Origin of the sequence: Micromonospora noduli (genome assembly GCF_003264475.1) — a bacterium.
GTDB classification, from domain to species: Bacteria; Actinomycetota; Actinomycetes; order Mycobacteriales; family Micromonosporaceae; genus Micromonospora; species Micromonospora noduli.
This window is the reverse complement of the sequence record NZ_PYAC01000017.1, coordinates 115,344-214,466: the sequence shown is the minus strand read 5'-3', so window position 1 is coordinate 214,466 and position 99,123 is coordinate 115,344. Positions and strand designations below refer to the sequence as shown.

At 71.0% G+C, this 99,123-nt stretch carries 80 protein-coding genes (1 of these 80 cut by a window edge); 38 read left to right on the top strand and 42 right to left on the bottom strand.

The genetic code is table 11. From position 1 onward, the window contains the following. Window positions 1-41 precede the first annotated feature (41 nt). Window positions 42-1,058: a LacI family DNA-binding transcriptional regulator gene (locus MED15_RS19705; protein WP_112736570.1), complete on the bottom strand. Its 1,017-nt coding sequence runs from the start codon at window positions 1,056-1,058 to the stop codon at window positions 42-44. A gap of 256 nt (window positions 1,059-1,314) precedes the next feature. On the opposite strand from MED15_RS19705, the gene MED15_RS19700 reads away from it, so the two are divergent. The 11 genes from MED15_RS19700 to MED15_RS19650 all read left to right on the top strand — a co-directional run bounded on the left by MED15_RS19700 (window position 1,315) and on the right by MED15_RS19650 (window position 14,747). Further along, entirely contained in the window at window positions 1,315-3,669 is a 2,355-nt protein-coding gene (locus MED15_RS19700) for an AbfB domain-containing protein (RefSeq protein WP_112736568.1), read from the top strand. 463 nt (window positions 3,670-4,132) lie between these two features. Further along, a complete protein-coding gene (locus MED15_RS19695) occupies window positions 4,133-5,425 on the top strand; it encodes a cytochrome P450 (RefSeq protein ID WP_112736566.1) in 1,293 nt (430 codons plus the stop codon). A gap of 260 nt (window positions 5,426-5,685) precedes the next feature. Next, window positions 5,686-6,165 (top strand): helix-turn-helix transcriptional regulator, encoded by a 480-nt coding sequence (locus tag MED15_RS19690; RefSeq protein ID WP_112736564.1) that lies wholly within the window; start codon window positions 5,686-5,688, stop codon window positions 6,163-6,165. Between the two features lie 253 nt (window positions 6,166-6,418). After that, window positions 6,419-8,818 carry a sensor histidine kinase gene (locus MED15_RS19685; protein WP_112736562.1) on the top strand — a complete coding sequence of 800 codons (2,400 nt, stop codon included), beginning with the start codon at window positions 6,419-6,421 and terminating at the stop codon, window positions 8,816-8,818. 16 nt (window positions 8,819-8,834) lie between these two features. Continuing rightward, entirely contained in the window at window positions 8,835-9,239 is a 405-nt protein-coding gene (locus tag MED15_RS19680) for a roadblock/LC7 domain-containing protein (RefSeq protein WP_030490280.1), read from the top strand. A 53-nt stretch (window positions 9,240-9,292) separates the two neighbouring features. Beyond that, window positions 9,293-10,486: an ABC transporter substrate-binding protein gene (locus MED15_RS19675; protein ID WP_112584491.1), complete on the top strand. Its 1,194-nt coding sequence runs from the start codon at window positions 9,293-9,295 to the stop codon at window positions 10,484-10,486. Beyond that, window positions 10,483-11,379: a branched-chain amino acid ABC transporter permease gene (locus MED15_RS33850; RefSeq protein ID WP_112584490.1), complete on the top strand. Its 897-nt coding sequence runs from the start codon at window positions 10,483-10,485 to the stop codon at window positions 11,377-11,379. The genes MED15_RS19675 and MED15_RS33850 overlap by 4 nt, the downstream gene beginning before the upstream one ends. Further along, window positions 11,376-12,395, top strand: a complete 1,020-nt coding sequence (locus tag MED15_RS33845; RefSeq protein ID WP_112736560.1) for a branched-chain amino acid ABC transporter permease — start codon at window positions 11,376-11,378, stop codon at window positions 12,393-12,395. Before MED15_RS33850 ends, MED15_RS33845 begins: the two co-directional genes overlap by 4 nt. Further along, a complete protein-coding gene (locus MED15_RS34285; protein ID WP_112736558.1) occupies window positions 12,392-13,135 on the top strand; it encodes an ABC transporter ATP-binding protein in 744 nt (247 codons plus the stop codon). Before MED15_RS33845 ends, MED15_RS34285 begins: the two co-directional genes overlap by 4 nt. Next, window positions 13,135-13,911 carry an ABC transporter ATP-binding protein gene (locus MED15_RS34280; RefSeq protein WP_112736556.1) on the top strand — a complete coding sequence of 259 codons (777 nt, stop codon included), beginning with the start codon at window positions 13,135-13,137 and terminating at the stop codon, window positions 13,909-13,911. The genes MED15_RS34285 and MED15_RS34280 overlap by 1 nt, the downstream gene beginning before the upstream one ends. Window positions 13,912-13,943: 32 nt before the next feature. Then, complete coding sequence (locus MED15_RS19650) at window positions 13,944-14,747, top strand: class I SAM-dependent methyltransferase (RefSeq protein ID WP_112736554.1); 804 nt, start codon at window positions 13,944-13,946, stop codon at window positions 14,745-14,747. 388 nt (window positions 14,748-15,135) lie between these two features. Here the strand turns inward: MED15_RS19650 and MED15_RS19645 are convergent, their stop codons facing one another. Beyond that, window positions 15,136-16,077 (bottom strand): hypothetical protein, encoded by a 942-nt coding sequence (locus MED15_RS19645; RefSeq protein WP_112736552.1) that lies wholly within the window; start codon window positions 16,075-16,077, stop codon window positions 15,136-15,138. 294 nt (window positions 16,078-16,371) lie between these two features. Here MED15_RS19645 and MED15_RS19640 point away from each other — a divergent pair, with 294 nt between their 5' ends. Together MED15_RS19640 and MED15_RS19635 are read left to right on the top strand one after the other, a co-directional pair. Beyond that, entirely contained in the window at window positions 16,372-17,352 is a 981-nt protein-coding gene (locus tag MED15_RS19640; protein WP_112736550.1) for an ATP-binding cassette domain-containing protein, read from the top strand. Beyond that, window positions 17,349-18,176 (top strand): ABC transporter permease, encoded by an 828-nt coding sequence (locus MED15_RS19635; protein ID WP_112736548.1) that lies wholly within the window; start codon window positions 17,349-17,351, stop codon window positions 18,174-18,176. Before MED15_RS19640 ends, MED15_RS19635 begins: the two co-directional genes overlap by 4 nt. A gap of 1 nt (window position 18,177) precedes the next feature. On the opposite strand, the gene MED15_RS19630 is transcribed toward MED15_RS19635, so the two are convergent. Further along, window positions 18,178-21,366, bottom strand: a complete 3,189-nt coding sequence (locus MED15_RS19630) for an ATP-binding protein (RefSeq protein WP_112736546.1) — start codon at window positions 21,364-21,366, stop codon at window positions 18,178-18,180. 113 nt (window positions 21,367-21,479) lie between these two features. On the opposite strand from MED15_RS19630, the gene MED15_RS19625 reads away from it, so the two are divergent. The 6 genes from MED15_RS19625 (at window position 21,480) to MED15_RS19600 (ending at window position 28,482) form a co-directional block, all read left to right on the top strand. Continuing rightward, the gene (locus MED15_RS19625) at window positions 21,480-22,313 is read left to right on the top strand and encodes an ABC transporter ATP-binding protein (RefSeq protein ID WP_112736544.1); all 834 of its coding nucleotides are present in this window, start codon (window positions 21,480-21,482) and stop codon (window positions 22,311-22,313) included. A gap of 32 nt (window positions 22,314-22,345) precedes the next feature. Beyond that, a complete protein-coding gene (locus MED15_RS19620) occupies window positions 22,346-23,329 on the top strand; it encodes an ABC transporter substrate-binding protein (RefSeq protein WP_112736542.1) in 984 nt (327 codons plus the stop codon). 5 nt (window positions 23,330-23,334) lie between these two features. Then, window positions 23,335-25,434, top strand: coding sequence for an iron ABC transporter permease (locus MED15_RS19615; protein ID WP_112736578.1), 2,100 nt, complete (start codon window positions 23,335-23,337; stop codon window positions 25,432-25,434). A 27-nt stretch (window positions 25,435-25,461) separates the two neighbouring features. After that, window positions 25,462-26,367 carry a siderophore-interacting protein gene (locus tag MED15_RS19610; RefSeq protein WP_112736540.1) on the top strand — a complete coding sequence of 302 codons (906 nt, stop codon included), beginning with the start codon at window positions 25,462-25,464 and terminating at the stop codon, window positions 26,365-26,367. A gap of 131 nt (window positions 26,368-26,498) precedes the next feature. Then, window positions 26,499-27,959 (top strand): SDR family oxidoreductase, encoded by a 1,461-nt coding sequence (locus MED15_RS19605; RefSeq protein ID WP_091406888.1) that lies wholly within the window; start codon window positions 26,499-26,501, stop codon window positions 27,957-27,959. A gap of 46 nt (window positions 27,960-28,005) precedes the next feature. Beyond that, the gene (locus tag MED15_RS19600; protein ID WP_112584538.1) at window positions 28,006-28,482 is read left to right on the top strand and encodes a heme-degrading domain-containing protein; all 477 of its coding nucleotides are present in this window, start codon (window positions 28,006-28,008) and stop codon (window positions 28,480-28,482) included. Between the two features lie 45 nt (window positions 28,483-28,527). Here MED15_RS19600 and MED15_RS19595 read toward each other — a convergent pair whose 3' ends face one another. Continuing rightward, window positions 28,528-29,904, bottom strand: coding sequence for an FAD-dependent oxidoreductase (locus MED15_RS19595; protein WP_112584537.1), 1,377 nt, complete (start codon window positions 29,902-29,904; stop codon window positions 28,528-28,530). 235 nt (window positions 29,905-30,139) lie between these two features. Here MED15_RS19595 and MED15_RS19590 point away from each other — a divergent pair, with 235 nt between their 5' ends. Both MED15_RS19590 and MED15_RS19585 read left to right on the top strand, forming a co-directional pair. Beyond that, complete coding sequence (locus tag MED15_RS19590) at window positions 30,140-31,516, top strand: serine hydrolase domain-containing protein (RefSeq protein WP_112736538.1); 1,377 nt, start codon at window positions 30,140-30,142, stop codon at window positions 31,514-31,516. 86 nt (window positions 31,517-31,602) lie between these two features. Next, window positions 31,603-32,931, top strand: coding sequence for an alpha/beta fold hydrolase (locus tag MED15_RS19585; RefSeq protein ID WP_112584478.1), 1,329 nt, complete (start codon window positions 31,603-31,605; stop codon window positions 32,929-32,931). A gap of 95 nt (window positions 32,932-33,026) precedes the next feature. On the opposite strand, the gene MED15_RS19580 is transcribed toward MED15_RS19585, so the two are convergent. Next, window positions 33,027-34,247 (bottom strand): MFS transporter, encoded by a 1,221-nt coding sequence (locus tag MED15_RS19580; RefSeq protein WP_112736536.1) that lies wholly within the window; start codon window positions 34,245-34,247, stop codon window positions 33,027-33,029. Between the two features lie 41 nt (window positions 34,248-34,288). On the opposite strand from MED15_RS19580, the gene MED15_RS19575 reads away from it, so the two are divergent. After that, entirely contained in the window at window positions 34,289-35,398 is a 1,110-nt protein-coding gene (locus tag MED15_RS19575; protein WP_112736534.1) for an ROK family transcriptional regulator, read from the top strand. Between the two features lie 81 nt (window positions 35,399-35,479). Here the strand turns inward: MED15_RS19575 and MED15_RS19570 are convergent, their stop codons facing one another. From MED15_RS19570 to MED15_RS19560, 3 genes are all read right to left on the bottom strand, one after another. Further along, window positions 35,480-35,863: a MerR family transcriptional regulator gene (locus tag MED15_RS19570; protein WP_112584475.1), complete on the bottom strand. Its 384-nt coding sequence runs from the start codon at window positions 35,861-35,863 to the stop codon at window positions 35,480-35,482. A 108-nt stretch (window positions 35,864-35,971) separates the two neighbouring features. Beyond that, window positions 35,972-36,424 carry an Rv0361 family membrane protein gene (locus MED15_RS19565; RefSeq protein WP_112726229.1) on the bottom strand — a complete coding sequence of 151 codons (453 nt, stop codon included), beginning with the start codon at window positions 36,422-36,424 and terminating at the stop codon, window positions 35,972-35,974. Window positions 36,425-36,481: 57 nt separating this feature from the next. After that, window positions 36,482-37,732, bottom strand: a complete 1,251-nt coding sequence (locus tag MED15_RS19560; protein ID WP_208646696.1) for a L,D-transpeptidase — start codon at window positions 37,730-37,732, stop codon at window positions 36,482-36,484. A gap of 185 nt (window positions 37,733-37,917) precedes the next feature. Here MED15_RS19560 and MED15_RS19555 point away from each other — a divergent pair, with 185 nt between their 5' ends. Continuing rightward, the gene (locus tag MED15_RS19555) at window positions 37,918-38,469 is read left to right on the top strand and encodes a hypothetical protein (protein WP_146766734.1); all 552 of its coding nucleotides are present in this window, start codon (window positions 37,918-37,920) and stop codon (window positions 38,467-38,469) included. 227 nt (window positions 38,470-38,696) lie between these two features. Continuing rightward, window positions 38,697-39,833: a DUF1996 domain-containing protein gene (locus tag MED15_RS19550; protein WP_146754612.1), complete on the top strand. Its 1,137-nt coding sequence runs from the start codon at window positions 38,697-38,699 to the stop codon at window positions 39,831-39,833. Between the two features lie 274 nt (window positions 39,834-40,107). On the opposite strand, the gene MED15_RS19545 is transcribed toward MED15_RS19550, so the two are convergent. From MED15_RS19545 to MED15_RS33555, 11 genes are all read right to left on the bottom strand, one after another. Further along, a complete protein-coding gene (locus MED15_RS19545; protein WP_112736529.1) occupies window positions 40,108-41,085 on the bottom strand; it encodes a hypothetical protein in 978 nt (325 codons plus the stop codon). 32 nt (window positions 41,086-41,117) lie between these two features. After that, window positions 41,118-42,647 carry an OmpL47-type beta-barrel domain-containing protein gene (locus tag MED15_RS19540; protein ID WP_112736576.1) on the bottom strand — a complete coding sequence of 510 codons (1,530 nt, stop codon included), beginning with the start codon at window positions 42,645-42,647 and terminating at the stop codon, window positions 41,118-41,120. 8 nt (window positions 42,648-42,655) lie between these two features. Continuing rightward, a complete protein-coding gene (locus MED15_RS19535) occupies window positions 42,656-46,594 on the bottom strand; it encodes a ThuA domain-containing protein (RefSeq protein WP_112736527.1) in 3,939 nt (1,312 codons plus the stop codon). 23 nt (window positions 46,595-46,617) lie between these two features. Beyond that, window positions 46,618-47,622, bottom strand: coding sequence for a multicopper oxidase domain-containing protein (locus tag MED15_RS19530; RefSeq protein WP_091406920.1), 1,005 nt, complete (start codon window positions 47,620-47,622; stop codon window positions 46,618-46,620). A 497-nt stretch (window positions 47,623-48,119) separates the two neighbouring features. Beyond that, a complete protein-coding gene (locus MED15_RS19525; RefSeq protein ID WP_112584534.1) occupies window positions 48,120-48,923 on the bottom strand; it encodes an amino acid ABC transporter ATP-binding protein in 804 nt (267 codons plus the stop codon). Between the two features lie 5 nt (window positions 48,924-48,928). Continuing rightward, window positions 48,929-49,723 (bottom strand): amino acid ABC transporter permease, encoded by a 795-nt coding sequence (locus MED15_RS19520; protein WP_091406922.1) that lies wholly within the window; start codon window positions 49,721-49,723, stop codon window positions 48,929-48,931. 77 nt (window positions 49,724-49,800) lie between these two features. Then, window positions 49,801-50,619, bottom strand: coding sequence for a basic amino acid ABC transporter substrate-binding protein (locus MED15_RS19515; protein ID WP_112584467.1), 819 nt, complete (start codon window positions 50,617-50,619; stop codon window positions 49,801-49,803). Window positions 50,620-50,795: 176 nt separating this feature from the next. Next, complete coding sequence (locus tag MED15_RS19510; RefSeq protein ID WP_112697801.1) at window positions 50,796-51,473, bottom strand: hypothetical protein; 678 nt, start codon at window positions 51,471-51,473, stop codon at window positions 50,796-50,798. An 86-nt stretch (window positions 51,474-51,559) separates the two neighbouring features. After that, window positions 51,560-52,471 (bottom strand): sulfotransferase family protein, encoded by a 912-nt coding sequence (locus tag MED15_RS19505; protein ID WP_112736525.1) that lies wholly within the window; start codon window positions 52,469-52,471, stop codon window positions 51,560-51,562. Window positions 52,472-52,474: 3 nt separating this feature from the next. After that, window positions 52,475-53,494 (bottom strand): sulfotransferase, encoded by a 1,020-nt coding sequence (locus tag MED15_RS19500; RefSeq protein WP_112736523.1) that lies wholly within the window; start codon window positions 53,492-53,494, stop codon window positions 52,475-52,477. Further along, entirely contained in the window at window positions 53,491-54,774 is a 1,284-nt protein-coding gene (locus MED15_RS33555; RefSeq protein WP_167457688.1) for a glycosyltransferase, read from the bottom strand. The genes MED15_RS19500 and MED15_RS33555 overlap by 4 nt, the downstream gene beginning before the upstream one ends. A 258-nt stretch (window positions 54,775-55,032) precedes the next feature. Between MED15_RS33555 and MED15_RS33550 the strand changes: the two genes are divergently transcribed. Genes MED15_RS33550 through MED15_RS33545 form a run of 3 tightly spaced genes read left to right on the top strand, consistent with a single transcriptional unit; the run spans window position 55,033 to window position 58,245 of the window. After that, on the top strand, window positions 55,033-55,995 hold the full coding sequence (locus MED15_RS33550) for a sulfotransferase (protein WP_167457687.1): 963 nt from the start codon (window positions 55,033-55,035) through the stop codon (window positions 55,993-55,995). Further along, on the top strand, window positions 55,988-56,767 hold the full coding sequence (locus tag MED15_RS19490; protein WP_167457686.1) for a sulfotransferase family protein: 780 nt from the start codon (window positions 55,988-55,990) through the stop codon (window positions 56,765-56,767). The genes MED15_RS33550 and MED15_RS19490 overlap by 8 nt, the downstream gene beginning before the upstream one ends. Further along, window positions 56,764-58,245, top strand: coding sequence for a hypothetical protein (locus MED15_RS33545; RefSeq protein WP_112584460.1), 1,482 nt, complete (start codon window positions 56,764-56,766; stop codon window positions 58,243-58,245). Before MED15_RS19490 ends, MED15_RS33545 begins: the two co-directional genes overlap by 4 nt. 157 nt (window positions 58,246-58,402) lie before the next feature. Here MED15_RS33545 and MED15_RS19480 read toward each other — a convergent pair whose 3' ends face one another. From MED15_RS19480 to MED15_RS19450, 7 genes are all read right to left on the bottom strand, one after another. Then, window positions 58,403-59,266, bottom strand: a complete 864-nt coding sequence (locus MED15_RS19480) for a sulfotransferase family protein (RefSeq protein WP_167457685.1) — start codon at window positions 59,264-59,266, stop codon at window positions 58,403-58,405. After that, a complete protein-coding gene (locus tag MED15_RS19475; RefSeq protein WP_112726220.1) occupies window positions 59,263-60,852 on the bottom strand; it encodes an oligosaccharide flippase family protein in 1,590 nt (529 codons plus the stop codon). The genes MED15_RS19480 and MED15_RS19475 overlap by 4 nt, the downstream gene beginning before the upstream one ends. Before the next feature lie 22 nt (window positions 60,853-60,874). Next, window positions 60,875-61,888 (bottom strand): Wzz/FepE/Etk N-terminal domain-containing protein, encoded by a 1,014-nt coding sequence (locus tag MED15_RS19470; protein ID WP_112584457.1) that lies wholly within the window; start codon window positions 61,886-61,888, stop codon window positions 60,875-60,877. A gap of 24 nt (window positions 61,889-61,912) precedes the next feature. Then, window positions 61,913-63,370 carry an O-antigen ligase family protein gene (locus tag MED15_RS19465; protein WP_112736517.1) on the bottom strand — a complete coding sequence of 486 codons (1,458 nt, stop codon included), beginning with the start codon at window positions 63,368-63,370 and terminating at the stop codon, window positions 61,913-61,915. 180 nt (window positions 63,371-63,550) lie between these two features. Beyond that, window positions 63,551-64,843: a glycosyltransferase family 4 protein gene (locus MED15_RS19460; RefSeq protein ID WP_112726219.1), complete on the bottom strand. Its 1,293-nt coding sequence runs from the start codon at window positions 64,841-64,843 to the stop codon at window positions 63,551-63,553. A gap of 246 nt (window positions 64,844-65,089) precedes the next feature. Then, window positions 65,090-67,366, bottom strand: coding sequence for a catalase/peroxidase HPI (katG, locus tag MED15_RS19455; protein ID WP_112736515.1), 2,277 nt, complete (start codon window positions 67,364-67,366; stop codon window positions 65,090-65,092). Further along, window positions 67,363-67,818, bottom strand: a complete 456-nt coding sequence (locus tag MED15_RS19450) for a Fur family transcriptional regulator (protein WP_279616384.1) — start codon at window positions 67,816-67,818, stop codon at window positions 67,363-67,365. The genes katG and MED15_RS19450 overlap by 4 nt, the downstream gene beginning before the upstream one ends. Before the next feature lie 198 nt (window positions 67,819-68,016). Here MED15_RS19450 and MED15_RS19445 point away from each other — a divergent pair, with 198 nt between their 5' ends. The 3 genes from MED15_RS19445 to MED15_RS19435 all read left to right on the top strand — a co-directional run bounded on the left by MED15_RS19445 (window position 68,017) and on the right by MED15_RS19435 (window position 71,038). Continuing rightward, window positions 68,017-68,424, top strand: coding sequence for a YciI family protein (locus tag MED15_RS19445; RefSeq protein WP_112584450.1), 408 nt, complete (start codon window positions 68,017-68,019; stop codon window positions 68,422-68,424). Window positions 68,425-68,432: 8 nt separating this feature from the next. Further along, complete coding sequence (locus MED15_RS19440; RefSeq protein ID WP_112726217.1) at window positions 68,433-69,578, top strand: RNA polymerase sigma factor; 1,146 nt, start codon at window positions 68,433-68,435, stop codon at window positions 69,576-69,578. 434 nt (window positions 69,579-70,012) lie between these two features. Further along, window positions 70,013-71,038, top strand: coding sequence for a glycoside hydrolase family 11 protein (locus MED15_RS19435; RefSeq protein ID WP_112584449.1), 1,026 nt, complete (start codon window positions 70,013-70,015; stop codon window positions 71,036-71,038). A gap of 253 nt (window positions 71,039-71,291) precedes the next feature. On the opposite strand, the gene MED15_RS19430 is transcribed toward MED15_RS19435, so the two are convergent. From MED15_RS19430 to MED15_RS19385, 10 genes are all read right to left on the bottom strand, one after another. Beyond that, the gene (locus MED15_RS19430; protein ID WP_244220512.1) at window positions 71,292-72,683 is read right to left on the bottom strand and encodes a serine/threonine-protein kinase; all 1,392 of its coding nucleotides are present in this window, start codon (window positions 72,681-72,683) and stop codon (window positions 71,292-71,294) included. Between the two features lie 218 nt (window positions 72,684-72,901). Further along, window positions 72,902-73,795: an SGNH/GDSL hydrolase family protein gene (locus MED15_RS19425; protein WP_112584447.1), complete on the bottom strand. Its 894-nt coding sequence runs from the start codon at window positions 73,793-73,795 to the stop codon at window positions 72,902-72,904. A gap of 203 nt (window positions 73,796-73,998) precedes the next feature. Beyond that, window positions 73,999-74,613 carry a dihydrofolate reductase family protein gene (locus MED15_RS19420; protein WP_112584446.1) on the bottom strand — a complete coding sequence of 205 codons (615 nt, stop codon included), beginning with the start codon at window positions 74,611-74,613 and terminating at the stop codon, window positions 73,999-74,001. Between the two features lie 107 nt (window positions 74,614-74,720). Further along, window positions 74,721-75,203 carry a GNAT family N-acetyltransferase gene (locus MED15_RS19415; protein WP_146766733.1) on the bottom strand — a complete coding sequence of 161 codons (483 nt, stop codon included), beginning with the start codon at window positions 75,201-75,203 and terminating at the stop codon, window positions 74,721-74,723. 264 nt (window positions 75,204-75,467) lie between these two features. After that, window positions 75,468-76,865: a glycoside hydrolase family 62 protein gene (locus tag MED15_RS19410; protein WP_112736513.1), complete on the bottom strand. Its 1,398-nt coding sequence runs from the start codon at window positions 76,863-76,865 to the stop codon at window positions 75,468-75,470. 186 nt (window positions 76,866-77,051) lie between these two features. Next, on the bottom strand, window positions 77,052-78,137 hold the full coding sequence (locus MED15_RS19405; RefSeq protein WP_112584443.1) for a hypothetical protein: 1,086 nt from the start codon (window positions 78,135-78,137) through the stop codon (window positions 77,052-77,054). A 58-nt stretch (window positions 78,138-78,195) separates the two neighbouring features. Next, window positions 78,196-78,639, bottom strand: a complete 444-nt coding sequence (locus MED15_RS19400) for an OsmC family protein (RefSeq protein ID WP_112584442.1) — start codon at window positions 78,637-78,639, stop codon at window positions 78,196-78,198. A gap of 25 nt (window positions 78,640-78,664) precedes the next feature. Then, the gene (locus MED15_RS19395) at window positions 78,665-80,404 is read right to left on the bottom strand and encodes a multicopper oxidase family protein (protein ID WP_112584441.1); all 1,740 of its coding nucleotides are present in this window, start codon (window positions 80,402-80,404) and stop codon (window positions 78,665-78,667) included. Then, a complete protein-coding gene (locus tag MED15_RS19390; RefSeq protein WP_112584440.1) occupies window positions 80,401-80,853 on the bottom strand; it encodes a DUF6220 domain-containing protein in 453 nt (150 codons plus the stop codon). The genes MED15_RS19395 and MED15_RS19390 overlap by 4 nt, the downstream gene beginning before the upstream one ends. Window positions 80,854-80,863: 10 nt before the next feature. Beyond that, window positions 80,864-81,859 carry a carboxymuconolactone decarboxylase family protein gene (locus MED15_RS19385; RefSeq protein ID WP_112726208.1) on the bottom strand — a complete coding sequence of 332 codons (996 nt, stop codon included), beginning with the start codon at window positions 81,857-81,859 and terminating at the stop codon, window positions 80,864-80,866. Between the two features lie 144 nt (window positions 81,860-82,003). Between MED15_RS19385 and MED15_RS19380 the strand changes: the two genes are divergently transcribed. From MED15_RS19380 to MED15_RS19370, 3 genes are all read left to right on the top strand, one after another. Next, window positions 82,004-83,134, top strand: coding sequence for a sensor histidine kinase (locus tag MED15_RS19380; RefSeq protein ID WP_244220511.1), 1,131 nt, complete (start codon window positions 82,004-82,006; stop codon window positions 83,132-83,134). A gap of 25 nt (window positions 83,135-83,159) precedes the next feature. Further along, complete coding sequence (locus MED15_RS19375) at window positions 83,160-83,822, top strand: response regulator (RefSeq protein WP_112736509.1); 663 nt, start codon at window positions 83,160-83,162, stop codon at window positions 83,820-83,822. 106 nt (window positions 83,823-83,928) lie between these two features. Continuing rightward, complete coding sequence (locus MED15_RS19370; protein ID WP_112584436.1) at window positions 83,929-84,642, top strand: hypothetical protein; 714 nt, start codon at window positions 83,929-83,931, stop codon at window positions 84,640-84,642. Window positions 84,643-84,655: 13 nt separating this feature from the next. Here MED15_RS19370 and MED15_RS19365 read toward each other — a convergent pair whose 3' ends face one another. Beyond that, on the bottom strand, window positions 84,656-85,423 hold the full coding sequence (locus MED15_RS19365; RefSeq protein ID WP_112736507.1) for a class I SAM-dependent methyltransferase: 768 nt from the start codon (window positions 85,421-85,423) through the stop codon (window positions 84,656-84,658). A 131-nt stretch (window positions 85,424-85,554) separates the two neighbouring features. Between MED15_RS19365 and MED15_RS19360 the strand changes: the two genes are divergently transcribed. Beyond that, entirely contained in the window at window positions 85,555-87,081 is a 1,527-nt protein-coding gene (locus MED15_RS19360; protein ID WP_112736505.1) for a gluconokinase, read from the top strand. Here the strand turns inward: MED15_RS19360 and MED15_RS19355 are convergent. From MED15_RS19355 to MED15_RS19340, 4 genes are read right to left on the bottom strand one after another with little or no spacing between them, the layout of a single operon-like run. Further along, window positions 87,059-87,949, bottom strand: a complete 891-nt coding sequence (locus tag MED15_RS19355; RefSeq protein WP_091406994.1) for an ABC transporter permease — start codon at window positions 87,947-87,949, stop codon at window positions 87,059-87,061. The two genes, MED15_RS19360 and MED15_RS19355, sit on opposite strands and share 23 nt — an antisense overlap. Then, entirely contained in the window at window positions 87,949-88,839 is an 891-nt protein-coding gene (locus tag MED15_RS19350; RefSeq protein ID WP_167457684.1) for an ABC transporter permease, read from the bottom strand. The genes MED15_RS19355 and MED15_RS19350 overlap by 1 nt, the downstream gene beginning before the upstream one ends. A gap of 5 nt (window positions 88,840-88,844) precedes the next feature. Further along, on the bottom strand, window positions 88,845-89,957 hold the full coding sequence (locus MED15_RS19345) for an ABC transporter ATP-binding protein (RefSeq protein WP_112736503.1): 1,113 nt from the start codon (window positions 89,955-89,957) through the stop codon (window positions 88,845-88,847). Next, window positions 89,954-91,174, bottom strand: a complete 1,221-nt coding sequence (locus MED15_RS19340) for an ABC transporter substrate-binding protein (RefSeq protein WP_112584430.1) — start codon at window positions 91,172-91,174, stop codon at window positions 89,954-89,956. Before MED15_RS19340 ends, MED15_RS19345 begins: the two co-directional genes overlap by 4 nt. A 185-nt stretch (window positions 91,175-91,359) precedes the next feature. On the opposite strand from MED15_RS19340, the gene MED15_RS19335 reads away from it, so the two are divergent. Together MED15_RS19335 and MED15_RS19330 are read left to right on the top strand one after the other, a co-directional pair. Next, entirely contained in the window at window positions 91,360-92,442 is a 1,083-nt protein-coding gene (locus MED15_RS19335; protein ID WP_112584532.1) for a LacI family DNA-binding transcriptional regulator, read from the top strand. A gap of 148 nt (window positions 92,443-92,590) precedes the next feature. After that, complete coding sequence (locus MED15_RS19330) at window positions 92,591-96,052, top strand: alpha-glucuronidase family glycosyl hydrolase (RefSeq protein WP_112736574.1); 3,462 nt, start codon at window positions 92,591-92,593, stop codon at window positions 96,050-96,052. A 97-nt stretch (window positions 96,053-96,149) separates the two neighbouring features. Here the strand turns inward: MED15_RS19330 and MED15_RS19325 are convergent, their stop codons facing one another. Beyond that, window positions 96,150-97,175, bottom strand: a complete 1,026-nt coding sequence (locus MED15_RS19325; RefSeq protein ID WP_244220510.1) for an ArsR/SmtB family transcription factor — start codon at window positions 97,173-97,175, stop codon at window positions 96,150-96,152. 20 nt (window positions 97,176-97,195) lie between these two features. Between MED15_RS19325 and MED15_RS19320 the strand changes: the two genes are divergently transcribed. After that, the gene (locus MED15_RS19320; protein ID WP_112736501.1) at window positions 97,196-97,978 is read left to right on the top strand and encodes an SDR family NAD(P)-dependent oxidoreductase; all 783 of its coding nucleotides are present in this window, start codon (window positions 97,196-97,198) and stop codon (window positions 97,976-97,978) included. Window positions 97,979-98,011: 33 nt separating this feature from the next. Further along, on the top strand, window positions 98,012-99,123 hold the 5' portion of the coding sequence (locus MED15_RS19315; protein WP_244220509.1) for an MFS transporter. Its footprint extends 265 nt past the window's final position; 1,112 of the gene's 1,377 nt are visible here — the first part of the coding sequence; its start codon is at window positions 98,012-98,014; its stop codon lies off the right edge, out of view.

Sequence of the window (99,123 nt, the reverse complement as noted above, 5' to 3'; positions counted from 1 at the left end):
GCGCGGCGCGGCGCGGCGCGGGGCTCGTGGGCGACCGGTGGTCAGGCGTCCGGCGTGCCGGTGCTCTCCCGGCGGAAAAGCCGGAACGGTGTCTGCACGGTCAGCGGCCCCGCGACCTCCGCGCCCTCGATGCGGGCGATGAGGCGGCGTACCGCGAGACGGCCGATCTCCCGCTTGTCGGGGGCGATCGTGGTGAGGGTCGGGGTAGTGAACCGCCCCTCCTCGATGTCGTCGATCCCGACCACCGCGACGTCCTCGGGCACCCGGTGACCGGCCTCGGCCAGCGCCCGCAGCGCGCCGATGGCGACCAGGTCGTTGTAACCGAACACCGCGTCCGGCGGGTCACCGAGGGCGAGCAGGTCACGCATTGCGCGCATGCCGTCGAGCCGACCGAACGCGTCGGTGCCGGCGACCAACAGTGGTCGGTACGGCAGGCCGGCGGCCGCCAGTGCTTCCCGGTAACCCCGGACCCGCAGGTGGGCCGACTGTCGGTCACCGCCCGGGGTGGCGCCGATGAACGCTATCCGGCGGCGGCCGATCGCCACGAGATGCCGGATAGCCGCGTGGCTGGCGGCGACGTTGTCGATGGCGATGTGGTCGTGTGGCACGTCGTAGACGCCCTCGCCGATCAGCACGAGTGGGCTGCCGGCCGTCCGGGCCAGCACCTCCTCCCGGCCAATGCGCACCGGGCTGAGGATCAGGCCGTCGATGATGCGCTGTCGCGAGCCGTCGAGGAGCGCCAGCTCCGCCTCCCGGTCCGCGGCGGTGTTCTCCATGACGAGTGTGTAGCCGAGCGCGGCGGCCTCGGAGATGGCTATCTCGGCGAGCTCGGCGAAGTACGGGTTGGTCAGTTCCGGGACGGCCAGGGCGATCAGACCGGTACGGCCCCGACGGAGATGCCGGGCGCCGAGGTTGGGGCTGTAGCCGAGTTCGTCGATCGCCTGCTGCACCCGTTGTCGGGTCCGCTCCCCCACCGGCCGGTACCCGTTCACCACGTTCGAGACAGTGGCCAGGGAGACACCGGCGCGCTGGGCGATGTCCTTCAGGTTGACGCCCATCCCCAACCTCTCGCGAATTCGACCGGCGGGCCGACCGGACATTGATGAACAAGCATTGACGGGAGGGTCGGCGCGGCTCTATAACGTTATACAGGTGATGATGGATGTCAATATGCCGGTCACCGTTGGCGTGTGGAGATCCCACCGACATCCGTCGCTGACGCCCGTCCCCCCGTCAATGACCACCCGATGCCCACCACCCACGCGCTTCGGGCCTGGCTGCACCGCCCGCGGCGACTCCTCCCCCGGAGACGGCATGACACGTCACGTCCCCATCCGCCCTGCCCTGCCACTGCTGCTCGCCATCGCCCTGGTCGCCGGCGTTCTCGCCGCGCCCGCCTCGTCGGCGTACGCCGCACCGGCCAAGACGCCGCCACTGAGCACCCCCTGGACCAGCCAGGCGCTGGCCGGCACACCACTGCCCGAGTACCCGCGACCCCAGATGACGCGGCCGGACTGGCTCAACCTCAACGGCGAGTGGCAGCTACGCCAGTCGACGACCGACGACGCCCCGCAGTTCGGCACGAACCTGCCCGAGCGGGTCAACGTGCCCTTCCCGGTGGAGAGCGCCCTGTCCGGCATCCAGCGGGCCGCCAACGACAACCGCAACTACCTGTTCTACCGACGCACCGTCACCATCCCGGCGAACTGGTCGGGTCGGCGCACGCTGCTGCACTTCGGCGCCGTCGACTGGCAGAGCACCGTCTGGGTCAACGGTGTCCGCGTCGGCGCGCACACCGGCGGCTACGACGCCTTCACCTTCGACGTGACGCCCCAGCTCACCACCGGGACGAACGAGATCGTCGTCAAGGTCTGGGATCCCACCGACACCCGACAGAACGGCAGCCTGCCCGCCATCGGCAAGCAGACCAAGACACCTGGCGGGATCTTCTACACCCCCAGCTCCGGCATCTGGCAGACGGTGTGGATGGAGCCGGTGCCCGCCGCCTCGATCAGCAGCGTGGACGTCTACCCGAACCTGAGCAACAACACACTGCGGGTCCGGGTCTTCACCCGGGGCGACGTGAGCGGCCACAGCGTGCTCGCCGAGGCGCTGAACGGCACCACAGTGGTCGGCTCGGCCACCGGCGGCTTCACCGACTTCAGCGTGCCGGTGCCCAACGCCCGCCGCTGGTCACCCGACGACCCGTTTCTCTACAACCTCCGGGTGACAGTGCGCGGCGCCACCGGTGCCACAGTGGACCGGACCACGCACTACTTCGGCATGCGGGAGATCACCACCGGCCTGGTCAACGGTGTGCTGCGCCCCAAGCTCAACGGCCAGTTCGTGTTCCAGGTCGGCACCCTCGACCAGGGCTTCTGGCCGGACGGGCTCTACACCGCGCCCACCGACGCCGCCCTCGCCTTCGACCTGCAGAAACACAAGGACCTGGGCTTCAACATGGTGCGTAAGCACATCAAGGTCGAGCCGCAGCGCTGGTTCTACCACGCCGACCGGCTCGGCCTGCTGGTCTGGCAGGACATCCCGTCGCTGACCGCACAGGACGTCAACCCCACCGACGCCCAGCAGGCGCAGTTCGAGGCCGAGGCACGCGAGATCGTCGACGAGCACCGCAGCTCACCCGCCGTGATCGCGTACACGCCCTACAACGAGGGCTGGGGCGAGCGGTCCCTCGCCGACACCCGGCGGGTCGCGCAGAACATCAAGAACCAGGACCCGACACGTCTGGTCAACCCGCACAGCGGCCACAACTGCTGCCAGTCCCTCGGCAACCCCGGCAACGGCGACATCGACGACTGGCACGTCTACCTCGGCCCGGACTCGCCCGTACCGTCGAGCAGCCGGATCGCAGTGCTCGGTGAGTTCGGCGGCCTGGGACTGCACACGCCGGGCCACGAGTACAGCCCGAGCGGCAGCTTCTTCGCATACGAGTGGCAGTCCAGTTCGAACGCCCTCACCGACCGGTACGTGGGGCTGGTGCAGGGCACCCAGAACCTGATGTTCGGCAAGGGGCTCAGCGCCTCGATCTACACCGAGATCACCGACCTGGAGGGTGAGCTGAACGGGTTCCTCACCTACGACCGACAGGTGATCAAGATGGACCAGGCGCGGATACGCGCCGCCAACACCGCCCTGATCAACGCCTCGAAGGCCATCGGCAGTTCGGCACCCGTCGCCCTGCCGGTCAACACCCGTCGGTCGTTGCAGGTGACCACGCCCGGCTTCACCAACCGCTACCTACGCCACCAGGACAGCCTGGCCTACACGGAGGTGGTCGACGCCGCGAGTTCCAGCCTGCTCAAGGCCGACGCCACGTACACCATCCGGCCCGGCCTGGCCGGTGCCGGTTGCTACTCGTTCGAGTCGGTCAACTTTCCCGGGCAGTACCTGCGCCACCAGAACTCCCGGGTCCGCAACTCGCCGGACGACGGCTCAGCGCTGCTGCGCGCCGACGCCACCTGGTGCGCCCGTACCGGCCTGACCGGCACCGGCGTGTCGCTGGAGTCGTACAACTTCCGAGGTAGGTACCTGCGGCACTACAACGCGGAGGTCTGGCTCAGCAACGGCGCCGGCGGCGACGCGTACAACACACCGACGTCGTGGACCGCCGACAGCACCTGGAACATCGCCGCCCCGTGGGTGCCCTGATCGCTGGGCGCTAAGCGGGCCGCTCCGACAACTAGAAGCGCGGGGGTTCCGGCGTGGGCCGGGACCCCCGCGACGCGTGGACCGTGTCGGGGCCGGGGCTCCGCCTCTTCCACCAGCGCCGGCGCCTTCCGTCGCGGTCGGTGACCGGACGCCGGCGTCACTCGTCGTCTCGGGGGTCGTTTCCCCGGTCATGAGCGAAAGCGGCGAGTTGATTGCACCGTCCGGCCGGGTCGACTTCAGGGCAAGGACCGCGCCGCAACATGCATCTGGCCAGGTTCGCTCCGCTGTTGCAACACGCAATCATGCCGGCCAAGAAATAGACGGACACCAATCTTGACTTGCGCGGCCGGCCAGCGCACCGTAAAGAGCCAGAGGCAGATGCACGCCATTATCGGCCCGGCTGGAGTGGATCGCCAAATGGGGGCGCTGCCGGTTTCGCGCCGCGTGCACCAGGAGGCTTTCCATGCGGTTGAATCCGTTCACCGGTCTCTATCTCACCGATCCGGCAAGCATGTGGCGGCGCATTCTCGACGATCCCGACGGGGTGCACTACGCCGAGGATCTGGGCCTGTGGTTGATCAGCCGGCACGCACACGTCCGGCGGGCTCTCGCCGACGCCACGACATTCGCCAACGCTCTCACCCTCGCCCCGGTCTACGAGGTGTGTCCACCGGCACTGAACGTGATCATGCAGATCGACGCGCCACCCACGACGGCCGCCGCGGACCCACCGGAGCACCCGCGCACCCGACGGGCCCTACGGGCGACCTTCGCGAACACCGCCGAGCGGGTCGAGGCTGAGTACGGGGAGATCATCCGACGCCGGGTCGACCAACTGGTGTCCCGTCTCGCCGCTCGCCACGGCGATCAGGTCGACCTGATCCCGGAGTTCGCGACCGAGCTTCCCCTGCTGGTGGTCCTGGACATCCTCGGGGTGCCCGACGCCGACATCGGGCGCATCCGGAGTTGGGCGGACGGCCAGATCGCCCTCATCTGGGGGCAACCGGACCCGGCCGAGCAGGTACGCCTGGCCCAGGGCCTGCTGGAGTTCTGGCACTACTGCGAGGACCTGGTCCGCCAACGGCTGGACAGTGGACACCGGGGCGAGGACTTCATCAGCCGCGCCCTGGAATACCGGGACGACGACGACAGCGTGCTGACGGTGCCCGAGGTGGCAAGCCTTGCCTTCAACCTCCTGGTCGCGGGCCACGAGACCACTGCCGGGTTGCTCGCGCACGCGCTCGACCAGGCCCTGTCCGCCCCCCAGCGCTGGTCGGCGATCACCGCGGACCCGGGACTCGTCCCGGCCTTCGTGGGCGAGACGCTACGGTTCGCGCCAGCCATCGACGGTTGGCTGCGGGTGACCACCCGGGATGTCACAGTGGGCGCGGTGACGATTCCCGCCGGCGCCCGTTGCCTGCTGTTGATCGGAGCCGCGAACCGGGACCCGGCGGCGTTCCATGACCCGGACCGGTTCGACCCACACCGGGCCGATGTGGGCAATCACCTGTCATTTGGCCACGGTCCACATTTCTGCATCGGCGCGGGATTGGCGCGGCTTGAGGCCGGAATCGCCCTCAGCCGGCTCGCCGAAGCCATTCCCGGGCTGAGGCTGTCACCGGAGCAACATCGCTCGTACAAACCCAATGTCGCATTTCGTGCGCACCGCACGCTGCTCGCGATAATCGACGTTCCGGCACCCGCGGACGTGCCGGCGGCACGGAATGGCGCGACGGCCGAAGTGCACGCCGCCTGAGAGCCCGCGAGCGCCAGCGGTGCTGACCTGCGGACTGGTCGGGGGTGGGATGGGCGGCGTGGCCGGCTCCACCCGGCGCATCCGGGTGCCGGCACCGGGGTCGGCGCGTACCTTTCCCGCTTTTCCCGACGATCCATACCGGTGAACGTCTTCACACCCATCGCGTCATGGGTTAAGAATTGCCCTCTGTGAATGTTCGGCTCATCGGTCAATCTCGATCTGCGGCCGCCGCTGAATGTCCGTTCCACGAAGGTGAGCGCATGGAGCACACGTCCCCGTCGAGCTCGGCTCACTCCGCTGCCAGTCAGCGGTTCCGACGGGAGTTGCGCGACTGCCGCGTCCAACGGGGCCTTACCCAACGAGCCCTGGCGGACCTGGTGCGGTTCAGCCGGGAGACGGTCGCGGCGGTCGAGTCAGGGCGCCGGTTCGGCAGTCACGAGTTCGCGCTGCGCTGCGACGACGTGCTCGGCACCGGCGGCCGGCTGGCCGCACTGTGGCCGCAGGTCGCGGCCGAGCAGTTGGCCGCCGACGGTCGCCGAGGCCCCCGCGCGCCGGAACCGGCTCGACTGGATCGGCAGGTGCCGCGTCAGCGTGGACGGCGTGACGCGCGCGACCCGGGCGCCGTGGTGGACGCGATCGACGAGCTGCGTGAGCTAATCGGCCAGGTGCTCAACGGTCAACCCGAAGCGGACGAACCGCAGCGGCGGCACCCGGCCGGGCCCCTCGACCACCAGCGCTGACCCGACGAATCCGGCACGACCTCGGGGCGTCACCGGTCGCTGACGTTGGGTACAGATGCTGGTACGGGCAGTTTGTACCACGGCCAGGTCTGGTCTACGAGCGCGGCTTCCGGCCGAATGGGACTTGCATTCGGCAACGTGCGTATAGACCGTCATCGACGAGTCGTGGGAGTCAATCTTGGCGTCGAGCACCCGGTCCCACGCGGCCAGACCCTACCCGACCCGTCGACGCGGTTGGAAGATCGCCGGCCGAATGCGGCTCATCGTCGCGGCCCCGCTCGTCGCCGTGATCGGCTTCGCCGGTCTCGCGCTGACCGAGAGCGCACGCCAGACGGCCCGCGCCAGCGACCTGCGGATCCTGGCGCAGGTCGGTGCCGAGGCCGGCGACCTGGCCTACCGCCTGCAACGCGAACGCATCGCCGCCGCCGACCTGCTCACCTATGCCCGGCCGGAGCAGCAGGACGCCTTCGGCGTGGAGATGGCCGCCACCGATGGCGCCGTCGTCCGCTACCGCGGGCAGCGTGGCCGACTGTCTGCCGACAGCGGCACCAACACGGCTCTGCTGCGGCGCATCGACGCGGCACTGGACGGCCTCGCCCCGCTGCGCACCCAGGTGCGCACCGCCACGCACGCGTCGGTGTCGGCGATGACCTTCAGCTACCGCATCGCGATAGCCGACCTCATCAACTTCCGGGAGAACGTCTCACACGGCGTGGTGGACGCCCCACTCGCCGACGGGATCCGGGCCTCGGCGGCGCTGTCGAAGACGGCCGAGGCCATCGGTCAGCAGCAGGTGGCCGTGCTGCGCGCCGTCGCGGGCGGCGAGCTGACCCCGGCCATGCAGCAGGACATCACCGCGGCCCGCACCAGCTACACGGAGTCGAGCCTGTCGTTCCTGGCCCTGGCCCCACCGGAGTGGAGCGTCTGGTGGGAGCAGGCCGGCACCGGCAAGGAGGCGCTCGCCCTGCAACGGATGCAGGACGAGGTGTCCCGGGCCCAGCCGGGGTCGCAACTGAAACTGGAGACCGACGCCTGGGTGTCCACCACCCAGACGCGCGCCGCCCGGCTGGCCGACCTGCGCGCCCGGGTCGACGGCGCGGTCCGCGACGACGTTCGGGCCGCGCACGCCGACCAGCGCCTCCGGGCCGTGGCCGAGGCGGCCAGCGTCCTCCTGGCCCTGATCCTGACCGCGTTGGTGACCTGGGCCGTCGCACGACAGATCACCCGGCGGCTGCGCCGGCTACGGGACGCGGCCAACGCGGTGGCCTTCGAACAGCTCCCCGCCGTGGTGGCCCAGCTCCAACAGCCCGGCAGCGCCACCGTCGACCCACAGAAGCTGGCCCACCAGCAGTCCAGTGCCGCCCTCGAACCGTCCAGCGACGACGAGATCGGCGAACTGGGTCAGGCATTCAGCGCCGTGCACCAGGCCGCCGTGCGGACCGCCGCCGAACAGGCCGTCATGCGCGCCAACACCGCCGACATCTTCATCCACCTGAGCCGCCGCGAACAGCGACTGGTCGACGCCGTCCTCGCCCAGGTCGACCTGGTCGAGCGGGACGAGACCGACCCCGACCGGCTCGACCAGCTGTACACACTGGACAACCTGGCGACCCGGATGGGCCGGATCAACGCCAGCCTGCTGGTGCTCGGTGGTGTCGGCGTGGGTCGCGTACGCCAGCGCGACGTCCCGCTGCAACAGGTGCTCCAGGCAGCACTGTCCCAGATCGAGCACTACGCGCGGGTCCGGCTCGGCATGATCGACGGGGACGTCGCGGTGGCTGCCAAGACCGTCGACGAGGTCGTGCACCTGCTCGCCGAACTCATGGACAACGCCACGACGTACTCGCCGCCGGGCAGCGAGACCTGGGTGAGCGGCCGGAGCCTGGGAGACCGCGTCATCGTCCAGATCAGCGACGAGGGTGTGGGGCTGTCCGCGCAGCGGATGCAGCAACTCAACGAGCTGCTGGCCCGCCCGCCGGCCATCGACGTGGCCGCCGTACGGGCGATGGGGCTGGTCGTCGTGGGCCAGCTCGCGGCCCGGCTGGGCGCCACCGTCCAACTGCGACGCGGCCCCCGACGCGGCATCCTCGCCGAGGCGACACTGCCCGCGGCGATCATCCGGTCGCTGCCACCGGAGGAGTACCTGCTCGCACCCGGCCGGCTGTCGCGGCGGGCAGCGCGGACTACCAACCCCCCGCCGCCGTACCAGCCGCGCCCCGAACCCACCGCCGGACGCCCGCCGGCCGAACGGACCCTGCCGGCCGCGCCGGTCTTCCGACCGGCTCCCCCACCCCCGGACCGGGGTGACGCGCCCACCGAGGAGCTGCTCATCTTCGAACAGGTCAACCACTGGTTCCAGAACGACGTCGTCGACGGCCAGAACGGCCAGAACGGCCAGCAGTGGTCCAGCCCCGCCGACGACGCCTGGCGTACGGCCGCCCAGGCGCACACCCCCGAGGTCGCCACGACCACCAACTCCGGCCTGCCCAAACGACAGCCGCAACGGCACCTCGTGCCCGGCGGTGTGACAGTGCCCCAGCAGCAGCAACGGTCCGAGTACCGCGACCCGGCACAGGTGGCGACGGCGATGGCCGCGTACGCGCGGGGCGTGGCGAACCGACGGCGCACCCCGATCAACCTCGGCAACAAATGACGCGACAGGAGAGCACGTGACCGACCAACAGGATCTCGGCTGGCTGCTGGACAACTTCGCGGCGCGCGCGACCGAGGTCAGCCACGCGATCGCCATTTCCAGCGACGGCCTGATGGTGGCCGCCACCCGCGACCTGCCACCGGACCGGGCCGACCAGTTGGCCGCCACGGGTAGCGGGCTGGTCAGCCTGCTGCGGGGGGCGGCGGCCTTCTTCGACGCCGGCGCGGTGATCTCCAACGTCACCCAGCTCGAGGGCGGGTTCATGTTCTCCATGGCCTTCAACGACGGCGCCTCGCTGCTGGTGCTCGCCGCGCCCGAGTGTGACGTGGGCAAGGTCTCCTACGAGATGACCGAGCTGGCCAACCGCATCGGGGACGCGCTGACCCCCGCTGCCCGAGCGGCGCTCGCCCGCAGCCGCTGACCACCCCGGCGCCCCCACGCCGGAAACCCCTTCCCCTTCCTCTGGAGTCAGACATGCCTCTCATCACGCCTTGGCGCAGCCGTGCCCTCACCGCCGCGCTGCTCGCCGCCGTGCTGACCACCAGCACGGCCTGTGGCGACGACGCTCCGGGCACGAGCGCCGGCGGCTCGATAAAGATCGGCCTGCTCGCGTCGCTGTCCGGGACGTACCAGGCGGTCGGTACGGAGATCCGCGACGGCTTCCAGCTCTACCTGGACACCCACGACGGCAAGTTGGGGGGTCGGCAGGTCGACCTCATCGTCGCGGACGAGGGCAACGGCGCCCAGACCGCTGTCCCGGCGGCGACCAAGCTGCTCAAGCAGGACCGGGTGTCCGCGCTCACCGGCATCGTCGGTGGCGGCTCGGTCGCCGGAGTCACCCCCGTGCTCAACGAGACCAAGGTGCCACTGGTCGGCTCCAACGGCCGGCCGGAACTCAAGGACGTCTCCCGGGTCTGGCACACCTCGTACCTCTCCGACGAGCCCGGGGCGGCGATCGCCCAGCACGTCCGCGACAACGTGAAGGGCTCCGTGTACGCGATCGGCCCGGACTACCAGGGCGGTTGGGACGAGCTGCGCGGCTTCACCGACGCGTTCGGCAAGATCGGCGGAAAGCTCGCGAACGCCGACGGCAAGACGACCTTCACGCCGTTCCCGGCCACCACCAACTTTCTCCCGTACTTCGCCCGCATCAAGGCATCCGGCGCGGCGGCCGTCTACACCTTCTACGCCGGCAGCGCCGCCGTCGACTTCGTCAAGCAGTACGCGCAGTCCGAGATCAAGGACATCCCGTTGTACGCGGCCGGGTTCCTCACCGAGGGCGGCGTGCTCAACGCGCAGGGCGAGGCCGCCCGGGACATCTACTCGGTGCTCAACTACTCGCCCGACCTCGACAACGCGGAGAACCGCGCCTTCGTGGCCGCGTGGAAGGCGAAGCACGACGGCTCGCCGACGACCTACGCGCTGGCCTCGTACGACGCGGCGGCGGTGCTGGACCGGGCGATCGGCGCCGCCGGAAGCGACCCGACCCCCGAGGCCATCAACACGGCCATCGGCAAACTCGGCCAGATCGCCAGCCCGCGCGGCACCTGGCAGTTCTCCACCACCACGCACTCCCCGGTGCAGAAGTGGTACCTGCGGCAGGTCCGCCAGGACGGCCGGGCGCTGTCCAACACCGTCGTGGGCGACCTCGCGACCGTCGGCCGGTGATAGCGGTGGCGGCCGGCACGAACCGGATCGACCCGTACCTGATCCCGGCGTTGGACGGAGTCGCCTACGGGCTGCTGGTGTTCGTCGCCGCGTCGGGCCTGGTCTTCTGTTTCGGCGTCGCCAACATCCTCAACCTGGCGCACGGCCTGCTCTACGCGATCGGCGGGTACACCGCCGCGGCGCTGCTCGACGGCGGCTGGGCGAGCCTGGCGTTGGCGTTGGCGGTCGGTGTGCTGGCCGCCGCCGCGGCGGGGGTGCTCCTGGCCGGTCTGCTCACACCGGTCGCCACCGGCAATCACCTGAGTCAGGCGCTGCTGACGTTCGGGGTGGCGCTGGCCGGCGGCAGCCTGCTCGTCGCCGGCTTCGGACCCGACAACCCGCAGGTCCAGGTGCCCGCAGCCCTGGAGGGGTCGGTGATGGTGGCCGGTCACCGCTACGCCGCGTACCGGTTGGTGTTCATCGTCGTCGCCGCCGTGCTCGCCGCCGCCCTCTACCTGGTGGTGCGACGCACCAGGGCCGGGATGCTCGTCCGGGCGGCCGTCGACGACCCGGAGATGGTCGCCTGTCTGGGCGTGAGTCCAGCGCGGATCCGGGCCGGTGTGCTCGCCGCCGCCGGTGCGCTGGCCGGCGCGGCCGGGGTCCTGGGCGCGCCCATCATCGGCCCCGGCACGGGCACCGCAGACACGGTGCTGCTGCTCTCCCTGGTGGTGGTCGTCCTCGGTGGTCTCGGGTCGATGGCGGGCACCCTGCTGGCCGCGCTCGCGATCGGCGAGATCCAGACGCTGGGAGTGGCGCTGCTGCCGTCCGCCGCGCCGTTTCTGCTCTTCGCCGCCATGGCGGCCGTGCTGGCCGTGCGGGCGCGTGGCCTGGCCGGCAGGTGGAGGGCGGCATGAGAGGCGAGGTGATCCGGCGAGTTCGGGGCGGCATCGCGGCACTCGTCCTGGTCGGCCTGGTCGTGGCGCCCTGGGTGGTCGACGACTACACCACGGCGATCCTCGCCCGGACGCTGGCGCTGGCCCTGGTCGGGGTGAGCGTGGCCCTGCTCACCGGCGTCGCCGGCATGCCCACCCTCGGCCAGACCGCACCGTACGCGGCGGGCGCCTACGCTTGCGCCGTGGTCGGGAGCCGAGTCTCCAACGTCGGCGTCGTGCAGCTCGTCGTCGCGGCGGCCGCCGGGGCGTTGCTGGCCGCGCTGACCGTGCCGCTCGTCGTGCACGCCCGAGGGGTGATCGTCCTGATGATCACCCTTGCCATCGGCGAACTCGTCGTCATCGTCCTCGGGCGGTGGCGGTCGGTGACCGGTGGCACGGACGGGCTGGCCGGCATCCCACCGGTCCGCCCGTTCTGGGGGCTCCCGGCCCTGGCCAACGATCAGGCCCGTTACCTGTACGCCCTGGTAGTCGTGGCCATGCTGGTCGGCGCGGTGCTGGTGCTGCTGCGTACCCGGGCGGGGTTGGTGCTGCGTGCCGGCCGCGACGACGAGACGCGGTTGCGGGCCAGCGGTCACCGGGTGGCGCTGCACCTGTCCGGCGCGCACATCGCCGCCGGGGCGATCGCCGGCGCCGCCGGCTCGCTCCTGGTCGTCGCCCAGCAGTACATCTCCCCCGCCGACTTCGGCTTCGACACCTCCGCGCTGCTGCTGCTCGGTGTCGTCATCGGAGGCACCGCCTCGGTGGGCGGCGCCCTGGTGGGTGCGGCGTTGGTCATCGCCGTCCGGGACTGGCTGTTCGGGGTGCTGCCCGGCCACGCGCCACTGGTGCTGGGCGCGCTGTTCGTGGCGACGGTCTACCTGCTGCCCACCGGCGTCAACCGGGCCCGGGGTCGGCTGCGCCCGCCGAACGCCCCGGCGCCACAGCCGGACCAGCCAGCCGCCCATGATCAGACCACCGTTGCGGAGCTGCACCGATGACCGGCCTGCTGGAAGCCCAGGAGATCAGCGTGCGGTACGGCTCGCTCGCCGCACTCGACGGCGTGGACCTGCGCATCCACGACGGCCAGCGGCACGCGTTGATCGGCCCGAACGGGGCCGGCAAGACGACCCTGCTCAACGTGCTCGGCGGGTCCACCAGGCCGCACCGCGGCACGGTGCGGTTCGACGGACGGGACGTCGGTCGGCTCGGCCCGGCGGCCCGGGCCCGGCGGGGCATCAACCGCATCCACCAACGACCCGCTGTCTTTCCGACGCTCACCGCGACGGAGAACGTCGTGGTGGCCGCGCTGCCCCGGGTCATCCCACGCCGCCGGTGGTGGCCGGGCGGACGCCGACGCGCCGCGCAGCGCCTGGCCGGCCCACTGCTGGACCAGATGGGGCTCACCGCCGTCGCGGCGGTGCCCGCCGGGCACCTCGCGCACGGGCAACGACGCCAGTTGGAGATCGCGATGGCCCTGGCCGGTCGCCCCCGCCTGCTGCTCCTCGACGAACCGGCGTCCGGGCTGTCCGCCATCGAGGTCGGCCGGCTGGTCGAGTTGCTCCAGGCGCTACCCAGGGCGGTCGCCGTGTTGCTGGTCGAACACCGACTGGACCTGGTGTACGCCCTCTCCGACACGGTCACCGTGTTGCGCGACGGTCAGACGTTGGCCGCCGGCACACCGGACGAGATCCGTACCTCGCCGCTGGTGCGGCAGGCCTACGCCGACGGGGTGGCCTGATGCTCACTGTGGATCGTCTCTGCGCCGGCTACGGCGGGGGAATCGTCCTGCACGAGGTCAGCCTTCGGGTACGACCGGGCAGCATCCAGGCCGTGGTGGGCCGCAACGGGGCGGGCAAGAGCACGCTCGTGCACACCATCGCCGGGCTGGTACGGGCGTCCAGCGGTCGCATCGAGATCGGCGGCGAGCACGTCGCCGGTCGACAACCACATCGCATCGCCCAGTCCGGCGTCGGTCTCGTCCCGCAGGGCCGCCGGGTCTTCTCCCGGTTGACAGTCGCCGAGCACCTGCACCTGGCGGCCGCGCCGTGGCGGGCTCCCACCTCCGGCGGCGAGGGCTGGACCGTCGCCAGGACCCTGGAACTGCTGCCGAGGCTGGCGGTGCGGCTGCGACACCGCGGTTGCGAACTCTCCGGGGGCGAGCAGCAGATGCTGGCGATAGCCCGTGCTCTGCTCGGCCAACCCCGGGTGCTGCTGCTCGACGAACCATGTGAGGGGCTCTCGCCCGACCTGGCGGCGCGGGTCCGCGAACTCGTCAACGGTCTCGCCGCCGACGGCCTGACCGTGCTGCTCGTGGAGCAGCAACTCCAGCACGCCATCGAGCTCGCGGACCGGGTGGCGGTGCTGGAGTACGGCCGGGTGGTCTACGACCGGCCGACCGCGGAGGCCCGCCGCGATCCGGCCCCACTGGTGGCGATGTTGAGCGTCACCGCCGCCGCGCCGCCCCCACCCCTGGCCAACCGATCGACCCCTCGGCTCTGGGCCGACACCCCGTAGTCACCCGACCATTCACGGAGAGGTAGACACCGATGACCACCGCTACGAGCGATGACACGTACACGTTCGACAACGGCGCACCGGACGCCGTTCCCCAGATGCACGCGCTGGAGTCCTTCCTGGATCCGATCACGACACGTCGGCTGGCCCGACCGGTGCTGGAACCGGGCGCGACCTGCTGGGAGGTCGGGGCGGGTGGCGGCTCGATGGCCCGTCGGATGGCCCGCGCGGTCGGCGACGACGGGCACGTGCTGGCCACCGACATCGACCCCACACACCTCGTGGCCGAGGGCAACCTGCACGTACGCCAGCACGACGTGCGCACCGAACCGCCACCCGGGGACACGTTCGACCTGATCCACGCCCGGCTGGTGCTGCTGCACCTCCCCGATCGACGACGGGTCCTGCGCACGCTCACCGGAGCGCTGGCGCCCGGCGGGTGGCTGGTGGTCGAGGAGTTCGACTGCACCGCGCCGCAGCGGGTGCTGACCGCCCCGACCGACGACGCCGCGAAGCTCTTCGCGCAGGTCATGGACGCCATGATGGGTGTCCTGGAGGACCACGGCGCCGACCTGGGCTGGGCGCAGGACGTGCACACCGAGATGGCCCTCGCCGGTCTGACCGACCTGGACACCATCACCCACTCGCAGAGCTGGGCCGGCGGGTCTTCCGGAACGTCGCTCTACGAGACCAACTCCCGCCAGTTGGAACCGGACCTGCTGGCCGCCGGGCTGTCGCCCCAGCAACTGCACGCCTTCCGACGGCTGCTTCGTGACCCCGGGTTCGCCGTCATGTCGTACCACTTCGTCTCCACGCGGGGCCGCCTACCGAGCTGAGCAGGTGGACCACCGCGCGGAGCGCGGTCACGCCGTCCGTACCTCTCCCGCCGCAGCACCTCCCCCCCGCTGCGCTCCGGACAGCTCTACGACGGCGTCGACCGCACCGGCCGGGCTCCCCGCAAGGGAGCCCGGCCGGCCCGTGCCCGGCGTGTGCTCTGACTGGCCCGCCATGTCGTCGTGCTGTTGAGCGGTATACCTCGGAGGTATGAATATGACTCTGAGGTATACCGCTCACGACCGCATCCGCCCCGACGCAGGTGACCGTCGGTCACCGGCGGCCGCCGCGCCGGATCCATCCGAAGGTGGCCCAGGCAACGAAGCTGTGCAGGAGGGTCTGACCGGGCCCGGAGGAGACGATGCGGGCACCACCGAGGCCGGCACTGGCTCAGCGCGGAGTGGTTTCCTGGTGGGCCAGGACAATCAGGTCGTCAGGGCGGGCCGACAGCGGCGCCGTCGCCCCGTCGAGCCACACGAGGTAGCCCACCGGCGGACCGGACGAACCCCACCGGGCACCGATGATCGTGGCCGACCGCGCGTCGTGCGGCTGCGTGAGCAGGCGTACCCGGGTGCCCGGCGCGTGGCCGTCGTCGGCGACGATGAGCAGCGCGTCGAGGATCTGCCGGGCACCGGCGACAGGCAACCCCGGAACGTACGGCTCGCCCGCGTATCCCAGACGCGGCGTCATCATCGTGCTCAACAGCGCGGTCTGCCGGATCGCCTCCTGGCGGACCTGCCCGTCCACAATGCGTTCGGCCACGGTCAGCGCCTTCTGGATGCGCGACCAGAGGGCCAGTGGCTCCTGGTCGAGCAGGCGGCGGGCCTCGCGGTCGATCTCGGCGCAGGCCGTGTCGAGCGCGGTGTCCTCGCCGAGTTCCGCGATCCAGGCGAGGTCCCCCACCTCGGGCAGCAACCCTGGCGACTCGGCCACGATCACGATGTACAGCATCGCGAGCAGTTCCTCGCGGCCCTCGCCGTGATAGAGCGAGCCCACCCCGCTGCCGGTACGCCCACGGCTGGGCGGGAACCGCTCGACGAGGTGCAGCGCGCGGCCATGAGGTAGGGCAGCGGCCCGCCTGGTGTCCGACACCCGCTCCTCGAACGACCGCCGCTCACGGCGTTCGACGAGCAGCTGGCGATGCGGGTCGAACCCGATCGGATAGATCGTCCGCCCGTACCGGGAGAGGGTTTCGCCGGGCCGGAGGCCGACCGACTCAAGCTGGCGGGCCGCCTCCGAGTAGGCAACGCCGGCCCGGGCTGCATGCTCCCGGATGGCGCGCTTGCGGGCGCGTCCCGGGGCCGGGGTCCGTCGGGGAATCGGATCAGACATGACGCCTCCGGTGCAGCCCCACGCACTCCACCGAACGGGCGGCGTGACCGGCACGCCGGGAGTCGACACATCGGCGCGGAGTCGGAGACTCTTGGCCCAAGCATGTGGTCAGGCGTGGGCCACCACATCGGGCGCTGGCAGGCGCTCTGCCGTGGCCAGCATATCGTGACGCCGACCGCCGGTGTGGATGTGCACACCCTGGCCGCCCTCTCTCCCAGCCCTGGTGTCAGCCCGTGTCAGCCGATGTCGGCGGCGTGTCGGGGCGGTGTCAGCGGGCCCGCGCAGACTCGGCGCATGACAGCTGACCTGGTGATCGAGGCCGAGGGCCTCGTGAAGACGTTTGGGAAGACGAGGGCGCTTCAGGGCGTGGACCTCGCCGTACCCCGTGGGACGGTGCTCGGGGTGCTCGGGCCCAACGGCGCCGGCAAGACCACCGCCGTGCGCATCCTCTCCACCCTGCTCACCCCGGACGGCGGGACCGCCCGGATCAGCGGTTTCGACGTGGTACGGGACGCCGAACGCGTTCGGCAGAGTATCGGCCTCACCGGCCAGTACGCCTCGGTCGACGAGGACCTGACCGGGCGGCAGAACCTGGAGCTGTTCGGCACCCTGTTGGAGCTGGGGCGCGTCGGCGCGCGGCGACGGGCCGCCGAACTGCTCGACTGGTTCGACCTGACCGATGCCGCGAACCGCCCGGCCAAGACCTACTCCGGCGGCATGCGGCGACGGCTGGACCTGGCCGCCAGCCTCGTCGGCTCCCCCGACGTGATCTTCCTGGACGAGCCGACGACCGGGCTCGACCCGGCCAAGCGCGAGGACATGTGGGACGTGGTCCGTTCGCTTGTCAACAACGGCTCGACGGTGCTGCTGACCACCCAGTACCTGGAGGAGGCCGACGCGCTCGCCGACGCGATCACGGTGATCGACCACGGCCGGGTCATCGCGCACGACACCCCCGAAGGGCTCAAGCGGGTGGTCGGCGGGCAGACCCTGGAGGTCCGGCCGTCCGATCCGGCTCAGCTGCCGCGCACCGCGGAGATCCTGACCCAGGTCGGTTCCGGCGCGCAGGCCGACGAGATCCGTAAGGGCGTGCTCGCGGTGCCGGTCACCGACGACGCGGCCCTGACCGAGAGCGTCGCGCGGTTCGCCACGGCCGGCATCGGGGTCACCGAACTCTCCCTGCACCTGCCGAGCCTCGACGAGGTGTTCTTCACCCTCACCGGGCGTACGGCGTCTGAAGACGACACCACCCGCCCCACGGAGGTCGCGGCATGAGCACTCTGACCGACACAGCGCCCACGAGACGCCGCGTGCTCTCGAACTCCGCGCCGAACCCTCGGCCGTTCCGGCTGGTCCGGCACTCGTTGGCGCTCGCCAAGCGCAGCCTCATCAAGACCTGGCGTACGCCCGAGGCGCTCATCGACGTCACCCTGCAACCGGTGCTGTTCCTCATCATCTTCGTGTACGTCTTCGGCGGCGCGGTCGCCGGATCGACCCACGACTACCTGCAGTTCCTGCTGCCCGGAATCCTGGCGCAGACGATCGCGACCGGCGCCATCGCGATCGGCGTCAACCTCAACACCGACATCGCCAAGGGCATCTTCGACCGGTTCCGGTCGTTGCCGATCCCCCGCTCAGCCCCGCTGGTCGGCGCGGTCCTCGGCGATGTCGTCCGGTACGTCATCGTCACCGTGTCGACGCTCGCGATCGGCTACGTGATGGGTTTCCGAATTGACACCGACCCGTTCCGGGCGATCGCCGGGTGTCTGCTCGCGGTGCTGTTCGCGCTCTGCCTGAGCTGGCTGCCGGTGCTGGTGTCGATGAAGGTGCGGACCGCGGGTGCCGTGCAGGGTGTGATGTTCGCGTTGATCATGCCGCTGAGCTTCGCGTCCAATGTGTTCGTCGGCGCCGACACCCTGCCGGGCTGGATGCAGGCGTTCGTGGACGTCAACCCGATGACCCATCTGGTGGCGTCGGTACGCGGGCTGTTCCTCGGCACCCCACTGGGCAACCACGTGTGGTGGACGCTCGCCTGGTGCGCCGGCTTCGTTGCGGTGTTCATGCCGCTGGCGCTGCGGGCGTACCGCAAGAAAATCTGACCTACGCGAGCAGGTCGTCCATCAGCTCGCGGATCCGGCTGACGGCCGCGGCGGGTGGCCGCTCGCGCCACGCGGCCAGCAACGGCTCACGCTGCTCCTCGTTCCCGAGGATGGCGTTGAGCCGTTCGCCGTTTTCAAAGGGGAAGAACATCTCGATCTGGGTGCCGATCCGCTTCGCGAGTACGGCCAGTTCGCGGGCGCTGTCGACGTCACCCCGGTACGCCGCGAACTCCGCCCCGCCCGACGCCCACGCCCCGATCACCGGCAGGTCCCGTGAGGTCAGCGCATCGTCACGGGCGAGCGACAGCATCGCGGCCGCCTGGGTGGTGGCGTCGGTGCCCGACACCCGCCCAACCTGGGCCACGCGCAGGTAGATGATCGCCGCCGTGGCCCGGAGCATCACGCGCGGCTGTGGCTGCGGCCCGACCCAGCCGGCGAGGACGCGCGTCACCTCGTCGGCGTGGGCGAGCGCCTCGTCGTACCGCTCACGCTGCCAGGCGAGGTGCGCCAGGCCGAGCAGCGCCTGCGCGGAGTCGATCTGCTCGGCCTGGCCCAGCGCGGCCGTCTCACCCAGTCGCCGCTCGGCCTCGGCGTCGCCGGTCAGGGCGAGCTGCACGTCCAGCCGTACCCGGATCGACCGCGCGTCCTGCGTGGCGCCGACCAGCTCCATGTGCCGGACGCTGCGGGTCAGCCACTCGGCCGACCGGGCATCCCCGCCCGGGACCAGGAACTGCCCGACCGCACCCGCCGCCATCGCCATGCCCCAGTGGTCTCCGGCGGCCTCGAAGCGGTGGTAAGCCTGCTCGGCGTCGCTGATCGACGCTTCCGGCAGGCCGCCGTTCTCCCGCACCGCCGCGCGCGCGAACAGCCCCAGCGCCTGCACGTACGGGTCCGGGTGCGCGACCATCTCGGTCGCGCTCTTCAGGCTCTGCTCCACGTCGGACGCGTCGAAGCCGGGCAGCGCCGCCGCAATAGCGGTCATCCGGGACGACACCTCGCCGGGACGTTCGGTCTGGAGCGTCCGCAGCGCCCGCCGGGCGAGCACGGCGGGCCGCAGATCGGCGCTGACGCCGGCGTTCACGCTGATCACCACGCACGTCCAGGCCAGCCGGTCGGCGTTGGGCAGTGGCCGGCCGCTGGCCGCGCCGCGCAGGATCGCCGACCGCAGCCGCCGCTGCGGGTCGTCGATGTGCAGCAGCCCGCGCGCCCAGGCGAGGACCTCCAGGTGCAGGCCCCGCACCGACCAGAGGTGGAACAGCGCGGCGGCGACGTCGACGGCGGCGGGCTCGTCGTCCGTTCCCATCGCCCACCGCAGGCCGGCGACCAGGTTGTCCTGCTCGGCGGCGCAACGGTGCAGCGCCTCGACCTGGCCGGGGCCGATGAAGCGGCCGGTCAGCGCGACGGACTGCTCCCGCGCCCAGCTGACCAGGCCGGCCATGGCCTGATCCCGGGCACCGGCCGCGTCCAGCCGGGCCTCGCCGTACTCGCGGACCGTTTCGAGCATGCGGTAGCGCGGCGGACCGTCCCCCTCGACCAGGGTCAGCAGGGACTGTTCGACGAGGGTCGCCAGGCCGCGACGGACGTCCGGGGCCTGCGCGACGGCGGCGGCGAGGTCCGCGGTGAACGGCGCGGGAATGACCGCGACCCGCTGGAGCAGGTCGCGGTCGGCCCCGGCGAGCAGTTCCCTGCTCCAGTCGACAAGCGCCCACAGGCTCGCGTGCCGCTCGGGCAGGCCGCGTAGGGCGTCGTCGAGCAGGGCGAACCGGTCGGTCAGCCCGGCGAGCACGTCGTCGATCGGCATGTGCCGCAGTCGCGCGGCGGCCAGTTCGAGGGCCAACGGCAGGTTGTCGAGCCGGTGGCACAGGGCGAGCGCCCGCTCGGTGTCCCACGTCGGTACGGCGCCACCGGCCCGTGCCCGGGACTCGACCAGCGCGAGCGCGTCGGCGTCCGGCAACGCGGTCAGCCGGTGCACCAGCTCGCCGACCAGGCCCAGCGGGGCGCGGCTCGTCGCGAGCACCGCGACCTCCGGCGAGGCCGCCGCGACCAGGTCCGCGACGACGACGGCCACCGCGTCGAGCACGTGCTCGCAGTTGTCCAGCACCACCAGCCCGTCCAGGTCCGGCGCCACGGCGCGCAGCCGCTCCTCGGGGCTGAGGACCCGCCGCTCCAGACCCAGGTTGCCGCCGGTGGCCGTGGTGTCCGCGCCGCCGAGCGCGGCGAGCACAGTGGGCAGAACCTCGTCGGGCGAGCGCAGGCCGGCGAGTTCGATCACGCGTACCGCCTGCCCACCCGCCGCCGTACGCCTGGCCACCTCGGCGGCGAGCCGGGTCTTGCCCGCCCCGCCGGTCGCCACGATCGTCACGACGGGTGTCTCGGCGAGCGCGTCGGTGACGGCAGTGACGTCCCGCTCCCGGCCGACGAGGGCGGCCATGGGGCGGCGCCACGCGGCGGGCAGCGTGATCCGCGCCTGCTGCCGGGGCGGCGTCGGCGGCGCCGCGGCGGGCGGCGCGGTGAGTTCACCGCGCAGCAACGCCAGGTGGACGCTCGTGATCACGGGCGACGGGTCGGTGCCGTAGCGGTCGGCCAGGTCGGCGCGCAGCCGCTCGACCACCTCCAGCGCCTCCGCCTCCCGTCCCTGCGCGGCAAGCACCCGGACGAGCAGGGCGGCGGACGGCTCGTCCGGCGGTGTCCGCGCGACGAGTCGGCCCAGGTCGACCTCGTCGAACGGGCCCACGCCGGCGAGTGCCGCCTGCGCGCGCAGCGCGGCGACCTCCGCGAACAGGCGGGTGTCCTCGGCGCTGACCAACTCCGGCACCTCGGGGAACAGCGCCCGCGCCTGATCGGCCAGACCGCGGGCGGCACTGGCGTCACCGCACCGGAGCACGGTGCCCGCCTGATCGACGAGCGCGCGCGCCTCGACCGCGTCGACGGTGATCTGCTCGGCGGGCAGCCGGTATCCGCCCGGCACCGCGACCACGGGCAGCCCGAGACGGCGTACCCGGGACACGAGCGCCTGGACGGCGCCGGTCGCGTCGTCGGGTGGGGCCCCGTCCCAGACGGCGTCCACGAGCAGGTTCACGGAGACCGCGCGCCCCCGCGCGTCGACGAGCGCGCGGAGCACCGCCGCGAGCCGTTCACCCCGAACGGGCTGGCCGTCGACGGCGAGTGGGCCGAGGGTCGCGATCTGCACGGACCCAGCATCCCCCACGCGCGCACGGACCCGACGACCACCGGTCCGCCAGGCCGGTCACGGCCCCGCGACCGGCTTGACACGGCGTCATTTGGTTAGGTTAGCCTAACCTCATGCAGAACGAGTTGGCGTCGGTCAACGGGGAGCGCAGCCTGTCCGGCGTCGACCTCCGTCTGGGCTATCACGGTGTGCCGGTGGTGCACGGTGCCGTGATCAACCTGCGCGCGGGTGCCGTGACCGCACTGGTGGGGCCCAACGGCAGCGGCAAGTCCACCCTGCTGCGGGCCCTGGCCCGGCTGCACCCGATCGAGGCCGGAATCGTGCACCTCGCCGACGGCGTCACGGCCGCCAGCCTCGCGGCCCGGGAGTTCGCCCGGCGGGTCACCCTGCTCGCCCAGAGCCGGCCGGTGCCCAGCGGAGTCACCGTCCGCGACGTCGTCGGCTACGGCCGCCACCCCTACCGGGGGCGCTGGCGCACCGAGGACCCGGACGGTCCCGGCGCCATCGCACGCGCCATGGACGTCACCGGCGTCGCCGTGATGGCCGACCGTCCCGTCGACGAACTCTCCGGAGGCGAGTTGCAGCGGGTCTGGTTGGCCACCTGCCTCGCCCAGGACACCCCGGTTCTGCTCCTCGACGAACCCACCACGTTCCTCGACCTGCGCTACCAGGTGGAGATCCTCGACCTGGTCCGTGACCTCGCGGACGATCACGGCGTCGCCGTCGGCGTCGTGTTGCACGACCTCAACCAGGCAGCCGCCGTGGCCGACGAGGTGGTCCTGTTGCAGCAGGGCCGGGTCCGCGCCACCGGCACCCCGGCAACGGTGTTCACCGAGAACGCCCTCACCGAGACCTACGGGATCCGCATCGAGGTGACCACCGATCCGGCCAGCGGACTGGTCACCACCCGCCCGGTCGGGCGGCACCAGATCCGCGCCCTGGTCTGAACCACCCCCATCCACAGCAGAGAAAGACCGTCATGACCCGTACCCGTTTCACCGCCCTCATCGCCGTCGTGGCCGCGCTGACGCTCGGCGCCTGCGGCACCACCGAGAACGCCACGGCCCCCGACACCTCCGCCTCGGCGGCCGGCGGCCCGGTCACCGTCACCGACAGCCGGGGCAAGGAGATCACCCTCAAGGCGCCGGCGACGAAGGTCGTCGGGCTCGAGTGGGGCGAGGTCGAGCTGCTGGTCAGCCTGGGCGTCATGCCCGTCGGTGTCGCCGACCCCAAGGGTTACGGCACCTGGGTCACCTCCGCGAAGCTCGACCCGGGCGTCAAGGACGTCGGGGTCCGCGGCGAGCCCAGCGTCGACGCGATCGTCGCCCTCCAGCCCGACCTCGTCGTGATGGAGGACGACCGGGGCGCCAACATGGTCAGTCAGCTGGAGAAGTTCGTGCCCGTGGTGGTCGCCAAGGGCAGTGACGCCACCGACAACCTCGGCCGGATGCGCACCGACCTCAACATGATCGCGAAGGCGGTCGGCAAGACCACCGAGGCGGAGAAGCTGCTCACCGACTTCGACGCAGCCATCGCCGACGGCAAGAAGAGGATCGCCGACGCGGGTGCCGCCGGCCGTCCGTTCGCCATCGCCGACGGCTGGAAGGAGGGCAGCACCGTCAGCATCCGGATGTTCGGCACTGGCGCGCTGGTCTCCCAGATCGGCATCCAACTCGGCCTCACCAACGCCTGGACCGGCAAGACCGATGAGGTGTGGGGCCTGGGCCAGACCGACGTCGAGGGCATGACGGTCCTCAAGGACCCGAACATGCACCTCTTCTACAACGCCTCCGACGGCGACGACGTGTTCGCCGACGGTCTCGCCGGCAACGCCATCTGGAAGTCGCTGCCCTTCGTGCAGAAGGGCAACCTGCACAAGATGCCCAACGGCATCTGGACCTTCGGCGGTCCTCTCTCCGGCAAGCAGTACATCGACGAACTCGTCAGGACGTACACGGTGTGAGCGTGCTGAACGCGCCCCCACGCCCGGCGCCGGCCACCCGGCCGGCTCCGGGCGGACACCAGGCCGTGCCCCGCGTCGCCGTCGTCTTCGTCGCCGCGACCCTGCTGCTGCTCGTGGTCGGCGCGGTGCACCTCACCCAGGGCACCTCGAACGTCGGCGCCCTCGACCTGCTGCGGCTCGCGACCGGCGCGGACGACGAGGCGGCCCGCGTCCTGATCGCGTCCCGACTGCCCCGGCTGCTCGCCGGGCTCGCCATCGGCGTGGCGCTCGGGTTCGCCGGGGCGGCGTTGCAGTCGATCGCCCGCAACCCGCTCGCCTCCCCCGACACCCTCGCGGTCAACGCGGGCGCCCACCTGGCGATCGTCGCCGTCGCCGCGTTCGGCGTCTCACTGCCCGCGCTGCCCGCCGGCGGCCTCGCCTTCTGCGGCGGGCTGGCCGCCGCCGGCCTGGTGATGGCGATGTCCTCCGGTGGGCAGGCCGGCACCACCCGGCTGATCCTCGCCGGCTCGGCGACCGCGCTGGCTCTCGGGTCGGTGACCACACTGCTGCTGCTCCTGTTCGAGCAGGCCACCATCGGGCTGTTCGCCTGGGGGAACGGCTCGCTGGTGCAGAGCGACCTGACCGCGCTGACCCAACTCGCCCCGGTGATCGTCGGCGCCACCATCGTGCTCGTGCTGCTCGGGCACCGCCTCGACATCCTCGCCCTCGGCGACGACACCGCCACAGTGCTCGGCCTCGACGTGCGGCGCACCCGGCTCACAGTCATGGTGCTGGCCGTGCTGCTCTCCGCCGCGGCCGTCACCCTCACCGGCCCGGTCGGCTTCGTCGGCCTGTGCGCCCCGGTGATCGTCCGGCTGCTCGCCCCCATGGTGCCGGGCGTACACCGGCACCGCATCCTGCTGCCGTTGTCCGGCATCGCCGGGGTCATCATCGTGCTCGGCTCCGACGTGCTGCTGCGGGCCGTGATGGGCGGGCAGGCCGGGGTCGACATCCCCACCGGCGTGGTCACCACCCTGTTCGGCGCGGCGATCCTCATCTGGCTGGCCCGCCGGCACCGCGACGCCGGTCCCACCCGTCGCCCGCCCGGAGGGCACGCGGCCGTCCGCTCCGCCGCCTTCCACCGCGGCGTCGTCGCCGTCACCGCAGTCCTGACCGTCTGCGCCGTGGCGGTCGGCATGCTCGCCGGTGACACCTGGGTGCTGCTCGGCGACGTCGTCAACTGGGTCAACGGCACCACCGGGCCCGCGTACACCTTTGTGCTGGACCAGCGGTGGCCGCGCGTCGCCGCGGCGGTCCTGGCCGGCGCGGCGCTCGCGGTCGCCGGCACCACAGTGCAGGCGGTCTGCCGCAATCCGCTGGCCGAACCGGGCATCCTCGGCATCACCGCCGGCGCCGGGCTCGGCGCCGTCTCCCTGCTCACCTTCGTGCCGCTGGCCGGGGTGTGGGCCGTCTCCGGCGTCGCCGGGCTCGGCGCGATGCTGGCGTTCGCCCTGGTCTACGGCCTGGCCTGGCGCGGCGGACTGAGCTCCGACCGACTTGTGCTGATCGGCTTCGGCGCCTGGCAGGGCGGCATGGCGGTCATCACCTACCTGGTCGTGGCCTTCGACCCCTGGAACACCGGGAAGGCGTTGACCTGGCTGTCCGGCTCCACCTACGGCCGGATGCCCACCCAGGTGCTGCCGGTGCTGATCGCCCTGCTGGTGCTCACTCCGGCCGTGGTCGCCGCCCGTCGGGAACTCGACCTGATGGCGCTGGACGACGACACCCCCCGGGTGCTGGGCGTCCGACTGGAACGCACCCGGTTGATCGCGCTCGGCGCGGCGGCGCTGCTCACCTCCACCGCCGTCTCGGCCGTCGGGGTCATCGGTTTCGTCGGTCTGGTCGCCCCGCACGCCGCGCGGGCGCTCGTCGGCGGCCGGCACTCCCGGGTGCTCCCGGTGGCCGCCCTGCTCGGCGCGGCGCTGGTCAGCATCGCCGACACCCTCGGTCGGACGGTCATCGCTCCGGCCCAGATCCCCGCCGGCCTGGTCACCGCCATGATCGGCACCCCGTACTTCGTCTGGCTGCTGTGGCGCTCCCGCGCCGTGGCGAGCACCACCCGGTAGACGCGAGCCCGAGTCGAGAGAGGCACCATGACCGAGACCCTGCCCATCGCCCCGTGGCGCGTGTTCGCCGTCACCGTCCGGGCGGTACGTCGCCTGAGCCCGTCCTTCACCCGGGTGACCTTCACCGGGGCGGACCTGGACCGCTTCGCCGACAACGGTTACGACCAGCGGATCAAGCTGGCGCTGCCGCTGCCCGGTCAGGACCGGGCGACCCTGCCGGACGGCGCGGACTGGTACGCGACGTGGCGGGCCCTGCCCGAGCACCTGCGCAACCCGATACGCACCTACACGGTGCGGGCGGTCCGGCCGCACCTGGCCGAGGTCGATGTCGACCTGGTGCTGCACGGCGACGGTGGCCCGGCGACGCGTTGGGCTCGGCGGGCCAGCGTCGGCGACGAGATCGCCCTGGTCGGGCCGGATGCCGGCTTCGACGGCAACCACGGCGGGGTCGAGTTTCGACAGTCCACCGGCGGCACGGTGCTACTGGCCGGGGACGAGACCGCCGTGCCGGCGATCAGCAGCATCTGCGAGCGGCTCCCCCTCGACACCCGGGGCACTGTCGTGCTGGAGGTGCCCGACGCCGCCGACGTGCTGCCGCTGCTCGCGCCGCCTGGCGTCGAGGTCCGCTGGCTGGCCCGGGGTGCCGACGGGTACGGCAGCCGGCTGGTGCCCGCCGTCGTCGCGGCGGCCGGGGAACTGCTGGCCCCCGGCGCGTCGACGGCCGCCCAACCCGTGCCGGACGTCGACGTGGACACCGAGATCCTGTGGGAGGTGCCCGAGCGGGTGGCCTCGGCGCCGCTCTACGCGTGGCTGGCCGGGGAGGCCGGCGTCATCCGTAACCTGCGCCGGCACCTCGTCGCCGAGCGGGGTATGGACCGGCGGGCGGTGGCCTTCATGGGCTACTGGCGTCTCGGCCACGCCGACGCCGACTGACAGCGCCGCGAGGCGCACCACGCCGAGCGGCCGCGAGGTGCGTCGGAGGCCGTGAGGCGCGTACCGTTTCGGGTCGGACTTGGGGCGGGTCGGCTGGAGCCGGCACGGGATACGGGACGAGACAACGACGCATGACGGTGGACAACATTACCGAAAACGGTCAAGAGGGTATTGACCGAAGCCGGCTGGAGGCCTGCCTCAGCGTCTTCGAGGCGTTGGAGGCGCTGCCCTCCGACCACCCCGACGTGGTGCAGGTGCAGCGGGCCACCGCCCGGCTCTACAAGGTGATCAAGCAGCGGCGGCGGGAGGAGCGGCGGGACGCCATCCTCGCCGCCGACCGCGCGGTGACGGAGGCCACCGCCACCGGCGCTCCGGGGCGGATCGACGACGAGACACAGGGCATTCCGCTCGCGTCCTCCGTCGCGGGCGAGACGGCCGGCTTCCTGCACAACCCGCGCGGCTGCTACGTCTGCAAGCAGCGCTACCGTGAGGTGGACGCCTTCTACCACCAGCTCTGCCCGTCCTGCGCCGCCCTGAACCGGGAGCGCCGCGACGCCCGCACCGACCTGACCGGCCGGCGTGCGCTGCTCACCGGCGGCCGGGCCAAGATCGGCATGTACATCGCGCTGCGGCTGCTGCGCGACGGCGCGCACACGACGGTGACGACCCGGTTCCCGCACGACGCGGTCCGCCGCTTCGCCGCGATGCCCGACAGCGCGGACTGGCTGCACCGTCTGCGCATCGTCGGGATCGACCTACGCGACCCCGCCCAGGTGATCGCGCTCGCCGACGACGTCAGCAGCCAGGGCCCCCTCGACATTCTGATCAACAACGCGGCGCAGACCGTCCGCCGGTCCCCCGGGGCGTACGCGCAGCTCATCGCCGCCGAGGCCGCGGCCCTGCCGGACGGCCCGCTGCCGGAGCTGATCACGTTCGCCAAGCCGGACGGGCAGGGCGGCCCGGTGGGCAGCCTGACCGCCGGGCCACAGTCGACAGCGCTCACCCCGCACGCGCTCACCGCGCTGGCACTGACCAGCGGATCGGCCTCGCCGGAACGGATCGCGGCGTCCACGGCCATCGACGCCGGAGGTCTCGTGCCCGACCTCGACTCGGTCAACAGCTGGGTCCAGCGGGTCCAGGAGGTGGACCCGGTCGAGCTGCTCGAAGTGCAGCTGTGCAACGTCACCGCGCCGTTCGTGCTGGTCAGCCGGTTGCGTCCGGTGATGGCCGCCGCGTCGGCCCGCCGCAAGTACGTGGTGAACGTGTCGGCGATGGAGGGCCAGTTCGGTCGCGGTTACAAGGGGCCGGGGCACCCGCACACCAACATGGCCAAGGCGGCGCTGAACATGCTGACCCGCACCAGCGCCGAGGAGATGTTGACCGACGGCATCCTGATGACCAGCGTCGACACCGGCTGGATCACCGACGAACGCCCTCACCCGACGAAGATGCGGCTGGCCGACGAGGGCTTCCACGCCCCACTGGACCTGGTCGACGGAGCGGCCCGGGTGTACGACCCGATCGTCCGCGGCGAGCAGGGCGAGGATCTGTACGGCTGTTTTTTGAAGGACTACGCGCCCTGCGCCTGGTGATCGCCCCGCAGGACGAGGACGATCGCCCGCACCAAAGGAGAAGAACATGTCAGCTGACCGTGAATCGTGGCCGACGCTGGACGAGCTGCTGCGCGAGGAGAACGAGCTGGAGCTCGCGGGTCTGTCCGAGACCGACGCGTACGAGCTGGGGATGCTCGCCGTCACCGCCGCGACCGAGCAGCGGCTGCCGGTCTCGGTGGGCGTGTGGCGGGCCGGGCGGCAGCTGTTCCACTGTGGCCTGCCGGGGTCGACGGCGGACAACGACGCGTGGCTGCGCCGCAAGGGGCGGGTGGTGATGCGGTTCGAGCACTCCTCGCTCTACATGGCCCGGCTGTGCCAGGACAAGCAGGTGACGCTGGCAGAGAGGTTCGGCCTGCCGGCCTCGCGGTACGCGGCGGCCGGGGGCGCGGTGCCGCTGCGCGTGCGTGGCACCGGTGTGGTGGGCTGGGTCGGTGTCTCCGGGCTGCCGCAGCTGGACGACCACCGTTTCGTGGTCGACATCCTCCGCAAGCTCCCCCGGTAATGGGCTGTCCCGGCGGCCTCCTGCCGAGGCCGCCGGGTCACCCGCTCAGTGTGTGCGCCGGTTGGCCCGCAGGGCGCCCAGGAGCACGCCGGGCCGGGCCAGTGAGCGCGGGTGCTCGCGCATGGAAACCACGTCGTTGAACCGCCGCGCGGTCGCCACGTCCGTGACGGTCGCGGCGATGATCTGCCCACTGGCCCACCTGGAGAGCCGGTAGCCGCGCGGGTAGGGCCCGTCGACGTGGGGCAACGCCAGGTCCGCCGAGGTGGAGAGCGACCAGGCGGCGTCGACCACGACCTTCTGGAGCGCGAGGTAGTGACGCGCGGGCGCCCGCAGATCCGGACCGGACCGCAGGTACGTCGACAGGCAGGCCGCGTGCAGGGCCGCCGCTGTCATGCCCTGCCCGTACACCGGGTTGAACGACGCGACGGCGTCGCCGACGCTGATCAGACCGGCCGGGAACCGCTTGAGCGCGTGGAAGTCCCGTCGCCTGCTGTCGGCGTGGTGGTAGGTCTGGACGTCACCGATCATCTCCTGGTCGGCGACCTCGCCGAACTCCGGTGGGAACTGCTCGCGCAGGCGACGGACGAAGTCGTCGGCGGTGCGCCCCGGGCGGTCCTTGCCGTAACCGGCCATCATGGCCATCCACCGGCCGTCCTCGATGGCGAAGAACGCAGCCCCGGCCACGTCCGCCTGCGCCCTGGGGGTGTTCAATGCCAGCACGACCGTCGAGTCCGGCGTCACCTCCGGGCGACGGAACAGGGCGGTCGCGTAGTTGAGGTGCACTGTCATCCGCCGGGTGACCGGCCGGTCCCAGTCGGCCTGCTCCAGCCAGTCCGACAGTTTGCTGGACCGCCCCATGGCATCCACCACGAGGTCACCGCGCTCGACACCGGGCACCCCGCTGACCTCACAGCGGACCCCGGTGACAGCGGAGCCGTCGAACACGAGGCCGGTGGCGCGAGCGGTGATCGTCTTGACGTTGGGCAGTCGGAGCACCTGCTGGCGGATCAGGCCCTCCAGCAGCGGCCGACTGCCCGCCAGACTGTCGGCGTCGTCGGGGACGACGACCTTCAGACGTCCGTCGAGGTAGTTGCGCCGGGCCGCGGGCGGCGCCTCGACCGCTCCGCGCGCCAGTGCCTCGTCGCGGAATCCGGGAAACAGCCGCTCCAGCTGGAAGAGGCCGCCGGGCAGCAGCGCGTGCAACTGCGTCCCCTGGGGTACGCCGGGCCGCGCGCCGGTCACCTGCGGGTCGTCCCGGTCGATGATGACGACGGTGTCGGCGTGGTCGGACAGCACCCGGGCGGCCAGCAGACCGGCGACACTGCCGCCGACCACGACGGCCGTGCCCATCGTCGGGGACGGCTGGTCAGGGGGTCGAGCCGCATTCAGCTCTGCGAAGACCCGGGACGGGGAGAGGGACATCGTGCTCTCCAAGGGGGTAACGGGGTGTGTGCCCTCCCCGGTTACTGTCCGCGACCGTGCGCGGACAGACCGGTGGACGGTCGTTCGACGTTTTGCCCGCCGATCGTCGCACAACCACCTGAACGGCAACCGCCTGTGTCCGCCAGATGACCGCCTGTTGACCGGCGGGCCGGACGGGTCCGACGTTCGGACGGGTCAGTGGCGCGTACTCTGGCTGGCTGTCACGATTTCCGGCATGTCCGTTGCACGTCGAACTCTGCTCGGGGCCGGCCTGGCCGCCGCGGCCTCCGCCCTTACCGGTTGCGGTGCCACCGGCGCGCCGAACCCTGGTTCGGCCGGCCCTGGCGACGCCGCGACCGGGAAGGGCGCCACCGGCAGCCGGGCCGGATTTGGTCCGGCGGGAGACGCCGGGCCGCCGCTCAGGGCACCGGACGCACCGGTCGGCGGCAACCCACCAGTTCGTGAGGCCCGCTACGCGCAGAACGTGACCGCTCTGCTCCGGCGACACCTGCCCGCGACCCCGCAGACCGTGCAACACAAGGGTTTTCCCGGTGCTGTCGCTCTCGTTCTGGTGGGCGGGAAGGTGACGGTGCACAGCGCTGTCGGTGAGGCGTTGCGTTATTCGGCGGGTCCGAAGCTGCTCGCGGCGAACCAGCGCGTCGCGATGCGCCGGGACTCCATCTTCGACCTCGCCTCGGTCAGCAAGGTGTACACGGCCATCCTGCTGTTGCAGCAGGTCGACAAGGGGCGTGTCGACCTCGGCGCTCCGGTGCGCGACTACCTGCCCGCCTTCACCGGCGCGGGCAAGGAGCGGATCACCGTCGAGATGCTGCTCACCCACACCAGCGGCCTTCCCGTCGGCGCCAAGGTCACCGGCCTGCCCGACAACGCGGCCCGCTGGAACGCCGTGCTCGGCACGCCGCTGGTCTCCGGCGCCGTGCCGGGGAAGACGTTCCGCTATTCCAGCGTCGGGCTCATGGTCGCCGGCAAGATCGTCGAGAAGGTCACCGGCCAGCGGCTCGATCAGGCGCTCAAGACCAATCTGACCGACCCGCTCGGCCTGCGCGACACCGGCTTCAACCCGAACGGCTGGCTGTCGGCCGCCGCGAAGGCCAGCCGGCTGGTCGCCACCGACGCCCGCTCGTCCCGGGGGCTGCTCCGTGGCGTCGTCCACGACGACGTCGCCAATCACCTCGGTGGCATCGCCGGCCACGCCGGCATCTTCGCCTCCGCGACCGATCTCGCCGCCATCGGTCAGCTGCTCCTCAACGAGGGCACCCACCGGGGCGAGCGGATCCTCGCCGCGGCGACGGTGCGCCGGATGCTCACCAACCACAACGCCGGCAAACCCGCCATCGACCCCGAGCGCCCCAACCGGACCTCGGCGCACGGCCTCGGCGTCGTCCTCGACCAGAGCTGGTTCATGGGGAAGCTCGCCTCGGCCCGGACCTTCGGCCACACCGGATTCGCCGGCCCCTCGCTGCTGGTCGCCCCCGACCGCAAACTCGTCCTGGCGCTGCTCACCAACCGCGCGCACCCCAACTGGAGCTGGTCGAACCCCGACCCGGTCCGCGCCGCCGTCGGCGACCTGCTCGCCACGAAGGTCAACTGACCGGAAGGTGTGGACCATCGCTCCCCACCCTGACACGATACTTGCGCTAGTAGTGCAAATACTTCGTCCGTCCAGGTGGAGGATCGATGCACACATCTCGCCGGAGCCTGCTCTCCGTGTTGGCCGGGGTCGCCCTCGCGGCCAGCCTGTCCGCCGTCGCCGTTCCACGCGCCGCCGAAGCCGCCGCCACACCGACGTACCGTCCAGTGATCTTCGTACACGGCAGCGCGGGATCGGCGGCGCAGTTCGAGACCCAGGCCAAACGGCTGGCCAGCAACGGGTACCCGATCGACATCATCGAAGCCCACGAGTACGACTCCCCGAACGTCGCGACGATCCTGCCCCAGGTGTACGCGGGACTCGACGCACGGATCTCCCGCCTGCTGGCGGCCACCGGCGCGGACCGGGTCGACCTCGTCGCGCACTCACTGGGCACCTTCGTCTCGCAGGCCTATCTCAACAGCTCACCGGAGCGTGCCGCCCGGGTCGCGCACTACGTCAACCTGGACGGGCGCCCCGCGACCTCCCCGCCGGGTGGTGTGCCCACGCTCGCCATCTGGGGCGAGGGTGACCCGGCCCGCGCCGTCGTCGGCGCGACCAACGTGCACCTGCCGGACCAGTCGCACACCCAGACCGTGTCATCGGCGGAGTCGTTCACCGAGATCTTCGGCTTCCTCCGGGGCCGCGCGCCCCACACGACGCGGATCGTGCCGCAACTCTTCGGTGCCGCCCGCGTCTCCGGCCGTGCCGTGCTCTTCCCGAGCAACGTCGGTGTCACCGGTGCGACTCTTGAGGTCTACCCGGTCAGCCCGCTGACCGGCGGCCGACTGTCGCACCGGCCCGCGCATCGGCTGTCACTCGGCGGCGACGGCTCGTTCGGCCCTCTACCGGTGCTCGCCACGGCTCGCTACGAGTTCGCCATCGTGCGCCCGGGCGCCGCGACGCACCACTTCTACTTTCAGCCGTTTCTCCGCTCGGATTCGTTGGTGCGCCTGGCGACCAGCGAGCCGGGCGAGGGCCTCAGCGGCCTGGTCGAGACCAGCGACCGGCACACAGCGCTCACGATCCAACGGCAGAAGGAGTGGTGGGGCGACCAGGGCGACGCCGGCGACCACCTCTGGATCAACGGCAGGGATGTCCTGAACGCGGCGAACACACCCCGCGCCAAGCGGACGATCGGCATCTTCGCCTTCGACGACGGCAGCGACGGCGTCACCGACCTGACGGCCCCGTTGCCGGAGTTCTTCAGCCAGACCTTCATCACCGGCATGGACGTCTTCGTTCCGGCGACGCCGGCACACCTCGGCCTGGTACGGATCACCGTGGGCCAACGCGGCGGCGGCTACGAGGTGATCAACGTGCCCAACTGGAGGTCGAGCACCGACCGGGTGACGGTCAGCGTGGACGACTTCTGACCGCGTCTCGCGCACGGCCCGGCCACCTCAGGTCGAGACGGTGGCCGGGCCCCGCCCGCGCTCGTCAGACGGTGGCCGGGCCCCGCCCGCGCTCGTCAGACGGTGGCCGGGCCCCGTTCGCGCACTCGTCGCCCGACGGCGAAGCTGACCAACCCCAGGACCAACCCGACGATCGCCAGCGCGACGCCCACCCGGGCCGGCGCGAGGTAACCGAGGCCGGCGGCGATGGCGACGCTGCCCAGCGCGGCACCCAGGCTGTTCGCGATGTTCATGGCCGACTGGTTGAGCGCCGCGCCCATCAGTTGCGCTCCCGGGGCGACGGTGATCAGGCGCGCCTGCAGGACCGGACCGAGATAGAGGCTGGTGGCACCGACCAGAAACGCGCCCACGAACAGACCGACGCGGGACGACGCCACGAGGCTGAACACGGCGATGCTCACGATCATCGCCACGAAACCGATGACCATGCTCCGGTGGAGGTCACGGTCCGCCAGCCAGCCGCCCAGGGCGTTGCCGACGGTCATCCCGAGACCCACCGCGACCAATGCCCACGGCACCGTCGCGGCGGAGAGGCCGGTGACGTCGGTGGTGACCGGAGCGATGTAGGTGTTCACCGCGAAGAAGCCGGCGAAACCGACCGCGCCGGTCGCGGCGACCAGCCAGACCTGCGAGGTCCGCAGCGCCCGCAACTCGGTGGCCGGCGAGCCGTCGACCGCCGCGGCGACCTCCGGCACGACCGCCAGCACCGCCAGCAGGGTGAGCACGAAGAAGCCGGCGATGACCAGGTACGCGACCCGCCAGTCGACGGCCTGCCCGAGCCGCGTGATGAGGGGTACGCCGACCAGGTTGCTCACTGTCAGACCGCCGAGCACCGTGGCGAAACCACGGGCCTCGTTACCGGGGCCCATCAGGGTCGCCGCGAGCAGACCCGCCGCACCGAAGTACGCGCCGTGCGGCAGCGCCGCCGCGAACCGGGCCACCAGCACCAGGTCGAAGGTGGGCGCGAGCGCGGACGCGACAGTGCCGACAGCGAACAGTACGAGCAGCCCGAGGACGAGCTTCTTGCGGGGCAGGCGCGCGCTCAACGTGGCGATCAGCGGCGCGCCGACGACCACGCCGAGCGCGTACGCGGTGATCATCCAGCCCGCCCGGGCGATGGCGTCCGACGACGACTGCGCGTACTCGTGCGGGAGCAGACCGCGGGCGATGTCGGGCAGCAGCCCCATCGCCACGAACTCGGTCAGGCCGACCGCGACGCCGCCCAGTGCCAGGGCGGCCAGCGCCGCCAACCGTCGACCTCTACTCAACTCGATCACCGAAAAAATTTAGCAACAGCGTTGCGTAATAGGGTGGTGAGATGACTCGCGTCACTGCCGACGTCACCTTCCTCCGCGGCTACAACCAGGCGCTGGTTATGGCGGTGGGGCGCACGGCTCGCACGTTCGAGCGCTCGACAGTGGTCGAGGCCACCGGCCTGACACCACAGGCGGTCTCCAAGGTCATCGCCCGGCTGACCGCCGACGGCCTGATCCGCCCCGCCGGCGTCCGGCGCCCAGGCATCGGCAAGCCCGCTGTCGTCTACGCACTCGTCCCGGACAGCCGGTACGCGATCGGCGCCCACGTGGCCCGACGCACGCTGCGGCTCGTCCTGGTCGACCTGGCCGGCACCGTGCACCACTCGGCGGTCAGCCCACTGCCCCGCGACTTCACCCCGGAGCAACTCCTCGACGCCCTGAGCGTCGGCATCGACACGATGGCCGGCATCGGCGACCTGCGCAGCCGGCTCACCGGGCTGGGCATCGGCATGATCGGCCCACTCGACCACGCCAACGGCCTGGTCCGGGACGCCCACGGCCTGCGGCACTGGCACGACGTACCGCTGCGCGAGATCGCCGAAAAGCACCTCGGCCTCCCCGTCCACCTGGACAAGGACGTCACCGCGGGGATCACGGCTGAGGCCTGGCGGCACGGCGCGACGTTCGGCGATGCGGCCCTCATCATGGTCGAGTCCGGCATCGGCGGCGGCTTCTGGCTGGGCGGCGCGGCCCACCGGGGGGCGCACACCAACGCGGGCGAGTTCGGCCACACGGTGGTCGACCTGACCGGGCCCCGCTGCGTCTGTGGCCGGCACGGGTGCCTGGAGATCGTGCACCACCGGGCCGCCGAGGCCGGAGACATCGCAAACGCCGCCCGCGTGCTCGCCGTCGGCGTCGTCAACCTGCTCCAGACCCTCGACCTCGCCCACGTGGTGCTGGCCGGCGCGGACCTCCTCCGACACTCGCAGACCTATCTCGCGGCGGTCACCGAGGCCGTCGGGGCGGACGCCCGGCGCGCGGACTGGCTCAGCACCACTGTGGCCCTGTCCAGCCTCGGCGCGGACGTGATCGCCGCGGGCGCGGCGATGCAGGTCCTCGACCAGCACTACGGCATCCCGGAGCTGGCCCATCCCTTGATCGTTGGCAGTTGAGCAGCTCGACACGCCGAGCGCCGCCCTGCTGAGCTGCCACCGGTCGCCGCGAGGTCAGAAGCCGGCGACCGGACTGTGTCGCTACGCCACCACGGCGTCGGTGTCCGTTCGGGTGCAACCGTTTGTCGGGCTCTCGCTGAGCGCGATGACCTCGTCGAGCCGCTTGCGCGCCTGCCGGAGTTGAGTGATCTGCCGATCGATGCGGTCGCGTTCGGCGCGGAGCATGGCCCGCGACTGCGGTGTGTTGACCTTCGCGTCGACGCAGGGCAGCAGGTCCAGGATGGTTCGGCTGGACAGGCCGGCGGCGTACAGCATCTGGATCAGATACACCCGGTCGACCGCGTCGTCGAGGTAGTGCCGCTGGCCGCCACTGCTCCGTGCGGCAGAAAGGAGGCCCTGCTCCTCGTAGTAGCGCAGGGCTCGTACCGACACCCCGGTCTTCGTGGCGAGTTCCCCGATCCGCATCGACCCTCCCCCGGCCGGTGACGCCGGTCACACAGCCATGTCCCTCACGTGAACGTCAGGTTTTACCGTAGCTCGCATACCGACTCTCCTGCAGCGCGGCGCGGTGACTCACTGACAGACGCGCCAGTCGCCGTCCTCCTTGATCAGCGCGACCCCCTGCGTGAACCTCGCACCGGTGGCCGCCTGGACCGCCTCGACCTGGACGGTCCCGGTGACCCGCCCGTTGTAGTTGTTGACGTTCACGCCGGTGATCTCGTAACTGCTGATCTTCAACTGCGCGCTCTGGATCCGGGCGAAGTCCTCCTGCGGCATGGTGTCGCGCACCCGGTCGCACAGCCGCCCGTACGCGCCCGCGTAGTTGCCGGCCTGCACGTCGTCGAGGTAGGCAGTCGCCGCCACCCGGACCGGTTCGACGGTGTCCTTGACCGAGCGGTAGAGCCAGAGGCCGACGCAGGTGCCGACCACGCAGCACAAGGCCAGCAGGGCGCCGACGACGATCAGGACCGTACGAAGTGTCCGGTTGGGCCTTGGGGCGGGAACCATCATCGGCTCGTACGTCATGGCCCGGAGGGTAGGGCTGCCGGGCCAGCGGCGAGGGCCCGCCGGGCAGCCGGTGGTTCAGCCTCCGGAGGCGGACGGCCCCGGCGTCGGCACGCCACCGGCGACCGCACGCGCAGGCGGCGTCGGGGCCGGGGCCGGTCGCAGATCCGCGGGTACGGGCAGCGCGCTGCCCTTGACGAACTGGCCCCAACTGGTGTTCCAGGCCGTCCAGCCGTTGCCCGGCTGGAGCCGGACCTCGGTGCCGGTGAAGGTGACCAGGTCACCGACCTGGGTGACGCCCATCAACCAGTCGGCGTTGGCCGCCGAGATGTTCGTGCAGCCGTGCGAGACGTTGCGGTGTCCCTGATCCGACACCGACCAGGGTGCCCCGTGGATGAACTCGCCGCCCCAGGTGAGCCGTTGCGCGTCCTTGACGTTCACCACGTAGCCGCCGTTCGGCTCGCCCCGCGTGTCGAACGTGGTGTACTGGTGCTTCTCCATGATCACCATCTTGCCGCTGGACGTGGGGGTACTGCGCTTGCCGAGGCTGACCGGGATCCTGCGGATCAGCTTGCCGTCGCGCAGCACGCGCATCTGCTTGGTGGCGTTGTCGACTTCGAGCGCCACCTGCCGTCCGATCCGGGACGTCGCGGTGCGGTCGGCGTCACCGATGTGGTTCTTGCCGATGGGCAGGCCCTCCAGGCCGGCCCGGACGCTGATGGTCGTGCCCGGCCGCCAGAAGTCGGGAGCCCGGTAGTAGACCTGGCTGCCGTCGTCCACCCAGGACCAGACGCCCGGCTGGGCCGGCTTCGTGGTGACGAACAACCGACGCTGCACGTCGGCGCGGGCCGCCCTGGCGATGGGCGGATCGAAGCCGATGGTCACCGGCATCGCGGTGCCGTACGTCTGTTTGTCGGCGAAGTACAGGGTGCTGCTCACCTGTGGCTTCGTCGACGTCGCCGCGGTGGTGAAGGTGATGGTGCGGGTGGTGGTCCGCCCGGAGTCGCCGGTGGCGGTCACGGACGCGGTGTAGGTGTGCTGCGGCCGCAACGGAGTGGTCGGCACCCAGGCCGAGCCGTCCGCGCGTGGCTCCGCCCGGACCAGCGCGCCCGCGTCGTCGACGATGCGCACGGTGGTGATCTTCCCGCCCGTGACGAGCGGAACCACCTCGGCGCTGAGCGGCACGTCCCGGGAGAGATCGGCGGGCGTGAGGGTCAACTCGGGCGAGGGCACCACCTGCTCAGCCTGACGCACGGCGGCCTTCCGCTCGGTGGTGCACCCACCGAGGACCAGCGGTGTCGCCGCGACGGTCACCGCAACGAGCGCCATACGCCTTCGTAAACCCATCGAACGTCCCCCGGCTTCCGCGTGCTCCGTGGCGGCAATTCTCTCCGCGTCCGCGGTGCCCTGCGCCGTTTTCGGAAATCACGCAGCGAAGGTGGGAACGTACGGCACGGCACGCGGTCCGGGCCCTCGGTTGCGCTTCCCTTTCGTGATCCTCGGGGCATCGAAGCGTGATGCCGCCGTGGAATGCTGCCAACATGCGCGGAAGACGACGTCCATGGATTCTGCTCCCGCTCCCCCTCCTTATCCTGACCGCCTGCTCGCCTGCGGAGCAGCCGATTGTCGCTCTCGCCGTCCAGGACGGCCGGCCGGTCGGCGTACTGGTCACCTGCGACGACCGTGACGCCAATATCCGTGTGTTCGAGAACGACCATAAGGGTGAACCGGGCAAACGATCTCTGATCAGGTGGCGCATCGGCGGCCCGCCCGCGAGCGAGGTCGTCGAGGTGGCGCTGTTGGGTCAGCCGCCGGAGGGCTGGGAGGTCGCCGACGCTGTCGACAGCTCTGCGACCGAGGTGGACGTCGAGCTGCTCACCGAATTTCGGGCCGGGGTCATCTACACCCTCGACGGCTCAAGCCGCAGCGAGGCCCTCTCGGTGGACTTCACCCTCGCGGACCTGCCACGGATCGGCCCGGATCAGGTGTTGGCGCCGCGCGAACACAACTCGACGAAGGTCGTGTCGCGGGAGACCTTCCTGCGCAAGGCACGCGACCGCTGCTGACCCGACACGGCCGACCACTCAAGAAAGTGGAGTGGCGCCACAGTCGCCGATTACAGTTTTTGAAGAAAAATCAAAGAATTGAGATTGATCCGACACCACGGCGGCTCCGCACAGCCGACCAGGCAATCGCAGAGCGATATTTAAGGGAGAATTAATCGTTTCACCTGGAAACGAGCAGGGGGCCGACTCGTATTCTTCGTGCTCGGAAGAAAGGTGCGCCCCCCCCGTTGATAAATCTTCGATCCACCCCTCGACACCGCCGTTCCGTCACCGCCCTGCTGCTGGTGAGCGTGGCGCTCGCTGGCGGCTGCAAGGAGGCGCCGGGCACTCCCGGCGGGTCCGGCCCGTCCAGCGACACCGGCATCGGCTCGTCCGGCCCGGATGCGCCGACGCCCGCCGCCCCGGGCGACCCGTCGGCCACCCCGAGCGCCCCGGGCACCTCGGCGACCCCGTCCGCGCCGGGCAAGCCGGGAACGCCGGCGACCAGCGCCGCCCCGCCCACCGCATCCGGTGGCTGGATCACCATCGACGCCGCCGCGCAGGCCGCCGCGACGAAGGCGTTCTTCGCGCGCAAGCCCAAGCCGGTGACCGGCAATCCCGTCAAGGTGCCCGAATTCAACGTCGGCTGTACGACCAGCCACCACAACAGCGACGACCCGATCGTGCTGCCGAAGCTGGTGGGCGGCTCACACAACCACACGTTCTGGGGCAACAGGTCGACCGACGCCAACTCGACCGCCGAGTCGCTGCGGGCGTCCAAGGCGACAACCTGCAACTCGCCGGACGACCAGTCCGCCTACTGGGTGCCGACGATGTACCAGAACGGCAAGGTCGTGGACCCGAAGGAGGTGACCGTCTACTACGGCTCCCGCCTGAAGGACCCGAGCAGGACCCAGCCCTTCCCGTTCGGCCTGCGAATGATCACGGGTAACGCCAAGAACCAGGTCGACACCCCGGACAAGCAGGGCAACCACTTCTGGTGCGCCGGCATCGGCGGCGAGATCGGCCGCAGCGCCGACAAGACGTTCCCGGTCTGCGCCAAGACCGCGAACATCGTCCGGCAGATCACCTTCCCGGACTGCTGGGACGGCAAGCACCTGGACAGCCCCGACCACAAGGCGCACATGGCCAACGGGGACCACACCGGGGCCTGCCCGAAGAGCCACCCGGTGCCCGTCCCGTCGGTGTCCTTCGTGATCTCGTACCCGTTGAGCGCGAACACGGACGGCATCACCCTCGCGTCCGGCACGTCGTTCTCGATGCACGCGGACTTCTTCAACGCGTGGAAGGACGAGGCGCTCGCCGCACGGGTGCGCAACTGCCTCGACCAGGGCGTCAAGTGCAACTCGGCCGGTAACTTCTAGTCGACGCGGTACGACGGCGGCGGCCGGTCACCCCCTGGGGACGACCGGCCGCTGTCGCGTGTGCCTCGCACTCGTGCTGACTCTGGGGCTGACGGCGGGCGCTTTGGCTAGCCCGCCCTGTCGATGTGCTGGTGAGCGGTATACCTCAGAGGTATGAATATGACCTTGAGGTATACCCCTCACTGCCGCATCCGCCCCGACGGAGGTGACCGACGGTCACCGCCGACCGCCGGCTGCGCGCCCACCGCCCCAGCCACGGTTGGTACTTGCTCGTCTAGAGCCGGGCGGCACCCGCCTCGGTGGCCTCCTGCACCGCCGAGGTACGGCGGACCTCGGCCCGCTCGTCACCGGCGTCCTCCCGGTCCGGGCCGGCCACCCGGGCCGCACGGTTGGTGGCAGGTGCCGCCTGGTCACCGGTCACCCCGCCACGGATCCGGTTGTTCGCGGCCACCTGGGCGGCCGGGTCGTTGGACGTCACCGCCAACTGACCGTTGATGATGTTGTCGTCGACAGTGACGCCACCGGTGGTGCTGGTGACGCTCACGTCCCCACCCCAGTAACCGCCGGAGGCGCAGCTGTCGAGGGTGCCGTTCGGGCCGAGCTGCACACCGCCCAGGTTGCCGGCGAAGGTGGCCCGGCCCTGGACCGCACTGCCACACACCACGCTGCCGGTGGCGCTGTTGAGCACCGACAGCGTGCCGTCGACGAACGAGTCGTGCAGGTCGGTGTAGTAGGTGCCGGTGCTGCTGAGGTTGCGCTGCACCTGGGTGCCCCGGTCGAGCCGGACCTCGCCGGCACCGACGTTGACGTGCCCGGTGACCGTCGACGCCTCGGCGAACAGGAAGCTGTCGATGGTCGTGGAGCCCTTCGGCCGTACGGTGACGGTGCCGATGCGGGCGTCCTTGAGGAAGATGCCGTACCCCCCGGCCGCGAGCACCACCTGGCCGTCGACTGTCGTCTCGGTGGCGTCGAGGTACCCGTCGGCGGCGACTCGTACCTCACCGCTGACCCGGCCACCGGTCACCACCAGGTTGCCGCCGGCCGCGACGGTGACGTTGCCGGTGATCGTGGTGCCGGTGAGCGCGCAGGACTCGCCGGCGGGAACGAGCAGGTCGTTGGGCACTGTCACCGCGCCGCCGGTGCCGATGCAGTGGGTGACCAGGTCGGCGTGTGCGGTGGGCGCCACGGCCAGCACCGAGGCCGCGATGACGGCGCTCACGGTGGCGAGCTTGGCGACGGTACGTCCGGGCATCGTGGTACTCCCTGTCGGTGAGGTTCGAGGACTCATGCGCCGACGTCCGATCGGGCCGCGGCCCGGACGATGGCGCCCTGCTGCCGCCGGTCGAGCGTGCCGCCGGTCACGAGCGCGGCGGTGACCGCTTCGACGTGTCGGACGAACTCGGCGTGGCCGGGGTAGTCGGCGTGTTCGTCGATCAGATCGTTGATGGTGCAGCCGTCGCCGGTGTCCACGTTGGCCACACCGGTGTCGCCCCCGTCGATGATCACGGTGGCCCGGGTGTCCGAATCGGGGCAGCGGTCGGTGTCGTCGACCACCACGGTGAACGACGTCGACTGCTCGGTGGAGGAGTTCCCCGCCGTGTCGGTCGCCCGATACCGCACCGTGTGCGCGCCGGGTGCGCGGACGGCGACCGGAGCGGCGTACGCCGTCCAGCCTCCGGTGTCGAGCGCGTACTCGATCTTCGCCACGCCCGACTCGGCGTCGGTGGCCGTGACGGTGACGGTCGCGCCGCCGACGTACCCGCCGTCGTCGTTGCGGTCACCGGCCACCGTGGCGGCGACAGTGGGTGGGGTGGTGTCCTCGGCCTGCGGCTCGACGACTGTGAAGTGGGACATCTGCTCCGCCGACGTGTTGCCGGCGACGTCAGTGGCCCGGTAGTGCAGCATGTGCATCCCGGCCGCGTTCACCACGATCGGGTTCGTGTACGCGGTGAAGGCCGCCCCGTCGAGGGCGTACTCGATGGTGGCGACGCCGGATCCGCTGTCGGTGGCGGTCAACGTGGCGGTGGCCGTACCGATGTAGTTGCCGTCGCCGTCGCGGTCGCCGGCCAGCGCGACCGCCACCACCGGCGCGGTGGTGTCCTCCTCCCCCGGCTCGACGATCCGGAACGCCACCGAGCCGACTGCGCTGGTGTTGCCGGCCTGGTCGGTGGCGCGGAACTGCACCGCGTGGTCACCGATCGCGGTCACTCGCACCGGCTCGGTGTACGGCAGGAAGCTGGTGTCGTCGACCTGGTACTCGACGGTCTGGACCCCCGAGTCGGCGTCGGTGGCCGTCACGGTCACCGTGGCCGCGCCGAGGTAGTTGCCGTCCTGGTCCTGGTCGCCGGAGACCGCGGCGGTCACTGTCGGCGCGGTGGTGTCACCGCCGCCACCGCCGTCGGTGACCACCAGCTCACCGACCATCGAGCTGTGGCCGGGGATCGAGCAGAAGTACCGGTACCGCCCCGGGGTCAGCGTCACGGTCGCCTGGTGGCGGCCGTCGTTGGCGTCGAACGGGCTGGCCAGGATGTTGACTGTGACGTCGTGGTTGTAGCCCTCGGTGCTGGTGTCGAAGGTCAGGGTGTGCGGCATCCCGGTGGTGTTTCCGGTGGCCGCGCTGTTCTCCCAGATGATCGTGGTCGCTCCGGCCACCGCCGTGGTGGGCGCGGACTTGTACTGGGTGATGCTGTCGTCGGCGGTCCAGGTCAGCACCTGGTCGGCGGCGACACGCGGGGCGGCGGAGGCGGGCGCCACTGCCAACGGGATCACCGTGAGCAGGAGCGCCGCCAGCGCGGCCGTCAGTCGTCGGGTCATCGTCACTCCTAGAGTTCCCGCGCACGAATGTTGCGGAACTCGGTCAGGTCGTTGTCACCGTGGTTCTGCAGGCCGATGAAGCCGCGCAGGAACTGCCGCAGGTCGGTCGGCGGGTCGCCGGCGCGCGACGACTGCTTGCCCGGCGTGTTGTCGAACTCGTTGATCACCACGCCGTTGCGGATCATCGTGTAGTGCTGCCCGACGGCGCGGATCTCGTAGTCGTTCCACTCGTTCTTCGGCGTCACGCCGGCCTGGGCCAGCGGCACCGGGTCGAAGTTGTAGACCGAGCCCGTCTTCTGCGGCTCACCGGTGTCACCGTCGTAGATCTGGATCTCGTGTCCGCAGTAGATCGCCATCCAGGCCGGCGAGGTCCGCGCCGACCCGACCGTGCCGCAGCTGTCCGGTGGCCGCTGGTCGAGGGGCGTTCGCAGATCCGGGAACCGGATGAAGACTCCGGTGTTGGCCCGGCCGGTGCCCGGCGCGATGTCCCGGAACTGCAACTTCAGCGAGAAGTCGCCCAGCTCTTTGGTGTGCCAGAGCATGCCCAGGCCGCCGCTGGAGCGCAGCGACCCGTCCGGTTGGATGCCGAACTGTCCCGACGGTGCCTGCTGCCAGCCGCGCAGCGACTCGGCGGTGCCGTCGAAGAGCGGCTCGTACCCGGTGTGCCCGTCCCGGCCGATCTCCGACGCGGCGGCCAGGCGGGTGAGGGTGCCCGCTTCGCGGGTGCTGAGCAGGTCGTCGTCCTGCAACGAGCGGGCCACCGCGGTGACGTGCCGGACGAAACCGTTGTGGTCGGTCCAGGTGCTCTCGTCGTCGATCAGGTCGTTGGCCGTGCAACCCTGCCCGACAGTGCGACTGGGCACCCCGGTGTCGGTGTCGCCGAGCCACACCGTCGACCTGTCGTCGGGTACCGCGCAGCCCACAGTCACAGTGGTCTGCACCGTCGCGGTCTGACCGTCGGCGTACGTGACGGTGAGCTTCGCGGTGTAGGTGCCGACAGTGGCGTACGTGTGCCGGGGGTCCGCCTCGGTCGACGTGGCGCCGTCGCCGAACTCCCAGCGGTGGCTGACGCCGCCGGAGCGGGAACCGGTGAAGGCGATGGTCAGTGGCTTGTTCTGCACGGCGACCGAGGTCGCCGCCGGCGCCGGGGTGGGCGCCCCGCCGGTGTAGGTGATCCGGATCAGCTTCTGGTTCGCGTGCAGGCTGAAGAAGCCGCCGCCGTAGTCCAGCAGATAGAGCGCGCCGTCCGGGCCGAACTTCGCGTCCATCCAGCTCTGCAACCGGTTGTCGCCGTTGCCACCGGGGATGATGGCCCGCAGCGACTCGGCGTACACCGGTGGGGCGGCCTGCGGCACGCCGGCCGGGTCGACGGTGACCGCGACCCGGTTGGCGGCGTTCGACTGGTCGCCGATGAACCACTTGCCGTCCCAGTGCTCCGGCCACGCCACGCCGCTGGCGGTGTCGACGAGGCTGCGGTGGTACGTCGGGCCGGACATGATGGCCTGCCCGCCGCCGCGCAGGTACGGCTGCGTGTAGGTGGCGTCGGCCGCCACGTAGGTCGGCAGGCCGCTGCCGTCGGTCCGCTTCGGGAACACCGGGCCGCCGCCGTCGGGCGAATACCAGATCATGTTGTCCCGGGCCGCCGGGATGTCCACCAGTCCGGTGTTGCGCGGTGACTCGTTTTTCAGGTTGTCGCAGTCGTACCAGCCGGTCAGCACTGTCGCGTCGGTGTTGCTGCGGTCGCGGTACGGCTGCCGGTTGCCCATGCAGTACGGCCAGCCCTGGTTACCGGCGGAGGTGATGATGGTGGCCGTCTCGTACTTCGCCGGGCCCAGGGTGGGGCTGGGCGACGAGGCGTCCGGGCCGACCCAGCCGGCGGTCAGCCACTGGTGCACCGGGTCGATCTGAAGGCGGGCGATGTTGCGCACGCCCATCACGTAGATCTCCGGTCGGGTCTTCTCGGTGCCCGGTGGGAACAGGTTGCCCTCCGGGATGGTGTACGTGCCGTCCGGCTCCGGGTGAATCCGGATGATCTTGCCGGCGAGGTCGTTCGTGTTACCCGACGTGCGGCGGGCGTCCTGGAACGAGATCCCCTGGTACTCCTGGGTCCAGTTGTTGCCGGCGTAGCCCTGCGACCCCTCCGAGGAGTTGTTGTCGCCGGAGCCGACGTAGAGGTTGCCCTTGGCGTCGAACGCCATGCCGCCGCCGGCGTGGCAGCAGCTGTGGATCTGCACCGGGAACTGCAACAGGTCCTTGCGGGTGGCCTGGTCGATGGTCTGCGCCTGACGGTCGTAGGTGAACCGCGAGACGGTCCGCTGACCGACCCGCTTCACCCGGTCGACCGAGTCGTGCGGCATCCAGTAGACGTAGAGCCAGCCGTTCTCGGCGAACGCGGGGTCGGGCACGATGCCGAGCAGACCCTCCTCGTTCTTGACCAACTCGGAGCCGCTGCCCCGGTTGCCCATCACCTCAAGCGTGGTGAGCAGCTTGACCTGCTTCGTGCGCGGGTCCCAGGAGTGGATGGTGCCGCAGCCCAGGCCGACCTTCGGGTTGCTCCAGTCCGCGATCGGGCCGCTCGGGCAGGCCGCCTTGCCGACGTAGAAGACAGTGCCGTCCGGCGCGATGGTGAGCCCGTGCGGCTCGCCGATCTGGTCCAGCTGCCCGGTCTGGTTGGCTGCGGTGAGTCGCTCCACCTTGTAGTTCGCGGCGATGGTGGCCTGGCAGTCGCCGCGTACCCGACCGGTGGTCCAGTTGAGAGCGCCGGCGAGGTGCGTGCGGAACGCCTCCTCGCCGTAGCTGCCCTCGGTGTGGCCCATGCCGGTGTAGAACGACCGGCCGCCGTCGTAGTCCCGGCACCAGGACACCGGGTGGAAGGCGCCGTTGGCGGCCGCCCCCGGGTTGTAGTGCCGCTCCTCGACCTGGGCGAGGGTGTGCACGGTGCCGATCGGGTTCGGGTCCCAGTTCTCCCAGCGGTCGGACCGGGTGATGGTCATCGGCAGCGACGCGGTGGCCGGGTGCTTGCGGTCCAGGATGTTCACCACCGCGCGGTTCACCGCGGGCGGCTCCGGGGCGGTGGTGCTGCCGGTGAACAGGCGCAGGTCGGCGAGTTGGACCAGCGGTTCACCGCTGTTCGCTGTGACGTTAAGCCGGTAGCGCGTGAACTCCTGCGGCGCGGCGATGTCGAACCGCCGGGTCTGGTACCGGTCCGGGAAGGTCTGCCCGGTGCGGCGGTCCAGGTCGGTCCAGCTCTGACCGTCAGTGGAGCCCTGCAGGGTCCAGTCCTTCGGGTCCCGACCGGAGGAGTCGTTGGCCGACGTGAGCGCGTACCCGGTGATCTTCTTCGGTGCGCTCAACTCGTACGCCACCCAGGCGGTCGGGGTGCGGACCAGCCACTTCGTGTTGGCGTCGCCGTCGGTCAGCTTCTCCTTGGTCTCGTTGGGCGGGTTCTCGCCGCTGGCGGTCACCCGGGTCACCGGCTCGGCGACCGGGATGGCGCCGGCCGGGCGGGTGCCGATCAACCCGGTGAACCAGGTCGAGTCGACCTGGGCTCGGGCGGCGTCGGCGATGCCGACGAAACCGCCGCCGGCCTTGACGTAGTTCTGGAGCGCCGACTCCTGGTCGCGGTTCAGCGCGGCGCCCGTCGCGGAGAGAAAGACCACGCTGCGGTACGCGGACAGCCCGGTCGCGGTGAAGGCGCCCGGGTCCGTGGTGGCCGTGACATCGATGTCATGAACGGCACCAAGCTGTTTGATGGTGTCCACCGCGCGAGAAACCGGGTCCTGCTGCTCGGCCACCGGGCCGTGGAACACCAGGACCGCGGTCTGCTGCGGCACCGCCGCCTGCGGGGCGGCCGCCGTTCGTGGTGCGGCCGCGGCCGCCGTCGTTGCCGGGAGCAGTGTCGCCAAGGCCGCTACCGCGGCAAGGGTTCGTCGTAGTTTTCTGGTCATGCCCGTCCCCACTTTCGGTTCGGTCAGCTTCCGTGCGTGTGGGTGTGGCCCTGGAACCGGTGGATCGCCTCCTCGGCACCCGGCGGCATGCTGCCGTCGGCGTTGCGCACCAGGAAGATCCCGGCCATGCCGCCGTCGGAGTGCGTCTGCACGTGGCAGTGGTACATCCACGCGCCGGGTCCGACGCCCTCCCCGGCCAGCACCTGGAAACCGAACGAGCTGCCGGGGTTGAGGTCCTTGTTGTCGACCACCAGGCTCGGGTCGCTCGGCCCCTCCAACATCCCGGTGCGGTTGTCCGCCCAGCGATGCGCGTGCAGGTGGAAGGTGTGGAACAGGTTGCCGTGGCCGATGGCGATCCACTCGACACGCTCGCCCAGGTTCGCCTCGAACATCGGGGTCGCCGGAGCCATCTTGTTGTTGATCATCATGTCGTGGAACACGGCCGTGAACTGCTTCGACGGCAGGATGTCGCCACGTCGCCGGACGATCAGCGCTCCGTACAGTCCCTTCGCGACACCGCCGGTGCCGTGGTCGGTACCCATCGCGTGATCGTGGTAGTGCCAGTAGCCGGCGCTGCCCGGCATGTACCGCCGACCGGCCGCGGCCACCATCTCGTGGGAGCGCCAGACGTACGTCCGCGTCTCACCCGGGTTGTTGAACGAGGCGTTGAACGGACTGCCGTCGGACTCGGTGCTGTAGTCCACCCCGTGCGGATGGATGGACAGCCGCTGGTTGGTGGTGTTGACCAGGGTGATCTCCAGCGTGTCACCCTCGTACATCTCCAGGATCGGGCCCGGAACGGTGGCCTGACCGGGCGCCAGGCCGTACCCGAACAGGTTGCCGGGCAACTGCTCGGCGTAGATGGTGATCTTCTTGGTGACACCCGCGGCGGCCCGGGCGGGGCTGCCACCGAACGCGGTGCCGATCGTTGGGGCGGACGCGCCCAACGCCCCGGCGGCGAGCGCGCCGGTGGCGATCAGCGATCTGCGGGACAGGTGGCGGTGAGGGCCACCAGCGTGATCGTCCATGGGTCTCCGTTCCCGACCGGGCGAAGACGCGACGAGGGCAGGGTGCATCGACCGCCGAGCTCGGGGGCGGTGGCACGACTGAGGGTGAGGCTCGTCGCGGACTTTGCTCGGAAGACTCAGAACTTTCGATGGATAACAGCAACTTATGTAATCCATTGACGAAAGTACAGGTCTGATTGCAAGAAGATTACCTTGACATCACGACGTCGGTCGATTGACATGAAGCTGACACGCATCGCCGGGGGCGCGGCTAGGCCGACGTCGACGTTTCGGCCGTGGCGTGGGTGTTGTGTGGGGCGCGCTGCGAGGCTCGCTACCTCTGGCCGCGGACGCCGACCTGTGCCCTCGGCGGAGTGTGGCTGGGCCGGTCACCTTGGTCGGAGTGGATGCCGCTTGTCGGCAGATCGACCTGGCAGGCTGGCCGACCGCACGGTGAAGGCCGCCAGGTACCTCAAAATTGCTCGTCCAGGTCGTGCGTCATGCGCCCGCACGAACGGCTAGTCGGGCGCGCCCGGCGACTGGTCGGGCCCACCGAGCTGCGCGACGTGGGTCGGGTCGAGGACCCGGGAGAGGAACGCGCGGGTCCGGTCGTGCTTCGGCGCGCCCAGCACCTCCTGCGGCGGCCCCTGCTCGACCACGACGCCACCATCCATGAAGACGACCCGGTCGGCGACGTCGCGGGCGAACGCCATCTCGTGGGTGACCACCATCATCGTCATGCCGTCCTCAGCCAGCTTGCGCATGACGGTGAGCACGTCGCCGACGAGCTCCGGATCGAGCGCGGAGGTCGGCTCGTCGAAGAGCATCAGCTTCGGCTCCATCGACAGCGACCGGGCGATCGCCGCCCGCTGCTGCTGCCCACCGGAGAGCTGCGCCGGGAAGGCGTCGGCCTTGTCGGTCAGCCCGACGCGCTCCAGGTTGGCGCGAGCGATCCGCTCGGCCTCGGCCCGACCTCGCCGGAGCACCCGGCGCTGGGCGATGGTGAGGTTGTTCAGGACGGTCAGGTGCGGAAACAGGTTGAACGACTGGAACACCATGCCGATGCCGCGGCGGACCGCGTCGATCTCGACGTCCGGGTCGGTCATCTCGACCCCGTTCACCCAGATCTTGCCGGCGGTCGGCTCCTCCAGCAGGTCGACGCAGCGCAGCAGGGTCGACTTGCCGGAGCCGGACGGCCCGATGACGCAGACGACCTCGCCCTGGCCGACCTCGAAGTCGATGCCCTTGAGCACCTTGAGTGGCCCGAAGGACTTGTGCAGGTCGCGGATCTCCACGGCGGGGCGGGAGGGCGTGGTCGTCATCGGGGTCACCGAGCCTTGGCGTAGCGGAGTTCGAGGCGTCGTACCACCTGCGACAGCGGCAGGGTGATCACCAGGTAGGCGAGGCCGGCCACCAGCAGCGGGGTCGCGTTCACCCGGTCGTTGAGCATGTCCCGACCGAACTTGGTGATCTCGATCGTCTGCGCCGTCACCCCGAGCACGTAGGCCAGCGACGAGTCCTTGGTGAGCAGGATGAGCTCGTTCGTCAGCGGCGGGATCACGATCCGGAACGCCTGCGGGATGACGATCGTGCGCATGGCGGTGAAGTGCGACATGCCGAGGGTCCGCGCCGCCTCCATCTGCCCCTTCGGCACGGCCTGGATGCCGGCCCGGATCGTCTCCGCCATGTACGCCGCGGCGGTCAACCCGAGGCCGATCGCGATCGAACCGAACACCCCGCCCGGAATCTCGCGCTCCGGGAAGGCGATCGGGATGCCGTACCCGACGAGGAAGAGCACCAGCAGCGCGGGCAGACCCCGGAACAGCTCGATGTACGCCGTCGCCACCCAGCGGTACGGCGCCACCCGGGACAGGCGCATCAGCGCCAGGATGGTGCCGAAGACGAGGCCGAAGGCGAACGCGCCCAGCGTGTAGAGGATGGTGTTGCGCAGCGCGACGGTGATGATCGTCGGGAACATCGACTTGATGATGTCGACGCGGAAGAACGCGTCGGCCAACCTGTCCCAGTCCGCGGCGACGAGCACCGTGGCGATGATGGCGATGAAGACCAGGTACTGGAGCCCGAGGGACAGCCGCTCCCGCTGGCGGCGTCGCAGCTTCACGTTCGCTCGTTGCCTTCCCGGAGGTTACCGACGTCGGAGGGCGCGCGGGACGCGCGCCCTCCGGTAGTGCGTGGCGCTCAGGCGCTCGGCTGCTTACCGATCCACTTCTCGTAGATCGTGTTGTACGTGCCGTCCTGCTTGGCCTTGGCCAGCACCTCGTTGATCTTCTTGAGCAACTCGGGGTTGGTGTCCTTCTTGACGGGGAAGCCGTACTGCTCGCCGGTGTCGAACTCGGCGGCCACCTCGAACCCGCCCGGGTTCTCCTTCAGGTACTCGGTCCAGACCGGCAGGTCGTTGATGGCGGCCTCGACCTGGCCGTTGGAGACGGCCTGCTGGAGGGCGGCGAGGTCCTCGAACTCGACAAGCTTCAGGCCCTTCTCCGCCTCGAGCTTCTTGGCGTAGTCACGACCCGTGGTGGCCGCCTGGACGCCGAGCTTCCTGCCCTTGAGGTCGTCGAGCGACTTGTACGTCTTGCCGGTCTTCACCAGCATCGCCTGGGTGGCGTCGAAGTAGGGATCGGAGAAGTCGACCACCTTCCGCCGCTCCTCGGTGATGGTCATGCCGGCGGCGGCCGCGTCGCACTTGCCGGTGCTGAGGTCCTGGCCGGACTTGATCCCCTCGAACGGGGTGTCGATGATCGTCTGCTCGACGCCGAGCTCCTTGGCGACCAGGTCCATGATATCGACGTCGAGGCCGGTCACCTTGCCGCTGGCGTCCTTGGACTGGAACGGCGGGTACGGCAGGTGGGTGCAGACGGTCAGCTTGCCCGCCGCGACCAGCTTGACGCCACTCGCCTGGACCTCGCTGTCGTCCTTCTTCGCGCAACCCGCGGTCAACGCCAGGGCGGCGACGGCCACGACGAGGCCGGCCTGACGGACGGCGCTTGGGAACCTCACGGCTGTGTCCCTCCGATTCGGCTTCCATTGCACGGAAAGCCAATCTGGTTCATAGACATTGCGATAAGCGACCGTACCCGATCCGGCGGGTCGCCCATAGATCACGCCGTGACCGCTCGGCCGACCCGGCACGCCGACCTCTGCCGGCAAACCCGACACTTGCCCCGCAAGGTGCCTCAGCCACCGGTTCCCTCGGCCGCCCCGTCCGGGGTGAGGGCCCCTTCGTGGGGGTCTGTGTCCAGGAACACATGCTGGTGGCCCTGGCCGGAATCGACGCTGATCTGGTCGAGCTGGGTCGCCGCGACCGACCAGATCGTCGCGGCCTCGGCCGCCTGCCGCGCGGTGACGTCCAGCAGTGCCGCACGCTGCGCGGCCGGAACGCCGGCCGCCAGCGCGTAGGCGTCGACGGCCAGCGACGCCTGCTGGACCGCTCCGCGCAAACCTCCGCGCGCCACGTTGGTGGCGGTGGTCCCCGACGGCGGGTCGGCGAACGGCTCGGCCGCCTGGCGCATGACACCCTGCCACTGGCGCGCCTGCGCCGGGTCGGGCGCACGTCCGGCGGTCGTCTCCGTCTTGATGGCGGCCAGCACCGGGGCGACCTGGTCGCGAACGCGGCGGGCCGTCTCGATCAGCTCCACGATCTGCTGAGCGTCCCGCTTCGCGTCGTTCTGCTTGATGCTCGCGATGGTCGCCTCGGTCGCGTCCGGGCGGCCCAACTGGTAACCGATCAGCCCACCCAGCAACGCGGTGACCAGTGCGATCACGCACGCGCCGGCCACCAAGCGCAGTGTGCGGCGGTGACGCACATCGGCCTTGTCCAACTGGTAGGAGGGTCGGCCGGTACGGCGCGCCATCGCATCTCCTCACATCGATGGTGTGGGGCCAAAGATTAGCCGCCCCCCGTGACGTCCGTCGATAGCGAGGACGGCGACAGACGCCCCTAGACCGGGTAGCCCCACTCGGCCAGCGGCTTCTCCAGCACCCGTTCGATCGCGGTGAGCTGCGCCGGGCTGAGTTCGTCCCGGTACGCCTCCGCCCGGCCCACTGTGAAGTCGTACCGGGAGAAGCCCTTCTCGAAGGCGGTCGACCAACGCAGGCCGAGGAAGTCGAGCATCCGCCCGACCTGCTCGCGCGGCTGCTCAACCAGGTCCTCGTAGCGCACGTCCAGCCACTGGTCGGCCGGGTGACGCAGCCGGGCCTGCGCGAAGGCGTCCATCAGCATCTTCCAGCCCAGCGCGGCTAGCACCTGGAAGGAGCGACCGGACTCGGCCCACTCCTCGCGCAGGTCGGACGGGAGCGGGCCGTAGATCCAGTTGTCCGGCCCGCGCCAGCCGTCCCACCAGCCCATCTGGAGCCACGAGTTGGCCACCGCCCGGCCGTCGCGCACCACGTTGACCACCCGCAGCTCCGGGTACGCGGCGTGCAGCAGGCCGGTCCGCGGCCACCCCGTGACGTGCTGCACGAACTGCTGACAGCCCTGCCGCGCGATCCGCTCGTCGAAGAAGGCCCGCAGCCGCCGGGCCACGAACGGGGTCAGGTCCTCGGCCACCAGGTCCCGACACGGTCGGGAGAAGCCGGCCAGCACCTGCCGGTCGAGCAGGTGGTACGCCTCCGACGGCGCCACCCGGAGCCGGCCGCGCTCCAGCAACCGTCGACTGTGTCGCAGCGAGGTCATCCCCGCCGGGCGCGGCGCCGAACGCCGGTAGAGCGCGCCGTTGAACCTGCCCTTCGGGTTGAGCCGGGCCAGTTTGTCGTCCAGGCCGGAGACGAAGCCGACCGCGGGATGCCGGGAGAGCAACTCCTGGACCAGGGTCGAACCACAGCGACCGGTGCCCACCACCAGTGAGAGCATCGTTCAGCCTTCCTGCCGGGTGGCCGGTGACGGGGAGACGGCCGGGTCCGCGGCGAGGCGGGCGGCGGGAGAGGTGACCGTCGGGCGGCGCAACGGGTAGCCGAACCGGGTCAGGGCCACGGCGGTCAGCCCGGTCACCACGGCGTACGCGCGGGTGGGGAGCCCGGTCAGCCACTCGGTGTCGGCGACCACGTCGACCAGCCCGGTGCGGTGCCGCGACGGATTGCCGGCCACCGAGTGGGTGGGGGTGAGCCGCACCGTTGCCGGTGTCGGGAACGGAAGCTCGTCGGGGGTCGCGCCGACGAAGCGGGCGATCCGGGCGGTGGCGCCGGCCGGGTCGGTCACGAAGTCCTCGTACCGCAGCCGCAGGTAGCGGCCGGGCGCACGGCGGCGGTCGCCCCACAGTCGTACGGTCGCGGTGTTCCAGACCAGCCAGAGCAGCGCGGCCTTGCCGACCGGTGGCCGGCTCATCAGCTCATCGTCGGCGCGCCCGTCCAGCGGGCGTCGGCGACGCCAGGAGTACGCGGTGGCGCGCGGGTCGCGCACCACGTGCAGGACGTACAGGTCGATGCCGGGCAGGCTGCCGAGCAGGGCGCCGTACGGCGGCAGCTTGGAGGAGTCGACGATGACACCGTCCGACCGGTTGGCCAGGGCGTGCTCGGCGATCGAGGCGTAGAGCCGGGCCAGCTGCGTGTCGTCGGGGTGGCCCGCGACCGGCGGCTGTCCCCGACGCTGGCGGCGCAGCAGTGCGGGTAATCCGCGCAGCCGCAGCCGCTGGGCCAACCGGGCGGCGATCCCGGCCGGGTCGGCGTCGGTCAGGTCGGCGCGCACCCGGGCCCAGAGCGGGCAGTCGGCGACCGGGGAGCCGCAGCCGCAGGGTCGGTTCTCCAGGATGCCGCGTCGCCACAGGTAGCGCAGCTCGCCCGCCGCGAAGAAGCCCGGCAGCTGTCCCAGGACCGTGGTCACCAGCGTGCTGCCGCTGCGACCACTGCCGGCGAGGTAGAGCACCCGTACCGGGTTCACCGGGCCGCTCCCCCACCGGTGGTGGCCCGGCCGGCCCGCCGGCGCGACGGCAGCGCCTCGGCGGCCTCCGCGTACAGCCCACGGATCCGCTCCAGGTGCCGGTCCGGGGCGAACTGGGCGGCGATCTTCGCCCGGCCGGCCCGGCCCATCCGGTACGCCTGTTCGGGGTCGGCCAGGAGGTCGTTCAGCGCGTCGCCGAGGGCCCTCGGCGCATCGGCGGCGACGACGTGGCCATCCAGCTCGGGCTCGATCAGCTCGGGAAGCCCGCCCAGGTCGGTGGCGACCACCGGCACACCGCAGGCGAACGCCTCCAGCACCGCCATCGGTTGGTTCTCGTGCCACCGGGACGGAACGGCGACCACCGCCGCCGACCGGATCAACTCGTGCAGGCGCGGCTTGTCGAGACGGCCGTGGAACCGGACCCGGCCGGGCACCCGCCGCGCGGCGAGCGCCTCCAACTCCGGGCGGGCCGGGCCGTCTCCGGCGATGTCCACGCTGACTCCGGGCGGCAACGCGGCGGCCGCCTCGATCAGCACGTCGACACCCTTCTCCGGCGCCAGCCGGCCGGCGAAGACGACACCGCCGCCGGGCGTCTGCTTGGCCGCGACGCCGGTCAGGTCGACGAAGTGGTTGACCACCCGCAACCGGTCCGGGTAGACACCCGCGCGGCGCATCACGTCGGCCAGGAACCCGCTCGGGCTGACGAAGAGCTGCACCGGGTCGTACGCGTCGAGCTGACGGTGCAACCAGGACTCGACGGCGAGCAGGCCGCTGCGCGACAGCGATCCGTCCTTGCAGCGGCGACGGGCCGCCTGCAACGGGCCACCGGTGACGCACGCCTGGCAGGGGCGGCCCCGGTCCAGCAGTTGGTAGCTCGGGCAGGCGAGCTTGTAGTCGTGCATGGTCAGCACGCACGGCACACCGGCGGCGCGGGCCGCGGCGAGCACCGACGGGGAGAGCTGGTGGTAGATGTTGTGCAGGTGCAGCACGTCCGGCCGAAAGTCGTCGATCACGTGGGCCAGTCCGCGGCGGCTCGTCGGTGACCACAGCATCCGGCCGACGGCCACCGCGCGGGGCCGCACCCCGCTCGGCGCCGGCTCCAACTCCACTTCGGACGGGAACCGCGCGGCGTACGGCAGGGGCGACTCGTTCTCCGGGTGGCTCATGCCGAAGTAGGCGACCGTGTCGCCGGCAGCCCGTTGCAGGTCGGCGAGATCGAGCAGATACCCCTCCGCGCCGCCACGGCGGTAGAGGAACTTGTTCACATGCAGCACGCGCATCGACTCGCCCTGCTCACATCGATCGGGCGAACCGGGCCCGGAGGTGATGACCGGGGTCTGCCCGCCCCGGCCAGGGCCCACGGTATGCAGGGCAGGTCGGCGAGTCCAGCTCACGTTTCGCATGTGGCTGAACGGGTGATCTTCGTCTGCCCGTGCGGTCCGCGGCCTGGCCTCCCACCATGATCTCCCGATAGCCTGGCTGCCGCCGGTCGCACCCGCTCTGGTGCGGGGCCGGGCCGGTGTCCGACGAGGAGGACCGTGGCAGCCGACGACGAGGTCTCCGCGCTCGCGTACACCGCGCGGCGGGTCCGGCGGCATCTGCGCTGGGCGCGTACCGAGGGGATCGGACGGCTGATCGAGGAGGACCGCCTCAACCCGGTCGAGCGGATCGGCATCGCCCTGGCGAAGCGACGCTGGCGACGGCGGCACGGCCGGACGCCCGGCTCGGCGATGCCCGTCTACCTGGTCGGTCTGCAACGCTCCGGCACGAACATGCTGGTCCGGGGCCTGGACGCCGCCCCCGAGGTCGAGGTCCGCAACGAGAACGACAGCACCCTCTTCCACCGCTTCCAACTGCGCCCGGATCCGGTGCTGACCGCTACCCTCCACCGCAGCCGGCACGCGTACGTCCTGGTCAAGCCGCTCTGTGAGAGCCACCGCGTGGACGAGTTGCTGGCCCTGCCGGGGGTGGCGCCGGGGCGCGCGCTCTGGGTCTACCGCGACGTCGATGACCGGGCCCGCTCCGAGGTCGCCAAGTTCGGTGACGCGAACCTGCGGGCCCTGCGCGCGATCGCCGACGGCAGCATCGGCCGCCGGTGGCAGGGGCAACGCCTCGACGCCGACACGGTCGAGCTGGTCAGGGCCCACGACCCGCGGAGTTTGGATCCGCACAGCGGCGCGGCGCTGTTCTGGTACGTCCGCAACTCGCTGTTCTTCCAGCTCGGCCTGGACCGGCGGGCCGACGTGCTGCTCTGCCGCTACGACAGCCTGGTCGCGCAGCCCGCCGCGCAGCTCCGACGGCTCTGCGCCTTCCTCGACTTCCCCTACCATTCCCGGCTGCACGCGCACATCGCCCCACGCGCGTCGCACGGCGCGGCGGGCCACCGTCGGCTACCGATCGACCCGGGCGTCCGGGCCCGCTGCGACGAGCTGACCGACCGGCTCGACCGCGCCGCGGCCGATGCCCGATTTGAGACGACGAAGGCGGTCGACAGTGGCTGACACCGGAACCCGTACCGCGCCGATCTTCCTGGTCGGCTGCCAGCGGTCGGGCACCACTATGGTGCGCCTCGTCCTGGACTCGCACTCGCGGATCAGCTGCGGCCCGGAGACCCGGTTCCTGCCGGACCTGCGACGGATCGTCGGCCGGGACTGGGAACGCCTGGCCCGCTTCGGTTTTCCGCGTGAGGACTGGCTGCGCCGGATCCGGGACTTCTTCGGCGGCGTGCACGCCGACTACGCCGCCGCGCGGGGCAAGACCCGGTGGGCCGACAAGACCCCGATGTACGCGATGTCGCTCGACTTCGTCACCGAGGTCTTCCCGGACGCCCAGATCGTGCACCTCATCCGGGACGGACGCGACGTGGTGGTCTCGCACCGCAAACGGTTCGGCTACTGGTCGGCGGTGAAGTGCGTGGTGAAGTGGCCGCGCTACATCCGCGCCGCGCGGGCAGTCGGCGCCACCCTGCCGGCGGACCGCTACTACGAGCTGCGGTACGAGCAGGCGGTCAGCGAGCCGGAGAAGGCGATGCGGGGCCTCTTCGAGTTCCTCGGCGAGCCCTGGGAGGACGGCATCCTCGACTACGACAGCAAGCAGCACGACGTGGCCCAGAAGTACACCACCGAGGCGGAGCGACGACGCGCGGCCGTGGGCGACACCGCGCCGATCTACGGCTCCCGGGTGGGCAGCTACCGCCGCGAACTCGACCCGTTCCTCCGCCTGCTGGTCTGGGTCTTCTCCGGTCCGACCCTGCGCGCGCTGGGCTACCGGTGACCCGCCCCGGCCGGCTGCGCGCGGTCGCCACCGCCGTCGCCGCCACGCTTCTGCTCACCGCCGGCTGCACCGCCGGCGGCGACGATCCGCCGCCGGCGGCCACCCCCTCCGCGACGGCGGCGCCCGGAGCCGGCACGCCGGGGCGCACCGCCGACCAGGTGAGCAACCCGTTCGGCGCGCACTGGGACTGGTCGCGGTACAAGCAGTTCGAGCCGTACCTGCGCCGGCTCGCCGGTTCGGCGACGTACGAGGAGATCTCCTGGTGCGAGATCGAACGGACCTCGGGGCAGGCCGACTGGGCAGGGCTGGACGAGATCGCGTCGCGCAGCCGGGAGCTGGGCATCACACTGCACCTGAAGATCCGCACCGGCGTGTGCTGGGCGACCGGTGGCACCGCCCGCTACACCCGGGGCACGGCGAACAAGACCGAGTCGGCGATGCCCACCGACCTCGGCGCGTACCAGCGGTTCGTCCGCTCGGTGGTGCAGCGCTACGGCCCGTACGGGGTGCGGGAGTACGCCATCGAGAACGAGGTCAACGCGCCGAGCTACTGGGCCGGCAGTCCCGAGGAGTACGCGCGGCTGGTCCGGGCCGCCGCCGAGACGATCCGCGCGACCGACCCGAAGGCGCGGGTGGTCGACTCCGGCATCAGCAGCGTCGCGTACGGCATGGGTGTCGCCGACCGGCTGGTACGCGCCGGTCGGGTGCCCGAGGCCATCGCCGCCTACCAGGCGTACTTCCAACGCCGGGTCGGCACCCGGGGGCAGCAGATCCCGGCGGTGACCGGGGAGGCGCAGCTGCGCCGGGCGCTCGCCACCGAGACCAACAGCCGCAGCCTGCGCTTCCTGGCGGTGACCGAGTCGCTGCTGACCGACCGCACCGTCGACGTCCGTCAGGTGCACTTCTACGAGCACTTCAGCGGGGTGGCCCCGCTGCTGGACTACCTGCGCGCCACCACACCGCCGGGTGTGCCGATCCAGGCGTGGGAGGTCGGGCAGTTCTGGCGCGACGGCGACGGTGACCCGGCCAGCCGGGCGGCGGAGATGGTCAAGACGGTCACTCTGCTGGTCGCCGGCGGGGTCGGCGAGATCAGTTGGCTGCCGTTGGCGTACAACCCGAACAACGCCGCCGGCAGCGAGGTCCGCTACGGCCTGCTCGACCCGGACGGCGCCGAACGGGACGCCGGCCGGATGCTGGCCGCCCTGGCCGACGCGGCCCGGGACGCCACCGTCACCCCTCTGCCCGCCCCGGTGGCCGGCAGGCTGCACGGGGTCGCGTTCGTCCGGGGCGGGTCGAGCACGCTGGTGCTCTGGTCGGCGTCGAACACGCCGGTGAGCGTGCCGGCGACACCGGGCGGACGGACCGGGGCGGTGGGTTCCCCGCTCGGCGCGGCCGGCGGCGGCACCACAGTGACCGACGTCCCCGTCCTGCTCCGCGCCGACCAGCCGGTGGACCGGATCCTCGCCGCCGTCCGCTAGGGCCCGACCGCCTACGCGACCTCCAGCGTGCGCTCGCTGGCCCGCATGTCGATGTGCCGGGTAGCGGTATACCTCAGAGGTATAAATATGCCTCTGAGGTATACCGCTCATTGCCGCGTCCGCCTCGGCGGCGGTGACCGACGGTGACCGCCGTGCCCTAGCCGGGCCAGGGGTCGGGCCAGGGGTCGGGCCAGTTGAGCAGCGCGGTCAGGCGGGCGTTGTGCGGCGCGAAGTACTCGCCCAGCCGGTCCCGCAGGGCCGGGGTCAGCTGCGAGACGCCGTGGTCGACGCGACGGGTGTGCCGGGTGAACGCCTCGGGGGTGAAGGGCGGCAGGCCGAGGAAGCGCAGCATGTCGCCGTACGTGCCGGCCGGGTCGGTGTGCAGGTCTTCGGTCCGGGCGACGTGGATCCGCTCCCGCGGGACCTGCGCGAACCACCGGTCCAGCTGCTCGGCGTAGCGACCCCGGGCCGCGTACGAATAATTACGCAACGCCCGGTGCGCGGCGGCGCTGTCCGGGCCACCGCGCGTTGCCCGGGCCAACCGCTCCTCCTCCGCGTCGAGCGCGTCGGCGAAGGACAGCGGCTCCAAGCCGTAGGAGCGGGTGTGCAGGTAGTGCGAGTACGCCCGCTGCACCGGATCGCGCAGCAGGACGACGAAGCGGGCCTGCGGCAGGGTCGCCGCGACCCGGGCCGGCACGCTCGGATGGAACAGGTAGTAGGGGCTCGCCTCGAACGTGCGCTCACCCGGGGCGAGGCGCGGGAAGTGCCCCCGGTACCACCGCACCCCCCGACCATGGTGGACGCTGAAGTACTGCAACTCCTTGCCGCTGGCCACCCGGACCTGGGGATGCGCGGCGAGATGGTGGTACAGCGACGTGGTGCCGCAGCGCTGCCCACCGATCACCAGGAAGTCGGGCAGCGGGCCGGGCTCTCCCGGCCGGGCCGCGCGTCCCCAGGCCCGCGCCGCGCGTACCCCCCGACGCAGCCGGTCGGTGACCTGACGCCGCGCGACGCCGGTCACGAGCGGACCACGGGGCGGCCGGCGCCCACACCGGCACCGTCGGCGGGGTCGGCCGGGGCACGTCGACCACCTCGGCGGGTCACCGAGCGCAACACCATGACGTCCTCCCGACTGAGCCCGAGGGCGAGCACCACGGCGAGGTACGCCGCCACGATCGCGGCCAGACCGACCACAAGCTGCCCGGTCCCGCCCCCGACCAACCACCGCACACCGAAGCCGACGCCCATCGCGACCAGCGCGGCGACCAGGCCCTTGACCATGCCCGCCGTCACCGGCACGGTGTGCACCTGCGCGCGCACCTGCCAGACCCGGGCGACGTTCACCGCCGCCAACGACACCGCCCAGGCCACCGCCGCGCCGAGAATGCCGTACGCCGGGATGAGCCAGAGGTTGAGCAGGACGTTGAGCAGCAGGGCCGCGAGGTTGTCCACCATGTTGACCGAGACCCGGCCGGACATGTTCAGCAGCGTCCCGCATGGCCCGGTGGCGGCGTTGACGAGCTGGCCGAGCGCCAGCACCACCGTCACCGCCGCACCACCGGCCAGACCCGGCCCGCCGACCAACCGCAGCAACTGCTCCGGGAAGACCAGCAACGCCACGAAGGCCGGCAACGACAGCCGGAGCACCCAACCGGTGGCGACCCGGTAGATCCGGCGGACCTCGTCCAGTCGACCCTGGTGGTAGAGGTGCGCCAGGTGCGGACCGAACGAGGCGTTCACCGGTGCCAGCACGAACACTGCGATCGTGACCAACCGGGTCGCCACGTGGTAGACGCCGATCGCGTCGGGACCGTAGTCGAAGAAGCCGAGCAGCAACGCGTCCACCCAGATCAGCCCGGTGGACGACAGCGAGGAGACCCAGCTGACTGTGGAGAACCGGAACAGCTCGCCCGGCCGGTACGCGGGCCGGGCGGCGGGCACCCGGCGCACCATCCGCGCCAGCGCCACGAGAGCGAACCCGGCCGCGCTCCAGCTCGCCACCACCAGCGCCCAGAACGCGCCGGTCAGGCCCGCTCCGAGGGCGAGCGCCAGCGCGGTGAGCACCAGCCGGGCGCCCGGCTCGTAGACCTGGCCGATGAGCGCGTAGGCCCGTTGCGTGCGCCATCCCCGGGTGGCCGCGAGCGCGGCCTCGCAGACGGTGGCGGCGGGCAGGCAGAGCGCCGCCAACCGCAGCCCGGTGGTGAGCTGCGGGTCGTGCAGGGCGTCGGCGAGCCACGGTGCGCCGATCGCCAGACCGAGGGCGATCACTGTGGACGCCACGGCCGAGATGCCGATCCCGAGGCGGATCGCGCCCCGGAGGGCGGCCGGCTCGTCGTCGGCGAGGTGCACCGCCACGAACCGGGTCAGCCCGGCCCGGAAACCGGAGAGCGAGAGCAGCCCCAGCAGCGACAGCACGGCGTAGACCTGGGCGTACCGGCCGAGTTCGCGTACACCCAGGACCCGGGCCAGCAACAGCATGACCAGGAAGAGCGCCACCTGGCTGAGCACGGCGCTGCCCAGGTTCAGCACACCGCCGCGGGCCATGCCGCGTATCTGCTGGTCGCCGGCCTCCGGCGCGGCCGACGACCGGCCGGTCACCTCGCGCACCCGGCGGCCCGTTCTCCGACGGTCACGACCGTGCCGCGGTCACGGTCTCCGCCGGCGCCGAGGGGGCCGCGGTGGTCGCCGCCGGGGCCACCGGCCGGGCGGCAGTACGACCCCGGGAGAGCAGTTCGAGTACGCCCACCAGCAGCACCCCGAGCAGCAGACCGGCACCGCCCACCGGCAGGGCGGTGCGCACCAGCTCCGTCATCCGGCTCACCTCGTGCGCCTCGCCGATGCTGGTCACCTGCTTCGGATCGGCAGCCTGGGCCTGCGCCCGCGCCGCCTGCAACCCTTCCCGCGCCTGGGACAGGGCGTTGGTCGCCGCGTCCCGCTGGGCGAGCAGGGCCTGGTAGTCGGGGAGCTTCGGCCCCAGCTCGTCGAGCTTCTTCTGGGCGGCGGTGATCGCGGCGGTCGCCGCGTCGACACCCCGGCTGTTGCCGACCGCCTGCATGGAGAGCTGCTGCTGGCGCAGGCTGGTCAGCTCGCCCAGCGTGGCCTGGTAGATCCGGTCCGGCTGGGAGACCTTGTTCGTCTTCTCCCACTCACCGATCGCCTTGGTCGCCGCGGTGACGTCGGCGTTGGCCGCCTCGACCTCGCCGGTGGCGATGCCGACCTGGGAGGAGAAGAGGAAGGCCAGCGCCCGGGTGGTGGTCGCGGTCAGCACCGGCGCGACAGTCGCCCGGTCGCCGGCGGTGTACGTCACCTCCAACTGGCTGCTCGCGCCGACCTGCGTGATGGCGAGCCCGTCGCGCAACCGCTCCGGCGGCACCCCGGTGTCAGCGGCCACGTCGGCGAGGACGCGGGGCGAGGTGACCGCCGCGCCGAACGCCGCGACGAACTGGTTCGCCGCCTGCGTACCGGTGTACTGCGTCCCGGCCGCGCCGCCCACGAGCGCCGGCGCCGCCACGTACGCGGTCCCGCTGAACTGCTGTGGTGCGAACAGGACGATGGCGGCCGCGGCGCCGGTGGCGAGCACCGGCACGCCCACGAGTACCCAGAGGCGCCGCCGGGCGACCCGCAGGTAGTCGACGATCTCCACTTTTTCCCCAATGCTGTCGTTCAGTCAAACCGGGACGGACGTGCCTCGTGGCTGCTCGCCGGTCAGGTTCGGAGCCGGTTGGCGGGCGATCACGCTGGCCGCCGCGGCGAACGCGACGAAGTACCAGAGGGTGACCACGTTGGAAATGACGTTGGAGGCGGCGCTGACCGCCACGAACGCGGCGGCGCAGCCGGTGAACCCGACGGCGACGCCACGCTCCAAGCTGCCCGGAGGCGCGCGCCGCAGCGCTGTCCGGGCAGTGTGCAGAAAGGCGAACAGCATCAGCAGGTACGCCCCGAGACCGAGCAGCCCGGTCTCCACGTACGCCCGCAGGAAGTCGTTGTGCGGCTTCTTCGCCTCGTCGGTCTCACGCTGGGTCATGTTCGGCCCGATGCCGGTCACCGGGTTCCGGTCGGCGAGCGTGACGATCTCGGTCCAGTAGCCGATCCGCCAGGCCAGGGTGTTTCCGGTCGGGTCTCCGCCGACCGCGCGCGACGTACCGAGTTGGGCGAAGCGTTCGCCGACGGCGGGCACCAGGGCCACCCCGGCGACCGCCACCACGCAGAGGGTGACCAGCATCCGCTTGCTGCGGTGCAGCGCGGCGACCACCACCAGGCCGATCGCCGCGCCGAGCAGGGCGCTGCGGGTGTTGGTGAGCAGCAGGAACAGCAGCGAGAGCGCGAGCAGCACCCCGAGGGACGCCCGCAGGCGACGATCCAGGAAGCGGTACACCGCGAACCCGAAGATCACCATGAACATCAGGTAGCGGCCGAACGTGGTCGACTGGCTGAACGTGCCGCTGATCCGGGTGAAGTCGCCCTTCACCTCGGCTGGCGGGTTGCCGAGCAACGACAGCACGACGGTGTAGCCCAGCGCCAGCACCAGGGAGGCGTAGCAGGCGAGCAGGACCCGGCGGATCGCCGCGGTGTCCGGCATGAGCTGTTCCAGCACCACGAACATCACCACCACGGTGAGGATCCGCAGCGCCTCCAACAGGCTGTTCGCCGGCCGGCTGGCACCGAGGGCGCTGACCACGCTGCTGGCTCCGACCAGCAGCATGGCCCAGCTGAGCGGGGAGCCGCGCAACCGCCCGTGCCGACCGAGCTGCGCGGCCAGCCAGAGCCCGGCGGCGAGGAGGAACAGCACCGCGAGCAGGGTGGAGGGGTCCACCGCCCGGGCCGTTCCGGCGGAGTCGGCCTGGCCGGCGCTCGGGCCGGTCAGCTTGAACAGGTCGACGCAGGAGCGCACCGCGAGCATCAGCAGCACGTACCCGGCGAACCGGGTCAGCGCGAGGACGGCCACCGCGATCCCCGCGACCGCCGCGAGCGGCAGCACCACACCCCTGCGGTCACCGGCCGCCATGGAGACGCCCGCGACCACCGCCACGACCGCGGCGGCCAGCGCCGCTCCGCCGGTGAGCAGGCGGGTCGGGTCGAGCCGCCTGGTCATGAGCGGAGTGACCTGCTGCGTGTGTTGTTCCACTGATCCCACTGAACTGAATCGGCGCTGCCCGGCCGCTGCCGGGCGCGGCCAACCGATGTCCTCCCGGCACAAGATCGGTTCAATCTAGTCCTGTCGCCTCGACGGCAGAAGGGGCCGTTGCACCGACTGCTCCGTCCTCCGGGGGGCTGATCCGGGGTCTTCCCGGCGAACGTCGCCCGGTCAGTGGGCGACTCCCACGGGTCGTGCCCTGGCCCGCCTGCCCGGCCCCGGGGCCAGCCGGAGATAGAGCTGCTCCAACTCGCGGGCGGCGGTGTCCCAGCTGTACCTGTTGGTGATCCGCCCGCCCAGCGCCACGGCACCGGCCCGTTCAGCCGGCAGGTCGGCGAGCAGCGACGTCAACACCCGGACCAGGTCGTCCTCGTCGCCGTCACGGAACAACCGCCCGCCGGCGCTGTCGGACTTGAGCACCTCGACGTGCGGCGCGATGTCGCTGGCGACCACCGGCAGCCCGTACGCGGCCGCCTCCAGCAACGTCAACGGCAGTCCCTCCAACCGGGACGGTTGAACGAAGCCGGCGGCACCGGCGTACAGCTCGGCGAGCAGGTCACCGTAGGCGAACCCGGTGAAGACGATCCGGTCGTCCGCCCCGGCTTCCCGGCGCAGCCGGTCCACGAAGTCGTCGGTGAACGAGGACCCGCCGACGATCGCCAGGCGCATCGGGGTCTCGGTCCGACGGAACGCCCGGATCAGCAGGTCGGCCGCCTTCTCCGGCACCAGCCGACCGACCAGCAGCAGGTAGCCGCCGGGGGTCAGCCCGAACCGTTCCTGGATCTGGCGGGTCCGCGCCGGTCGGGCCGGATTCACGCCGTTCGGGATGTAGGTCGTGGGACGGCCGAACCGGTCGGAGTAGTGGGCGGCGAGCCCCTGGGAGACCGCCACCCGCTGGTGCGGGACGTACCCGCTGAACCAGTGGGCGCTGCCCAGCACCGCCCGCGCGGCGAGCCCCCACTTGCCCCGCTGATTGTCCAGCCCGTGCACGGTCAACACCACGCGCGCCCGGGACAGGGCACGCGGAAGTGGGGCGACCAGGGCCGGCCCGAGCCCGTGGTAGTGCACGATGTCGGGCCGCGCGGCCATCGCCGCCATGGTCGAGGTCGCCGCGTGCACGATGGCGTCGAGGTGCTTGCTCGCGATCGTGTGGGTCTGACGCAGCCGTACGCCCCGGTAGCCGTCGGCGGGTGTCTCGCCGTAGCTCCGGCGGCAGTAGACGGTGACCTCGTGCCCGTAGCTGGCGAGCCGGCTGGCCATCTCCTCCACGTGCCGTTCGATCCCGCCGTAGGTCGCCGGCATCCCCTTCTGGCCGATCATCGCGATCCGCAGCGGTCGCCAGGCGACGGCGCTGTCGGCGACGCCCGCTCGGGACCGCCGGGCGGGGACTACCCGCTGCCGGGGTATCGCAGGGCTTGCGGCGTGCTGGTCCACGTCCTCGGCCTGCAGGTCGGGATGGGCCACGTTGACTCCCTGCGTGACTAGGTCCGCGCCCGCCGCCCGGGCAGGGTCAACACCTTGCCATGGAAGGGCCCGTCCGCCAGCTGATCAATGAGACAGGAAAATCATCCATGGGATTCGTCGCGAAGGGAATGGCACCGGGGGTGACATCAAGGTGGACGGCGCTGGTCCCGCGTCGAACGGCACGCAAAGGGCGACGAGCCCCGGTCGATCACGTGCGGATCGGCCGGGGCTCGTCGGTGGTACCTGTCAGGCGAGATCGAACCGGTCGAGCTCCATGACCTTGGTCCAGGCGGCCACGAAGTCCGCCACGAACTTGTCACGGGCGTCCTGGCTGGCGTAGACCTCGGCGAGGGCGCGCAGCTGCGAGTTGGACCCGAAGATGAGGTCGACCGCGGTGCCGGTCCACTTCACCTCATCGGTGGCCAGGTCGCGGATCTCGTACACGTGCTCGTCGGACTTCGACGCGCTCCACCGGGTGCCCGGGGAGAGCAGGTTGGCGAAGAAGTCGTTGGTGAGCACGCCCGGCCGGTCGGTGAGCACACCGTGCTGGCTGCCGCCGACGTTGGCGCCGAGGGAGCGCAGACCGCCGATGAGGACGGTCATCTCGGGCGCGGTCAGGTTGAGCATGTAGGCACGGTCGACGAGCAGCACCTCCGGCTGGGTCTTCTCGCCGGCGCGAAGGTAGTTGCGGAAACCGTCGGCGCGCGGCTCGAGGACCCGGAAGGAATCGGTGTCGGTCTGCTCCTGGGTCGCGTCGGTGCGGCCCGGCCGGAACGGCACTGTCACCTCGACGCCGGCGTCCCGCGCCGCCTTCTCGACGGCGGCCGAACCGGCCAGCACGATCAGGTCGGCGAGCGAGATGGTCGCCCCGCCAGCGGAGTTGAACTCCTGCTGGATCCCCTCAAGGGTGGCGAGGACGGTGGCCAGCTGCTCGGGCTGGTTGACCTCCCAGCTGCGCTGCGGCTCGAGGCGAATGCGCGCCCCGTTGGCACCGCCGCGCTTGTCGGTGTGCCGGAAGCTCGCGGCAGAGGCCCAGGCGGTGGAGACCAGCTGGTCGATCGTGAGACCGGACTCCAGGACCTTCGCCTTGAGTGCGGCGATGTCGGCGTCGCCCACCAGCTCGTGGTCGACGGCCGGCACCGGGTCCTGCCAGAGCTGCGGCTCGGCCACCCACGGCCCGAGGAAGCGCTCGATCGGGCCCATGTCGCGGTGCAGCAGCTTGTACCACGCCTTGGCGAAGGCCAACGCGAACTCGTCGGGGTTCTCCAGGAAGCGGCGGGAGATCTTCTCGTACGCCGGGTCGACACGCAGCGACAGGTCGGTCGTGAGCATCGTCGGCCGGTGCTTCTTCGCCGGGTCGAAGGGATCCGGGATGATCGCCTCGGCGTCCTTGGCGACCCACTGCTTCGCACCGCCGGGGCTGGTGGTGAGCTCCCACTCGTAGCCGAAGAGGATCTCGAAGAAGCGGTTGCTCCACTGCGTCGGCACGTCGGTCCACGTCACCTCGAGACCACTGGTGATCGTGTCGGCGCCCTTTCCGCTGCCGTGGGTGCTCAGCCAACCCAGGCCCTGCGCCTCCAGCGGAGCGCCCTCGGGCTCCGGGCCCACGTGGTTGTCGGCGACGCCGGCACCGTGGGTCTTACCGAAGGTGTGACCACCGGCGATGAGGGCGACGGTCTCCTCGTCGTTCATCGCCATCCGGCCGAAGGTCTCGCGGATGAAGTGCGCCGCCGCGGCCGGGTCCGCGTTACCGCGCGGGCCCTCCGGGTTGACGTAGATGAGCCCCATCTCGGTCGAGCCGACGCCGGCCGCCATCTCCTTCTCGGAGGCGTAGCGCTCGTCGCCCAGCCAGGTGTCCTCGGGACCCCAGAAGATCTCCTCGGGCTCCCAGACGTCCTCGCGACCGAAGCCGAAGCCGAAGGTCTTGAAGCCCATCGACTCCAGGGAGACGTTGCCGGCGAGCACGATCAGGTCGGCCCAGGAGATCTTCTGGCCGTACTTCTGCTTGACCGGCCAGAGCAGCCGGCGGGCCTTGTCCAGGTTGGCGTTGTCCGGCCAGCTGTTGAGCGGAGCGAAACGCTGACCGCCGTCGCCCGCGCCACCGCGACCGTCCTCGATGCGGTACGTGCCGGCGGAGTGCCAGCTCATCCGGATCATGAGGCCGCCGTAGTGGCCGAAGTCGGCCGGCCACCAGTCCTGCGAGGTGGTGAGCACCTCGACGATGTCGCGCTTGAGGGCCTCGACGTCGAGCTTCGCGAACTCCCTGGCGTAGCTGAAGTTCTCGCCCAGCGGGTTGCCCTTGGACGAGTGGGCGTGCAGCACCGACAGGTCGAGCTGGTTGGGCCACCAGTCCCGGTTGGTGCGGGGACGACCGCCGGTCTTCGGGGTCGGCGAGTCGATCGCCGGGTTCTCGCTCTCGCTGCCGTGCGCGGTCACTGAGTCGTGCGCGACCGGGCAGCCGGCAGCTGCCTTCTGGTCCACGCCCTGCGCACTGACGGGGCCGTTGTCCTGGGTGTCGCTCATGTACTTCCTTCCGAGCTTGCGGATCTCTGGGGCGTGCGTTCGGTCGCGCAGTCGGGGCAGCTGCCCCAGTAGACGACCTCCGCCTCGTCGACCACGAAACCGTGGTCGCCCGAGGCGGTGAGACAGGGGGCGTGACCGACGGCGCAGTCGACGTCGGCGATGGCGCCGCAGGAGCGGCAGACGACATGGTGGTGGTTGTCCGCGACCCGGGACTCGTAGCGGGCGGTCGCCCCGGCCGGTTGGATGCGCCGCACCAGGCCGGCATCGGTGAGCACGCGCAGCACGTCGTACACGGCCTGGTGGGAGACCGTGGGGTGATCCGCGCGGACCAGCGCGATCACCGCGTCGGTGCCGGCGTGCGGGTGGTCACGTAGCGCCGCGAGCACCGCCAATCGGGGCCGGGTCACGCGCAACGAGACGGCCCGCAGCTGCGCCTCGAAGTCGGACATCACGGGTACGAACACTAGCTCACTATTTTGGAACGAATCAAATTTTGCCCCGCCCGAGGTGCCCCGACAGCGGACGATTCACCCGAGGTTAACCTGCGGGAGGAAAAAAATCGGACAGCCATGTCGAGAAGTGCCGACCGGCTTCGTCCCCGGAGTGAACGTGACCACGATGGGTCACAGCCAGCACCGAGGAGCATCACGATGGCGAAGTACCTGCTGCTCAAGCACTACCGGGGCGCCCCGGCCGCGGTCAACGACGTGCCGATGGACCAGTGGACCCCGGCGGAGATCTCGGCCCACATGCAGTACATGCGCGACTTCGCGGCCCGACTCGAGGGCACCGGAGAGTTCGTCGACGGTCAGGCACTCGCCCCCGAGGGGACGTTCGTCCGGTACGACGGCGAGGGCCGCCCGCCGGTCACCGACGGTCCCTTCGCCGAGACCAAGGATCTCATCGCCGGTTGGATGGTGATCGACGTCGACAGTTACGACCGGGCCGTCGAGCTGGCCGGGGAGCTGTCGGCCGCTCCCGGGGCGGGCGGGAAGCCGATCCACGAGTGGCTGGAGCTGCGCCCGTTCCTGAGCGAGCCCCCCACCATCACGGAGTGACGGCCCCGATGGACGAGACGCTGCTGCGCAGCCTCACGCCGAGCGTCCTCGGGATCCTCGTCCGCCGCGGAATCGACTTCGCGGCGGCCGAGGACGCCGTGCAGGACGCCCTTGTCGAGGCGGTCCGGGTCTGGCCGGCCGACCCGCCGCGCGACCCGAAGGGCTGGCTCACCACTGTGGCGTGGCGACGGTTCCTCGACGCGGCGCGGGCCGACGCCGCTCGCCGTCGGCGCGAGGATCTCGTCGACGAGGAGCCGGCGCCAGGGCCCGCTCCCACGGTGGACGACACGCTCCAGCTCTACTTCCTGTGCGCCCACCCGTCGCTGACGCCCTCGTCCGCGGTCGCGCTCACGCTGCGCGCCGTCGGCGGGCTGACCACCCGGCAGATCGCCCACGCCTACCTGGTGCCCGAGGCGACCATGGCGCAGCGCATCAGCAGGGCCAAGCGCACCGTCTCCGGGCTGCGCTTCGACCGACCCGGTGACGTCGCCACCGTGCTGCGCGTCCTCTACCTGGTCTTCAACGAGGGCTACTCCGGTGACGTGGACCTCGCCGCCGAGGCCATCCGGCTCACCCGGCAGCTCGCGTCCGCGATCGACCACCCCGAGGTGGCGGGGCTGCTCGCCCTCATGCTGTTGCACCACGCCCGGCGCGCCGCCCGGACCGCGCCCGACGGCAGCCTGGTGCCACTCGCCGAGCAGGACCGCAGCCGCTGGGACACCCGGTCGATCGCCGAGGGCGTCAAGATCCTGCTGGCAGCCCTGGCCCGCGACCAACTGGGCGAGTTCCAGGCCCAGGCGGCCATCGCGGCGCTGCACGCGGACGCGCCGACCGCCGCGGAGACCGACTGGGTGCAGATCGTGGAGTGGTACGACGAACTCGGGCGCCTGACCGCGAACCCGGTCGTCCGACTCAACCGCGCGGTGGCGGTCGGTGAGGCCGACGGCCCCCGGGCCGGCCTGACGGCGCTCGCGGCGGTGGACGACGCGCTGCCCCGGTACACGGCCGTGGCGGCGTACCTGCACGAGCGCGACGGCGATCCGGCAACGGCGGCGCGGCTGTACGCCGAGGCCGCCCAGCAGGCCCCCAACCTCGCCGAACGCGACCATCTGACCCGCCAGGCCGCCCGGCTCAACGCCCTGCGGCGTCGCTGACCGCTCGAGCAACGGGAGCGTCTGCCCGTGCCACTGGCCACGGCCAGGCCACCTGGTCCGGAAAGTCTCCGGAACTTCCGGCAGCCCTCAGCCCGACCGGTGTTCGGCTGTTGCGACGCCGCGGTGACCGCCCTGGACTCTGATCGACTACTGACCTGGATGGATGCCGCTCCGGCGATGACGGCGGTGTTGCCACGCCGTTTCCGGAAATTGTTGACAAGTCGACGGCTGGGTTAATACGGTCGCCATCGACGGCGCTCGATTGTCGTCAGCACCAGCCACCACGACCCACTTCTCCGGTCGTCGTGCAGGACGACCGGCCCACCACCACCACCGAGCGGTACGACGCCGTGGCCGTTACCCGACCACCGGCAGCCTGCCGAGGCGTACCGCGCCGCTGGCCCCCGCCAGCCGTCAGAGGAGGCAACAGTTCCATGACCGACACCAGCCACACCAAACCGAGAGGCCGCGGCCGCATGCGGTTGCTCCTGGGCGCCGCATGCGCCGCCGTCGTGGCCGTCGCCGGCACGATGACGGCCACCAACGCGTACGCCGAGGCCGACCGGACCCTCACGTCGAACCTCACCGGCACGCACAACGGGTACTACTTCTCGTTCTGGAAGGACAGCGGCAACGCCAGCATGACGCTGCGCGCCGACGGCCGATACACCAGCAGCTGGGACAGGAGCACCAACAACTGGGTCGGCGGCAAGGGCTGGGCCACCGGCAACCGTCGGACGGTCACCTACTCGGGCAGCTACAACCCGGGTAACAACAACACCTACCTCGCCCTCTACGGATGGACGCGCAACCCGCTCATCGAGTACTACGTGGTGGAGAACTTCGGCAGCTACAACCCGAGCAGCGGCGCCACCCGGATGGGCACGGTCACCACTGACGGCGGCACCTACGACATCCTCCGCAGCCAGCGGGTCAACGCCCCGTCGATCGACGGCAACCAGACGTTCTACCAGTTCTGGAGCGTCCGCCAGCAGAAGCGCTCGAGTGGCACCATCACCACCGCCAACCACTTCGACGCCTGGGCCCGGGCCGGCCTGAACCTCGGCACCAACCACAGCTACCAGGTCATGGCCACCGAGGGTTACCAGAGCAGCGGAAGCTCCGACATCACCGTCCGGGAGGGCAGCGGCGGCGGCAACCCGACCACCCCGCCCCCCACCGGCAACCCGGGGACCGGAAACTGCAACGCGACGATCTCCGCCGGCCAGCAGTGGGGTGACCGGTTCAACCTCAACGTCGCGGTCAGCGGCACCAACAACTGGGTCGTCAGCCTCGGCCTCGGTGGCGGTCAGAGCATTCAGAACAGCTGGAACGCCGCCGTCAACGGCAACAGCGGCACCGTCACCGCGACGCCGAACGGCAACGGCAACAACTTCGGCGTAACGATCATGGCCAACGGCAACTGGAACTGGCCGACGATCAGCTGTCGCACCAGTTGACGCCGATCAGTTCCTGACATCGCACCACTGGCGTGGCGGCCTCGGTCGCCACGCCAGTCTGCGTTGCGTAGGCAACCCCCGTCCGCCTCGGCGTCCATGGCGGCCACGGGCCGACCCCGCTCGATGTGCCCTTTGCTCTGCGCCCGCCGAGGCACCACCGGCCTACAGCTGGATGGCGCTTGCGCGGGTGCGGAGCAAAGGCGGATCTTGCGGCACGGTCCAGTCACAGGACCGTGGTCTTCGCCGCCGTCCGCTACGCCCGCGGCAGCGCGGTCTCGCCTCCGGCCGTCGATTCCTCCGCCGACGGTTCCTCCGCCGACGGGTCCTCCGCCGACGGGTCCGAGGTTGGGTCCGCCGCGGGGTCCTCCGTCGTCCCCGAGGTCGGCGCCACTGTCGTTCCACCCGTCGGGGCTTCCGTCGGCTCCGCAGGAGCGCTCTCGGACGCGGTGGGACCGGGCGCATCCGTAGTGCTTCCACCGGACGGCGTCGACGGATCCACCGTCCCCTCGGCCCGGGTGGGCGTCGGGGTCGGGGAGCCGGGCGCTCGGACCGGCAGGCCCGCAGAACTGCGGGTGGCTGGTTCACCGCCGCCGACGCCGGGGCCCGGTTCCCGCTGCGACGGCACCGTTGGCGACACCGCGGGCGGCACCGCGGGAGGCGTCGACGGGCGCCCGGCCGGGCCGGGCATGATCCCGATGGGATCGGCGAGAACCAGGACGGCAGCCGCGGCGGCCAACGATCCGAGAAGCACCGCGAGCGCTCTGGGCCCAGGAGTGACGGCCCGGCTCACCGTGCCACCGGGGGCCGACCGCCGGGCATCCGTGACCTCGGTCCGCACCCCGATCTCGGTCGCCCCGGTCGCGGTGGACAGCAGGTGGTCGGACGGGGCCGCGAGTGCCTGCGCCGCCCCGGCCATGGCCGCTGCCGTCGGAAAGCGGTCTGCGGGCTCCTTGGCCATCGCGGTGGCGACCACACGCCGGACCTCGGCCGGAACGTCCTCGGGCAGTGGTGACGGTTCCTCTTCGAGATGCCGCAGCGCCACCGCGACGGCATTCTCGCCCTGGTGCGGCGGCCGCCCGGCGAGGCAGTGGTAGGCGACAGCCCCCAGCGCGTAGATGTCGATCGCCGGTGTGGTCTCGTTCTTCGCAACCTGCTCGGGTGCCATGTACAGGGCGGTGCCGACGATCTGGTTCGCTGCGGTCAGGCTCGTCGCTTCCCGCGTCACCGCGACACCGAAATCGACGAGTACGACGTGTCCGTCCGGCTCGATGATCAGATTGCTGGGTTTGACGTCACGGTGGACGACACCGGCGTCATGCGCGGCCTGCAGGGCACGGGCGGCCTGCGCCGCGATCGACATCGTCTCGGCCACGTCCAGCCGGCCGACCTCGGCGATCCGCTCCGACAAGGGCTGCCCCTGCACGCATTCCATCACGATGTACGCGAGGACCGGCGCTCCGGACTGGGACACCTCACCGTAGTCGTAGACCTGGGCTACACCTGGGTGACGCAGAGCTGCCATGGCCCGCGCCTCGCGCCGGAACCGCTCACCGAAGCCGCCGTCGGTAGCCAACCGAGGTTGCAGCATCTTGACCGCCACGCAGCGGTCGAGGGTTTCGTCGACCGCCCGCCACACGTCACCCATTCCGCCGCTGGCGATGCTTTCGACCAGGCGGTAACGGTCTCCGATGACTTGCCCCACATTCGGCATAGCTTTCGGTACCCCGGACTCCTCGATCTCAAGCACAGCGAGTCTGGGCACCGCCGCGCGGCGCACCGCAGGAGTGACCCGCCCCGCCGCTGCCGGCGGGGCGGGCTCGGCCGTTTACGGCTCGGTCAGCTGTTCAGCCTGCCAAGGCTCGATCAGCTGTTCAGCCTGCCAATCAGGGCGGTGGCCATGCCCTGCTCACCTCGGGCATTGGGGTGGAACGGCGCGGCCGAGTTCTGCGGCACCAGACCCTCGACCCACCGGGTGCCGCTGCCCTTGCACGCGTCGCGGCCGATCGACGGGGTGTAGACATCGGCGTAGGTGGCGCCGTTGGCGCTCGCGACGCTGGCCAGCATCGCGTTGAGCGACTTCTCGACGCCACGCAGGTACGGCACGTCCTGGTAGGCGATCGGAACGACCGGCCAGCAGCCGTAACCGCTGTCCGGCAGGATCGCCGGGTAGCCGAGCACCACGACCCGCGCGCCCGGTGCGGCCTGCCGGACCGCCTGGAGCACGGCGGTGATCTTCGGCGTGGCGGCGACGATCCGTGCCTGCAACTGGTCGACACCTCCGGCGGTGTACCGGTTCTTGCACGGAGATCCGAGCGGGCTGCTGACGCTCGCCTCCGCGCAGTCGCCGATGATGCCGGAGAAGCCGATGTCGTTGCCGCCGATCTGCACCGTCACCAGCGACGTGTTCGACGTGACCGCGTTGAGCTGCGGCGGCAACGTGATGCCCAGTTGGCCACTACCGCCGTAGAGGATGTCCTCCGTGGTGGCGCCGGAGCAGCTCACGTCGGCGAACGACGACGAGCCGGCGGACGCCGCCACCAGTGACGGGTAGTTACGGTTGGACCGCAGACAGTTGAGGTCGACCTGGGTGGGGATCAGCGGACCTGCTGTGTACGAGTCGCCCAGCGCGACGTAACGGCCGGTGGGCACGGCGGCGCTGGCGGGGGTGGCGACGGTGAGCAGCACGCCGGCGGTGGCCAGCGCGAGTGCGGCCAACCGGGTGGCTGCCCGCAGGCGGGGCAGGCGGGGACGGGTCATGGCGCCTCCCAGGAGGGATCAGGGTGGTGGTGCCCGAGATCCTGTCGCCGTCGACGCCCGCCGTCAATATCGATGAACCTCACTAAATGCCGGTCCGAAGTGTGGGATGAATCGGTGGCGGTCAATCCGGCGAGGCGTGCCACCGGGCACCGGTGACCCGGACCCGGGAGCGGCCGGCGCGGCGGCCGTCCCCGAAACGCCCACTAGTTTCCGGCTGGCACCTGGTCCTTGATTTCCTCATAGCCGACCGGAGTCGGTGCCGTGCCCGGCGCGTAGATCACCCGGAGGACGCCGGTCGGGAACGCTTCCGAAGCCAGCAGTCGCAGGTGGTACGCCGCGTCGCCCTCGTCGAACAGCTTGCGGCCCTTGCGCGCGGCCACCGGATGCACCAGCAGACGCAGCTCGTCGACCAAGCCGGCGGCGAGCAGTTGCTGCACCACTGAGATCGACCCGGGGATGAGGATTCCCCGGACGCCGGCATCGGCCTTGAGCGCGGTGACAGCGTCGAGGAGGCCACCGTTGATCAGCTCGGAGTTGCGCCAGGAGAACTCCAGCGGCTGGCGTGAGACGACGACCTTGCGCATGTCGCCGAGTTGCTTGGCGAACGGCGCGTCGTCCCCACCCGCGGCCTCCCGGCCGGGCCACGCCCCGGCGAAGCTGTCGTACGTCTCGCGGCCGATGAGCAGCACATCGGCGGCGTCATAGTCCTCGGTGACGGCGCGGCCCATGTTCTCGTCGAAGTACGGGAAGTGCCAGTCAGGGTCGATCTCGGCCACACCGTCGGCCGAGATGAACAGCGTGGAGATGACCTTTGCCATCGCGGGGATCCCTTCGAGTCGGGTGATGTCGGTAGGTCGACCGGCGCATCGTCCCAAACTCGTCAGCCACAGGCGGTCCCGATGGTGCGTGTCGTATCCCGTCTTTGTCAGCCCGACGTCACGGGAGCGATCCAGTGCCACGTTTCGAGCAGCTTCGGCTGCCCCAACCCATTCGTCCTCTCGACGACGGCATCGTCGCTCCGGACGTATCCGGCGGACTCGGCGACCCGCCGCGAGGGCACATTGCCCTGCACGATGCTCAGCCGCAGTCGGGTGAAGCCGAGTTCTTCGTGGCAGAACGTCGTCATCAACCGCAGAGAACGCGACGCCAGGCCTCGGCCGCGGTGCGAGGGGCCGATGGCGTACCCCAGCACCCCGCTCGCCACGTGCAGTGCGACGAGGCCACGCGGCTCCTCGCCGTCGCGCGTCACGGCCAGGTCGACAATGCCCTGGGCACGGCGCCGCCGAATTCTGACCAGAAAGGCGTCCGCGTCGAATGGAGAAGGAATATCGGTGTTCGCGGCGATGTCCGGCGCGTCGAAGAGGCCCGGCATGTGCGGCAGATCGGCGTCGAGCCAGTCCCGCAGCACGATCCCCTCCCCTTCCAGTACGAGAGAGGAGGCGATTGGATCGACCGCCGACGACACTGTTGATTCGCAGCTCACACAACATCCTTACACGGACGTCGCCGCCGGCCTCAGCGCTGCCGTTGCTTGATCGACTCGCGTTCAAGGAAGTCGCGGCGTCAGGACGACCGGTATACCGCGACTTCCCTGAACCCGAGTGGATCCCGGCGTGGTGCGGGCGGGCTCGGCGTGACGCCGAGCCCGCCCGTCCGGGTCAGTCGAGCGTGATCAAACCGGGCGCTGCAGGGTCAGCAGACCCGGCCGGTACGGCAGGAGGCCGTAGTCGCCGCCGGAGCTGGGGGAACGACCCTGGTAGAGCAGTTGCAGGTTGCAGGGGTCGACTGTCATCGTCTGGTCGGCGTTGGTGCGCAGCAGCTCACCGTGGCTGATGTCGTTGGTCCAGGTGGCGCCGCTGTTGGCCTTGCCGGCGAACGGGTTGCTCTCGCTGGTGGCCTGCGGCGTCCACGAGCCGCCCAGGCTGGTGGCCGTGAACGAGCGGAAGTAGCGGCCCTGCGAACCGATCGCCTCGACAATCATGAGATAACGGGTCTGGCCCTGGAGCTTGTAGACCTGAACGGCCTCGAAGAGGTTGTTCGTGGTGTCGCTCATGATGGTCGTGTAGTTGGAGCCGAAGCTGCCGGGGAAGTTGCCGATCGGCATGCTGGCCCGGTAGATCTTGCCGTTGTCACCGGCGAAGAACAGGTACATGTTCGTGTCGTCACCGATGACCGCCTGGTCGATCGGGCCGGTACCCGAACCGGTGATGCTTCCGCTGAACAGGGTCTGTGCCGCGGACCAGCCGTTCGGGTTGGTCGGGTTGGTCGAGGTCCGGTAGGAGAACGCCGGCCCACCCCACTGGTAGGCGAGCACCCAGATGTTCTTCGGGGCGAAGTAGAACAGCGACGGCGCGACGGTCGCGTTGTTCATCGCGTTCTGGCTGGCCGAGGCCATCTGCGAGTAGTTCGTGAAGAGGCCGAAGTTCATCGAGCCCCACCGGGTGCCGTTGTCGTGGGTGGTGGCGTAGACGAGTTGCTGGCCGTTGTAGGGGGCGACGGTGAAGTCCTTGAGTGACACCCAGCCCGACCTCGGGGTCGCCAACACCCCGGTGGAGGACCACCGGTACGTCGAGGGAAGGTTGCACGTGGTCGGCGGCGGATCGGTCGGCGGTGGGGTGGTCGGCGGCGGGTCGGTCGGCGGCGGAGTCGTCGTGCCGCCGGTGCAGGTGACGCCGTTCAGGGCGAAGCTCGCCGGGTCGGGGTTGCTGCCCGTCCAGGACCCGTTGAACCCGAACGACACAGTGCCGTTGGTCGAGACCCCACCGTTGTAGCTCACGTTCTTCGCCGTCACTGCCGACCCGCTCTGCGTCAGCGACGTGTTCCAGGCCTGCGTCACCGTCTGCCCGGCGCCGTACGACCAGGTCAAGGTCCAACTGCTCAACGGATCACCCAGGTTCGTGATCGCCACGTTGGCGCCGAAGCCGCCCTGCCACTGCGACGACACGGCGTAGTTCACCGAACAACCCTCAGCCGCGGCACCGGCCGGCAGCGCCGCGACAACTGTCGACGACATCAGTAAGCCGACGCCGGCCGCAACCAGACCGACATTGGTGGCTTTGGATCTGGTCATGTAGCACCCTCCTCGCGGGACGGCGGCCTATGCATTGGTGTGGGTCATTGTGCAGTGACCGATTGTGAGCGTTAACAGGCCGCGTCAGGTATGTTACGGGAGCGCTCCCATACCCTCAACAGCATCTATCCCTCGTTCTCGCCCACGTCGACTTCGCCGGTGCGGCTGGCCCAGCAGCGACCGTTCTCAGACGACGGTGAGGGTGAGGACACCGAACTGGTTGCCCCGCTGCACGTAGTGCGGCAGATACAACTTCCAGGTCACGCTCAGCTCGCGCCCGGCCCGCATCGAGGCTGGCACCTCGGCGACCATTTCGAACACGGCGCTGCCGCCGGCAGGGATCTGCGGGAGCGCGCGGCAGTTCAGCCGGTACAGCTGGGCCGAGTTCACCGCGTCGTTCGTCGCGTCGCCGAGAGAGAACCGTTCCATCAGGTAGCCCGGGCAGGGGTCCAGCGCGAGGGGGCCGTCGGTCGGGTTGCCCAGCGTCACCTGGAAGGTGAGCCGCGACCCGGCGGCGGCGGTCGTCGGCCCCTGAACAGCGACGGTGAGCTTTTCGAGCGGCGAGGACGGGGGCTTCGACACCGTCACCGGCTCGGTGAACCCGCTCGCGGACAGCGTTCCCCGCGCGCGCGGGTGCACCCCCTCCCCCTGCGGACAGCCCGGACGCTCGTCGGCGGTGACCGGTGCGCGCAACCTGCCGCCGTCGTGCGGCAACTCGATCGCGAGCTCCAACGAACCCCTCACGGGCTGACAGAACGGCCCGGACCAGTCCAGGCGCAGGCTGGCGTGGCCGCCGGCCGGCACGGCGACCACCCGGGTACGGCCCTCCTCGTTGATGCCGTGGGTGTAGAGCATCGGGATCTCGCGGCCGCCGGCGAGCATGGTCGTGGGCACCTCGCCCTGCAGGGTGCACTCGACAGTCGACGAGTTCCGTACGTCCACTTCGCCGATGAGCTTGCCGATGGCGGCGTCGAAGCCGCGAGGCGTCTCACCGCCGGTGCCGGGCCGCGTCCAGGTGGTGAGCCGGCCGGTCAGCTGCTCCGCCCGGCACGGTTCGCTGCCGGGGGCCGGCGTTCTCGGCGCGGCAGGGCGGCCGTTGAGGTCCTCGCCGGTGATCTTCAGGTCGGCCCAGGGCACGCTGCCGTCGGCGAGCAGTTCGGTGGGCGCCGGCTCCGCGACTGACGGGTCCGAGCGACCCGGCTGGGCGTTCGGGTCGGCGCACGCCGCCACCATGGTGAGCAGGATCAGCAGTGGCACCAGTAGTCGACGCATGCCCGTCATCCTCACCCGAACGAACCGCAGGGGCCTGAGTAGCCGTGCTCAGCGCCCGTCAGTCCCCGGTGGTCCCGGGGCCCTCGGCGATCGCGACGGGAGTGCCGAGCTCGACGGTACGGGAGACAGTGCACAACCGATCGTGCGACTGCTGCAACGACCGGGGCAGCGCCGCACGGGCCGCGTCGCCCTCCGCGCCCTCCGGGAACGTCACTGTGAACTCGACCCGCAGGTTCCGCATCCGGTTTCCGCCGGCCTCGTCCCGGATCTTGTCACCGGTGACGGCGACGGCGAACTCGGTCGGCTCGGCCCGACGACTGGTGATGTGGTCCACGTCCACAGCAGTGCAGCCGCCGATGGCGGCCAGTAGCAACTCCACCGGCGTGAAACTGCTGTCCTCGCCCGTGCCCAACGACACCGAGCCGCCACGGGAGTTCCGCACGACGTAGTTGCCCAGGCTGGTGCGCTCGATCGCCACCGAACGGAAGGTGTCCTCAGTCATGACAGAAAACTACAGGCCCCGGCGATCACGAGTACATGAGATGGAGCGTCATCCCGGCATCGGCGTGCGCCAGGTTGTGGCAGTGATTGGCCCACATCCCCGGGTTGTCGGCCCGGAACGCCACCTCCCACACCTCGCCCGGACGGACGTCGAACGAGTCCAGCCACAACGGGCTTCCGGTCGCCGGCTTGCCATCGCGGGCCAGCACCAGGACGTGGTGGCCGTGCAGGTGCCACGGGTGCACGATCTGCGACCGGTTGACGATCGTGAACCGTACGACGTCACCCCGGCGTACGACCTGCGGTGGGATGTCCGGGTCGGCCGCACCGTTGACGGTGTGGGCGTACCGCGGTAGCAGTCTGCGCAGGTCGAGGCCGCGATCGAGGACGAGGGTGAACGTCTTGTCGAACCGGGACCAGGGCACCGGAGCGGTCGCGCCGTAGCCGAGCGGGTCGAGCACCGGCCAGGCGCCGGTCGCCGTCGACACCGGGCCTGTCGAGTAGACCGCCCGCCCGTCGACGAACAGCGCCACCGGGGTCGCCGGCGCGTCGAAGACCAGGTCGTAGCGGCCCCCGGCCGGGATCAGCACCGCGGTGTCCACCAGCGGCGTCGGGCCGCGCAGGTCGACACCGTCGATCGCGGCCACCCGGAACGCGGTCCCGGCCACTGCGTACCGGTGCGTCGTGCTGTCGGTGTTGATCAACCGCAACCGCACCGGCAGGCCGGCCTCGACCTGCTCCACTTTCGGCGCGGGCAACGGACGGCCCGCCAGGGTGTGCACCGGCACTGTGACGTCGAGGCCGGTCGCCGGGCCCGGTCGCACCACCAGCACGCCGTAGAGACCCATCCGCACGCCGACATCGGAGGCCGAATGCGTGTGGTACCAGTACGTTCCGGCCTGGTCGGCGCGGAACCGGTAGACGAACTCCTGCCCGGGCCGCACCGCCGCCTGCGTCACCCCGGGTACCCCGTCCTGATCGTTCGGCACGTCGTACCCGTGCCAGTGCACTGTGACGCCGCGCCCGATGTCGCGGTTGCGCAGCGTCACCTCCACCACGTCGCCGACGGTGGCGGTGAGCTCCGGTCCGGGGACCTGCCCGTTGAACGCCCACGCCGCGACGTTCCGGCCGCCCACGTCCACAGTGGCGGTCCCGGCGGTCAGCGTGAACCGCCGGGTGGGTTCGTCGGCGATCCGGGCCGCCGGAGAACCATGATCATGCGGTACGGCGGGCGCGGCGCCCGGAGCGACGGTCAGCCCGGTTCCGGTCAGCAGCGCCGCGACCGCCACCACGAGGGCCACCCGGGACACCGTCCGGGGCAGGTGCGCACCGAGCGCGCGCCCCGAGATCACCGTCGCCGCCACGACTCCGGCGACCGCGAGCAGCCCCGCCCCGGCCGACGCCGGATAGCCGTGCAGGATCGTCACGAGCAGGGCGCTGCTCGTGGCGTACCCGGCGAAGAGCAGCGGAACCGCGACGGCCCGGATGTCGCCCGGGGCCCGCAGCAACCGCGGACCGGCGATCCCCACCGCCGCGAGCGACAGTGGGGCAGCGATGAGGACCTTCTCCGCGGCGAACCACCAGCCGGCGCGGGCGAGGGCGGTGATCGTGATCGCGCGGGCGAGCGTGGCGAGCAGCGCGACGGCCGCCAGTCCCAGCGCGAGCGGGCGGCGACGGGCGGCGGACGCGGCGCCACCGCCCAGCCAGGCGGCAGCCGCGAGGACCGCGATCACGAGGTCGGCCGCGAGCAGCGACCCGGTGGTCACGCCGGCTCTCCTTCCCGGGTGACCAGCCGAGCCGTGACGGCGGGAACCGGGACGCTCAGCTGTCGCGCCGCCCGATGGACGCCGACCACGACGTGCACCGCGATGATTCCGTTGAGCGCGTGCAACCCACCGATGGTCAGGCCGAGCGGGGTGCTGACACCCGACGCGTCAGTGGACGCCTCGGCCAGCATGGCGATGAGCGGCTGGAGGACGACGAGGCCGATCGGCAGGATCGCCAGGCCGACGACCTTTCCCGGTGCCTTCGCCAGGGCGGCGAACACTGCGGTGAGCACTGTGAGAGTCGGGATGACCGCCATGCCGTTGACGCTGTGCAGCGCGTACGCGTCGTCGCCGGCGGGTCTGGTGAACCCGCCCACGGCGGCGAGGACGAACTGCACGGCGAACGCGACGAGCAGCAGAGCGCTGATGATGACGAATGCCTTGCGCATGGGTTACCTCCTAGAGGCGCGCCGAGGCGAGGGCCCGGGCGACGTGATCGGTGGCCGTGATCGCCCCGTACGCGACCAACCGCACGAGGTCGGCGTCGGCGGGGTGGGAGAGCCGCCAGAGAGCGACGTCGCCCGGGCTGATCGCGCTGGGCGCGAACGCCGCCAGCAACGCGATCCGCGTCCCGATGCGGTCCGTGCCCGGCACGTCCCGGACCAGGTCGACGGCCCAGTCCGCCGGCCGGGCCGGGAACCGCCCGTCCTCCCAGCGCACCGTGGCCGTGACGGTCTGGCGCGCCACGTCGCCCAGCAGCAGGTCCCCACCCCCTGTGGCGGCGTCCCGCAGCGACGCGTAGGCGACGCCCACCGGGCTGTCCCCCGCCCAGGCGGGAGGTGATGTGGTCGGGTCGGCGTCGAGGAGCGGGAGGCTTCGGCCGGGCTCCTTCGGCTCCCGGGCCGCCTTGGCGTAGAGCCGGCCCCCGACCGAGCGCACCAGCGGGGAGCGTTGCAGGCCGCCGGGGAGCAGGTCGGGGTCGAGCAACGCGGAGACGACCCGGTTGATGAAGTGGAAGGCGAGCAGGGTGCCGGTGATCTCCGGGACGTGGGTGCTGGTCCAGTCGGCGGCTCTGGGGCTGCGGCTCGCCTGCGCCCAGCCGACGAGCGCGGCGTGCCTCGGCTCGGTGGGCGTCTCGCCCCGGGCGACGGCCTCGGCCAGCTTCGCTGCGCCCAGCGCGTGCAGCAGCAGCACGTGGGCGTCGACGCAGAACTGACAGCGGTTGGCCCGGGACACCGCTGCCGCGACGAGTTCGCGCTCGACCCGGGGCGTGTCCCCGGCGAGCAGCGCCTCCCGCATCAGCGCCCAGGTCGCGGCCAGCACCTCCGGCACGGCCGAGAGCGCCTGGAAGGTCGGCAACGGTCCGAGAAAGTCGTCGCGCAACTGTTGGTAGACGGACGCTGTGCGGCCGGTGGCCGCCCTCGTCGGCGTGGGGGTGAAGAAGCGGTATGTCATGGGCTCGATGCTTGTTCCGGCGGGCCGGAAAAACGTCGTGCCGCCGCAGACACTTGCCCCGCCGCTCATACCGCGCCCGTGGTACGCCGCAGGTACCACGCGCGCGGGATGCTCCACCGACGACGGCCGTTCTACAGTGCGAACATGCGCCGCGACCTCCCGTACGCCCTCGGCGGTCTCGCCCTCGGCGTCCTCCTGCTCGGCAACGCCGTGCTCACCCCGGACGCCGCGCCGGTCGAGGTGCTCGACGTCGCCCTGGTCCTCGCCACTGTGGTGGCCCTGGCGGCGTGCCGGCGCTACCCGGTGGTGGCGCTGGGCGTGGTCACCGTCGCCATGCTGGCCGTTCACGTCCGGGTGCACCCCGGGGTGTCCGCCGCGTTCCCCGTCCTCTGCGCGGTGTACGTCAGCGCCTGGCAGGGACACCGGTCGGCCGCCGCCGTGGCGAGCCTCGCCTTCCTCGGTAGCTTCCTGGCCCGCGACATCTCGACGGCGCCGGCCGGCCGACCAGGCCAACTGGTCGCCGAGCGGACGGCCCTGCTGCTCGGCTGGTTCGTGGCGGCCAACGTCGCCGGGCTCGTCGCGCGGCAGCGCCGGGCGTACCTGGAGCAGGTCGAGCAACGGGCGATCGAGGCCGAACGCACCCGCGAGGAGGTGGCGTTGCGGCGCGCCGGGGAGGAGCGCCTGCGCATCGCCCGCGACCTGCACGACTCCCTGACCCACAGCATCTCGGTGATCAAGGTGCAGGCGGGGATCGCCGTGCACCTGGCCCGCAAGCACGGCGAGGAGCCGTCGGCCACGCTGCTGGCGATCCAGGAGGCCAGCGGCGCCGCGATGCGGGAACTCCGTACGACCCTGGACGTCCTCCGCGCACCAACCGACGGCGATCGGGTCGGGCTGGCCCGGGTGGACGAGCTGGCCGAGCGGACCCGGGCGGCCGGCGTACCGGTGCAGGTGACCGTCACCGGCCAGCGCGGGGACCTGCCCGACGAGGTCGACCAGGCCGGGTACCGGGTCATCCAGGAGGCCCTCACCAACGTGGCCCGCCACGCCGGGCCCGCGACAGCGCACATCCAGGTGGAGTACGCCCCGGCGGGGCTGACCGTCGCGGTCACCGACGACGGTCAGGCGTCACTGGCCGAGCCGTTGACCCCGGGCGTGGGTCTGCGCGGCATGCGGGAGCGGGTCAGCGCCCTGGGCGGCACGCTGCGGACCGCCGCGCACGACGACCACGGGTTCACCGTACGGGCCACCTTCCCGCTGGACGGCCCGCGATGACCGCCCGCCTCCCGGAGGAGCCGGGATGATCCGGGTGCTGCTCGCCGACGACCAGGCGCTGATGCGAGCCGGCTTCCGGGCACTGCTCGACGCCGAGGACCACCTGGAGGTCGTCGGCGAGGCGACCGACGGCACCTCGGCCGTCCACCTGTCGCGGTGTCTGCGCCCGGACGTCGTCCTGATGGACGTGCAGATGCCGGGCCTCGACGGCATCGAGGCCACCCGGCGCATCGCCGCTGATCCCGACCTCGCCGCGATCCGCGTGCTCATCCTCACCAACTACGGGCTCGACTCCTATGTGTTCGCCGCCCTCCGCGCCGGCGCCAGCGGCTTTCTCCTGAAGGACGCCGACCCCGCCGACCTGCTGCACGCCGTCACCGTCGTCGCGCGCGGTGACGCGCTGCTCGCGCCGACGGTCACCCGCACACTGATCAGTGAGTTCGTGGCCGGCCCACCGCCGGCCGTGCCAACGGCCGGGCGCGACGTGCTGACCGCCCGGGAGCAGGAGGTCGTCGAGCTGGTCGCCCGTGGGCTGACCAACGACGAGATCGCCGTGCGCATGGTGATCAGTCCGCTGACCGCCAAGACACACGTCAACCGGGCGATGACGAAGCTGCACTGCCGCGACCGGGCGCAGCTGGTCGTGTGGGCGTACGAGTCGGGGCTGATCACGCCCCGTCGGCGGTGAACGCCGTCTCCGAGAGGGCCCCGATCAACCCCCCTTGGCAACATGAGGGAGGATCGACGCACTAGCATTGCCGCCGTCCGCGACGGCTCTGCTGAATCGAGGCGACATGCGTTGGCTCCGTCGATTGCTGGGCGGTAGGAAGGTCCAGCTCGACCCGGGACGCCAGCAGGCGCTGCTGCACGACGTCCAGTCCCGGTACGGCCCCCACGCGCGGATCCGGTTCAACGAGCAGGTCGACGCGCTCACCGGTTCGCTCGACAGTGACGACGGCCTGGTGGTGGCGACCCGGATCGTGAGTCAGGTCGCCGACGAGGCCCACGTGGACCTTCAGGCCCAGGCCCAGGAGATCCACCGACGGACCGGCCGACGGCTGCTGGTGCACCGCCGTAACTACCGGCCGCTGTGGAAGGAGGCGGGCCCGGCCCTGCGCTGGCCGCTGTTCGCGTTGCCGTGTGGCTTCCACCCGTACGCGCAGGTGGCCGCCGCCGTCACAGTGGTCGGCACCCGGGCGCCCCGGCTCGACCGGGTGACCGACCCGAACCCGCTGGTGACCCGCGTGTTCGAGGTGCTCGACCTGACCACCTCCGGCTGGGAGTACGGCCGGGTGCGGGTAGACACCGACGCTGCCACCCTGGCCGATCGACTGATCGTCAGTGCCGGGCAGGTCCTCGCGGCGATGGACGACCCGCCGCGACTGCCGCCCGCGGTCCGTGAGCTGATGCGTCGCAACAACACCGTCGCGGTGCACGACCCGTCCAGCCCCCGGGCGGTGGGCGGGATCAACCTGGGCGCGCGGATGCGGGAGGAGTTCCTGGTTTGAGCGCCAGCGGGCGCTACTGATCGGGGCGTCGACGCGCGAGATGCACGATGACGTCGGCGGAGAGCTCGACCGTCTCGGGCAGGACCTGTTCGATCTGGGCGAAGACCTGCTCCTGCTCCGAGGTCGGCAGCTCGAGATACGCCGAGATCGTCGACAGATGCCCGACGTAGTCGCGAGCACTCATCGTCAGCCGACGCTCGATCACGGTCTGCTGCACATCGGTGAACCATTCGGAGCGCTGGAGCTCGGTGCCCGGCCACTGCATGGCCTGCCCCGCGGGCGTGCCATCGGGCGACGGAATCTCGTCGCTCTCCAGGAAGGGTGCCCGGGCGACGCGGACAGCGTCCGCCACCGCCGGGTCAACCAGCTGGGTCGGTCCACCGAACGAGGCGAACACGCCGCCGGGTTCCAGCAGCGCGGCCATCAGCGACCATCGCTCCTCCGGTTTCGTCCAGTGCAGTGCCGCTGCCGCGTAGACCAGGTGGTACCTCGCGCCCGGCCGCAGGTCCTCGAATGCGGCCCGCACGGTCCGGACGCCTGCTGGCACGTGCCTGCGCAGCTCGGCGAGCATGGCCCCGTCCGGCTCGGTCGCGGTGACAGTGACGCCCGCTCCGGCGAACAGCCGGGTCGCCTTGCCGGTTCCGGCGCCGATCTCCAGGGCCGTTCGAATGGGCCGATCCGCGTACGTCAGCACCAGGTCGACAAGCTCGGCGGGGTAGCCCGGTCGGTACCGCTCGTATCGTTGGGCCACCATTCCAAAGCTCAGTGCACGAGCAGGCATGCCGACAATCCTGTCACCACTCGCGTCGGCGATGCCCGGTATTCCAGGCAACGGGTGGGCTACGCGCCGCCGTGACGACAACTGCGCGCAACCGCTTGCCGGCCCGCCGAACACCGCTCGACCATGTGCGGATGGGGCCGGAGCGTCGGGTGATCGTCGGTGTCGACGTGGGCACCACTGCCGTGCGGGCTGTCGCGTTCGCGTTGGACGGCACCGCACGACACGTCGCGACGCGGGAGTACCCGCTGCGTGAGCCGATGCCGGGCTGGCAGGTACAGGAGCCCGACGTGCTGATGGCGGCCACCGTGGCGGCGATGTCCGCGTGTGTGGCCGGCACCGCCGGGGCGGAGGTGGTCGCCGTCGCGCTGAGCTCGGCCAGGTACGGCCTGATCGGGCTGGACACGGCCATGACGCCGGTGACGCCGCTGCTGACCCGGCGCGACACGCGGTCGTCGGAGGCGGCCCGTGAGTTGCGGTTGTCCGGCCAGAGCCGGGAGCTGCACCGGTTGACGGGCACACCCGTGCATTCGATGAACCCGCTCTGCAAGCTCCTGTGGTTCGCCCGCCATGAGCCGTACCTCTGCACGGCGACGCGGTGGTGGATCGGCCTCAAGGACTACGTGGTCCATCGGCTCACCGGGATGTTGGTGACCGAGCTGTCCTCGGCATCCGGCACCGGGATGTTCGACGTGCACCGTCGACTGTGGAGTCCCGCCGTACTCGATCTTGCCGGGGTGTCCGAGAGTCAGCTGCCCCCGGTGCTGCCCACGACTGCGGTGTTGCGGTTGTCGCCGACGGCCGGGCGCGCGGTCGGCCTGCCCTCCGGCACACCGGTGGTCGTCGGCGCGGGGGACGGTCCGTTGCGGAGTCTGGGCGCGGCGGCGATCGACCCCACCGTCGGTGGCCTGACGCTCGGGGCCACCGGGGCCCTGCGGACGGTCGTCGAGGCTCCCCTCACCGACCCGGCGGAGACGTTCTCCTGCGGTGCGCTGACCGACGACGCCTGGGTTGTCGGCGGCGCGCTCAGCAACGGCGGCAACGTCGTGCGGTGGACGGGACGCGTCCTCGGTGACGACAGTGCCGCGCCCGCTCTCCTGGATCTCGCCGAGCGGATCGCACCGGGCAGCGACGGTCTCGTGATGCTGCCCTACCTGCGGGCCGACGAGGCCCCGCCGCAGGGCTGTGCCCCGCCGGGCGCGTTCCTGGGTCTGCGCAGCGAGCACTCGCGCGGCCACCTGGTCCGGGCCGCCGTGGAGGGCGTCTGCCTGCAACTCGCTGGTGTCCGTGACCGGCTGGCCGAGCTGACGCCGATCGACAGCGTCCGCCTGACCGGCGGCGCCTTCGGGTCGCCGCTGTGGCGCGAGGTGATGGCGGCGGTGCTGGACTGCCCGGTCCGCGTCACGGGTGTGGCCGACCATGTCACCCTCGGCGCGGCGACCCTCGGGCTCTTCGCGATCGGGCACACCGCCGATCTTCAGGAGGCGCTCACCCAGCTCGATCCCGGGGTCGCCGGCGGCGAGCCCGTCGCTGTGGACCCGGCTCTCGCCGCGGCCTACCGCGGTCTGCGGACGAGGCTGCCCGCGCTCCTCACTGTCGCGGGTCGCCTGGGCGAGATCCTCGACGCCAGCACCGGCCTCAGTGCTCCGGCTCGTCCTTGACCTGGGCCACCAGCTGGGTCGGGTTGACGTAGCGCAGCGCGACGACGAGGAGGACCAGCATCATCGAGGTGTAGATGACCGCCATGGCGTCGACCGACTGTTGTGCCCTGATCCCGGATGCGGACATCGAGTAGTAGAGCGCCACCACCAGGGTCTGCGAGTCCGGTCCCGCGGTCAGGAAGGTGAGCTCGAACATGCCCACGGTCCGGACCAGCACGAGGATCGCGGAGGCGAGGATGCCCGGCACGAGCAGCGGCGTGAGGACCCGGAGGAACACCGTCCGCAGGCCCGCGCCGCACATGCGCGCGGCGCTCTCGATCCTCGGGTCGATCTGCTCGATGAACGGGGTCATGGTCAGGATGACGAAGGGCACCGACGGCACGAGGTTGGCGAGCACCACCCCGGACATGTGCCCGGCCAGGCCGAACTTGTAGAGGACGGTCGCCAGCGGGATGCCGTACGTGATCGGGGGCATCAGAATGGGCAGCAGGAACACCAGGAAGATCAGCCGTTTGCCCGGGAACGAGCGCCGCGCGAGGGCGTAGGCGGCCGGCACGCCGATCACCAGCGAGAGGCCCACGACGAGTACGGAGACCTCCAGTGTCACGACGATGACCTGGAGGAGCGCGAACTCGTCCCAGGCTCGGGCGTACCAGCTGGTGGTGTAGCCGTCCGGGAGCCAGGTGTCGAACCAGCGCTGGCCGAACGAGCTGACCAGCACGGACGCCACGACGCCCAGCAGGTTGAGGAAGAAGAAGATGACGACGCCCCACACGATCCAGGCGGCCGGGCGCGCGGCGATGCGCCGCCGCCGGTCGGTGCTGGTGGCGGGGGGCCGCGCTGGTGGGGCCTGGGTGGTCGTTGCCATCAGCCCTTGCCTCCGCTGGAGCCGGTGTAGAAGCGGCTACGAGCGGCCAGCACCACAGCGATGATGACCAGCTCGACGAAGCCCATGATCATGGCGATCGCCGACGCGTACGGGTAGTCGTACTGCTCGTAGGCCGCCTGGTAGGCGGCGAGGGAGATGACCCGGGTCTCCCCGGCCGGGTTGCCGACCAGGACTGCCGACGGGAACACACTGAACGCCAGGACGAACGTCAGGCAGAAGGTCGTGGCGAGGCCGGGCATCAGCAGCGGCAGGGTGATCCGGGTGAACCGACGACGCCAGTCCGCGCCCAGCGTCGCGGCCGCTCGTTCCAGGGTCGGGTCGATGCCGGACAGGTACGAGAGCACCAGCAGGAACGCGAACGGAAAGCCGGTGATCACCAGGGAGAAGAACACGCCCCAGTAGTTGTGGGTCAGCCGCACCGGCTCGTCGACGAGATGGGTGGCCAGCAGGATCCGGTTGAACCAGCCGGTGGGGCCGAGGAAGTTCAGCAACCCCTGTGCGGTGAGGACCGTGCCGAGTGTGATCGGCACGACCAGCAGCGTGGTGACCAGCCGTTTGCCCCGGAACCGGCCGCGCATCCGGTAGGCGATCGGCACCGCCGCGAGGACGTTCAGGAGCGCGGCGGGCAACGCGATCCGCAGCGTGATCCAGATCGTGCCGCGCTCGTAGGAGTCGGAGAAGAACCGGGCGTAGTCGCTGAACGGCCCGCCAGTGGTCGGCTGGAACGAGAGCGTCAGGCCGTAGAAGAACGGGTAGAGGAACAGGGCGATGACGAAGACCAGGGCCGGGACCAGCAACCAGAGCTGACGATCGACGCCCCGCTCGGCGAGACGGTGCTGCCAGTGCGCCAGCGGCCTCCCGGGCCCCACGCCGCTCACCGCGTCGCCCCCGGAGCGTCCGCGAGGCGGTCGGGTTGCGTCGACGCGTCGGCGGGATAGACGAGCAGCCGCTGCGGGTCGACGGCGAGCTTGACCTGGTCGCCGGGCGCGATCCGCTGCTCGGTCCGCAGGTGCAGCAGCAGTCCGGTGTCGGTACGGGCCTCGGCCGCCAACTCGCGCCCCTGGTACTCCACCACCTCGACCGTCGCCGACATGGCGTTGCGGGTCTCGCCGGGCCCGTCGACGCGGATGTCCTCGGGGCGTACCGCGACCACCGCCTCCGCCCCTGGCTGGAGGCCCCCCACCACCTCACCGAGCAGGCGATGACCGGACGACTCGACGGTGGCCCGGGTGCCTTCGGACTGCTCCACCCGCCCCCGCCACAGGTTGCGGTAGCCCATGAAGTCGGCGACGTGCCAGTTCGCCGGTCGGGTGTGCAGCTCACGCGGCGAGCCGATCTGCTGCACCCGCCCCTCCCGCAGCACCACCAGTCGGTCGGCCAGGGACAGCGCCTCCTCCTGGTCGTGGGTCACGTAGACGGTGGTGAGCCCCAACGACTGGTGCAGCCGGCGGATCTCGGTCCGCATCTCCAGGCGCAGTTTGGCGTCGAGGTTGCTCAACGGCTCGTCCATCAACACCAGGGACGGCTCGAACACGACGGCACGGGCGATGGCGACGCGTTGCTGCTGGCCACCCGAGAGCTGGCCGGGCAGCTTGTCGACGTGGTCCTCCAGTCGCACCAGCCGCACCGCCTCCGCCGTACGCCGGCGCGTCTCCTCCTTGGGCAGCCGCCGCATGCGCAGTCCGAAGGCGATGTTCGCCCGGACCGTCAGGTGCGGAAAGAGGGCGTAGCTCTGGAACACCATGCCGAAGCCGCGCCGCTCCGGTGGGAGCGTGTCGATACGGCGCTCGTCCTGCCAGATGCTCCCCTGCGTCAACGGCAGCAGCCCGGCCAGGCAGTTCAACGCCGTCGACTTGCCGCAGCCGGACGGGCCGAGCAGGGCGATGAACTCCCCCGCCTCGATCGTCAGGTCCAGCTCGGTGAGCGCGGCCTGGCCACCGAACCGGCGGGACACCCCGTCCAGCCGCAGCTGGGTGAAGGCGCTCATCCCTGCTTGACCTTGCCGCCGCCGATCTCGCGGTCCCAGCGGCTGAACGCCGCCACCAGGCTCTTCGCGTCGAGCGGGACCTCGGTCGGGTTTCCGGCGATCAGCGCGTCGTACTCGGGGCGACCGAACTCCCGGATCGCGTCCTGGCTCTTCTGCGGCGCCGACGAGAGCTGGACCTCCTTGATCGCCGGGCCCGGGTAGAAGTAACCCTCGTCATACGCCTTCGCCTGCTGTTCAGGGGTGAGCATGAACGCCAGCAGGGCCAGCACGGCGGCCTGGGTGTCGGTCGACACGCCCTTGGGCAGGACGGCGTAGTGCGCGTCGGTGACCCAGTGGAAGCCGTCGATCGGGGTGATCCTGGCCTCCTTAGGCACCGTGCCGAGCACCCGCGGGTTGATGTCCCAACCGGTTGTGCTGACGATCAGGTGCGCGGTGCCGTTGGCGAGGTTCTTCATCGTCTCGGTGGTGCCGGACGGGTAGTAGTCGACGTACTGGCCCAACTCCTTGAGGAAGGCCCACGTCTTGTCCCAGCCCGCGGTGGGGTCCTTGGGGTTCGAGTCGCCCAGGATGTAGGGCAGACCCATCAGGAACGTCCGGCCCGGGCCGGAGTTGGCCGGGCGGGCGTACTGGAATTTGCGTGGGTTGGCTCTGGCCCAGGCGAGCAGTGCGTCCGCGCTGGTGGGTGGCGTCGCCAGGCGCGACGGCAGATATTCGAGCAGCGGACCGGACGGGTAGTAGGTGACGGTGACGCCCGCGTTGCCGGCGAGCTTCTGCATCGCGGCGGCCGGCTCCAGGTAGTTGCTCATGCCGCCGAGACGGTCCTGGAAGGTCGGCAACACGTCGATCCAGAGCCCCTGCTCTATCCCGGCGGCCAGGCCGTCGACGCCGGTCAGCACGAGACCGATGTCCACCCGGTCCGCCCCCTGCTGGGCCTTGATCTTCCCGGCCAGCTCGGGCGCCGGCGCCTTCGAATAGGTCACCCGGGAGATCACGTCGGGGTTCTTCGAGACGAACTCGTCGATCATCCCCTGGGTCAGCTGGAGGTTGCCCGCCACGTCGAGGACGTTGAGCGTGACGGCCTTACCGGGCCGCTGTGGCACCTCACCGGTGCTGTCGCCAGTGTTGTCGCCGGGGGCCTCGGGTGCCCCACACCCGACAGTGCCCACCAGGAGCGACGATGCCGTGACCAGGAGAGCGCCGCGCCGCGAGATACCCATGAGCCGTTCCCTCCGCCAGGTGTCATCACTGCTGATTGAGGCAGCCGGCGCGCCGCGGCGGCAACGGGTTGCCATGTATTGCCTCGCGCGAATGTGATCGGGCTGCTGGATTGTTGCGGGGGCATTGCCGAGTATTCACTGCCGCCATACCATGATCACGGCGCGTAGCCGGGAGGAGCATGCAGATGCCCGACCACATCAGGCCGCCGGGACAGCGAGTCACGATCTACGACGTCGCCCATGAGGCGGACGTCTCACCGTCCACGGTGTCCCGCGCCTTCTCCCGACCGAGTCGCGTCAATTCCGAGACCGCCGAACGGATCCGGCGGGTCGCCGAGCGGTTGGGCTACCGGACCAACCCCCTCGCTCGCGCCCTCACCACATCCCGTACGCAGATGATCGCGCTGGTCATCGCCGACATCACCAACCCGGTGTACGCCGAGATCGTGCGCGGCGCGCAGGAGGTGGCGGCCGACGGCGAATACACCACAGTGCTGATCGACGCCCAGGAGTCCGACCGGCTGGAACGGGCGGCGGTCGAACGCACCATGTCGACAGTCGACGGCATCGTGCTGGCCAGCAGCCGGATGTCCGACTCGGCCATCCGGATGGTCGCCAAGCAGCGGCCGGTGGTGGTCCTCAACCGCGCTCTCGCCGACGTGCCGTGCGTCGTCACGGACGACCCTCGTGGGGTGCGGCGGGCCGCCGAACACCTCGGCGAGTTGGGGCACGACCACATCACCTACGTCGCGGGGCCGCAGGCGTCCTGGCCCAATGGTGTGCGCTGGCGCTCGCTGCTCGAGGCGGGCATGGAGCTGGAGATCAAGGTCCGCCAGATCGGGCCGTTCAGCCCCACCCTGGCGGGCGGTGAGCGGGCCGCGCAGGAGCTGTGCGCGCGTCCCGCGACGGCGGTCCTGGCCTTCAACGACCAGATGGCCATCGGGATCATCCGCGGTCTCAGCCGGATGGGCGTCAACGTTCCGGGCGACGTCAGCGTCGTGGGCTTCGACAACATCCTCGCCGCCGACATCGTCACGCCCGGGCTCACCACCGTCGCGGCACCGCTCTACGCGGAAGGCTCGGCCGCTACCCGGCACCTGCTCACGATGATCGAGGGGGCGCCCGGGCACACCGGCCGGCCGATGGTCCTGCCGGTACGCCTCGTGGTCCGCGACTCGACGGCCGTGCGCAACCCGAGCCCCGGTCGGGCCCGACCGGCGTGGGTGCGGCAGCGGCCCGTTCCCGGCCCGGCGGCCCACCTGCCGTGAGGGCCGAGCGGCCCCGCGACAAGAAACGACAACTCGTTGCCCGGGTGGAGCCACGCCGGGAAGGATCGACGCGCATCCATCCAGCAACGTCGTTGCGCTCGCGGGACGGGCCGAACGGCGTCCCCAGTGAACGAACGAGGAGATGGTGATGAACCGAGCTTCGGTGCCCCGGCTACGGCGAACCCTCATCGTGCTGGGCACGGCACTGGCCACCGTCGCGGCCACCCTCACTGTCGCCACCACCACGCCGGTCGCCGCGGCCCCGTCGCCGGACGACTACAACGGCTCCGACCTGTGGCTGCGGTACGTGCCGGTCGACGACGCGAAGCTGCTGCGTGACTACCGCCGCGCGGCCACGGCGGTCGTGGTCGAGAACGCCGACGCCACGAAGGTCCACCGGCACACGACCGACCTCGCCATGGCCCCCGATTCGAGCGAGAAGCTCGTCGAGACCACGCTGGGCGCCGCCCGGGACGAACTGGTCCGCGGTCTGGGCGGGCTGCTCGGCCAACCGACACCCGTGGCGACCGTCGACGGCGGCACGGTCCCCGACGGCGCGGTCGTGGTGGGCACGCCGACGAGTTCGCCGCTGGTGGGCCGCACCATCGCCACCCGCGACCTGGCCAAAGTGGGCGACGAGGGCTACCTCGTCCGGTCGGTGTCGAAGGGCGGGGCACGCTTCACCGTCATCGCCGGCAACACCGACCTCGGCGCGCTGTACGGCACCTTCGCCTTCCTGCGGCTGCTGCAGACCCAGAAACCCATCGACCACCTCCGCGTCGCGGAGTCACCGAAGATCAAGCATCGGTTGCTGAACAACTGGGAGACCGAGCGTCTCTACGCGGGCAACAACGCCTCCGGAATCGGCGGGCTGAACGGGGAGAGCGGGGCGATCTTCAACTTCGCCGCCACCGGCGCCAGCGCCGGCCGGAATCTGCCCGTCATTCTCGACCGCTACCTCGTCATGGCCCGCGCGTTGGCGTCGCTGGGCATCAACGGCATCACCATCAACAACGTCAATGCCGACAACGCGTACCTGACGAGCACCCGCATCGCGCAGGAGGCCGCCCTCGCCGACGCGCTGCGTCCGTACGGCATCAGGCTGGGCCTGTCGATCCGCTACACCGCGCCCACCGACAGCCGGTTCGCGCCGGACACGCTGACCAACAGCCAACTCGATCCGTACGGCGCAGATTTCCGGGGCTGGTGGCACCGCCGGGCCCAGCAGATCCAGGCCGCGATCCCGGACTTCATGGGCCTCACCGTCAAGGCCAACTCCGAGGGCCAGCCGGGGCCACAGGACTTCGGGTACGACCACGGTGACGGCGCCAACGCCATCGCCGCCGCTGTGGCGCCGCTCGGGATGACAGTGCACTGGCGGACGTTCGTCTACAACGCCGAGGTCGACAACGACCGGCTCAAGCGGGCCTACCTGGAGTTCGGGCCGATCGACGACGAGGTCCAGCCGGACGGCAGCCGGGGACGCTTCGCCGACAACGTGTTCCTCCAGACCAAGAACGGGCCACTGGACTTCCAGGCCCGGGAGCCCATCCACCCGATGTTCGGCCGGATGGAGAACACCAACCAGGCCCTGGAACTCCAGATCACCCAGGAGTACACCGGCCAGAACTGGATGCTGGCCTACCTCGGCCCGATGTACGAGGAGATCCTCAAGACCGACACGTACGCGACCGACGCGAACGGGAAGCTGCTCAAGAAGCGCCTGGTCGGCAACATCGTCGACGGGACCGCCCAGCACCACCCGGACACCGCCATCGTGGGTGTCGCCAACCTCGGCAACGCGGACAACCTGACCGGGCACCACTTCGCCCAGGCGAACCTCTTCGCCTTCGGACGCCAGGCGTGGGACTGGACGCTCGACTCGGCGGACATCGCGGCCGACTGGACGCGGATGACCTGGAGCAACGACCGACGCGTCGTCGACACCATCCACGCGATGATGATGGGCTCGTGGGAGTCGCTGGTCAGCTACCAGACGCCGCTCGGCATCGGCCACCAGTTCGCCGAGGGCGTCCACTACCGCCCCGACCCCGCCGACTGGGCGGGCCGCGACGACTGGAGCCCGATCTACTACAACAAGGCTGACAGCGTCGGTCTGGGCTTCGACCGCTCCCCCACCGGCAGCAACCTGGCCGCCCAGTACTTTCCCCGGTTGCAGCAGCGCTACGGGAACATCAACTCGGTCCCGGAGAACCTGCTGATGTGGTTCCACCACGTGCCGTGGGGCCATCGGATGGACAGCGACCGGACGTTCTGGGACGAGTTGGTCTACCGCTACCAGATGGGCGTGCAGTACGTGACCTGGATGCGGGAGACCTGGGACAGGCTCGAACCTGACATCGACGCACGCCGGTTCGCTGAGGTACGCGCCAAGCTGGCGGTGCACGAGGCGGACGCCGCCGACTGGCGGGACACCTCGGTGAACTACTGGAAGGAGTTCAGCGGGCGGGACATCCCGGTCGACGACGCACCACTGTCGGCGACGATCGTGGTGAACGGGAAGAGGTTCGGCGGCTTCAACCTGTCGGACACCTCGTACACCATCCCGGTCCCGGCCGGCGCGTCGCCGACCATCACGAAGGTGCGGACGGCCGACCGGAAGGCCCGCTACGAGATCATCTCCCAGGCGGCCGGCGTACCCGGACAGGCGGTCGTCAAGGTCACGACGGAGAGTTTCTTCGGCCCCCTGGTGAAGAACTACGTCTTCAACCTGGTGCCCGACACGACGCTGACGGCCCTGCGCGTCGACGGCAGGCGGCTGGCGTCCTTCGCACCGACGGTGCTTCGCTACAACGCCCTCACGCCGGCCGGCACGACGACAGTGCCGACGGTCACCGCCAGCGCCGCCGACCCCGCCGCCACGGTCGCGGTCGAGCAGGCGACCAGCCCCACCGGGCAGACCCGGGTCACCGTCACCAACGGCGGAGCCTCATCGGTCTACACCGTGGACCTGAACACCACCATCACCGGCAGCGACGAGTTCGACTCGGTTCAGCTCGGCCCGCAGTGGCAGTGGGTCCGGCCGGACGAGAGCAGCCGGCGTCTGGCCGACGGGTCCCTGGTCATCACCGCGCAGCAGGGCGACCTCCAGGGCAACGCCAACACCGGGAGGAACCTGGCCCTCCAGGACGTCGACGGCGACTGGACGGCCGAGTCCCGGATCGTCTTCTCCCGCCCACTCGCCGCCAACAACGAGCAGGGCGGTGTGCTCGGGTACGCGGACGACAACAACTACGTGAAGCTCGCCTGGGAGATGGGCAACGCGACCGCCGCCGTCAACAAGACCCGGATCGTCTTCCTGCGCGAACAGAACGGCACGGCGTCCACCCTGGAGATCACCGGAGCCGATGCCCAGCGCATCGTCGGGGCCGACGGCGCCATCTGGCTGCGACTGACCAAGATCGGGGACAGCTACCGCGCCTACTACTCCACCGACGGGAGCGTCTACCGCTACATCGGCTCCACGACGCTCAACGTCGAGGCGACGAAGGCCGGGCTGCTGGCCTTCAACCGGGCCGGCACCTCCACCGACCTCGACGTCGCCTTCGACTACTTCCGGATCGAGAGCCGCGGCGAGCGCATCCCCTAGACGAGTAGGTCCTAACTCAAGACGGGGCTGGGGTCGCGGCAGCATGAAGTGGCTGGCGGGCATGATCACCGAGGGACAGCGTCTCGGTCCACCGGGATCACTGCTCCGCCGCCTGGCCGACCACCTGGTCACCAAGAGGGCTGCGCCGGTACAGCACGTGCCGTCCGTCGCGGGCGCGAGTGATCAGGCCTGTCGCGTGGAGGACCTTCAGGTGTTGTGACACGGCGCTGGGTGTGACGGTGAGCCGGCGGGCGATCTCCACGGTCGGTAGCGGTTCGGCAAGGAGGTGAAGCAGTCGCGCTCTGGGCGCGCCGAGGAGCGATGTGACGGCGGCCGTGTCGGCGGTCGGTGTCGGTGCCCAGAGCGTTGCTACTCCACGGCAGGGGTATGCCAGCACTGGCGGTTCCTGCGGGCTGACTGGCGGGGCGGGCTTGTAGGAGAACACGGACGGCACCAGCAGAAGTCCTCGGCCGGCTGCCGCAACATGGTGCCTGCCGATCATCTTGTCGATGTGCAGGACGCCGTCCTGCCAGCGCAGATTCGGGTGCATGTCGGCGAAGAGCAGGCGCGCGCCTCCGACGGCCAGTTGTCGGGCGCGGTAGGTCATGTCTGCTTCCAGGACGAGTCGCATCTGCGGCCAGGTCGGCTTGATCGCGATCTCCCAGTAACGCTGGAGGTGGTCGCAGATGGCATCGCGGAGTGCGAGGACAGGAGCATCGTCGTCCGCGGTGATCTCCTGCAAGATGTCCGGAAGCCGGCCACGTACGTACACGGCCAACACGTCGCGGCGAACGACATCCGGAGGCGTCCGGCGTACTGCGGCCAACTCTTCTTCGAAGGTCTCGGCGAACTCCGTCGGCCGGGGCGTCAGGAAATCCGCAACGGCGCGGTCCGGCCCGACCAGGGACATCAGCAGGTCGGCACCGGGCGCATCGAGTCTGCCGAGAACCGACCTGCGCCACGGCAGGTGCAGCGCGTACAAGCCGGGCTCGCGCAATACCCGCAGGCTGAGCACAGTCTGGTAGATCGGTGAGATCGCGAAGCGGGTGTCCGCGAGGTCCTCGACGCTGAGCATGAAGCTGATCATTAAGCTGCAGGCTACATCGCTTGGCGTCGCCGCCAACGTGCCGTGGACTATCCGGCATGACACAGATCAACATGACAGACCAGGCCATTCGGCGTACGGCGATCGTCACGGGCGCGGCACGGGGCATCGGCGCCGGGGTGGCCAGGCGTTTGGCGCGCGATGGCCTCGCGGTCGCCGTGGTCGACCTGGTCGAGGAAGACTGCGCAGGCACCGTGACTGCCATCACCCGCGACGGCGGAACAGCGGCGGCGTTCGCCGCCGACGTCAACGACGAGTCGGCCGTGACCGCCGCTGTCACTCGGATCGCGGCCGAGTTGGGATCACCGACGGTGCTGATCAACAACGCCGGCATCGGCGGCCCCAACGCCGGCGTCGAGGAGACGAGCACCCAGCAGTGGGACGCGGTCACCGGGGTCAGCCTGCGCGGAGCGTTCTTCCTCACCCGGGCCGTGACCCCCTACATGATGGCGGCCGGCTGGGGACGGATCGTCAACATGTCGAGCATTTCCGCGCTCGGCGATTCCGGCCGCGTTGACTACGCCGCCGCGAAGGCCGGTCTGATCGGCTTCACCAAATCGCTCGCGCTGCGGCTCGGGCAGCACGGCGTGACGGCAAACGCCATCGGGCCAGGCTTCGTGGTCAGTGACATGACCAGGGTCGGGGCCCAGCGGCGGGGCCGCACCTTCGAGGAGCACCAGCGGATCGTGGCGCAAACCATCCCGGTGCGCCGGGTCGGCGAGCCCGAGGACATCGCGCACACCGCGTCGTACCTGGTCAGCCCCGAAGCCGGGTTCGTCTCCGGCCAGGTCATCTACGTCGCAGGCGGGCCGGTGGACTGACGTGACCGACGCTTTCGCACAGGCGGTTCGCACATGAGTCGCAGGCTGCTGGTGCTCCTCGCCCTCACCTGCGGGGTCGCCGTCGGAAACATCTACTTCCCCCAGACGATCAGCCCGCTGGTCGCCGCCAGCCTGCACGTCAGCGCTGACTCGGCCGCCCTGGTGGTGACCGCGGTGCAGTTCGGCTATGCCGCCGGGATCTTCCTGTTGGTGCCGCTCGGCGACCGGCTCCCGCACCGCCCGCTGATCGTCACCCTGCTCGGCCTCACCGGGCTGGGGCTGCTCGCCGCGAGCGCCGCACCCGCGCTGCCGCCGTTCGTCGGCGCGAGCGCCCTCGTCGGGGTCACGACGGTTGTCGCGCCGATCATCGGCCCCATGGCAGCCGGACTCGTTCCCGACGACCAGCGCGGCGTGGTCAGCGGCACCCTGCTGAGCGGCTCCATCGCTGGCATGCTGCTGTCCCGCACCGTCGCGGGCACCATCGGCGACTGGTTCGGATGGCGGGCCCCCTACCTGACGGCGGCGGCGTCCGTGCTGTTCATCGCCGTGGTCATGGCCCGCGTACTGCCGACAACACGACCGCCGTCCGGACACCGATACCCAGCGCTGCTGGCCGAGTCGCTGCGACTGCTGCGCACCGAGGCCGACCTGCGCCGCTCCTGCTTCTACCAGGCGACGGTTTTCGCCGGTTTCTCCGCGGTCTGGACCGCCGTCGCGCTGCTGCTCACCGGTCCCACATACGACTTGGGCGCACCGGCGGTCGGAACGCTCGCACTTGTCAACGCGGCGACAATGCTGTGCACCCCGGTCGCCGGACGGCAGGTGGACCGTAGGGGCAGCGACGCGGTGAATCTGGCCTGCCTGCTCGGGGTCATCGCCTCGGCCGTCGTCCTCGCGTTCGCTAGTCTCGGCGGGGCGGGAGGCCTCGCGGCACTGGCGCTCGGCACGTTGCTGCTCGACGTCGGGATGCAGTCCGGCATGGTCGCCAACCAGGTACGCGTCTACGCCCTGCGGCCCGAAGCCCGGAGCAGACTCAACACCGCCTACATGACCTGCGCCTACCTCGGCGGCAGCCTCGGCTCCTGGCTCGGAGCGCGCGCCTACGCCCATTTCGGGTGGCTGGGCGTATGCGCGGTCCTGGCGCT

What these genes read in the sequence shown, in the direction of transcription:
- MED15_RS19705 (WP_112736570.1), bottom strand. Translation starts at nt 1,058, where the DNA reads ATGGGCGTCAACCTGAAGGACATCGCCCAGCGCGCCGGTGTCTCCCTG.
- MED15_RS19585 (WP_112584478.1), top strand. Translation starts at nt 31,603, where the DNA reads ATGCACACATCTCGCCGGAGCCTGCTCTCCGTGTTGGCCGGGGTCGCC.
- MED15_RS19380 (WP_244220511.1), top strand. Translation starts at nt 82,004, where the DNA reads ATGCGCCGCGACCTCCCGTACGCCCTCGGCGGTCTCGCCCTCGGCGTC.
- MED15_RS19540 (WP_112736576.1), bottom strand. Translation starts at nt 42,647, where the DNA reads ATGACCCGACGACTGACGGCCGCGCTGGCGGCGCTCCTGCTCACGGTG.
- MED15_RS19545 (WP_112736529.1), bottom strand. Translation starts at nt 41,085, where the DNA reads ATGCCCGGACGTACCGTCGCCAAGCTCGCCACCGTGAGCGCCGTCATC.
- MED15_RS19405 (WP_112584443.1), bottom strand. Translation starts at nt 78,137, where the DNA reads ATGCGTCGACTACTGGTGCCACTGCTGATCCTGCTCACCATGGTGGCG.
- MED15_RS19605 (WP_091406888.1), top strand. Translation starts at nt 26,499, where the DNA reads ATGACGGTGGACAACATTACCGAAAACGGTCAAGAGGGTATTGACCGA.
- MED15_RS19650 (WP_112736554.1), top strand. Translation starts at nt 13,944, where the DNA reads ATGACCACCGCTACGAGCGATGACACGTACACGTTCGACAACGGCGCA.
- MED15_RS19365 (WP_112736507.1), bottom strand. Translation starts at nt 85,423, where the DNA reads ATGCCTGCTCGTGCACTGAGCTTTGGAATGGTGGCCCAACGATACGAG.
- MED15_RS19575 (WP_112736534.1), top strand. Translation starts at nt 34,289, where the DNA reads ATGACTCGCGTCACTGCCGACGTCACCTTCCTCCGCGGCTACAACCAG.
- MED15_RS19340 (WP_112584430.1), bottom strand. Translation starts at nt 91,174, where the DNA reads ATGGGTATCTCGCGGCGCGGCGCTCTCCTGGTCACGGCATCGTCGCTC.
- MED15_RS34280 (WP_112736556.1), top strand. Translation starts at nt 13,135, where the DNA reads ATGCTCACTGTGGATCGTCTCTGCGCCGGCTACGGCGGGGGAATCGTC.
- MED15_RS19330 (WP_112736574.1), top strand. Translation starts at nt 92,591, where the DNA reads ATGAACCGAGCTTCGGTGCCCCGGCTACGGCGAACCCTCATCGTGCTG.
- MED15_RS19595 (WP_112584537.1), bottom strand. Translation starts at nt 29,904, where the DNA reads ATGTCCCTCTCCCCGTCCCGGGTCTTCGCAGAGCTGAATGCGGCTCGA.
- MED15_RS19320 (WP_112736501.1), top strand. Translation starts at nt 97,196, where the DNA reads ATGACACAGATCAACATGACAGACCAGGCCATTCGGCGTACGGCGATC.
- MED15_RS19355 (WP_091406994.1), bottom strand. Translation starts at nt 87,949, where the DNA reads ATGGCAACGACCACCCAGGCCCCACCAGCGCGGCCCCCCGCCACCAGC.
- MED15_RS19635 (WP_112736548.1), top strand. Translation starts at nt 17,349, where the DNA reads ATGAGCACTCTGACCGACACAGCGCCCACGAGACGCCGCGTGCTCTCG.
- MED15_RS19590 (WP_112736538.1), top strand. Translation starts at nt 30,140, where the DNA reads ATGTCCGTTGCACGTCGAACTCTGCTCGGGGCCGGCCTGGCCGCCGCG.
- MED15_RS19430 (WP_244220512.1), bottom strand. Translation starts at nt 72,683, where the DNA reads ATGGGTGACGTGTGGCGGGCGGTCGACGAAACCCTCGACCGCTGCGTG.
- MED15_RS19425 (WP_112584447.1), bottom strand. Translation starts at nt 73,795, where the DNA reads ATGACCCGTCCCCGCCTGCCCCGCCTGCGGGCAGCCACCCGGTTGGCC.
- MED15_RS19385 (WP_112726208.1), bottom strand. Translation starts at nt 81,859, where the DNA reads ATGACATACCGCTTCTTCACCCCCACGCCGACGAGGGCGGCCACCGGC.
- MED15_RS19335 (WP_112584532.1), top strand. Translation starts at nt 91,360, where the DNA reads ATGCCCGACCACATCAGGCCGCCGGGACAGCGAGTCACGATCTACGAC.
- MED15_RS19645 (WP_112736552.1), bottom strand. Translation starts at nt 16,077, where the DNA reads ATGTCTGATCCGATTCCCCGACGGACCCCGGCCCCGGGACGCGCCCGC.
- MED15_RS19695 (WP_112736566.1), top strand. Translation starts at nt 4,133, where the DNA reads ATGCGGTTGAATCCGTTCACCGGTCTCTATCTCACCGATCCGGCAAGC.
- MED15_RS19390 (WP_112584440.1), bottom strand. Translation starts at nt 80,853, where the DNA reads ATGCGCAAGGCATTCGTCATCATCAGCGCTCTGCTGCTCGTCGCGTTC.
- MED15_RS19345 (WP_112736503.1), bottom strand. Translation starts at nt 89,957, where the DNA reads ATGAGCGCCTTCACCCAGCTGCGGCTGGACGGGGTGTCCCGCCGGTTC.
- MED15_RS19510 (WP_112697801.1), bottom strand. Translation starts at nt 51,473, where the DNA reads ATGGCGCGCCGTACCGGCCGACCCTCCTACCAGTTGGACAAGGCCGAT.
- MED15_RS33555 (WP_167457688.1), bottom strand. Translation starts at nt 54,774, where the DNA reads ATGCGCGTGCTGCATGTGAACAAGTTCCTCTACCGCCGTGGCGGCGCG.
- MED15_RS19700 (WP_112736568.1), top strand. Translation starts at nt 1,315, where the DNA reads ATGACACGTCACGTCCCCATCCGCCCTGCCCTGCCACTGCTGCTCGCC.
- MED15_RS19400 (WP_112584442.1), bottom strand. Translation starts at nt 78,639, where the DNA reads ATGACTGAGGACACCTTCCGTTCGGTGGCGATCGAGCGCACCAGCCTG.
- MED15_RS19625 (WP_112736544.1), top strand. Translation starts at nt 21,480, where the DNA reads ATGCAGAACGAGTTGGCGTCGGTCAACGGGGAGCGCAGCCTGTCCGGC.
- MED15_RS19640 (WP_112736550.1), top strand. Translation starts at nt 16,372, where the DNA reads ATGACAGCTGACCTGGTGATCGAGGCCGAGGGCCTCGTGAAGACGTTT.
- MED15_RS19565 (WP_112726229.1), bottom strand. Translation starts at nt 36,424, where the DNA reads ATGACGTACGAGCCGATGATGGTTCCCGCCCCAAGGCCCAACCGGACA.
- MED15_RS19620 (WP_112736542.1), top strand. Translation starts at nt 22,346, where the DNA reads ATGACCCGTACCCGTTTCACCGCCCTCATCGCCGTCGTGGCCGCGCTG.
- MED15_RS19435 (WP_112584449.1), top strand. Translation starts at nt 70,013, where the DNA reads ATGACCGACACCAGCCACACCAAACCGAGAGGCCGCGGCCGCATGCGG.
- MED15_RS19370 (WP_112584436.1), top strand. Translation starts at nt 83,929, where the DNA reads ATGCGTTGGCTCCGTCGATTGCTGGGCGGTAGGAAGGTCCAGCTCGAC.
- MED15_RS19530 (WP_091406920.1), bottom strand. Translation starts at nt 47,622, where the DNA reads ATGGACGATCACGCTGGTGGCCCTCACCGCCACCTGTCCCGCAGATCG.
- MED15_RS19410 (WP_112736513.1), bottom strand. Translation starts at nt 76,865, where the DNA reads ATGACCAGATCCAAAGCCACCAATGTCGGTCTGGTTGCGGCCGGCGTC.
- MED15_RS19560 (WP_208646696.1), bottom strand. Translation starts at nt 37,732, where the DNA reads ATGGCGCTCGTTGCGGTGACCGTCGCGGCGACACCGCTGGTCCTCGGT.
- MED15_RS19375 (WP_112736509.1), top strand. Translation starts at nt 83,160, where the DNA reads ATGATCCGGGTGCTGCTCGCCGACGACCAGGCGCTGATGCGAGCCGGC.
- MED15_RS19685 (WP_112736562.1), top strand. Translation starts at nt 6,419, where the DNA reads ATGCGGCTCATCGTCGCGGCCCCGCTCGTCGCCGTGATCGGCTTCGCC.
- MED15_RS33845 (WP_112736560.1), top strand. Translation starts at nt 11,376, where the DNA reads ATGAGAGGCGAGGTGATCCGGCGAGTTCGGGGCGGCATCGCGGCACTC.
- MED15_RS19420 (WP_112584446.1), bottom strand. Translation starts at nt 74,613, where the DNA reads ATGGCAAAGGTCATCTCCACGCTGTTCATCTCGGCCGACGGTGTGGCC.
- MED15_RS19675 (WP_112584491.1), top strand. Translation starts at nt 9,293, where the DNA reads ATGCCTCTCATCACGCCTTGGCGCAGCCGTGCCCTCACCGCCGCGCTG.
- MED15_RS34285 (WP_112736558.1), top strand. Translation starts at nt 12,392, where the DNA reads ATGACCGGCCTGCTGGAAGCCCAGGAGATCAGCGTGCGGTACGGCTCG.
- MED15_RS19690 (WP_112736564.1), top strand. Translation starts at nt 5,686, where the DNA reads ATGGAGCACACGTCCCCGTCGAGCTCGGCTCACTCCGCTGCCAGTCAG.
- katG (WP_112736515.1), bottom strand. Translation starts at nt 67,366, where the DNA reads ATGAGCGACACCCAGGACAACGGCCCCGTCAGTGCGCAGGGCGTGGAC.
- MED15_RS19360 (WP_112736505.1), top strand. Translation starts at nt 85,555, where the DNA reads ATGGGGCCGGAGCGTCGGGTGATCGTCGGTGTCGACGTGGGCACCACT.
- MED15_RS19535 (WP_112736527.1), bottom strand. Translation starts at nt 46,594, where the DNA reads ATGACCAGAAAACTACGACGAACCCTTGCCGCGGTAGCGGCCTTGGCG.
- MED15_RS19440 (WP_112726217.1), top strand. Translation starts at nt 68,433, where the DNA reads ATGGACGAGACGCTGCTGCGCAGCCTCACGCCGAGCGTCCTCGGGATC.
- MED15_RS19570 (WP_112584475.1), bottom strand. Translation starts at nt 35,863, where the DNA reads ATGCGGATCGGGGAACTCGCCACGAAGACCGGGGTGTCGGTACGAGCC.
- MED15_RS19600 (WP_112584538.1), top strand. Translation starts at nt 28,006, where the DNA reads ATGTCAGCTGACCGTGAATCGTGGCCGACGCTGGACGAGCTGCTGCGC.
- MED15_RS19445 (WP_112584450.1), top strand. Translation starts at nt 68,017, where the DNA reads ATGGCGAAGTACCTGCTGCTCAAGCACTACCGGGGCGCCCCGGCCGCG.
- MED15_RS19505 (WP_112736525.1), bottom strand. Translation starts at nt 52,471, where the DNA reads ATGCTCTCACTGGTGGTGGGCACCGGTCGCTGTGGTTCGACCCTGGTC.
- MED15_RS19610 (WP_112736540.1), top strand. Translation starts at nt 25,462, where the DNA reads ATGACCGAGACCCTGCCCATCGCCCCGTGGCGCGTGTTCGCCGTCACC.
- MED15_RS19525 (WP_112584534.1), bottom strand. Translation starts at nt 48,923, where the DNA reads ATGACGACCACGCCCTCCCGCCCCGCCGTGGAGATCCGCGACCTGCAC.